Origin of the sequence: Siminovitchia sp. FSL H7-0308 (assembly GCF_037980985.1) — a bacterium.
Taxonomy (GTDB): Bacteria; Bacillota; Bacilli; order Bacillales; family Bacillaceae_C; genus Siminovitchia; species Siminovitchia thermophila.
Window position 1 is genome coordinate 4,383,032 of sequence record NZ_CP150282.1, and the last position, 115,343, is coordinate 4,498,374.

116 protein-coding genes, 1 pseudogene and 2 riboswitches (2 of these 119 running past the window's edge) are annotated in these 115,343 nt (G+C 41.8%); of the genes and pseudogenes, 63 read left to right on the forward strand and 54 right to left on the reverse strand.

Going from position 1 to position 115,343, the window contains the following annotated elements; genetic code table 11:
* Window positions 1–681 carry the 5' portion of a glycerophosphodiester phosphodiesterase family protein gene (locus MHB50_RS20530; protein ID WP_077112605.1) on the reverse strand. 171 nt of this gene lie to the left of the window's left edge, so only the first 681 of its 852 coding nucleotides appear in the window; its start codon is at window positions 679–681; its stop codon lies beyond the left edge, outside the window.
* A 257-nt stretch (window positions 682–938) separates the two neighbouring features.
* Between MHB50_RS20530 and MHB50_RS20535 the strand changes: the two genes are divergently transcribed.
* The 11 genes from MHB50_RS20535 (at window position 939) to MHB50_RS20585 (ending at window position 10,372) form a co-directional block, all read left to right on the forward strand.
* Complete coding sequence (locus MHB50_RS20535) at window positions 939–1,148, forward strand: spore germination protein (protein ID WP_077112703.1); 210 nt, start codon at window positions 939–941, stop codon at window positions 1,146–1,148.
* 69 nt (window positions 1,149–1,217) lie between these two features.
* A complete protein-coding gene (locus MHB50_RS20540) occupies window positions 1,218–1,460 on the forward strand; it encodes a spore germination protein (RefSeq protein WP_077112603.1) in 243 nt (80 codons plus the stop codon).
* A gap of 27 nt (window positions 1,461–1,487) precedes the next feature.
* Window positions 1,488–1,730 (forward strand): spore germination protein, encoded by a 243-nt coding sequence (locus MHB50_RS20545; protein ID WP_077112601.1) that lies wholly within the window; start codon window positions 1,488–1,490, stop codon window positions 1,728–1,730.
* Window positions 1,731–1,750: 20 nt separating this feature from the next.
* Window positions 1,751–2,218, forward strand: coding sequence for an Hsp20/alpha crystallin family protein (locus MHB50_RS20550; RefSeq protein ID WP_077112599.1), 468 nt, complete (start codon window positions 1,751–1,753; stop codon window positions 2,216–2,218).
* Window positions 2,219–2,266: 48 nt separating this feature from the next.
* On the forward strand, window positions 2,267–2,710 hold the full coding sequence (locus MHB50_RS20555; RefSeq protein WP_340084635.1) for an Hsp20/alpha crystallin family protein: 444 nt from the start codon (window positions 2,267–2,269) through the stop codon (window positions 2,708–2,710).
* A 41-nt stretch (window positions 2,711–2,751) separates the two neighbouring features.
* Window positions 2,752–3,399, forward strand: a complete 648-nt coding sequence (locus tag MHB50_RS20560) for a hypothetical protein (protein ID WP_077112595.1) — start codon at window positions 2,752–2,754, stop codon at window positions 3,397–3,399.
* 446 nt (window positions 3,400–3,845) lie between these two features.
* Window positions 3,846–3,998, forward strand: a complete 153-nt coding sequence (locus tag MHB50_RS20565) for an SRPBCC family protein (RefSeq protein WP_340084636.1) — start codon at window positions 3,846–3,848, stop codon at window positions 3,996–3,998.
* A gap of 196 nt (window positions 3,999–4,194) precedes the next feature.
* Window positions 4,195–5,370 carry a Glu/Leu/Phe/Val dehydrogenase dimerization domain-containing protein gene (locus MHB50_RS20570; protein ID WP_077112593.1) on the forward strand — a complete coding sequence of 392 codons (1,176 nt, stop codon included), beginning with the start codon at window positions 4,195–4,197 and terminating at the stop codon, window positions 5,368–5,370.
* A 153-nt stretch (window positions 5,371–5,523) separates the two neighbouring features.
* A complete protein-coding gene (locus MHB50_RS20575; RefSeq protein ID WP_339160741.1) occupies window positions 5,524–6,954 on the forward strand; it encodes an amino acid permease in 1,431 nt (476 codons plus the stop codon).
* Window positions 6,955–7,148: 194 nt separating this feature from the next.
* Window positions 7,149–8,822 carry a thiamine pyrophosphate-binding protein gene (locus MHB50_RS20580; RefSeq protein ID WP_339160743.1) on the forward strand — a complete coding sequence of 558 codons (1,674 nt, stop codon included), beginning with the start codon at window positions 7,149–7,151 and terminating at the stop codon, window positions 8,820–8,822.
* Window positions 8,823–8,899: 77 nt separating this feature from the next.
* Entirely contained in the window at window positions 8,900–10,372 is a 1,473-nt protein-coding gene (locus MHB50_RS20585; protein ID WP_339160745.1) for an aldehyde dehydrogenase family protein, read from the forward strand.
* A gap of 177 nt (window positions 10,373–10,549) precedes the next feature.
* On the opposite strand, the gene MHB50_RS20590 is transcribed toward MHB50_RS20585, so the two are convergent.
* The 3 genes from MHB50_RS20590 to MHB50_RS20600 all read right to left on the reverse strand — a co-directional run bounded on the left by MHB50_RS20590 (window position 10,550) and on the right by MHB50_RS20600 (window position 14,134).
* A complete protein-coding gene (locus tag MHB50_RS20590; protein ID WP_340084638.1) occupies window positions 10,550–12,175 on the reverse strand; it encodes an FMN-binding glutamate synthase family protein in 1,626 nt (541 codons plus the stop codon).
* A gap of 745 nt (window positions 12,176–12,920) precedes the next feature.
* Window positions 12,921–13,145 (reverse strand): hypothetical protein, encoded by a 225-nt coding sequence (locus MHB50_RS20595; RefSeq protein ID WP_339160749.1) that lies wholly within the window; start codon window positions 13,143–13,145, stop codon window positions 12,921–12,923.
* A gap of 710 nt (window positions 13,146–13,855) precedes the next feature.
* The gene (locus MHB50_RS20600; RefSeq protein ID WP_339160752.1) at window positions 13,856–14,134 is read right to left on the reverse strand and encodes a transposase; all 279 of its coding nucleotides are present in this window, start codon (window positions 14,132–14,134) and stop codon (window positions 13,856–13,858) included.
* A gap of 218 nt (window positions 14,135–14,352) precedes the next feature.
* Here MHB50_RS20600 and MHB50_RS20605 point away from each other — a divergent pair, with 218 nt between their 5' ends.
* From MHB50_RS20605 to MHB50_RS20615, 3 genes are all read left to right on the forward strand, one after another.
* Window positions 14,353–14,538 (forward strand): hypothetical protein, encoded by a 186-nt coding sequence (locus MHB50_RS20605; RefSeq protein WP_340084639.1) that lies wholly within the window; start codon window positions 14,353–14,355, stop codon window positions 14,536–14,538.
* Between the two features lie 754 nt (window positions 14,539–15,292).
* Entirely contained in the window at window positions 15,293–17,062 is a 1,770-nt protein-coding gene (locus MHB50_RS20610; RefSeq protein WP_077112575.1) for a DUF4153 domain-containing protein, read from the forward strand.
* A gap of 323 nt (window positions 17,063–17,385) precedes the next feature.
* Complete coding sequence (locus MHB50_RS20615; RefSeq protein WP_077112573.1) at window positions 17,386–17,727, forward strand: zinc ribbon domain-containing protein YjdM; 342 nt, start codon at window positions 17,386–17,388, stop codon at window positions 17,725–17,727.
* Window positions 17,728–17,959: 232 nt separating this feature from the next.
* On the opposite strand, the gene MHB50_RS20620 is transcribed toward MHB50_RS20615, so the two are convergent.
* Complete coding sequence (locus MHB50_RS20620) at window positions 17,960–18,190, reverse strand: hypothetical protein (protein WP_340084640.1); 231 nt, start codon at window positions 18,188–18,190, stop codon at window positions 17,960–17,962.
* Window positions 18,191–20,684: 2,494 nt separating this feature from the next.
* On the opposite strand from MHB50_RS20620, the gene MHB50_RS20625 reads away from it, so the two are divergent.
* The 3 genes from MHB50_RS20625 (at window position 20,685) to MHB50_RS20635 (ending at window position 22,691) form a co-directional block, all read left to right on the forward strand.
* Entirely contained in the window at window positions 20,685–20,960 is a 276-nt protein-coding gene (locus MHB50_RS20625; RefSeq protein ID WP_340084641.1) for a biotin/lipoyl-binding protein, read from the forward strand.
* Window positions 20,961–21,185: 225 nt separating this feature from the next.
* Window positions 21,186–22,406: an MFS transporter gene (locus MHB50_RS20630; RefSeq protein WP_340084642.1), complete on the forward strand. Its 1,221-nt coding sequence runs from the start codon at window positions 21,186–21,188 to the stop codon at window positions 22,404–22,406.
* A gap of 108 nt (window positions 22,407–22,514) precedes the next feature.
* The gene (locus MHB50_RS20635; RefSeq protein WP_340084643.1) at window positions 22,515–22,691 is read left to right on the forward strand and encodes a hypothetical protein; all 177 of its coding nucleotides are present in this window, start codon (window positions 22,515–22,517) and stop codon (window positions 22,689–22,691) included.
* 974 nt (window positions 22,692–23,665) lie between these two features.
* Here the strand turns inward: MHB50_RS20635 and MHB50_RS20640 are convergent.
* The gene (locus tag MHB50_RS20640) at window positions 23,666–25,069 is read right to left on the reverse strand and encodes a PLP-dependent aminotransferase family protein (protein WP_340084644.1); all 1,404 of its coding nucleotides are present in this window, start codon (window positions 25,067–25,069) and stop codon (window positions 23,666–23,668) included.
* Between the two features lie 121 nt (window positions 25,070–25,190).
* Between MHB50_RS20640 and pdxS the strand changes: the two genes are divergently transcribed.
* Entirely contained in the window at window positions 25,191–26,078 is an 888-nt protein-coding gene (gene pdxS / locus MHB50_RS20645) for a pyridoxal 5'-phosphate synthase lyase subunit PdxS (RefSeq protein WP_077112555.1), read from the forward strand.
* Between the two features lie 45 nt (window positions 26,079–26,123).
* A complete protein-coding gene (gene pdxT, locus MHB50_RS20650) occupies window positions 26,124–26,702 on the forward strand; it encodes a pyridoxal 5'-phosphate synthase glutaminase subunit PdxT (protein ID WP_340084645.1) in 579 nt (192 codons plus the stop codon).
* Between the two features lie 124 nt (window positions 26,703–26,826).
* Here the strand turns inward: pdxT and MHB50_RS20655 are convergent, their stop codons facing one another.
* The 5 genes from MHB50_RS20655 to MHB50_RS20675 form a co-directional block, all read right to left on the reverse strand.
* Window positions 26,827–27,453, reverse strand: a complete 627-nt coding sequence (locus MHB50_RS20655; protein WP_077112551.1) for a DUF1269 domain-containing protein — start codon at window positions 27,451–27,453, stop codon at window positions 26,827–26,829.
* A 524-nt stretch (window positions 27,454–27,977) separates the two neighbouring features.
* Window positions 27,978–28,988, reverse strand: coding sequence for an iron ABC transporter permease (locus MHB50_RS20660; RefSeq protein WP_340084646.1), 1,011 nt, complete (start codon window positions 28,986–28,988; stop codon window positions 27,978–27,980).
* Window positions 28,985–29,995: an iron ABC transporter permease gene (locus MHB50_RS20665; RefSeq protein ID WP_340084647.1), complete on the reverse strand. Its 1,011-nt coding sequence runs from the start codon at window positions 29,993–29,995 to the stop codon at window positions 28,985–28,987. Before MHB50_RS20665 ends, MHB50_RS20660 begins: the two co-directional genes overlap by 4 nt.
* Before the next feature lie 70 nt (window positions 29,996–30,065).
* The gene (locus tag MHB50_RS20670; protein ID WP_077112545.1) at window positions 30,066–30,977 is read right to left on the reverse strand and encodes an iron-hydroxamate ABC transporter substrate-binding protein; all 912 of its coding nucleotides are present in this window, start codon (window positions 30,975–30,977) and stop codon (window positions 30,066–30,068) included.
* Window positions 30,928–31,773: an ABC transporter ATP-binding protein gene (locus MHB50_RS20675; protein ID WP_077112543.1), complete on the reverse strand. Its 846-nt coding sequence runs from the start codon at window positions 31,771–31,773 to the stop codon at window positions 30,928–30,930. Before MHB50_RS20675 ends, MHB50_RS20670 begins: the two co-directional genes overlap by 50 nt.
* Window positions 31,774–31,921: 148 nt before the next feature.
* Here MHB50_RS20675 and MHB50_RS20680 point away from each other — a divergent pair, with 148 nt between their 5' ends.
* Entirely contained in the window at window positions 31,922–32,977 is a 1,056-nt protein-coding gene (locus MHB50_RS20680) for an NAD(P)/FAD-dependent oxidoreductase (RefSeq protein WP_340084648.1), read from the forward strand.
* Between the two features lie 198 nt (window positions 32,978–33,175).
* Here the strand turns inward: MHB50_RS20680 and MHB50_RS20685 are convergent, their stop codons facing one another.
* Both MHB50_RS20685 and MHB50_RS20690 read right to left on the reverse strand, forming a co-directional pair.
* Entirely contained in the window at window positions 33,176–33,466 is a 291-nt protein-coding gene (locus MHB50_RS20685) for a DUF2653 family protein (RefSeq protein WP_077112540.1), read from the reverse strand.
* Complete coding sequence (locus MHB50_RS20690) at window positions 33,454–33,888, reverse strand: hypothetical protein (protein WP_077112538.1); 435 nt, start codon at window positions 33,886–33,888, stop codon at window positions 33,454–33,456. Before MHB50_RS20690 ends, MHB50_RS20685 begins: the two co-directional genes overlap by 13 nt.
* 866 nt (window positions 33,889–34,754) lie before the next feature.
* Between MHB50_RS20690 and MHB50_RS20695 the strand changes: the two genes are divergently transcribed.
* Window positions 34,755–34,877, forward strand: a complete 123-nt coding sequence (locus MHB50_RS20695; RefSeq protein WP_268920957.1) for a hypothetical protein — start codon at window positions 34,755–34,757, stop codon at window positions 34,875–34,877.
* Window positions 34,878–35,137: 260 nt separating this feature from the next.
* Here MHB50_RS20695 and MHB50_RS20700 read toward each other — a convergent pair whose 3' ends face one another.
* From MHB50_RS20700 to MHB50_RS20735, 8 genes are all read right to left on the reverse strand, one after another.
* A complete protein-coding gene (locus tag MHB50_RS20700; RefSeq protein ID WP_205179007.1) occupies window positions 35,138–36,403 on the reverse strand; it encodes an aromatic acid/H+ symport family MFS transporter in 1,266 nt (421 codons plus the stop codon).
* 370 nt (window positions 36,404–36,773) lie between these two features.
* Entirely contained in the window at window positions 36,774–37,937 is a 1,164-nt protein-coding gene (locus MHB50_RS20705; RefSeq protein WP_205178980.1) for a homogentisate 1,2-dioxygenase, read from the reverse strand.
* Between the two features lie 19 nt (window positions 37,938–37,956).
* Entirely contained in the window at window positions 37,957–39,246 is a 1,290-nt protein-coding gene (gene fahA / locus MHB50_RS20710) for a fumarylacetoacetase (RefSeq protein WP_205178978.1), read from the reverse strand.
* Window positions 39,247–39,253: 7 nt separating this feature from the next.
* Window positions 39,254–40,240: a hypothetical protein gene (locus MHB50_RS20715; protein ID WP_205178976.1), complete on the reverse strand. Its 987-nt coding sequence runs from the start codon at window positions 40,238–40,240 to the stop codon at window positions 39,254–39,256.
* On the reverse strand, window positions 40,233–40,838 hold the full coding sequence (locus MHB50_RS20720; RefSeq protein ID WP_340084649.1) for an NADPH-dependent FMN reductase: 606 nt from the start codon (window positions 40,836–40,838) through the stop codon (window positions 40,233–40,235). Before MHB50_RS20720 ends, MHB50_RS20715 begins: the two co-directional genes overlap by 8 nt.
* Window positions 40,839–40,856: 18 nt before the next feature.
* Complete coding sequence (locus MHB50_RS20725; RefSeq protein WP_205178972.1) at window positions 40,857–41,870, reverse strand: LLM class flavin-dependent oxidoreductase; 1,014 nt, start codon at window positions 41,868–41,870, stop codon at window positions 40,857–40,859.
* Between the two features lie 243 nt (window positions 41,871–42,113).
* Window positions 42,114–42,440, reverse strand: coding sequence for a DUF3870 domain-containing protein (locus MHB50_RS20730; protein WP_205178970.1), 327 nt, complete (start codon window positions 42,438–42,440; stop codon window positions 42,114–42,116).
* Window positions 42,441–42,509: 69 nt separating this feature from the next.
* A complete protein-coding gene (locus MHB50_RS20735) occupies window positions 42,510–42,674 on the reverse strand; it encodes a hypothetical protein (protein ID WP_205178967.1) in 165 nt (54 codons plus the stop codon).
* A gap of 170 nt (window positions 42,675–42,844) precedes the next feature.
* Here MHB50_RS20735 and MHB50_RS20740 point away from each other — a divergent pair, with 170 nt between their 5' ends.
* The 6 genes from MHB50_RS20740 to MHB50_RS20765 all read left to right on the forward strand — a co-directional run bounded on the left by MHB50_RS20740 (window position 42,845) and on the right by MHB50_RS20765 (window position 48,184).
* Window positions 42,845–43,945, forward strand: a complete 1,101-nt coding sequence (locus MHB50_RS20740; protein WP_340084650.1) for a Rap family tetratricopeptide repeat protein — start codon at window positions 42,845–42,847, stop codon at window positions 43,943–43,945.
* Complete coding sequence (locus MHB50_RS20745; protein ID WP_171973938.1) at window positions 43,942–44,094, forward strand: hypothetical protein; 153 nt, start codon at window positions 43,942–43,944, stop codon at window positions 44,092–44,094. The genes MHB50_RS20740 and MHB50_RS20745 overlap by 4 nt, the downstream gene beginning before the upstream one ends.
* A gap of 341 nt (window positions 44,095–44,435) precedes the next feature.
* A complete protein-coding gene (locus MHB50_RS20750; protein ID WP_236017014.1) occupies window positions 44,436–45,140 on the forward strand; it encodes a hypothetical protein in 705 nt (234 codons plus the stop codon).
* Window positions 45,088–45,561, forward strand: coding sequence for a hypothetical protein (locus MHB50_RS20755; RefSeq protein WP_236017013.1), 474 nt, complete (start codon window positions 45,088–45,090; stop codon window positions 45,559–45,561). The genes MHB50_RS20750 and MHB50_RS20755 overlap by 53 nt, the downstream gene beginning before the upstream one ends.
* 421 nt (window positions 45,562–45,982) lie before the next feature.
* Window positions 45,983–47,152, forward strand: a complete 1,170-nt coding sequence (locus MHB50_RS20760; protein ID WP_077112693.1) for a TraB/GumN family protein — start codon at window positions 45,983–45,985, stop codon at window positions 47,150–47,152.
* A gap of 270 nt (window positions 47,153–47,422) precedes the next feature.
* Entirely contained in the window at window positions 47,423–48,184 is a 762-nt protein-coding gene (locus tag MHB50_RS20765; RefSeq protein ID WP_077112519.1) for an arginine deiminase family protein, read from the forward strand.
* 274 nt (window positions 48,185–48,458) lie between these two features.
* On the opposite strand, the gene MHB50_RS20770 is transcribed toward MHB50_RS20765, so the two are convergent.
* From MHB50_RS20770 to MHB50_RS20800, 7 genes are all read right to left on the reverse strand, one after another.
* On the reverse strand, window positions 48,459–50,402 hold the full coding sequence (locus MHB50_RS20770) for an ABC transporter permease (RefSeq protein ID WP_077112518.1): 1,944 nt from the start codon (window positions 50,400–50,402) through the stop codon (window positions 48,459–48,461).
* Window positions 50,392–51,153: an ABC transporter ATP-binding protein gene (locus tag MHB50_RS20775; protein ID WP_077112516.1), complete on the reverse strand. Its 762-nt coding sequence runs from the start codon at window positions 51,151–51,153 to the stop codon at window positions 50,392–50,394. The genes MHB50_RS20770 and MHB50_RS20775 overlap by 11 nt, the downstream gene beginning before the upstream one ends.
* 99 nt (window positions 51,154–51,252) lie before the next feature.
* Window positions 51,253–51,402 carry a hypothetical protein gene (locus tag MHB50_RS20780; RefSeq protein ID WP_171973937.1) on the reverse strand — a complete coding sequence of 50 codons (150 nt, stop codon included), beginning with the start codon at window positions 51,400–51,402 and terminating at the stop codon, window positions 51,253–51,255.
* Window positions 51,403–51,719: 317 nt separating this feature from the next.
* Complete coding sequence (locus MHB50_RS20785; protein WP_205178999.1) at window positions 51,720–53,645, reverse strand: ABC transporter permease; 1,926 nt, start codon at window positions 53,643–53,645, stop codon at window positions 51,720–51,722.
* Window positions 53,635–53,994: an ATP-binding cassette domain-containing protein gene (locus MHB50_RS20790; protein WP_077112512.1), complete on the reverse strand. Its 360-nt coding sequence runs from the start codon at window positions 53,992–53,994 to the stop codon at window positions 53,635–53,637. Before MHB50_RS20790 ends, MHB50_RS20785 begins: the two co-directional genes overlap by 11 nt.
* Window positions 53,995–54,094: 100 nt before the next feature.
* Window positions 54,095–55,096 carry a sensor histidine kinase gene (locus MHB50_RS20795; protein ID WP_340084651.1) on the reverse strand — a complete coding sequence of 334 codons (1,002 nt, stop codon included), beginning with the start codon at window positions 55,094–55,096 and terminating at the stop codon, window positions 54,095–54,097.
* Window position 55,097: 1 nt separating this feature from the next.
* Window positions 55,098–55,784, reverse strand: coding sequence for a response regulator transcription factor (locus MHB50_RS20800; RefSeq protein WP_077112508.1), 687 nt, complete (start codon window positions 55,782–55,784; stop codon window positions 55,098–55,100).
* An 83-nt stretch (window positions 55,785–55,867) separates the two neighbouring features.
* Between MHB50_RS20800 and MHB50_RS20805 the strand changes: the two genes are divergently transcribed.
* The 3 genes from MHB50_RS20805 (at window position 55,868) to MHB50_RS20815 (ending at window position 58,123) form a co-directional block, all read left to right on the forward strand.
* Window positions 55,868–56,155: a hypothetical protein gene (locus MHB50_RS20805; protein WP_077112506.1), complete on the forward strand. Its 288-nt coding sequence runs from the start codon at window positions 55,868–55,870 to the stop codon at window positions 56,153–56,155.
* 431 nt (window positions 56,156–56,586) lie between these two features.
* Window positions 56,587–57,207, forward strand: a complete 621-nt coding sequence (locus MHB50_RS20810) for a hypothetical protein (protein ID WP_083717607.1) — start codon at window positions 56,587–56,589, stop codon at window positions 57,205–57,207.
* A gap of 151 nt (window positions 57,208–57,358) precedes the next feature.
* Window positions 57,359–58,123, forward strand: coding sequence for an SDR family oxidoreductase (locus tag MHB50_RS20815; protein WP_077112502.1), 765 nt, complete (start codon window positions 57,359–57,361; stop codon window positions 58,121–58,123).
* A 350-nt stretch (window positions 58,124–58,473) separates the two neighbouring features.
* On the opposite strand, the gene MHB50_RS20820 is transcribed toward MHB50_RS20815, so the two are convergent.
* Complete coding sequence (locus MHB50_RS20820) at window positions 58,474–59,094, reverse strand: 3D domain-containing protein (RefSeq protein WP_077112689.1); 621 nt, start codon at window positions 59,092–59,094, stop codon at window positions 58,474–58,476.
* Between the two features lie 224 nt (window positions 59,095–59,318).
* On the opposite strand from MHB50_RS20820, the gene MHB50_RS20825 reads away from it, so the two are divergent.
* From MHB50_RS20825 to MHB50_RS20835, 3 genes are all read left to right on the forward strand, one after another.
* Window positions 59,319–59,933, forward strand: a complete 615-nt coding sequence (locus MHB50_RS20825) for a class I SAM-dependent methyltransferase (protein ID WP_213089000.1) — start codon at window positions 59,319–59,321, stop codon at window positions 59,931–59,933.
* Window positions 59,934–60,126: 193 nt separating this feature from the next.
* Window positions 60,127–60,205: riboswitch (glycine riboswitch) on the forward strand.
* Window positions 60,206–60,302: 97 nt separating this feature from the next.
* Window positions 60,303–60,578 carry an ACT domain-containing protein gene (locus MHB50_RS20830; protein WP_077112499.1) on the forward strand — a complete coding sequence of 92 codons (276 nt, stop codon included), beginning with the start codon at window positions 60,303–60,305 and terminating at the stop codon, window positions 60,576–60,578.
* A gap of 13 nt (window positions 60,579–60,591) precedes the next feature.
* Window positions 60,592–61,953, forward strand: a complete 1,362-nt coding sequence (locus tag MHB50_RS20835; protein WP_077112497.1) for a PFL family protein — start codon at window positions 60,592–60,594, stop codon at window positions 61,951–61,953.
* Window positions 61,954–62,016: 63 nt separating this feature from the next.
* Here the strand turns inward: MHB50_RS20835 and MHB50_RS20840 are convergent, their stop codons facing one another.
* Window positions 62,017–62,637, reverse strand: coding sequence for a superoxide dismutase (locus tag MHB50_RS20840; protein ID WP_077112495.1), 621 nt, complete (start codon window positions 62,635–62,637; stop codon window positions 62,017–62,019).
* A gap of 434 nt (window positions 62,638–63,071) precedes the next feature.
* Here MHB50_RS20840 and psiE point away from each other — a divergent pair, with 434 nt between their 5' ends.
* The 6 genes from psiE to MHB50_RS20870 all read left to right on the forward strand — a co-directional run bounded on the left by psiE (window position 63,072) and on the right by MHB50_RS20870 (window position 68,708).
* Window positions 63,072–63,512, forward strand: coding sequence for a phosphate-starvation-inducible protein PsiE (gene psiE, locus MHB50_RS20845; RefSeq protein WP_077112493.1), 441 nt, complete (start codon window positions 63,072–63,074; stop codon window positions 63,510–63,512).
* 79 nt (window positions 63,513–63,591) lie between these two features.
* On the forward strand, window positions 63,592–64,149 hold the full coding sequence (locus MHB50_RS20850) for an O-acetyl-ADP-ribose deacetylase (protein ID WP_077112491.1): 558 nt from the start codon (window positions 63,592–63,594) through the stop codon (window positions 64,147–64,149).
* A 48-nt stretch (window positions 64,150–64,197) separates the two neighbouring features.
* Window positions 64,198–64,803, forward strand: coding sequence for an SAM-dependent methyltransferase (locus tag MHB50_RS20855; RefSeq protein WP_077112489.1), 606 nt, complete (start codon window positions 64,198–64,200; stop codon window positions 64,801–64,803).
* A 13-nt stretch (window positions 64,804–64,816) separates the two neighbouring features.
* Window positions 64,817–65,431 carry a class I SAM-dependent methyltransferase gene (locus MHB50_RS20860; RefSeq protein ID WP_077112487.1) on the forward strand — a complete coding sequence of 205 codons (615 nt, stop codon included), beginning with the start codon at window positions 64,817–64,819 and terminating at the stop codon, window positions 65,429–65,431.
* 676 nt (window positions 65,432–66,107) lie between these two features.
* Window positions 66,108–66,815, forward strand: a complete 708-nt coding sequence (locus tag MHB50_RS20865) for an MOSC domain-containing protein (RefSeq protein ID WP_077112485.1) — start codon at window positions 66,108–66,110, stop codon at window positions 66,813–66,815.
* Between the two features lie 42 nt (window positions 66,816–66,857).
* Window positions 66,858–68,708 (forward strand): SLC13 family permease, encoded by a 1,851-nt coding sequence (locus MHB50_RS20870; protein ID WP_077112483.1) that lies wholly within the window; start codon window positions 66,858–66,860, stop codon window positions 68,706–68,708.
* A gap of 44 nt (window positions 68,709–68,752) precedes the next feature.
* Here the strand turns inward: MHB50_RS20870 and MHB50_RS20875 are convergent, their stop codons facing one another.
* On the reverse strand, window positions 68,753–69,619 hold the full coding sequence (locus tag MHB50_RS20875) for a fructosamine kinase family protein (RefSeq protein WP_077112481.1): 867 nt from the start codon (window positions 69,617–69,619) through the stop codon (window positions 68,753–68,755).
* Between the two features lie 128 nt (window positions 69,620–69,747).
* On the opposite strand from MHB50_RS20875, the gene MHB50_RS20880 reads away from it, so the two are divergent.
* Window positions 69,748–70,671: a hypothetical protein gene (locus tag MHB50_RS20880; protein ID WP_077112479.1), complete on the forward strand. Its 924-nt coding sequence runs from the start codon at window positions 69,748–69,750 to the stop codon at window positions 70,669–70,671.
* A gap of 80 nt (window positions 70,672–70,751) precedes the next feature.
* Here the strand turns inward: MHB50_RS20880 and MHB50_RS20885 are convergent, their stop codons facing one another.
* Both MHB50_RS20885 and MHB50_RS20890 read right to left on the reverse strand, forming a co-directional pair.
* A complete protein-coding gene (locus tag MHB50_RS20885; protein ID WP_077112477.1) occupies window positions 70,752–71,207 on the reverse strand; it encodes a DinB family protein in 456 nt (151 codons plus the stop codon).
* Window positions 71,208–71,537: 330 nt separating this feature from the next.
* Complete coding sequence (locus MHB50_RS20890) at window positions 71,538–72,182, reverse strand: alpha/beta hydrolase (RefSeq protein WP_077112475.1); 645 nt, start codon at window positions 72,180–72,182, stop codon at window positions 71,538–71,540.
* 452 nt (window positions 72,183–72,634) lie between these two features.
* Here MHB50_RS20890 and hprK point away from each other — a divergent pair, with 452 nt between their 5' ends.
* On the forward strand, window positions 72,635–73,549 hold the full coding sequence (hprK, locus tag MHB50_RS20895; RefSeq protein ID WP_077112473.1) for an HPr(Ser) kinase/phosphatase: 915 nt from the start codon (window positions 72,635–72,637) through the stop codon (window positions 73,547–73,549).
* 231 nt (window positions 73,550–73,780) lie between these two features.
* On the opposite strand, the gene MHB50_RS20900 is transcribed toward hprK, so the two are convergent.
* Genes MHB50_RS20900 through MHB50_RS20910 form a run of 3 tightly spaced genes read right to left on the reverse strand, consistent with a single transcriptional unit; the run spans window position 73,781 to window position 76,085 of the window.
* Complete coding sequence (locus MHB50_RS20900; RefSeq protein WP_205178962.1) at window positions 73,781–75,433, reverse strand: b(o/a)3-type cytochrome-c oxidase subunit 1; 1,653 nt, start codon at window positions 75,431–75,433, stop codon at window positions 73,781–73,783.
* On the reverse strand, window positions 75,430–75,903 hold the full coding sequence (locus MHB50_RS20905) for a cytochrome c oxidase subunit II (RefSeq protein ID WP_077112469.1): 474 nt from the start codon (window positions 75,901–75,903) through the stop codon (window positions 75,430–75,432). Before MHB50_RS20905 ends, MHB50_RS20900 begins: the two co-directional genes overlap by 4 nt.
* Before the next feature lie 23 nt (window positions 75,904–75,926).
* Window positions 75,927–76,085, reverse strand: coding sequence for a cytochrome C oxidase subunit II (locus tag MHB50_RS20910; protein ID WP_139345665.1), 159 nt, complete (start codon window positions 76,083–76,085; stop codon window positions 75,927–75,929).
* 312 nt (window positions 76,086–76,397) lie between these two features.
* On the opposite strand from MHB50_RS20910, the gene MHB50_RS20915 reads away from it, so the two are divergent.
* From MHB50_RS20915 to MHB50_RS20940, 6 genes are all read left to right on the forward strand, one after another.
* Window positions 76,398–76,715, forward strand: a complete 318-nt coding sequence (locus MHB50_RS20915; RefSeq protein ID WP_340084652.1) for a DUF3870 domain-containing protein — start codon at window positions 76,398–76,400, stop codon at window positions 76,713–76,715.
* Between the two features lie 324 nt (window positions 76,716–77,039).
* A complete protein-coding gene (locus tag MHB50_RS20920; protein ID WP_340084653.1) occupies window positions 77,040–77,204 on the forward strand; it encodes an LLM class flavin-dependent oxidoreductase in 165 nt (54 codons plus the stop codon).
* Window positions 77,205–77,298: 94 nt separating this feature from the next.
* Window positions 77,299–77,604, forward strand: coding sequence for an LLM class flavin-dependent oxidoreductase (locus tag MHB50_RS20925; RefSeq protein WP_340084654.1), 306 nt, complete (start codon window positions 77,299–77,301; stop codon window positions 77,602–77,604).
* Entirely contained in the window at window positions 77,522–77,803 is a 282-nt protein-coding gene (locus tag MHB50_RS20930) for an LLM class flavin-dependent oxidoreductase (protein WP_340084655.1), read from the forward strand. Before MHB50_RS20925 ends, MHB50_RS20930 begins: the two co-directional genes overlap by 83 nt.
* A gap of 29 nt (window positions 77,804–77,832) precedes the next feature.
* On the forward strand, window positions 77,833–77,985 hold the full coding sequence (locus tag MHB50_RS20935) for a hypothetical protein (protein WP_340084656.1): 153 nt from the start codon (window positions 77,833–77,835) through the stop codon (window positions 77,983–77,985).
* A gap of 105 nt (window positions 77,986–78,090) precedes the next feature.
* Complete coding sequence (locus tag MHB50_RS20940; protein WP_340084657.1) at window positions 78,091–78,897, forward strand: metal-dependent hydrolase; 807 nt, start codon at window positions 78,091–78,093, stop codon at window positions 78,895–78,897.
* Between the two features lie 647 nt (window positions 78,898–79,544).
* On the opposite strand, the gene MHB50_RS20945 is transcribed toward MHB50_RS20940, so the two are convergent.
* The 5 genes from MHB50_RS20945 to MHB50_RS20965 all read right to left on the reverse strand — a co-directional run bounded on the left by MHB50_RS20945 (window position 79,545) and on the right by MHB50_RS20965 (window position 84,194).
* Window positions 79,545–79,973, reverse strand: coding sequence for a hypothetical protein (locus tag MHB50_RS20945; RefSeq protein WP_340084658.1), 429 nt, complete (start codon window positions 79,971–79,973; stop codon window positions 79,545–79,547).
* 831 nt (window positions 79,974–80,804) lie between these two features.
* A complete protein-coding gene (locus MHB50_RS20950; protein ID WP_339160832.1) occupies window positions 80,805–81,497 on the reverse strand; it encodes a Crp/Fnr family transcriptional regulator in 693 nt (230 codons plus the stop codon).
* 194 nt (window positions 81,498–81,691) lie between these two features.
* On the reverse strand, window positions 81,692–82,261 hold the full coding sequence (locus MHB50_RS20955; protein ID WP_340084659.1) for a biotin transporter BioY: 570 nt from the start codon (window positions 82,259–82,261) through the stop codon (window positions 81,692–81,694).
* 495 nt (window positions 82,262–82,756) lie between these two features.
* A complete protein-coding gene (locus MHB50_RS20960; RefSeq protein WP_340084660.1) occupies window positions 82,757–83,686 on the reverse strand; it encodes an ABC transporter substrate-binding protein in 930 nt (309 codons plus the stop codon).
* A gap of 4 nt (window positions 83,687–83,690) precedes the next feature.
* Window positions 83,691–84,194, reverse strand: a complete 504-nt coding sequence (locus MHB50_RS20965) for a hypothetical protein (RefSeq protein ID WP_205179525.1) — start codon at window positions 84,192–84,194, stop codon at window positions 83,691–83,693.
* Between the two features lie 486 nt (window positions 84,195–84,680).
* Between MHB50_RS20965 and MHB50_RS20970 the strand changes: the two genes are divergently transcribed.
* Together MHB50_RS20970 and MHB50_RS20975 are read left to right on the forward strand one after the other, a co-directional pair.
* Window positions 84,681–84,851 carry a hypothetical protein gene (locus MHB50_RS20970; protein ID WP_205179465.1) on the forward strand — a complete coding sequence of 57 codons (171 nt, stop codon included), beginning with the start codon at window positions 84,681–84,683 and terminating at the stop codon, window positions 84,849–84,851.
* A 10-nt stretch (window positions 84,852–84,861) separates the two neighbouring features.
* Window positions 84,862–86,259 carry a VWA domain-containing protein gene (locus MHB50_RS20975; protein WP_205179466.1) on the forward strand — a complete coding sequence of 466 codons (1,398 nt, stop codon included), beginning with the start codon at window positions 84,862–84,864 and terminating at the stop codon, window positions 86,257–86,259.
* A 925-nt stretch (window positions 86,260–87,184) separates the two neighbouring features.
* Here the strand turns inward: MHB50_RS20975 and MHB50_RS20980 are convergent.
* The 5 genes from MHB50_RS20980 to MHB50_RS21000 form a co-directional block, all read right to left on the reverse strand.
* A complete protein-coding gene (locus MHB50_RS20980) occupies window positions 87,185–88,090 on the reverse strand; it encodes an acetamidase/formamidase family protein (RefSeq protein WP_205179467.1) in 906 nt (301 codons plus the stop codon).
* 172 nt (window positions 88,091–88,262) lie between these two features.
* Window positions 88,263–89,102 (reverse strand): MetQ/NlpA family ABC transporter substrate-binding protein, encoded by an 840-nt coding sequence (locus MHB50_RS20985; RefSeq protein WP_205179468.1) that lies wholly within the window; start codon window positions 89,100–89,102, stop codon window positions 88,263–88,265.
* 34 nt (window positions 89,103–89,136) lie between these two features.
* Window positions 89,137–89,799, reverse strand: coding sequence for a methionine ABC transporter permease (locus tag MHB50_RS20990; protein ID WP_205179527.1), 663 nt, complete (start codon window positions 89,797–89,799; stop codon window positions 89,137–89,139).
* The gene (locus MHB50_RS20995) at window positions 89,783–90,820 is read right to left on the reverse strand and encodes a methionine ABC transporter ATP-binding protein (protein WP_205179469.1); all 1,038 of its coding nucleotides are present in this window, start codon (window positions 90,818–90,820) and stop codon (window positions 89,783–89,785) included. Before MHB50_RS20995 ends, MHB50_RS20990 begins: the two co-directional genes overlap by 17 nt.
* A gap of 81 nt (window positions 90,821–90,901) precedes the next feature.
* A complete protein-coding gene (locus MHB50_RS21000) occupies window positions 90,902–91,747 on the reverse strand; it encodes a MetQ/NlpA family ABC transporter substrate-binding protein (protein WP_205179471.1) in 846 nt (281 codons plus the stop codon).
* Between the two features lie 144 nt (window positions 91,748–91,891).
* A riboswitch (SAM riboswitch) is annotated at window positions 91,892–92,009 on the reverse strand.
* A gap of 1,335 nt (window positions 92,010–93,344) precedes the next feature.
* Here MHB50_RS21000 and MHB50_RS21005 point away from each other — a divergent pair.
* The 4 genes from MHB50_RS21005 (at window position 93,345) to MHB50_RS21020 (ending at window position 97,750) form a co-directional block, all read left to right on the forward strand.
* Entirely contained in the window at window positions 93,345–94,307 is a 963-nt protein-coding gene (locus tag MHB50_RS21005; RefSeq protein ID WP_340084661.1) for a tripartite tricarboxylate transporter substrate binding protein, read from the forward strand.
* A gap of 143 nt (window positions 94,308–94,450) precedes the next feature.
* Window positions 94,451–95,953 (forward strand): tripartite tricarboxylate transporter permease, encoded by a 1,503-nt coding sequence (locus MHB50_RS21010; RefSeq protein WP_340084662.1) that lies wholly within the window; start codon window positions 94,451–94,453, stop codon window positions 95,951–95,953.
* 1 nt (window position 95,954) lies between these two features.
* A complete protein-coding gene (locus MHB50_RS21015) occupies window positions 95,955–96,413 on the forward strand; it encodes a tripartite tricarboxylate transporter TctB family protein (RefSeq protein WP_077109459.1) in 459 nt (152 codons plus the stop codon).
* 62 nt (window positions 96,414–96,475) lie between these two features.
* On the forward strand, window positions 96,476–97,750 hold the full coding sequence (locus tag MHB50_RS21020) for an ArgE/DapE family deacylase (protein WP_077109460.1): 1,275 nt from the start codon (window positions 96,476–96,478) through the stop codon (window positions 97,748–97,750).
* A 187-nt stretch (window positions 97,751–97,937) separates the two neighbouring features.
* Here the strand turns inward: MHB50_RS21020 and MHB50_RS21025 are convergent, their stop codons facing one another.
* From MHB50_RS21025 to ectA, 6 genes are all read right to left on the reverse strand, one after another.
* Window positions 97,938–98,645, reverse strand: coding sequence for an ABC transporter permease (locus tag MHB50_RS21025; protein WP_205179477.1), 708 nt, complete (start codon window positions 98,643–98,645; stop codon window positions 97,938–97,940).
* Window positions 98,642–99,490: an ABC transporter ATP-binding protein gene (locus tag MHB50_RS21030; protein WP_205179485.1), complete on the reverse strand. Its 849-nt coding sequence runs from the start codon at window positions 99,488–99,490 to the stop codon at window positions 98,642–98,644. Before MHB50_RS21030 ends, MHB50_RS21025 begins: the two co-directional genes overlap by 4 nt.
* Window positions 99,491–99,709: 219 nt before the next feature.
* Window positions 99,710–100,738 carry a LytTR family transcriptional regulator DNA-binding domain-containing protein gene (locus MHB50_RS21035; RefSeq protein ID WP_205179493.1) on the reverse strand — a complete coding sequence of 343 codons (1,029 nt, stop codon included), beginning with the start codon at window positions 100,736–100,738 and terminating at the stop codon, window positions 99,710–99,712.
* Between the two features lie 116 nt (window positions 100,739–100,854).
* The gene (locus tag MHB50_RS21040; RefSeq protein WP_077109464.1) at window positions 100,855–101,241 is read right to left on the reverse strand and encodes an ectoine synthase; all 387 of its coding nucleotides are present in this window, start codon (window positions 101,239–101,241) and stop codon (window positions 100,855–100,857) included.
* Window positions 101,242–101,254: 13 nt separating this feature from the next.
* On the reverse strand, window positions 101,255–102,535 hold the full coding sequence (ectB, locus tag MHB50_RS21045) for a diaminobutyrate--2-oxoglutarate transaminase (RefSeq protein ID WP_339160853.1): 1,281 nt from the start codon (window positions 102,533–102,535) through the stop codon (window positions 101,255–101,257).
* Window positions 102,536–102,558: 23 nt separating this feature from the next.
* The gene (ectA, locus tag MHB50_RS21050; protein WP_236017086.1) at window positions 102,559–103,125 is read right to left on the reverse strand and encodes a diaminobutyrate acetyltransferase; all 567 of its coding nucleotides are present in this window, start codon (window positions 103,123–103,125) and stop codon (window positions 102,559–102,561) included.
* Window positions 103,126–103,385: 260 nt separating this feature from the next.
* Between ectA and MHB50_RS21055 the strand changes: the two genes are divergently transcribed.
* A complete protein-coding gene (locus tag MHB50_RS21055; protein WP_205179494.1) occupies window positions 103,386–104,942 on the forward strand; it encodes a BCCT family transporter in 1,557 nt (518 codons plus the stop codon).
* Window positions 104,943–105,204: 262 nt separating this feature from the next.
* Here MHB50_RS21055 and MHB50_RS21060 read toward each other — a convergent pair whose 3' ends face one another.
* The gene (locus MHB50_RS21060; protein WP_205179495.1) at window positions 105,205–105,330 is read right to left on the reverse strand and encodes a small acid-soluble spore protein P; all 126 of its coding nucleotides are present in this window, start codon (window positions 105,328–105,330) and stop codon (window positions 105,205–105,207) included.
* Window positions 105,331–105,668: 338 nt separating this feature from the next.
* On the opposite strand from MHB50_RS21060, the gene ehuB reads away from it, so the two are divergent.
* The 8 genes and pseudogenes from ehuB (at window position 105,669) to hutH (ending at window position 113,768) form a co-directional block, all read left to right on the forward strand.
* Window positions 105,669–106,553 (forward strand): ectoine/hydroxyectoine ABC transporter substrate-binding protein EhuB, encoded by an 885-nt coding sequence (ehuB, locus tag MHB50_RS21065; RefSeq protein WP_077109467.1) that lies wholly within the window; start codon window positions 105,669–105,671, stop codon window positions 106,551–106,553.
* Between the two features lie 42 nt (window positions 106,554–106,595).
* The gene (gene ehuC / locus MHB50_RS21070) at window positions 106,596–107,261 is read left to right on the forward strand and encodes an ectoine/hydroxyectoine ABC transporter permease subunit EhuC (protein WP_205179496.1); all 666 of its coding nucleotides are present in this window, start codon (window positions 106,596–106,598) and stop codon (window positions 107,259–107,261) included.
* The gene (gene ehuD / locus MHB50_RS21075; RefSeq protein WP_077109469.1) at window positions 107,258–107,956 is read left to right on the forward strand and encodes an ectoine/hydroxyectoine ABC transporter permease subunit EhuD; all 699 of its coding nucleotides are present in this window, start codon (window positions 107,258–107,260) and stop codon (window positions 107,954–107,956) included. Before ehuC ends, ehuD begins: the two co-directional genes overlap by 4 nt.
* On the forward strand, window positions 107,957–108,799 hold the full coding sequence (gene ehuA / locus MHB50_RS21080) for an ectoine/hydroxyectoine ABC transporter ATP-binding protein EhuA (protein ID WP_077109470.1): 843 nt from the start codon (window positions 107,957–107,959) through the stop codon (window positions 108,797–108,799). It abuts the gene before it with no gap.
* Between the two features lie 242 nt (window positions 108,800–109,041).
* Window positions 109,042–109,686 (forward strand): LytTR family DNA-binding domain-containing protein, encoded by a 645-nt coding sequence (locus MHB50_RS21085; protein WP_205179497.1) that lies wholly within the window; start codon window positions 109,042–109,044, stop codon window positions 109,684–109,686.
* 144 nt (window positions 109,687–109,830) lie between these two features.
* A complete protein-coding gene (locus MHB50_RS21090) occupies window positions 109,831–111,342 on the forward strand; it encodes an acetyl-CoA hydrolase/transferase family protein (protein WP_205179530.1) in 1,512 nt (503 codons plus the stop codon).
* Window positions 111,343–111,488: 146 nt separating this feature from the next.
* Window positions 111,489–111,835 (forward strand): annotated as a pseudogene (locus MHB50_RS21095) (GyrI-like domain-containing protein).
* Window positions 111,836–112,223: 388 nt separating this feature from the next.
* Window positions 112,224–113,768 (forward strand): histidine ammonia-lyase, encoded by a 1,545-nt coding sequence (gene hutH / locus MHB50_RS21100; protein WP_205179498.1) that lies wholly within the window; start codon window positions 112,224–112,226, stop codon window positions 113,766–113,768.
* A 160-nt stretch (window positions 113,769–113,928) separates the two neighbouring features.
* Here hutH and MHB50_RS21105 read toward each other — a convergent pair whose 3' ends face one another.
* On the reverse strand, window positions 113,929–114,798 hold the full coding sequence (locus MHB50_RS21105) for a MurR/RpiR family transcriptional regulator (RefSeq protein WP_077109473.1): 870 nt from the start codon (window positions 114,796–114,798) through the stop codon (window positions 113,929–113,931).
* 203 nt (window positions 114,799–115,001) lie between these two features.
* On the opposite strand from MHB50_RS21105, the gene MHB50_RS21110 reads away from it, so the two are divergent.
* Window positions 115,002–115,343, forward strand: the 5' end (the start) of a protein-coding gene (locus tag MHB50_RS21110) for an aspartate aminotransferase family protein (protein ID WP_077109474.1). Its footprint extends 1,044 nt past the window's final position; the window shows 342 of its 1,386 coding nt (coding positions 1–342); its start codon is at window positions 115,002–115,004; its stop codon lies off the right edge, out of view.

A 115,343-nucleotide genomic window follows, 5' to 3' on the forward strand; every position in this document is an offset into this window, starting at 1 on the left:
GATCGTCGGGTTAAAATAATCGGCATATGCCGCAAAGTCCGCAAGCTGTTCATCTGTAACGCCTGCCCATCCGCCGCCTAATAACACACCATGGGGTAAAAGCGGCAGAAGCTCTTTGGAGGTTTCGATGGATTCATGATGAAAAGACTGAATGACCATCTTTTTATTGTTTGGCTTATGCATATTTCGTTCAATCAAAGCTTTCGCTACCTTCTCTTCGATCCCGGGATATCGTTCAGGTGATTTAAGCTCAATCAAAATGCCGGTTTTTCCACGGAACTCATCAAGTACTTCCTCAAAGGTCGGAATTTTTTCACCTGCAAATTTTTCACTGAACCAGCTTCCTGCATCTAATTGTTTCATTTCTTCCAATGTAAGATCTTTCACAGCACCCGTTCCATTCGTGGTCCGGTCTACCGTTGTATCATGCATAATGACTAGTTCGCCGTCCTTTGACATTTGGACGTCAATTTCTATGTAATCAGCCTTCATGTCTACACCTTTTTGAAACGCGGCCATCGTATTTTCCGGTGCATGGCCCGATGCCCCCCGATGCGCCACATTAATCATTTTAAGCTGCTGTTGTTTTGAAATAGGGCCCTCCTGTGCCGCAAGTGCTGGAGCTGTATACATTCCCATGGCGAGGCTTGACATTAAAACGATGGAAAAAAACTTCTTCAAATCACTCACTCCCTTCATTTTCAACTCTATTATAAGAAGTAATGATAAAGCCTTCATGAATAAATGATAAAAATACTGTAAGAATATTTGGTTAATTAGTCGCGTATCCAAAGTCTTGCTTTTTTTTTTTCAAAAGACTAGATGAGAACAGGCTTGCAAATAGGCGTATGCCATGGAGCAAGGCAAGCCCGCAACATATAATATGGGGAGGAAAGCTTCAGCGCCAATTCATTTGATGAGAGGTGACAGCTTTGAAAATGGTAAAAACGATTCATAACATGAAAACAAATATCATCGCCCAAAACGGAAACATTAATTTTGGAGCGACAGTTCAAAGCAGCCATACTGCAAATACCAAGATTGCCGGGGTTTGTTTTTCATTCGGCGATTGTTCTCATGTCATTGATCTGAATAAGCAAACGACGGCAATCGGCGTTAGCCGAGGGAAAAACGGCAAAGGGGAATAAGGAGCGAACTTTAACCAAACGTGGAAAATGGGCATATATATAAACAACGACGAGTTGGGAGGAGAGAGTATGCCCTCAAACATAAATATATACAGCATTAAAATTAACAATATTTCCAACAACGGTTCTCTAAACATTGGTGATGCTCTGCATAATTCACATTCAGCCAACACCAAATCGCAAGGGGTCAATTCCTCGTACGGGGATATTTCTCCGACAACTTCGGGCATGGAAAATGTGTTCATCGATCCTGATGGAAATGACCAGGGGGACATCGCAACTCCAGCCAATGTGAACGCTAATCAGCTTTAATGAACGCTTCTAAGAAAGGAGTAAAAAATGCCTTACTTTATAAATATTCTCACAATGAAAACCAATGGAATTACCAAAAACGGGAACTTGGATATTGGAGCAGTCATCCAAAACAGCCATACCGCCAATACAAAGTTTATAGGAGCCAACCTTTCTCTGGGTGATTTGTCTCCTTCCACTTCCTTAATGGGCAACGGCAGCATTGACACCGATATAAGCGACCAAGATCAAATAGCCACTCCATCGTTCCCGATCAGCAATCAATTTTAGACAATTAGGGGAGATTGACCATGCTTCCATTTCCGTTTCTATCTAAAGGTGGACTGCCAAAATGGCTGACACAATCATATTTAAACAATGACATTCAAAAGTTTGTTCAAGAAATGGTTGAGCAGTCCATCTCCTCATCTATCAAAAATGCAAAGATGATGGGAAGCGTGCACGAAGTTGAAGAAGAAAGACCGGAGCAAGCGAATGGGACACTCCAGGCATCCACTTTTGAAAGCAATGATCACGTTTACGTTCGAGTGTTTGTCAAGGATGAATCTGTACTTCCCAATGTGAAAATTTATCATAGTTCCAACGAGCTTGTCATTGAAGGGATGCCCTCTTCAGATGACCGGCATATCATTTCCCTGCCTTCTCCGGTGCGAATGAAGGAATCTGTTTCGGAATATCGTGACCATCATTTGCAAATCAAAATGAAAAAAAGAATCGATCCCCAATTTACAGAGGTAGCTGTCCCGACATTGGATTAGGAGCAGTTCTTTGTATTTTGTTTTGAGCAATAAAGGGGGGACAAACAAATGGACTTTGAAAAAATAAAACAATGGATGGAAATTACACAAAAATATCAAAATGGGAAGTTTTGGGAAACAATTTTCGATGGCAATTCCTTTGATGAAGATGAGGAGACGTCTGAAGTACATCCTTTACAATCAAAAAACAAATCTGATCCAAAAAAATACCCGAAAACGGATATTTATGTAACGGAAACGGATGTCGTTGTATTAATGGAGATTCCTGGTGCTTTAAAAGAGGATATTGCCCTGTCCGTTTCGGGCAGTAAGCTTTCTGTCAAAGGAGTATTGCAGCCACCCATGATCAATGGGGCTTCTGTCTTGAATGAACGAAAATATGGAGAATTTCAAAGAAATATTGATTTGCCGGAGCCTGTCGACAGTAAAGACATCTATGCCCGATTTAAAAATCCTACGCACGAAAATATACAAGGGAAGAGAACATCATGATTCGGTAAGTCAACATTTTATCGTAAGGTGTGATGCATGTTATGCCCTTTAGAAGAAAAGAACTTAAAAATCACTTCCCGGAGGACATTTTTCAAAAAATCAGAGCGCTCGAAAAACAAGTGAAGAAGTTGGAAGTGATCGAAGATCATGTGGAGGCTTTGCGGGCGGACAAAGGATCGGCTCCTTTGGCAAATCAAAAAATAGAGAAAGATTTGGAAAAAAAACTCTTATTGTTTATAGAGGAGGCCATCAAAGGAGAATTGAAACCGATACGGCATTCGTTGGAAGGATTGTCAAAAAGAATTTCCAAAATGGAGAAGCGTGTTTCTTTTTATGAAAAATGGTTAGGGGACTATTTGACAATGTACGATCAGTGGATGGAAGAAAACAAGATGAAGGGAAGGGACAAGAGAGAGCAGGAGACGCCGATTGTGTACCAAGAGATCAAGGTGGATAAATTGTTTGTTGATAAGTACGAACAGGTGAATAACTTGGGAAATCTTGGCATCAAAGATTTAAGTGGGCAACTAAATATCGGTGCCACTTTTGAAAACAGCTCGAATCCCAGTGAATATCTTGATAAATGGACAGAGAAAGCAGATAAGTTTCATCAAACGATGGAAAAGCTCAAAGGGCTAAACAGGCAAGACGCAGAAAAGCCTAGTGAAGGAGCAAAAAAATCGGAATAAGAGATTTCTAAGACACAACAGCAGTCCCGGCTTTTTTCTTTTTGAAGGGGGATGTCTTAATCAAACATTTGATTAAATGAAACAATAGACGAATAGGGGGTAAAACGGAAAAACCTTACATAAATGTAGGCTTTCCGTTTTTTTATTTTACCTATGATCCTGTAAGTCCTTACAATGTTCCCTCATTCATTTGGCGGTCAGCGTTTGGCCGATCAACAAGTCTTTTGTGACCCGGCGAGAGCTGCGATTGATTTTATAAGACTTGCGCACCATTTCTCATCGAAGAATGGTCGCATTTTTACTGGGTATGGCCCAACTGGAAGATCGGTATGTATCTAGGAGAAGATGGCAATATGACAACAAGCCACGGATAAGACCCTGGCCATTTACAGTTATATTTTAAGAATGCTCACATCACTGCGGAGCAAGAGGAACTGATCAGATTTGTGGACCAGGTAGGCAAAGAAGATTTTGAATTGGTGGAGTTTTTGCAACAATGGTTTGATACGAAAGGATTTGACTGCGGGGGCTATTCTCGGAATGAATACGCTATCAAGTTTTTCCACGAGCGTTATAGAGAGGAAATGGGTGAAATATAGAGGTTATGCCATATGGGAGCCCTATAATCAAGTTTATCAACTGTATAGGTATGATAATCAAGCGTTGAGTGCGGTAGCCTTCAATGACTAGAAGCGTTACACTTAATATAGGGACCCTTCTTGCTATATTTAAAAATGGCAAGTGGGTCATAAATGCATCTAGATGTTGCAGATTGTTTATAGGAGGGACACCCAGATGTTAAAACCATATTTAGTGGTAGAGTGGAACGATACAGAGACAGATGCGAAAGGCTGGCTAGTCGTCCATAACTTTGTGAAAGGCTACACAGGTGGCGGGACGAGAATGCACCCGTCTGTGACAAAAGAAGAAGTAGAAAGACTCGCTGAAGCAATGGCTTATAAATACGTAGCGAGCGAATCTAAAACGACCGGAGGTTGTAAAGCAGGTATTTCCTATGATTACAAAGCGCCGGACGCGTACGATGTGTTAAGAAGATTTTTGATTGCGATGATGCCTTATATAGATAACGGTGTATCTTTGGGAAGTGATTTAGGAACAAAATATGAAGATGTTTTGAATATCTTCCATGAATTCGGTATTGATATTCCTCTCACGCAGTCAATGAAGCAAGACCCGGCAGTATTACAAGGGATAAAAGATTATGATGACCTATTAACAAAAAAAGTGGACGGGCTGCTTGTAAATGATGTTGTGACTGGCTATGGTGTCGCATTTTCTGCGGATGAAGCCTGGAAATTTAAACATGGGAAAGACGGCGCGAGAGTGGTCATTCAAGGATTCGGCTGCGTAGGTGCAAGCTGTGCATTGAAAATGTCTCAAATGGGATATAAAGTCGTCGGTATTTCAGATGCCAATTTGCTTGTAACGTGTAAGGAAGGCTTGGATGTTCAAAAGCTGATCGACCATAAAAATGCTTACGGAGAAATGGATCGGGATTATTTTGAAGCAAATTATGAAGTAAGACCGAACACGGAATGGCTTGATGTCGACTGCGATATTTTAATTCCGTGTGCGCTGGAGGATGTCATCAATGCATCCAATGCTGAAAAAGTAAAAGCAAGCTTGATTGTGGAAGCAGCGAATATTCCGATTTCAGCTGAGGGAGACAAGATCATTAAAGAAAGAGGAATTGATATTGTCAATGACTTTGTCGCCAACCTGGGGGCAATCCGTTCCTATGACGCTGTTATTTTTGGTTTGGTAGAACCAAATCCGCAAGCGGTGATAGATGATATTGAGAGACTGTGCCGGAAAAATGTGTCCCGCTTGTTTACGGAAGCGAAAAAACAAAATCGTTATCAAAGAGACGTTGCTTTTGAGATTTTTAAACCGGAAAAGAGCGATTTAATAGAATATACGGCATCAAGTTCAGCAACAGCCGTTCAGTAAAAATGGATGGGGAGCGCAGTAAAGCGTCTCCCCCGAACTCGTGACTTTGATATGATAACGAGGTTTCGGATCTTCATATTCATTCACAAATAGGCAGTACCGAACAATCGTAAGGAAAAAAGCTAAGGTTTTTAACATATTGGGGGGAACTGAATGGAAGAAGAACTAGGGAGTCAACAGTCAAAAGGATTAAAAAGATCGATGAAAAGCAGACATTTGTTTATGATGTCTATAGGAGGAGTCATTGGAACAGGCCTTTTCCTTGGGTCTGGGTATGCAATTGGTGAAGCGGGACCTGCTGGAGCCATTACCGCATACTTGTTCGGTGGATTGGTGATGTACCTCGTGATGATCTGCCTTGGAGAGTTATCAGTGGTCATGCCGGTATCAGGTTCATTTCAGGCGCATGCAGAGCGATTTATCGGTCCCGCAACTGGATTTATGATCGGATGGACTTATTGGTTGAGCTGGGCCATTTATGTGGGTTTGGAGTTTATCGCCGCCGGATTGCTGATGGCCAGGTGGTTTCCGGATGTCCCGGTATGGGTTTGGTGTGCCATTTTTGCTTTACTCCTATTCGGCATTAATGCATTGACCACTAGAAGCTTTGCCGAAACGGAATATTGGTTCTCCGCCATTAAAGTACTTGCTGTACTCTTCTTTATTGTCGTTGGCGGTGCGGCGATTTTTGGACTCGTTCCGATAAAAGGCCAATCCGCGCCATTTCTTTCAAACTTTTTCAGTGATGGACTATTTCCAACGGGATTTATGGGTGTTTTTATATCGATGATGACAGTTGTCTACGCTTTTATGGGGTCGGAAATTATGGGGGTTGCCGCAGGTGAGACAGAAAACCCGGAAAAGAATATCCCGAAAGCCATTCGAAGCATTGTCATCCGGATTATGGTTTTCTATGTACTGGCAACCTTTATTTTATCGGCTATTGTTCCGTGGAAAAAAGCGGGTGTGCTGGAAAGTCCTTTTGTAACCGTATTTGATATGATTGGTATTCCATATGCCGCTGATATTATGAACTTCGTCATATTGACGGCCGTTCTTTCAGTGGGAAATACAGGTTTATTCGCTTGTACAAGAATCCTGTATTCGCTATCCCAAAGCGGACAGGCTCCCCGTTTATTTGGTAAATTGAACAAGCGCGGCATCCCGATGAACGCCCTTTTCGTTACATTGGTGTTCGCATTGCTCTCGTTGTTAACGAGTGTCATGGCGGAAGAAACATTGTTTGTCGTGTTGCTGGCCATTAGCGGTGTTGGGGGAGTAGTCACTTGGATGGCGATTGCATGGGCCCAGTATAGGTTTCGTAAGCAGTATATTGCTAAAGGCGGGAAAGTAGAAGATTTGACCTTCAAAGTTCCTTTTTACCCTCTTGTCCCCATCCTCTGTTTGCTCATGTGTGTAGGAATCGTTGTCTTCACTGCTTTTGATCCCACACAGCGCACGTCACTGTATATCGGATTCGGCTTTGTTGCCGCATGCTATATCTTTTACTATTTCAAGTTTGCGAGAAGTAAAGTGCATGCACCGGTCTTGAGAAATAAAGAACCTGATAAATTTGCGCAATAGAAATGGGACTGCACGAATTTTGCCCGCGTGAGCTTAAACAGCAGGTGAAGGCTGGGTGGATGATAGAGATTCGTATGAGGGCCAAAGTTACCCGGCTCCGTGGATGCAGTTATACAGTTTAGATCCATTTTGAAGTACAATGAAGTTTTTACGATAGAAAGAAATAAAGAATGAACATCTTGGGAGGGCTTATCATGAATAATCAAAAAGCATACACAGTTTCAGATGCCATTGTGGAAGAGTTGGTGAGAGCGGGAGTTGAGGTAGTTTACGGGATTGTCAGTATTCATAACATGCCGATCTATGATGCGATGCTCCGCAGCGGAAAAATCCGCATCGTCACTGCGCGCGGAGAAAGCGGGGCGGTCAATATGGCTGACGCCTATGCTCGTGCGACAGGGAAATTGGGAGTTGTGCTAACGAGCACGGGAGCCGGTGCGGGAAATGGCGCGGGTTCATTGACGGAATCATGGAACGCCGGTACTCCGCTTCTCCATATCACAGGGGAAGCAGATTCCCATTACATTGGAACAGATCAACGTTATATCCACGAATGTAAAGATCAATTGAAGATGATGGATGGGGCGAACAAAGCGGCGTATCTCTTGAAGAGACCGAAGCAGATCACGCCATTTATGCGTAAAGCGATCGAAGAGGCATTAACAGTTCCAACAGGGCCTGTTACTGTACAAATTCCAACAAATTTCCAGCCGCTGATCATTCCGCGCAATCTATTAATAGAAGTAGGAACTGTTCAAGATACGAAAGTGAAAATTAATCTGCCGGCCGAAGTAGTTGAAAAAATTGCAACAGCCAAAAGGCCGATTGTGTGGGCAGGCCATGGCGTCATCGCTTCAGGCGCATCGGAGGAACTTCTGGCATTGGTTGAAAAAATCCAGCCTGCTGTTGTGACAAGTGAGGCGGGAAAAGGCTCCATTCCCGAAAATCACCCGCTTTGTATCGGCAATTTTGCCTTTTTTACGCAATTCGAGGAGCTCTTGAAAAAGTCGGATTTGCTGATCAGCATAGGCGTCCGTTTCCGTGGTGGAGAGACAAATGGCTGGACATCTCCGTTACCTGAAAACCACATTAATATTGATGCGGATCCAAATGCGTTTAACCGTAACTTTGATACACTTTATGGATTGGTCGGTGACGCCAAGGCAGTTTTGCAAGAGATCAACAACGCGCTGGCCGAGAGGGAATTAACGCCGGATACCGCTTATGTGGATGAAGTCAAAGCTGTCCGTCAAGCAGTGCGTGACGATCTTTGCAGTTCCATTAAGCCTTATGGTGATATAGCTGCGATTATGCGTAAACAGCTTCCTGATCATACAGTCCTGATAACGGATGTGACGATCCCCGGCTATACTTGGGGGAATAAACTGGTTGACGTCCACGAGCCGAGAAATTACCTTTACATGGCAGGCGGAGGAATCGGACAGGGCTTGCCAATGGCAATCGGTGCCAAAATTGGCCAGCCGGATAAGCCGGTCGTACTCATCGCGGGAGATGGAGGCTTTATGTTGAATGCCGGTGAAATGATTACGGCGACCCAAGAAGATGCGCCCATTATTGTCCTGCTATTCGATGATGGCGGCTACGGTATTTTAAGGTACTACCAGGAAGCCGCTTACGGCAGACGCGCGGCTGTTGATTTGAAAAATCCCGATTTCGTCATGATGGCAAAATCAATGGGCTTTGAAGCAGAAAAAGCAAGTTCCGTTCAGGAGTTTGAAAAAGGATTGGCAAACGCGCTTGCCAGCCAAAAACCTTATATGGTTGTTATTGATGTGGAGGCAGTAGGTACGCTCCATTATAAAGACTCCGAGGAATATATCGCATCTTTCCGTCCGCACGGGGAATAAACAATCTGTCGTCATCCTCTTTGGAACATGAGAATGATCGTCTGCATGAAAAGCTGAAAACAGGAGGCATCATGGTTATGACACTAAACTTGAAACTATATATAAACGGAGAATGGATAGAGTCTAATAATCCGGACAAGCAGGATATCTTAAACCCTGCCAATCAGCAAATCATCGCCAAAGCACCGAAAGCGACGAAGGAAGAGACAGAAAAAGCGATTCATATGGCAAAAACAGCATTTGAAAGCGGCGTTTGGTCAGAAAGGACTCCCCAGGAAAGGGCGCAAACGTTGCTGGAGATCGCTGAAAAAATGGAAGAGAGTATGGACGAGCTTGCGGATTTGGAAATGCAAAACAATGGGAAAACAAGACGGGAAGCACAAGCGGATGCTGCTGAGGCAGCTAACACTTTCCGCTATTATGCGGGACTGCTCAATCAGCCGAATGGACAAATATATGAAGCGTCACAAGATATGCAAACGATGATCGTAAAAGAACCAATGGGGGTTGCGGGCTTAATTGTTCCCTGGAATTTCCCGCTATTGATGAGCGTCTGGAAAATGGCTCCCGCCTTAGCCGCGGGAAACTCCATTATTTTAAAGCCGGCTGAAATCACCCCGTTGACGGCTGTAAAAGTGTTTGAGCTGATGGATCAAACAAGTTTACCCAAGGGAGTGGCCCATTTAGTGATGGGTTCAGGAGCCATCGTTGGTCAAACGATTGCTGAAAGCGATCATGTGGACATTGTTTCCTTTACGGGAAGCACGGGCGTTGGACGCCAGATTATGAAGGCGGCAACAGGCAATCTGAAAAAAGTTTCCCTCGAACTGGGAGGGAAATCACCGAACATTATTTTTGATGATGCTGACCTTGAAACAGCGGTTGACTATGCGCTTTTCGGTATTTTTATGGGAGCTGGACAGGTCTGCTCGTCAGGGAGCCGCATTTTGGTGCAAGAAGGAATCTACGATAAGTTTGTTACAACATATGTGGCAAGAGCCAAAGCAATCAAAGTCGGGCCGGGAAATGAAGAAAGCTCGGAAGTGGGCGCGATCGTCAGTAAAAAGCATATGGAAAGCATTTTGGAATATATCCGGATTGGAAAAGAAGAAGGAGCCACACTTTTATGCGGAGGGAAGCGCATAGAGCGGGACGGGATGGAGAAAGGCTTTTTTATCGAGCCGACCGTTTTTACAGATGTAACCAGTGACATGCGGATCGTCCGGGAAGAAATCTTCGGTCCCGTAGTGGTCATCCAAAAGTTCAAAGACGAAGAAGAAGCAATCAAGCTGGCAAACGATACAGAATTCGGTCTTGCGGGCGCGGTATTTTCCAAAGACCAACATAAAGCCATGCGCGTCATTCAAAAAGTGCGTGCAGGAATTACGTGGGTGAATACCTACCATTTGACAAACGTCCAGGCTCCATGGGGAGGCTACAAACAGAGCGGTATCGGCAGAAGCCTTGGGACGTATGGGCTGGATGAATACCAGGAAACAAAGCAAATCAATATCAGCCTGAATCCTCAACCGATTCAATGGTTTGAATAAGAAAGGCAGGCTCAGCTTGTAGAGAAAATAGGTGTGTTTTTTCTCTACAAGCTTTTTTATTTTGTGTTTTTACAATATGTTCATCTGACGTCACCCTTTTTCTTAACATCGAGTCCATTTGTATTGTCTCTTTCGTATTCCGGTTTTTCACCAATCTCGGTCAGTCAAAGAAGCCATTCAAAACAAAGTAGAATGTTGTTCCTCCCGGTTTTCTATTTGTTGCTCAATTTCATTCATAATGTTTTCCAGTGAATGGACGACACCTTTATCGTCTTTAAACATGACGTGTTTGGGAGAAAAATGAACGGGAGAATCCAATCCGGCGGCTGCGGAAATCCGGAATAGCCCTTTTCGGAGTGTGATGAGATAATTGGCGGCCCGATGCTTCTTTTCGTTAATGACTAATGCCTTTTGCAGTAAAGGGTCGGTTGTGGCAACTCCAACGGGACAGATATTGGATTGGCATTTTAATGTTTGAATGCAACCGACAGATATCATGAAGCCTCTGGCAATTTGCACAAGATCGGCGCCCATGGCGAGCGCTATAGCCACCCGGTCCGGGGTAAAAAGCTTGCCGGACGCAATTATTTTGACGCGATCCCGGACACCGTATTTTTGAAGTGTCGATACGAGGATGGGAAGGCCCGACTTCACAGGCAAACCAACGCTGTCTGCCAGTTCTTGATAAGAGGCTCCCGTTCCGCCTTCCCCGCCGTCTATTGAAATAAAATCCGGTCCTTTTCCCATCTTTCGCATGTAACTGGCCAACTCTAAAACGCTGTCGTTTCCCCCAATGACTATTTTGATTCCGACAGGTTTTCCGGTCGTTTCTCTGATTTTCTCAATAAAGTCGCACATCGTTGGGACGTCGTGAAATTGACGGAAACGGTTTGGGCTGTCCAAAGATGTATATGGCTTTACTTTGCGAATGGCGGCTACCTCTGGATTTACTTTTTCCGCATCAATATGGCCGCCGCGGACTTTTGCGCCTTGCCCCAGTTTTATTTCAAAGGCCTTTACTTGCGGGATTTCGCTTTTTCTTTTTAACTCCTCCCAATCGACATCCCCGTCCGGGTTTCGAATACCAAATAAGCCGGGCCCGATTTGCACCATAAGATCAACGCCGCCTTCAAGGTGATAGGGGGATAATCCTCCCTCCCCGGTATTCATCCACGTTCCTTTTGCCATGGAGAGTCCTTTTGATAAAGCAGTAATGGCATGTTTTCCCAGTGCCCCGTAACTCATCGCCGACATGCCGATAAGCCCTTTCAGGATAAATGGATGCTTGAGCCCGGCTCCAATGACGACAGCATCATTATCGTGCAGTAGATACGCCGATGACTTATCCTCCTCCCATTTTTCAACCCTTTGTGTAAAAAGAGGGTCCTTAATAAGTAAATACTTTTGGGTCAATGCCAAGGTTTCAGTGTCTACTTTCAATTCTTCTGTCAGTTTTGGAAACAGATCATTTCGGACGTAATAGCCTTCTTCTTCAAAATCACGTTTAGAGCCAAACCCGATCGCATCCCGCTTGTATTTTGCGCTCCTCACAATATGTTCATAGTCGTCTCTTGAGTAAGGCCTTCCCTCTGTATCGCTATTAAACCAATATTGGCGCATTTCCGGCCCGATTTTTTCTAGAAAATACCGGACCCTGCCAAGCACCGGATAATTCCTTAAGATGGAATGCATCTTCTGATTTCTGTCAAATAGAAGCAAATATGCAAAAAGAAAGATGATTGTTCCAATGACAAAGATGCTAGTCATAAAGCCAATCACGATGAACATATGTGCAAGATCCATGTTGACCTCCAATTTAGTACAAGTTATAAAGCCAGATCGTCTGTAGAAAGTAGTATTTCCATTCTTGTTGTAATCATTTATTCGGGAGAGAAGTTTGAACGATGGAGCATCATCCATCGTCGGCACGCGAGAAACGGGCTTTGATGCTATTTGAGATACTGAATAACAAAATAACAAAAGTCATTCAGTATTATTTTTTGTTAATTATAAATACAAACGTAAGCTTCATGTTATGGGAGAGGTATTCAGGATACTAAAATAGTCAATACCATCATTTTGGACTGGTCCATCATCATCCCACAGTGGTGAGCATAGCAGGAGTTCCTACCGCCTGAAAAACCACCTTGTGAAAGAGAATAAAGAAAGTAATGGCCAGTAATGGTATGTTCATGGGTGACGAATGGTTTGATCTACGTGAAGGTAATCTGTATATAGTCAATTATTAGGGGGGGGCTGTAGCCATTGCCTCTTATCATAATTGTACATATCATAATTGTACATATCATTGTTGACTTTTATACATTGGATTCTATCTCCTTTATACTGACTTATCCTAGAAGAAATGAATTGAATAATTTACAGAGGGTAATGGTAGTATAAGGATAATGTATGATAGATTGTAAAGCGGGAATGAAGGAGGAAAGTCTGAAATACTCCCATAATTACTTCTAAAATTAAAGCCGCATGCCAAATAATCCATCCAAGATGACTTTTCAAAAAAATTATAAACCAATAGCGAATGTATCTAAGTTGCTTTAGTTTCTGGCATAGCAATGAGAAAACCTTGAGATATCACGAGTGCAATTGCTTGTTCGACCGTGATCTCACGGCTTACAGGGAGAGCATCTGATTTTTTGTATAACTCTGGATTATAAGGTTCTTTTTTCTTCAACATGTGATAAATTGCAGTTAACAACATTCGTGCAATGGCGATAATGGTACGTTTGTGACCGCGGCGTTTTTGATTCATGCGTAGCGATTCCTTATTTCCGGATGCTTTTCGCTTTTGACTACAGCGGCAGTACACTGTACCAAAAGGGGTTTGATATAGACCACCGCTCTGGAAACCCTTACTGACTTTTTTCTTGCCGGCACTTTCGTTATTTGTAGGTGTTAGCCCTGCTCAAGAATAGAGATGCTTAGCTGTCGGAAACACGTCCATACAAACACCTATCTCAGAAATCACGGCAATGGCAGAGAAGATGTTCTTAAAAGACGGAGCAGTTAAGATCAAGTTAATTTCATCCATGTAGGGCTCTGCAAGAGAAAATATCTGTTTTTCAAGGTCAGCTTTTCGTGCAGAAGGTTTTCTACATGCTGTTTAATAACCGTTAGTTTTCCAAATTGTTCGGGTGTTATAAGACCATTATTGGCAAGTTTTAGTTCTGGAATTTTATGATCCATGGAACCATGAATAAGTGATTTAATATCAAAATCGGGTGTCTGTCGGGTCTTCTAATAGTTTGTCAATGATATTTATGGAACTTTTTCCAAACGTATCAGAAACAACACTTCCAAGCTGAAGATTAGAAACCGTTAAGCTGTTTTGAAATCGGTTTTTTTCACTGGATGTAAAATGAATCAGTTAAAGCGATAGCCCATCAAATCACAAAGCTGTTGAATAGCTAGCGGAAGCATAAAGCTTTCAGCAACAAGATCATGTTTTAATAAATCCGCAATCTATTTATCATCTTTTTTGTCGGTCTTCTTGCCACGAATGGCTTTGACGTATTTTGGATGTGCCAGTGTGATGTTGCAGGAATCTTCTAGTATATTAAACACGGGAATCCAATATTTCCCGGTAGATTCCATACAAACATCTTTACAATTGTTCTTACAAAGCCACTGCGACAGCTCCACCAATCTTTTTGTAAAAGTTGAAAAGCGACGGTGTTTGTAAGTTGTGACATTTTTTATTAGTTGAAGCAATACAGGCAACAACAAAGGTTTTGTGGACATCAATTCCACTCATGTTATACAAAGAGAAGTCTACGTCCTCGAAGTCACACTTGTTTGTGCTTGAAAAGGCAATCTACACATATAAACATGCTTTTCCGCTATCGGAATGGCCCACTCCTGTGCATCCCTATACATCTACAATAATAAAAAAGTGCTCCGCACAACTATATTTCATGCAATTTTGTGCTTTGAGCGAGAGTGAAAGGATGGTTATAAAGATGTTTAAAAGAAAAAATTTAGAATGTGATAATTGTAAAAGAGAAATCCAACCAAACGAGGAATTAGTCGTTCATTTAACTCTCCCAGAGACTAAGAAGATGCCAGTAGGTGTCTTAGATAAGATTTTAAAAAAACATGCTAATGAAATTTATTGTAAGAGATGTTTTAAAATTATAAGTTCATAAAATAATAGTGTGGGAAGTGCATATTGAGCAGGATGATCCTCTTCGTTATCAAAAGCTTGAAAAATTTTATGTGAATCGAGTAGAGAGGGGCTGTCCAAAAAGCCCCTAAAATAAATCAGGCGGAGGAAAACGGCTTGTTTTCCTTCGCCTGATTTGTAAGCGTAAAATAAAACACACATAGGAATCAAAGGTCATCCATGGAATAATCTTCTTAGACATAACTCGGGAGGTTATGCAATGATTCCGAAAAATAAAATAATTGAATGGAAAGTGCGATATACGCTTGTTAAGGGTCCAAGGAATTATATAAATAACGCTTTGCTGTTGGAGAATGAACTTTGTGAACGGGTTTTAGCTTGTAGAGAAAGCAGATTCTCTCCAAGCTTTTTTATTTTGTTTTGTGCCTATAGAATCCGGGAAAACAGGTGACAGGTACTTTTTTTGTTTGCAGTGCTCCGCAAGCTTCTTCCTTGATCGGTAATGAGATCGAACCAGCAATGAATCAGGTGCCGATTATCTTGAATCGCTACCGTAAGGAGGCATTTGCTTGGGTATTAGTCATTTTTTGATGATCGAATTGAAAAAATCGCGTTGAAGCTGAAAGAGGTTGTCGAATGGTTTTTGACAGATGTTTTTTACCAATTTCATACTTTTAAAAAACTATTATACAATGGAGAGGGAGGCAATTGTTTTTAAAAAGGCAATCGGCAAGGTAATATCGCGTTTGGACAAACGAAGAAAGGTGATGTGATTCGTGATTGAACGCTTAAAAAATAAGTTGATTGGAGTCGTGAAGGCTGTTGACCGCTACCCGTTAACGATGCTTTTTCTTGTGGCTGTTGCAACAGTGAACGTGATTTCCATACAAAATGAAAAGGAAGATTTTTCAAAGTATCTTTTTACGTTTGTGGTCGGAGCCATGCTGAGTGTTGTTGGCCAGCACGTGTATGAGCGTTTTTGCACAAAGGCAAGTGAACGCTTTATGCTGATGGGCGGCGCGATCCTTTTAACTGCTGGTTATTACTTTATGATTCCATCGGCATCCGCATTTAATATCGAAATTAGCATAAAAACGGCTGTTGCCATGTTTGCACTGCTCATGGCTTTTATTTGGGTTCCCGCTATTAAAAGCAAGGTAACCTTTAATGAAAGCTTTATGTCCGCTTTTAAAGCATTTTTTATCACGGCGCTTTTTTCAGCCGTTCTCGCTGGAGGCGTCAGCACCATCATTTTTGCGATCGATCAGCTTCTTTTTTCCATACATTATAAAGTCTACTCTCACGCCTTAAACATCATTTTTTCTTTGTTTGCACCGATCTTCTTTTTGTCCTTTACGCCCCCTTATCCAGGGAAAAAGGATACGAATCTATCAACAGATCAACTTGAAAAAATGGAAAGGGCCATTTCGGTTCCAAAAACGCTGGGTATTTTGATTTCTTACGTCATTATTCCGCTGACTGCGGTGTACACCATTATTTTATTTGTTTATGTCCTTTTAAATATTCGCGGGGATTTTTGGACGAATAACCTGCTTGAACCGATGCTTGTTTCCTATACGATTACCGTTATTTTCGTGTGTATTCTGGCCAGCAGCCTGGACAATCAATCCGCAATGATATTCAGGAGAATTTTTCCGAAGGTACTCATTCCGATCGTACTGTTTCAAACGATTGCTTCGATCTTAAAAATATCGGAAGCAGGAGTGACTCATGGACGCTATTATGTCATTATGTTTGGGATTTTCGCATTCATTTCAGGCATTATATTCAGCTTTTTCCCTGTTCGAAAAAATGGCTGGATTGCGGCTGTTTTGATCGTTTTTTCCGCTATATCGATCATTCCTCCCATAGATGCGTTTACAGTCAGCCGAACCAACCAGATAAATGTCCTGAAAGATACTCTGACTGAGAACGGCATGTTGGAAGAGGGCAAAATTGTACCGAACTCATCCATATCCGAGAAAGATAAAAAAACGATTACGAGAACGGTCAGTTATTTGGACAGCATGGATTATCTGAAAAAAATTGATTGGCTGCCGGATAACATTCTTTACGATGATCACTTTCAGAAAACCTTCGGTTTTCAAGCAGTATACGATGGAATAGACGGGGGCGGTAAATCACAATATGCCGATCTGGACTGGCAGGAAAGCCCTGTCGTGAATATAGAACCTTACGATCGAATGGTTCAACTGACGGTTAATAGTAAAGAAGTACAGCAAGTTCCAGTTGAAATCAATAACGTACATTATATATTGAAGCAAGAATTGGAAAGCGATGATATCATCCTCCGTTTGGTCGATGAACAGAACGCCGAACTGATAAAGGTTCATACAAAAGAAGTGTTTGCTGAAATCCTTGAGGATGAAGAAAGTTACGGGGGAGGCACCAAAATGCTGTCTGTAAAGAAAGCAACTGTTACCCGTGAGAACGACAAAGTAAGAATGGATTTGCTCATTACTTCTGTGAGTCATTATGACAATCAGTTTTTTGCAGATATGTTTGTACTACTTAAGATCAAATAAGCACCTTTGTGAATGGCACCCTCCATCGTGAGAAACGATCAAACGATGGGAGGTGCTTTCTAATGCCTTTCATTACAGCTTTAGAGAAAAGCGAGATGGGGATTTACTGAATGATCTGACTGTTATGGCTGGATTGGCTTTTATACAGCCGAGTTCGCTCGCAAGTTTGGAAAAAAGGGCGTCACTTTTTATATTGCTCTCCAAACGGGTATTTCGTAAGGGGGAGCTTGTCATTACAGGAAGACTGTGACAGTATAGGCATATAGGAAACAATTAACTATATTTTTTTGAAAATGTTAAATAGCGAAATGAGGAATGAGAAGATGACCAATTTGCCCAATTGCCCAAATTGTAATTCTGAATACACGTATGAGGATAGAGGATTTCTTGTTTGCCCGGAATGTGCCCATGAATGGCATCCGGAAATGAAAGCAGACAATATGGAAGAAGAGCAAGTAGTCAAAGACGCCAACGGCAATGTATTACACAATGGTGATACCGTTACAGTCATTAAAGATTTAAAAATAAAAGGAAGTTCGTCAGTCGTAAAAATGGGGACAAAGGTAAAGAATATTCGCCTCGTTGAAGGGGATCATGATATAGACTGTAAAATTGACGGCATCGGCGCCATGAAACTAAAATCGGAGTTTGTCAAAAAGATTTAAAAGGCTTTTGTGAGAAATGAGACTCTTAAAGCATTTACGGGTGAGTGAAGCCAAAAACAAAGATGTTTTGGTAAAAGAAAGAGTAGGGCTGGGACATAAGTAAATACGAAATAGCAAGGGGCTTGGACAAAACTAGCCAGAAATAATTAAAGAAAAAAGAGTGGCATACACTACATGAGCTGATGTATGCCACTCTTTTTCTAGTTTTGCTGGGTTTTGTCACAGCACCATTTTATAAATAAATCGCACAAAGAGCCGCAAAAGCACCTATTAAGAAGTAATCGTCACTATCTAATTTCTTACCGTCTTTAACAAATATATTTAAAAGCCAATGCAATTTTGTACCATCAGTCGTTTTTGCAATCAATTTTTTGCTGATGTTGTAGTACATTACTTTGTAGAGGGAGAATGCAATTGTACAGAACAAATAGAACGAGATAAACTTACCAAAAAACAAAAGCATTGCTGGTCACTCCCTCTTTTGAAGTCTTCAACCAACAACTTAATTTTACCAAAAATGTTTATAAGAGAAAAGGAGACGTTCTTAATCCTTATTTTATGGAAATTTTTGGGATCACTTGGAGGCTTTTCTAGTGGATAAATTCGATGATGACCTCTTGGTGTCTGCTTGCGTCAACGGAGATGGGGCGAAATAGATCACTGCCTGGCGGGAATACTTCCCCCCCAACTCCTTTTTTACCATTGACCGCTCCATGTGTGCGATTATCCAGAGCATCTTTCAGGATCATCCCTGTTACAGAGCTATTAAGAAATCACTCGCTGCCAATGATAGGCAAAAGCTGTTCCTTGAATTAAACAGCACAGTGGGAACCTTAGAGAAGAAAAGGAAAGAAGAAAGGATGGATGAGCTGATCAAACACCTGCAACTACGAGGGTGTTTTCCCGCCGCATGAGAAATAGCCGGTGCTGTCACATGTAGAATCCATTCGAAGAAGAAGCGTTTGGTTCGTCCGACATTTTGTGAGCTCATGTCTTCTGGAGAGAATCAGGGATTTCCTTTATAATTAGGCTCTTTATGATTTGTATCATGTGTGTATGTTTCCAGTGTAGGAAAGTAAAGTTCACTTCACCGAAAAGGCTTTGGGTTATGTCCGCTTCAACTGGCATTTCATGCTGTGATCAATGTTATTTGAAGCTGCTTGTGTTAAATTAAATGGAAAAATAGTAACTATTAATGTCATTGATATTAAAGATAAAAAACACTTTTTAATCATCAGAAGCACCTCTTTTTGTAATTTAAAATAATTAATTACTTGAAGCTCATACACTTCTTAACAAATTCTAGTATTGAGTCTTTTATACGTAGTAAAGGCTTTCTTAAAATCTTTATGGCGCTAGGTGTAAATAACGTGCAAAATTCTCCTGCATATGCGAAAATAATGATTATTAAAAATCATTATATTTGAGAAAGGAATAAAAGATGGGCAAAGATAATATTTTTTTAATTTTCCATTTTTTATTTTTATTTTTCGTTGGAGCTATCATTAGTTATTATGGAATTTATGTCTCTAATGACGATTGGAGCTATTATATAGGCTCATTAGGTGGAGCGCTAATTGGTTATGCAATAACCTCAAGTATCAAATTACAATTCTATTTTCGTAAGAACGATCGATAAAAGAGACCATTCTTGCTTCCTTTTTTCTTAAATGGATTATCCAAATTGGAAGAGGGGCCCATAAGTCAATTTTTCAACTTTAGGACACCTCTCTTTGTAATATTGCCAGCAGCTGAAGCAGTTACAAGTATAAAGCGATTCAGATTTCCCCCCAAAGATATACAGGCATTTGTAAATGAGTTACAAAAAAACAACCCACGTATTCAACTTGATAACGAATGCAACTAAAAAGTGAAAAGCAAAAGATAATAGTTTAGAAAGCGATTTCCTAAATCATTTTGAATAGCCAATTTTGTTAGGCCATTCAAAGTTCATTTTCTAGTTCATGGTTAAGCAATGATCATCCATATTTAGGGGAGATGTTTCAGACGCCTAAATCAGATTGGAAGTCTCTACAAAAGCTTTGCCTCCTTGGTGGACGCCCGAAGTGGCCGGAGCAAGTTTTTTGCTTTGAAATCTATCTGCACGATGGGTTGAAAGTTATTACACATACACAATGCCATAATGAACATACAAAAGAGTATTGGCTAACCGAAAAGTCTATGAGTTCGCTAAAAGGAAGCATCCAGAACAATAGGTGACGACACAAGGGATTGGTAGCCTCATGAACAGTAGTATTGCTTCTAATGTGTAAAGAACTGGCAATCAGTTTCATTTCAGTGGATTGACAGGTTTTTTCAAAACAAGATGTTTTTGTACTTATAAGGTAATAAGCACCGTTGGAGGTAATTTATATGTTACTAATCATATTTATGATCCTACTATTAATTGTTTCGGTTTACTTAATTTTTGCATTTTGGAAAGAGAGTCGAAAAACTGGTTATGTCATGATAATAGCCGCGGTCTACATACTAATCTTAATTATAGTTGCTTTCTTTTTAGAGTTTAAATCTTAGTAGGATAGGGGCTTGCAAAAAAACGTCTTTAAACCATCCCTTAAATCATTAAAGCACCCAAAATAATGTGAGAATGTATAGTGCTATTTTTGAAACAATGACAAAATAGGTTCATTGTTGTTGGCCTGGTTAATCCGATTTTAATTAATGCTTATTATAAATGTGGGAAAAATTATCAAGTCTAATGCGGGACTCAAGAAATAATCTTCAATGAGTACGTTTGTTCATTATTGTTACAAGGTGTCGTAACAGAAATTTTTGTTGTTACAACTATTTTCAGCAACAGTAACGTTAGTATTGGGGGCATTTTAATTGACGGGTGTCATCATTTTTGTTGTTGGATTGATCGGTTTTAATATTTAGAAAAGCAGTGCTGCGACTGCAAAATTGAATGTGAAGACGACGAGATTAGCCAAAAAAACATGCAGAAAACTGTGGTGACCCCGGGGACGCTAAAACTGGAAAGTGAACAATATATTTATGATCAACCTGAAAAAGGTGAGGTCAAGGAAATATTCGTCAAACCAGGTGATAAATTAAAGAAGGGTGATAAGTTGCTTGAATACAATAACCAACAGGTCAAACTGGAAAAAAGGCAACATCAACTGCAAATTAATTCTATTTATCTAGAATTGGGCCAAATTAAAAAACAACATGAAATGATGCCATTCAGGAAGAACATGACCAAATACATCTAGTATGCAACACTAGTGACATTTAAGCAAATATCGGTTATAAATTGAGGGAACAACTTGTCAACTCTTTTTTTAAGGAATTCGGTGTGTAGGTAACCTCAATTATCCTTAAAAGTCGAGGAGGGGATGTAAAGTTTTTTGTATTTTAAAACTAGTTAGTAAATAAAAGTTTTTTCAAGTTTTTATTAAAAACTTTTGACAATACGGTAAACATCGTAGGGGGTATGTATGATAAGAAACATAAAAAATTGGAAAAACTCAATATTGTTATTGTCTTCTATTGGAATTTCAAGTATTGGTGATTTCATTTATTTAGTAGCAATTAATATTATTATATTTCAACTTACAGGTTCAGCAGCAGCTGTAGCTGGGCTTTGGATCATTGGACCATTAACAAATATTGTAACGAAATTCTGGACCGGTAGCTTTATTGATTATCGAAGTAAAAGAAAAGTAATGATAGTAACGTACATAATTAGAGCTATTTTCATATTCTTAATTCCATTTGCACCAAACATGGCAGTTATTTACGGAATATTGATCATCCTAAGTGTGGCAAAAGCATTTTTTAATCCATCATCAATGACGTATATTGCTATTCTTGTTCCAAAAGAAAAAAGAAAAAACTTTAATTCGATTCGTTCATTTATAAGTTCAGGAGCCTTTATAGTCGGCCCTGCAGTCGGTGGTTCATTAATATTATTAACATCTGTTGAAATAACATTATGGCTTAATGGTATATTTTTTTTAATTTCAGTAGTTTTATTGTTATTTCTTCCTGAAAAAGAAAACATTGATAAAGAAACAATTCCAACATTGACTATTGCACAAGTTGTTCGGGATTTTACGGTCGTTCAGAAATTCATGTTAAACAACAAATATGTAAATTTTGTGTATCTTGGTTTTATCATGATTATGATATTTTCTTTTGCCATGGATGCACAAGAGGTTGTTTTCACTCAACAGGTGATAGGTCTATCTGAATTTGAATATAGTTTATTAATTAGTATAACAGGAATTGGTTCTGTTGTAGGGGCTTTTTTATTATCCATTTTTTCAAATAGATTTTCACTTAGATATATGATTTCTATTGGGTTAATCATGACGACGATAGGCTATGTAATCTATGCATTTTCCTGGTCTTTTACTTCTATTGTTGTTGGTTTCGTCATCTTAGGGTTCTTTAATGTATTTTTAAATGCAGGAATCATGACCTTTTATCAAAACAATGTTCCTATTGATGTAATGGGTAGAGTTACAAGCATTTACCAGCTAATCCAAAGCGCTATTCAAGTAATATTTATTTTAGCAATTGGGGTTGTATCAGACATTTTTTCCTTGCGATTTACAATGGTCATTTTGGCACTAGTTATGTTGCTATCATCTATTTTGTTTGCAATTTCAGTTTTAAAGCCTAATAAAAAGAACTTTTATAGAGAAGATGTATAAAGGAGAATTAAATTTAGACATAAATCCGTAATTAAATTATAAACACCAAAAAGCTAGTAAAATTAACTATAATCTGTTCATGGCATTCTAAAAATGTTGGGAAAGCTTATGAAAAAAAGTGACTTTTCTCTGTTAAACGAAGCTACAGCCAATGGTTATCCAAGTGCCGAAGATATCCAGGACATTTTTCACTCTCTGATTCATCAGAAAGACCCGCATATTGCCATTACACCAAAATCGACCTTTCCTGTTATGCCTGACATCACAAGAGACTACCCCTTATGACACCTTCTTTCGGGAGAGAGGAAAATGACGTAAAGCACCGAGAGGAAAGAAAGGTCAACCTGTTGCCAAAAACAGGCGCAGCTGCCTAAAACAAGTACTGCTCCTTTCCAGTGGAACATATCCAAACTCCCCAGGGAATAGACCGAAAGACCATTCTAGATGGCGGCTTTATCAATGAGAAAGAAAACTTGATCTTATAAAGGAGTCGGCACATACCTGGCTACCTTAATTTGCCTAATTGCCATAAATAACTTTGGCAGCAGAGTCAGATTCTATACGGTAGCAGGCTTGATGAACCAATTATTCGAAGCAATATCAGCTACTTAACGCCACTACAATTAGAAGATTCCTGCCGTAAAGATGCAGCTTGATCAGAAGAAACCATTCAGCTTATTTATTCATCCTAAATCTACACATTTTTTAAACGACATCCATGTGTAGTATTTCCTGTATCCGGCGAAAGCTGTCAAGTGCGTTCTATCGCTTGACTGGTTTCGCCGGATGCAGGACACTCCATGAATGGATGCAGTCCTGAAACGGGCTTAACCTTTTTGTGTCCGGAATATTGCGTATATTCATATCTTCCGTTATAAGGACTCCTTATTGCATTCATAATACGGTTGGCAAGTGGTATACATTTTTAATTGCCATTTTCAAAGCTACAATACTTTGATTTGTTCATGGGGCAGTTTTTTTTATTCCTTGTTGATAGAGCAGTCTGGTGCAGAATGTCCCTCACTTGCTTCTTTTTCACGCGGTAATTAATCGGTAATAGTATATGAAACGAGAAATGTTCAATTTTTTTAATGCTAATTTTATGGCGTGTCTTTTTTGGAGCCATTTTTTAGCTGCTTCTTTTTTTAGCAAGTGAGGATTTACTTTTTACAATCCTCCGCAAAAATGGATCCTTTTCCCCTAATATTTTTTCATAAGTTGGTTGTTCACTTGACTTACATCCCCATTAAGTTCTACAGTTATGAAATTCCCCAGCTCTTTAATAACGATGTAATAGCTGCTTCTAATTCATCCTCTGGTATTCCGGCAAATCCAAGAATCATTTTTGGCGGATGTTCCACCTTTTTCTCCAGTGAATAAGAGGAGAGGGGGTGGATTTTCATCTTGGCATTCACGGCTTTTTGAACGAGGTCTTGTTCATTCATGCCATTTTTGACGACAAGGACAATGTGAAGGCCAGAGTGCTCGCCGATGACTTCGACTTTGTTCTGATAAGGCTTTAGGATGTCCAATGTTTTTTCTAATTTTTTGCGGTAAATTTTCCTCATTCTGTTCAGATGCCTTTCGAAATCTCCTTTTTTCATAAACTGGGCAAGGATGTGTTGGTCAATCCTAGAGACCGAACAGTGATAAAAGAAAATGTCCGCATCTTTATATCTTTGTAATAGTTCCTGGGGAAGAACCATGTAGCTGATCCGCAAAGAAGGGATAAGTGATTTGGAAAAGCTCCCCAGGTAAATGACTTTTTCACTATGGTCCATGCTTTGCAGGGAGGGGATCGATTTTCCGCTATAGCGGAACTCACTGTCATAGTCGTCCTCTATAATGTAGCGGTTTGCATGACCCGCCGCCCAATTTAACAGCTTGATCCGCCGGTTGACAGAAAGGACAGATCCATATGGGAAGTGATGGGAGGGCGTTACATAAACAACGTTAATCCCGGTTTGGTCAAGCGTATCCACTTTGACCCCTTCGTCATCGACCTCGAGAGGATACACTTCGTTTTGATGGCTTTTTAAAATATGAGAGATGACATGGTAGCCCGGGTCTTCCACTCCATACACCGTTTTTTTAGGAAACAATAAAATAAGTTGTTGTAAAAGAAAATCACTGCCGGCACCAACCACAATTTGTTCGGGAGAGCATTGCACTCCTCTCGCATGATATAAGTAATGGGCAATCTCCCGGCGAAGCTCAAATTCACCTTGCTTGTCGCCCAATAAAAGGAGTGCGTGGTGCTGTTCGTCAATTGTGTCTTTGGCGTATTTCCGCCATTTGGCAAACGGGAAGTGTTTCGTATCGATCCTGCTGGGAAGGAAATGATATTTCATGTTTTCTTTTTCGTCTGTCGGCACATATGAGGTGGCGGATGCTGTTTGTACATACTCCAAATCTTCATAGGCAAGCACAAAATACCCTTTTCGCGGAATTCCTTCGACATAGCCTTCTGCCATTAGTTGATCGTAGGCAGCTTCCACTGTATTTTGGCTGATTTTTAAAAAGTCCGCGAGCTTTCGCTTAGACGGCAATTTGGAGCCATACTCCAGGCGGCCTTCGGTAATTTCTTTTTTAATATATAAATAGAGTTGTTCGTATAAAGGTACGTCTATAGATCGGTTTAAATTGCAAGATAACATATCCATTTTTTTAACTCCTCCTTATCTGACCCTGTTATTTTTATGAAAACTGACACTTTTAACAGAGTCACTTACTTTCTATAATAATGGGAAATGAAACAAATCACAACTTTAAGGAGTGGGGAACATGGGAAAACAACTGGGAACTGAGACGGTTAAAAGAGGAATGGCGCAAATGCAAAAAGGCGGCGTCATTATGGACGTAGTCAATGCGGAGCAAGCGAAAGTCGCGGAGGCTTCCGGCGCAGTGGCCGTTATGGCGTTGGAAAGAGTGCCATCTGATATCCGCGCGGCAGGAGGCGTGGCCAGAATGGCTGACCCGAGAATCGTTGAAGAAGTGATGAACGCCGTATCCATTCCGGTTATGGCAAAATGCCGGATCGGCCACATTGTGGAAGCAAGAGTGTTAGAAGCGATGGGCGTAGATTATATTGACGAAAGTGAAGTACTGACACCTGCGGATGAAGAATTTCATCTTTTAAAAAGTGATTATACCGTACCATTCGTATGCGGATGCAGGGATTTGGGAGAAGCCGCCCGCCGGATCGGGGAAGGGGCCGCCATGCTGCGGACAAAAGGGGAGCCTGGAACGGGCAACATCGTGGAAGCTGTTCGCCATATACGCAAAGTCAATGCGCAAGTACGTAAAGTTGCCAGAATGAACGATGATGAGCTGATGACAGAAGCGAAAAATCTTGGAGCACCGTATGAAATCCTTAAGCAAATCAAAGAAGAGGGCAGGTTGCCGGTTGTTAATTTTGCGGCAGGCGGTGTTGCCACTCCCGCAGATGCGGCGCTGATGATGGAACTTGGCGCGGACGGTGTATTTGTCGGATCAGGCGTCTTTAAATCCGAAAACCCTGAAAAATTCGCAAGTGCCATTGTACAAGCAACGACATACTATACGGATTATGATCTAATCGGCAAGCTTTCCAAAGAATTGGGCGCGGCGATGAAAGGGATCGATATTAATAAGCTCAGTCTTGAAGAGAGAATGCAAGAGCGCGGCTGGTAGAAGTGCTGCCGCTTGACTATTTTTTACATGAAGGGAGGTCGAACGATGACAACAATTGGCGTGCTGGGATTGCAAGGTGCGGTAATAGAACATTTGAAACAAGTAAACGCTTTGGGATTAAACGGAATCATCGTGAAGAAACCGGAGCAGCTTCAGGAAATAGATGGGCTCATTTTGCCTGGCGGAGAAAGTACAACAATGAGAAGACTCATTGATCAATATGGTTTTCTTCAGCCACTTAAACATTTTTCCAAGCCGATTTTGGGCACTTGCGCCGGATTGGTGCTTGTTGCAAAAGAAATCGCCGATTCCGATAAAGCCCATCTTCCATTAATGGATATCAAAGTGAAACGGAACGCTTTCGGCCGCCAAGTAGAAAGCTTTGAAACGGAGCTTGATGTCAAAGGGCTGGGTAAACCTTTGACGGCTGTGTTTATTCGTGCCCCTTACATCGAAACGGCAGGTGAAGGGGTGGAAGTGCTTGCCACTTATGATGGATATCCGGTGGCCGCAAAGCAAGGAAGCATCCTTGTGAGTGCTTTTCATCCTGAGTTGACAGGGGACAGGCGTTTCCTTGCAATGTTTGTCCAGATGGTAAAAGAAATGAATCCGGCAGTTCCTTAAGGGATGTGCGGACTGCTATTTCCAATCAAATACTAGCCACAAAAATAGTGGTCCGCCATCTATTTATGTACGCCGGAAAGAGCCGCTGTCATCAGATTGTCAGCGGCGCTCTTTTTTTAGCTTATCAGACAGACTTGAATTTTCTTTTGAGATCCTCCACTTCTGCGCGAATGCGGTCTCTATATGACTTCACTTTTGCTTTGCGTTCCGCAGAGCGCTCTTCCCGTAATTTTTCCCGTGCTTGCTTTTGTAACTCCATTTCTATTTCGCGTGCGTGTTCAACCTCTTCTCTAATCATGCTAGCTTCATAGCGGCGGGTTTGAGAGGAAAATTTAGACATGATATCATCGTAGACGGCATCATATTCGTCAGACATCACCAAAACAATCGCAACATCATTGTCTTGCAGACGGGATGAAATGGCCGCAATTAAACTGGATTCTTCTTCAAGGTCATTTATATCTACTATCGCCCCGATGGCGGCCCCCGCACCAAAACCGAGCAGTACACCCAATGGTCCGCCTAAAACCCCCACAAGTGAACCGATCAAGCCGCCGATTAAGGTATCGTCTCTTGAGTGAACGCCTGTATCAAACCCATCTTTCAAGACGATTTGCTCGTTCTCCTTTTTTAAAATAACCACCTGTGATAATGCGAAGTCGTTACTTTGGTATTGCTTTTGCTTTAATTCTGCCAGCGCCTGAAATGCCTCGCTCTCCACGTCAAAAAAAGTGACAACCACATTTTCCATAAAACATACCCCTTCCTGAAATAATCGGTTACTATTGTTATTCTCTTTTTTTACAATAGAAAACATTTAATGTATGACAAAAAAAAGACATCGACTGTTGAAGAGGCTGATTGATGATAATTTGCCACTTTTATGTGACCTATTTCTTTTTATGAGAAGGTGGGACATATTGAGGAGACCCTGAAAAGGGCGAGGGTAAAATGTCATCGGACTGTATCAATATATTTCATATAGTTATGCGACTTCCATTCAAATGCGCTTCACCATTCTGGCTGTTATTTGGGGCGTTACTATCATGACATGAGCGGGGTCCACCCTCTTTCAAGAGCGTTGCAAATGTCGTTTTTTACACTATATGTGATAGAAAATAAAGGAACCATGCGAAGAAGCAAATGTGACCTTTATCTTCTTTCCTGAAGAATGAATCAATAATAAACATCGTTTCTCAAACGGTACCACTGAATAAGGAGCGGATACCGTTTGAGGTATAATATATAGATGTCTGGCACGAGCTTCCAGATCAATTAACTCTTCTTCATCAGTAAATAAACAAAATATGGCGCTCCGATTAAGGCGGCCATAATCCCTGCGGGTATGCCTTCGGCGTGTCCCAGATTACGTCCGATTGTATCTGCAAGCAATAATAGCCAGCCGCCCATCAGAGTGGCCACCGGGATACATAATTGGTTTCTTGGTCCGACTAATGCTTTTGCCATATGCGGTGACATGAGTCCGATAAATGCGATGCCGCCTGTTACCGAAACGGCAGATGCGGCCAGTGCAACAGCGGTGAGCAGGAGTACGATCCGTTCTTTTTCGATGGAAAGTCCAACCCCGATTGCAACAAGCTCGCTGAGTCCCAAAAGATTTAATCGATTTGCCTTATATAATGTAAAAGGAATCAGAATAGCTAACCATGGAAGGATCGCCCAAATGAACGGCCAGTCTGTACCCCAAATATTTCCTGCCAGCCATTTGGCAATAAAATCCACTTTTGTACGTTCAGCGGATGAGATCAGCACAATCATTGCTCCAGATAGGGCCATGGAAAATCCAATTCCGACGAGTACTAATCTTATAGGTTGAAGCCCCCGATTTCTTTTGTATGAAAAGAAGTAAATAAAACATGCTGTCATGAGAGCCCCGATGAAAGCGACAAATGGAAGCAGATAGACGAAAGAGCCCGCTTTTATGGGAAAAAACAGAAAGAAAACAGCAACAGCGACACCTGCTCCAGAGTTGATGCCGATGATACCCGGGTCAGCCAAGTCATTCCTTGTCATCGCTTGTAAGATAGCTCCCGACAATGCGAGTCCCATACCTGCCAATACGGTGACAATAATTCTTGGCAGGCGAATGGAAAATAAGACGAATTCCTCTTTAAAAGACCCTTGTCCAAGAAGGGTGGGAATGAGCCTGCCGTAAGACAGGGGAGAATCGCCCAGCCCCATGCTGATGATGATCGTGACCATGATCAGTATTGACAAGATAAGCAATATCAACTGCTGTCTTTTGATTAAGGCGGGGTGTATCATAAGAGTGCCTTGCCTCCTTTATGTACAATGAGCAGGAAAAAAGGCAATCCCAAGATCGCAATAATGGCTGCGACGGGTGTTTCGTAAGGCGCGTTCATTGTACGGCCAAGCGTATCGGCCAAAAGCATAAAAGCGGCCCCTCCGATCGCCGACATGGGGATGATCAAGCGATAATCAGTTCCCACCACGGCACGAACCAAATGGGGAACCATTAAACCAACAAATACCATATTGCCAACAAGAGCAACGGAAGCACCTGCCAGAAGGATGATCACAATAAAAAGGGCTATTTTGATTTGTGGCGTATTTTGTCCAAGTCCAACAGCAACTTCATCACTCAAGCTTAAAATAGTCAGTTGTCTTGAAAGGAATAGGGCAATCAGTATACCGATTAATATAAACGGGACGATGACTTGGAGCTGGCTCCATGAAAGGCCGGCTAATCCACCGGCGGTCCACATGGACACATCTTTTGAAACTTTGAAATAAATGCCGATCCCTTCTGCAATGGCATATAAGAAGGCAGATACAGCGGCTCCGGCCAATACGAGGCGAAACGGAGAAAATCCGCCTTTTTTCGCTGCCCCCAATCCAAAAACCATCATGGCCCCCACCGCTGCTCCCAACAAACAGCCGATCATCACGCCAACATAATTTGTGGATGGCATCCATACGATCGTAATGGCTAAAGCTGCATTGGCTCCGGCCGTTATCCCTAATAGACCCGGATCAGCAAGGGGATTTCGCGTCATTCCTTGCATGATTGCGCCGGAAACGGCCAAAGCCGCTCCAACAAAGGACGCACCGACTTCACGAGGAAGACGGATGTTAAGGATGACTGAAGTCTGCTCGCTTTTCTCATTAGACATTAGAGCGAGCCACACATCTTTTACTGTGATATCAGCTGCTCCCAGCACCATAGCGGCCATAAATACGCATATTAAAATAAGAATTCCGGCAAGCAGCTTATATGCAAATGGAATGAAAGGTTGTTTTTCTTTTATCATCAGTCACTCTTCTTTTCTTTTTCTTGTTGCGGATGAGGAATCTTTTTAAAGAAATCATGTCCATCTTGTTTTACTTGTCAAGAAAATGTTGCATAAAATAATCTAGTTGAAGTTCCAACGTAATGGGGTCGTTAAAGTAAAATTCCTTTGCATTCACCTCAAATACGCGGTTATTTTTAACAGCTGGAAGGTTTTGGTACGTTTCGGTTTCTTGGAATGAATGATCCGCATCGGTATTTTTGCTCACGATGAGATAGTCGCCGGCAAATTCCGGCAGGACCTCGGGTGACAAGGCATAGTAGCCATCTTTTAAAGCCATTTCTTTTACTTTTTCCGGCATGGGCAACTTCATTTCTTGATAAAGGATTTCCGTACCGCGTCCCCAATTGTCACCAAATACATAAAGCTGTTTGTCGAAGCTTTCAATAACAGAAACCGTTGCGTCTTCACCTATTTTTTCTTTGATCTTTTTTCCGGCTGATTGGGCGCGTTTTTTGAAGTCATCTACCCACTCCTTGGCTTCTTTTTCTTTATTGAGCAGTTTGCCAATTTCCAAGTGTTGTGTCAGATAATCTACTTTTCCATATGTATAGGTGACTGTAGGTGCAATTTCGTTTAATTTATCAATATTTTTTATATTAGAGAGTCCAATAATCAAATCCGGGTCCAACTCAATGATTTTCTCCAAGTTTTCATCGGATACTTCCTCAACATCTTGCAATTTTTCCTGAAAGCGGGGATTCATTTTAGACCATGAATCAACTCCAACCAGATTGACGTCCAAAGCCATGACATTGCCGGCAAAACTGGAGAGTACCACAACGCGCTGCGGATCGGCGGGAACTTTAACAGGCCCGTTTTCCGATTCGTACGTAATCGTTTCTGCCTTTTCTTCCTTGCTTTCCTTTTTAGTTGATTGATTGCCGCACCCGCTAATGAACAGCATGAACAACAGTACGGCTAGGATCCAGCGTTTCTTCATTTTTGTGTTCTCCTTTCAGTAAGTTATAAGTGATGCACATAGGTTTGTTCGTTCGCGGGTCACGACCGATTTCAGCATCGATCTGAAATACACTTTTGAGGACCCGATGAGTGATGACTTCCTCGCAATTACCGGCTTTCACGATGTTGCCCTCTTTTAAGGCGATCATATAATCTGCAAAACGGGCCGCTTGATTCAGGTCGTGAAGGACCATGATAATGGTGCGCTCCTGCTCTTGATTCAGTTTTTGTAAAAGCTCTAAAACTTCTAATTGGTGAGCCATATCCAAGTATGTTGTTGGTTCGTCCAGGAAAATCATCTCTGTTTCCTGCGCAAGCGCCATGGCGATCCAGACACGTTGGCGCTGGCCCCCCGATAGTTCATCGACAGGGCGGTATTTAAAATCGCTAATACCCGTTACTTCAAGGGCCCAGTCAATTACTTCGACATCCTTTTTCGTTAAGCGTCCAAACCCTTTTTGATAGGGGAAGCGTCCATAGGAAACGAGTTCGCCGACAGTTAGTCCACCTGCACTTTCCGGTGTTTGGGGAAGGATAGCCATTTTTTTTGCAAGCCATTTTGTATTTTCTTTTGAGATGTTTTTTCCATCTAGCACCACCGCTCCTGAATCATGTGAAATAATTCGGGTAATTGCTTTCAATAAGGTTGATTTTCCGCATCCATTCGGACCAATGATGGTTGTTATTTGTTTGTCGGGAATTTCTATACTGAGATTTTTCACAATTAAGTGTCCGTCATAGCCCACGTTAAGAGCATCTGTATATAAGCGGATCATTCTTTCACCTCCGATGTAAGAAATATATAGTTGAGAATGATTATCATTTTCGTTATAATCATAAATATAAAGGTGAGGGTATGAGTTGTCAACTAGCTGATTGAGAATATTTTTCAATTATGCATAACATACTGGGAGTGAAGGAAATATGGAGCAGGCGGACATATTCGATGTAACCGTGATCGGAGGAGGGCCAGCAGGGCTTTATTCGACCTTTTACAGCGGTTTGAGAGCAATGAAAACAAAATTGATAGAGTATCAGCCGTTTTTAGGCGGAAAATTACATGTATATCCGGAAAAAATGATTTGGGATGTTGGGGGTATAACCCCAATCCCGGGAGCTAAATTGATTGAACAGCTTGTGGAGCAAGGATTAACTTTTCATCCAAAAGTCGTTTTGAATGAAAAAGTAGAATCAATTTCACGAAATGATAAGGGAATGTTTATTTTACATACAGCTTCAGGGGGAAGGCACTTTTCAAAAACAGTGATTATTGCTGTCGGCAGCGGTATTTTAAAACCGCAAAAACTGGAGATAGAAGGGGCCGATAGATTTGAAATAGCGAATTTGCAATATACGGTTCGATCGCTGAAACGTTTTAAGGATAAAACCGTCATCATTTCCGGCGGGGGGAATTCGGCCATTGATTGGGCCAATGAATTGGAGCCGATCGCCAAAAATGTTTATTTAATTTATAGAAGAGACAAGTTAACCGGACATGAAGCGCAAGTGCACCAACTTATGAATAGCTCTGTTGTTTGTTTTTTTAATACGACGATAACAAAACTGCGGGCTTGTAAACATCATGACGTGATCGAGCGGGTGGAATTGACGAATGTAAAAACAGGTGAAGTGATGGAACTTCCTGTTGATGAAGTGGTTATTCACCATGGTTATGAACGTGATACGACACTGCTGGATGACAGCGAGTTAAAGATGGCAAGAGCAGAAAATGGTTATATATGCGGCAATGCGTCCAGCGAAACGTCGATTAAGGGCCTTTACGCAGCCGGAGACATATTAAAGCACGAGGGAAAACTGCATTTAATTGCGGGAGCCTTTCAAGATGCGGCAAATGCCGTGAATAAAGCGAAGCAATATATTGAGCCGGAGGCGGATGAAGTCGGTATGGTTTCTTCTCATAATGACGTATTTAAAGAGCGCAACAGGGAATTGGCCAAGCAAATGATACAATCGTTCTAGCATTGATATCCACCACCCCATAAACACCGGAGCTTGAGGCGATCGAATAAACATAAAATGGAGGCGGGACATAAGTTGAAAACTGATTCATATTCGTAAAAACGTGAGAATAAAACCGCGTGAAATCAAGGTTTTTAAACTTGATTCCATGCGGTTTGTTTCATTCTTACAGGGTTTTGTCCCGGTCCTATTCTTTATTTATGTGTTAATGACCGCTATAATCCCTTCCTCATCGTCCAAAACAAGCTCGATACCGGCAAAAGGGTCTTTATTTAACATTTCATCCAGCCATAGCCGAACGGCTTCGATGATGTGAATCGTCTCCAGAACCGACTTTTGCCCATGGATATAAGCCTCCGCGGAAAATCCGTCGTCATCGTCAAACATGAGTTCAACTTCTACTTCTTGGGGCTGTACGTTTTTCTTGCGGGATTGAGCGATACAAATGGCGTTGATGATATCTTGTTCGGAAATGATTATCTGCCCCACGGATTCATATCCTCTCTCTTTTTCTGTCTTTTAAGAGCTTCAAAGACTTTGCGGATAATTACGATCAAAAAGTAAATCGCTGCAAGGTTGATCATTAATCCCAAGATTGATCCCAATGCCCCCATGTTGGCGAACAGGCTGCCAAACAATAAACCGGCAAGACCTCCAACCATTAACCCTTTCATGAGACCTCCTGAAAAGAATCCGCCTTTCTGGTTTGTTTTCTGCATTTGCGATTTTGTTGTAGTGGAGTCCTTAGGTTTTTCTTGGATGTTTGAAGGGTTTTTTTGCGTATTAAACCCTTTCTTACCCGACTTGTATCTTTTGGCCTCAACAGTGGTAACGTCATCCTGGAAGAAAAGGCTACTAACAGGGGAAAAGAAAAGAGTGGCAGCCAACAAGGCTGTCATTAGTTTTTTCATGGTGTTCCTCCTCAGTAAAAATGTCTGTACTATTATTATATACGATTTATGGGCTAAACTTAACGAATATGATGAGGAAAGCGGATATTTCTAGGAAATTAGATCATATAGATGATGTCAGTGTTTACAGTAAAGGATTAATTCCAATTTTATAAACGGGAAAGTTTTTCTCGTATATTGGCCTAGATGACGATGATGATAGGAGTTTGGCAAAGACTTCTTAAGCAAAAGTCCCCATTGCACCATCTGCAATGGGGATGATCCATCGGGAGGGGTTTCCCCTAATATTTTGTTAGAAAGAAATAGGGAATCGGTCCATTAACATAAGAAGACTCCAACTGTGGAGCATGGAAGAGTTGTATTTAGAATTGAAAAAAACTAAAAATTTTAACTTTATTGCCGATAAGTTTAATAATTAGTACTCAACTTTCGCAGAGTGAAATCGGCAAATAAGCCTTGATATAACTAGGAAGGCCGGAGACCCACTGCTCAAGTTGACTATCTATTGTTTACGAGAATGGTTCTTTACAGGACATGAATTAAATGAGCGGGTTATTCATATCCACAAAATTACACCGTGAAAGGGTTGGGTCCCAAAAATGCGGATTTTCAACGATAAGCATTTTGATCCTTTTGATAAATCCTGATTTAGGGGTACTTTGAATATATCTCAATCGGTTCTAATCTATTGAAAGGCTACCTTATTTGCGAAGAGGTGGCCTTTTTATACTCTTTATCGTTTAAAAACAAGGGTTCTTTATATATATGTAGAATCTACCATATTATTTTTATTTTCTACCCTATCTATATCTAACTTAAAAGTACAGGCATAGTCGCTAAACCAAATTCCGACTGGGGGTCAGTCATTGTACTCTGCTATTGGAATGAATGAAAACGCTTTGAATGACGAACTTGATCAGCTAATTAATAAAGAAATTGATATGGTTAGTTTAGAAAATGATAAGCTTGAGCAAATGATGGAGTCCTGATGCAATAAAATAATATTTTTGTCGTAGCGGACCGAAGGGAGAATAAGGAACAAAAATATATTGACAACCTCACCAAGCCCGAACCTTCTTGGCATTGACAAAACTTAAAGTTATTTTGTTCCCACATCATCCGGATGCTACCCCATAAAGCACCTTCGTTCTTCGAACTTGTGCAAGCTGAAAGAAAAACAATCTTAAAGTCGTATAACAATTTGTACAAATATTGATACTTATTAAGAAGTGCTTCGATAACGCTTTTTTTAAACGATTTCGCCCTTCTTATTGGGTATTAAAGCAACCCCTATAGTGGCCACGATTCCCGCTATAACAAAGGTGTAGAAGCTCCATATCAAATCGAAGTTCATGCTTAATAAAAGTCCGATGATCACGGGACCGGAAATCGCTCCGATTCTTCCAATTCCAAGACCCCAGCCTATGGCTGTAGCCCGAGATTCTGCCGGGTAGTACTTTGTCACAAATGCATTCATAATTTGTGTACTGCCAACTGCTCCGAAACCAGCGAGCCCCACTAGTAAATAAACAGCGGCCATGGAAGGGACTCCTATCGTTAGTAAAAATGCGCTCAAGGCGGCTAAAGCATATGACACTCCAATGACTCGTTTCGATCCCCAGCGATCCGCAATAGCGCTCGCAAAAAGTGCTCCGATTCCGGCCGTTAAGTTCATGACGAGCAGAAATGATAAGCTGGAATGAAGTGAATAGCCTAATTCCCGCATAATCTGTGGCAGCCATGTGTTTAATCCATATACAAGGTAAAAACCCATAATATAGGTAAGAAAAATGGCTAAAGTTGCCCTGATATATTGCTTGGAAAAAAGGCCTTTGATCGACTTTTGCGACTTTCCTTTTTCATTTGCATGTATTTCTCTCAAATTTTCAAATTGAGAAATATCCATTTTATAACGTTTGCATATGGCTTCAGCTTCATTTACATTTCCTCGGGAGAGAAGAAAACTAACTGACTCAGGCAAGTATTTCATCATGATTGGAATTAGTAGTAAAGGAATGGCCCCAATCCAAAACATAAATCTCCAGCCAAGCGAGTCTAAAAGAAGTATTGCTAATATAGCGGCCAAAACAGTTCCAAACGAATAACCAGAAAACATAAGGGCATAGTTGAATGATCGTCGATGAGGTGGTGAATACTCTATCGCCAGGGCAGAGGCTGTTGGAATGACGCCCCCTAAACCAATCCCGCCAATAAAGCGAAATATGGCAAACATTGTTGGGGATGTTGCAATGGCACATAAAATCATCGTGACTGAAAATAGCGCTACACAAATAATCAACGTTTTCTTTCTGCCTATTAGATCGGTGACAGAGCCGACAAATATGGCGCCGAAAAGCATTCCGAATAACGCATAGCTCCCTATGGTTCCGGCATGTGCGGGAGACAATCCCCAAGGTTGATAGTCTAATAGGCTTGGCAATACAGCTCCATAAATTCCTAGATCGTATCCATCTGCCAATATACAAAAGAAACATATGCTTAGAATAAAATACATTAAAGAACGCGGAACCCCAGACTGTTGTGCATGTTTATGGCTATCTTCCAATTCAACGGTTACCCACTGAGCGCCTTGATTCATTACATGTTTCACCCCTCATCTGATATTGAAACAGTCGTTAATTGAGCAAGCTTTCTTTCCGTTAAAAAATGGGAACCGAGGCTCCCATTATGACGGAACGCCTGTCTCGCTGTTTTTTGGCCAAAACCCGCGGATCACCTATTTCTCGTATGAAATGTCAGCGCTTTTTTCGATGGACGCTTATGGACAAGGAGTCGTTCACTCAATCCAGGTTCCGCTCGCTTTCCTTGTCCATCAGCCAAATCATTCCTGCCCTCGCTCACAGCCCGGCATTTTACTGCGTTTCTCAGTCCTCAATCCAACTGCTCTCATAACGATCATCTTCTACATCTCTTGCTGTTTTCATCACTTGTAGCGGTCGAAAAGTGTCAATCATGACTGCAAGTTCCAGTGTCTCTTTCTTACCAATACTCGCTTCAATAGTACCTGGGTGCGGCCCATGCGGTATACCGGAAGGGTGCAGTGTAATAGAGCCTTCATTAATTCCTTTTCTGCTCATGAAATTTCCTTCTACATAGTAAAGCACTTCATCACTATCAACGTTACTATGATAGTAAGGAGCCGGGATCGCTTCAGGATGATAATCAAATAATCGTGGCACAAACGAGCAAATCACAAAGTTATGGCCTTCAAAATTCTGATGGACGGGAGGCGGTTGATGAATCCTTCCAGTAATCGGTTCAAAATCCCCAATGTTGAAGATATAAGGATATAGGTAACCATCCCATCCAACGACATCTAAAGGATGATGATGATATATGTGGGAATGAAGGGCTCCCCGTGCTTTTGTTCTTACTTCGTATTCTCCTTTTTCGGTAAAATAGACCAGTTCTTCGGGTCCGCGAATGTCTCTTTCACAAAAAGGGCTATGCTCAAGCAACTGTCCAAATTCGTTGCGGTATCTTCTGGGTGACGTAATCCAACTCGTTGTTTCAATGACCAAAAATTTAGTCTCTCCATCATCTGGAATCACTTTATAAATCGTGCCTACAGGAATGATAATATAGTCGCCTTTACCGTAGGTAAGGGTTCCGAACATCGTTTCTATTTTACCTGTCCCATAATGGACAAAAAGCACTTCATCACCGTCGGAGTTACGGTAGTAAAATTCCATGGGGTTGCTTGGGTAGACTACACCGATCACCAAATCGTCGTTGCCCAATAAGTACTCCCTTCCTGATAGAGCATCTTGGCCTTTTTTTACTTTATTTGTGTTGAAATGTCTCGGCCTTAGTGCGCTCTGTTCTTCATACTCAAAAAAATTCTCTTGCAACAGGGAGGAGGTAACAATTTCCGTTGGCGGATGATCATGATATAAGATGGATTGAATGCCGGAAAAACCTTTTGTGCCCATGACTTGTTCCCGATATAGAGTGCCATCTTCCTTTCTCATAACAATGTGCCTTTTACGGGGTATCTTGCCCATCTGCTTATAATATGTCACGGCCATACTCCTTTCTATATTCTTTTTATATGGTTGCTTTACTTCTCCGTTCAATAAGTTTAGCTGGTAAAATGGTTCCGGTTACTTCTCCAAATCCAATGCGATACCCAGCCCCTTGACACCAGCCTGTCAAAGTAAGTTCATCCCCATCCTCTAACCAGCTGCGCTCTTCACCGTTGCTTAACTTGATTGGTTCTGTTCCCCTCCATGCCAATTCCAGCAGACTTCCTCTTGATCTCTTTTCAGGTCCGCTAATGGTGCCAGTAGCAATCAGGTCTCCTGTATTCAGGTTACATCCAGTGATCGTATGGTGGGCAATTTGCTGTGCGGCGCTCCAGTATAAATACTTATAATTGCTCGCGGCTATGCAATCCGGCTTTTCCATGTTTGGAGTCTTTAAAAAGACTTCCAAATGAATATCAAATGAATCTGGTTTTGTATGTTTTAAATAAGGGAGTGGTTCAGGGTCCTGCTCCGGCCCTTTTACGCGAAATGGTTCTAATGCTTCCATCGGAACAACCCATGGTGATATGGAGGTTGCAAAGTTTTTCGCTAAGAAAGGACCTAATGGCTGATATTCCCATGCTTGAATATCCCGCGCACTCCAGTCATTCACAAGAACCATCCCAAAAATTTGCTCTTCCGCTTTTTCAACCGGGACCGGTTCGCCCATCTGATTGCCCATGCCAATGAAAAAGCCCATTTCCAATTCAAAGTCCAACTGCCTGCAAGATGTGAAAATGGGCTTGGTTGTGTCAGCGGGCTTTATCTGTCCGCAGGGTCTATTGAAATGAGTACCGCTCGTCACAACTGAGCTGGCTCGACCGTGATAACCTACCGGAAGATGGGTCCAGTTCGGCATAAGCGCATTTTCTTTTCCTCTGAACATGGTGCCTACATTTGCCGCATGTTCTTTAGAGGCGTAAAAGTCCGTATAATCCCCAATTTTTATGGGAAGTTCCATCTTTACATCTGCTTGCGGAATAAGCGCTCTTTCTCTAAGCTGTACGTTATCTCTCAACTTTGGTTCATTTTCACTTAATAGCATTTGCAGTCTTCTTCGAACGGATTGCCACACATCCGGCCCTTTGGCCATAAACGGATTTAAAAAAGGCGCGGCGAACACTTTTTCTTCTTGATCAATGATATCCTGAAAATAACCTTCTTCTTCCAATACTGATAGATCTAAGACATACTCTCCAATTGCAGTCCCCACACGCGGCTTGCCGCTGTTGTCTCTCAGTCTAAAGATGCCATATGGCAGATTTTGAATTGGAAAATGATTCGAAGGTTCCACCGGAATAAAAGAACGCATATCTTCACTAACCCCTCTCTATCATGTTCAGATCCTTAAATTCACTTCGAGGTGTCTCAAAGCTGCATGAGCCATAAGAATGTAAATATTCTTTTCGCAGTCTCATTATTTCTTTTGTGCTTATTTCTAAATGGCGCCATGTTATTTTCTCGTTCTGGAATGAAAAAAACTTGGCGTCTTTTTCTTGGAGAATTTCAGTGATAGATTCCTTATCTAAATGATGTTGATATGCCATCAGGCCGGCTACAAACACATTTACAAATCCGTGCATGTCCGCCTGGACTTCACTTCTATACAAACGTACCGGATGATGGAGCCCGGCGGTAAATTTGACAGGAACTTTGTGTTCCTTGCAATGATAGATAAAGCTGCCAACAATATTGCTATCTGGTATCAGGCTGGCCTTTATCCCGCCTGTTCTCAGTTTTCCGCCAATTGAATAAAATCGGCTTTGATTTTGCTGTGAGATCAATAGAGCCGTTTTGGCCAATTTTTGTTCCCAAAATCTATCATTCTTATGGATGGGAAACTCGCAATAGCAAGTGATATGATGGCGGCTGCTACGTTTTCCCACCTCGTTCATGAATTCCGCAGTAATGTTTAAAGAGGGCAGAGGCAACTCAAACTGATTGACTCTCACCTTCGTTCCATGTTTTAACTGAAAATGTTCAATGGAAGCTAAATCGTCTTTAAAAAGTTTGATCGTTTCTCTTTCATTTTCCGCTTTTCTCCCCAAGGCAGAAATCGCTAACGGCTTTTCCGATGAAAATAATTCCAGGTAAGGTTCCAATTTCTCCAATTGGGAAGCTGGGCAAACAAAGGGGCCGATCATCCAGGCCTCACAACTATGGATATAGGAGGCATAGTGATGTATGGCTTCTTCTAACGGTAATTGAGTTGGCGGAAACAGTCCGGCATAATCAATGAGCTTTTTAAAAAAAGCTTCGAAACTGTGGGGAGCGGTTGCTATGTCCTCTTTTGCTTTATTAACCAACTCTTGTTTTCATCCTTTCCGCATCAGTTGCTGAAAGTAAAGTGCCGGCTTCCTGTTCAGCATTTTTGAAAAGATTCCTTTGCATAAAGATCAATTCCTCGGCTAGATTGTTCATTCTAGTTTGTACATCAGCATCCATAATCTCATTTTTTTCATTAAAATGACTATTATGGGCATATACATAGCTTGGAGTCGTAAAAGCTCTTAAATAGCCGGCAATCGGTTTTAGTTGGTTTTCAATCATTAAATAATGTTGGAACGTTCCTCCGACTGCCACAAAGCCCATGATCTTATGGCGGAGTGCCGCCGGTGGAAGCAGATCAAAAAGATTTTTAAGCGGTGCGGGAATAGATCCATTAAAAACCGGAGTTCCAATTATATAAAAATCGGCGGCCATCACTTTTCTAATTATTTTTTGGGTATCTTCATTGTAATCATGAATGGGCCTGCCATCGGAAAATTCCATGTTATAATATTTAAGGTCCAACAACTCGGCATGAATGTCAGGGTCTTTTTTCTTTACTTTATTTAGTATTTCATTTACCAGAATGGCTGATTTGGCACCGACAATTGTTCCGAATATTCCAAGTAGTTTCAATATTCTCACCCCACTTCATCAAGATACGATGGCTTGTTTGTTTTTATGGAAGGCCGGCATTACTTCGTCAGCAACTAATGTAATTGACTTCATGACTTCTTTATGGGGCAGACCGCCAAAGTTCATAAGCATCATCATATGAGTACAGCCGGCTTCTTCATACTTTTTCATTCGCTGAATAACGTCTTCAGGTGTTCCAATCAGAAGCTGTTCTCTGGCTTCCAAGTCTTCAAACTTGGCGCTTCTGCCATATTGTCGGGTATCGAGATACAAGTTGACATGCTCTTTTGCAACCATTTCCGCTTCTTCCCTTGTCTTTGCCACAAATGTGTGGAGTGCGAGCGGTATGTTGACAGAACGAGTGCCATGGCCGGCTTCTTGGCGTGCCGCTTTATATCCGTCAATGATCTGTTTCAATTCTTCTATCGAACTGCTTGCCACATAGGGGACTCCCATGATGTTGTATCCCATTTTGCCGACATATTTGGAACCTCTGTCACTTAAAGCCCCAATCCAGAGGGGGACCTGTTTTTGCTTGGGCAATACTTCCAACTTCACATCTGAATATTGATAATAAGGACCTTCATGAGAAAACTTTTGTCCTGTCCATGCTTTTTCAATGACAGCCAAAGCATCGTTAAAGCGATGCGCTTTGTCTTTACCATCAATGCCAAAGCCTGAGAACTCGTGGGGTAGATACCCGCTCCCCATTCCCAGATTTACTCTTCCGTTGCTTAGCACATCTAATAGAGCATAATCTTCCGCAACCTGAATGGGATTTTTAAATGGAAGCGTCACAATGGAAACTCCCAATCGAATGTTTGTTGTTCTCTCGGCCGCTGTCGCCAACAATAACGGCGGGGTGGTTAATATCCCATACTCGCTAAAATGATGTTCCGCAAACCAAACGGAGTCATAACCCAACTCATCCGCAAGCACTGTTTGGTCCAATACCTGTTGTAAAAGATCTTCATGAGACCTCCCCAGCTTTTCCTTGTAGTTGTCAAATACCGTGAATAATCCAAATTCCATTCTTAATCCCTCCATACGTTAGTAAATTAAACACAAAAAAACCAACAGCATAGAAAGTCCTCACATAAGTGGTCCACACCTATATAAGCTACTTTCGATACTGCTGGTTGTTAATCTACTTCGAGGGTTCAGAACTTCATCTTTCACCCAATAGATTAGCCAGCGAATACGTAGGCTTTTCTGTATTTTCTGCCATTATAACGAATGTTTTAAGGGGATGCAAGCGCTTTCTGTTTTTGCAAATCATGATGCCTTCATTTCCAAATAGCGGTTTCGGGCTGAGATCACCGCTTGGATTACCGCTTTTTTGGGAGGTATGATTAATTTTTCCTCTATATTTTGGATGATTTCGTCCATATCATGTTTAATAGAGTATCCGATGATCAGTGAAGAAGAAAAGTGGTTCGTGAGATCTTGTATAAAAGTAAATGTGGCATCTTTAATGATATCAGTCTCACTATCTATTACAGCAATACAACCAATTACTTTTTGTGTTTCAAAAATAGGTGTCCCTTTAGGCAGTTGTGCAAATCCGGCTACTAAAATATCATTGTTTTTCTCGCGCTGCAAATAAACCCATCTCCTTTCAATTTTGCGGCTACAAACTATTGGCGAGAGAAGCAAATTGGCAAAAGGCGTTTAGGCCTTCAGCAACTCTTCTTTTGTTTTATTGCTCATTAGCCATCTCACTTTTATTCTTTTATGGTAAATGATTGTATCATTATTCCATAATGTAACGACAATTTCTACCCTTCCATCTATTTCTGCAGCCTTGACTATTCCGGTATCACGTCTTTTTCCCATTCCACTTGAACTACAAATGCCCCGCTCAAAAAGTTTATCATCCCCATCCATATCTATATAATCAATTTTTTCTAAAAATGCCTTTCAATTCTCGGGAGTCTGCTATAATCTTAAGTTAATTGTAAGTATTTTCAAACAAATCAAAAAGAAAGGAGTAGGTTGAAAATAGATTGAGCACGATAGCATTTGAAGAAGTCGGACAGGTCACAAACGACTGGTATAAAGTTATCAAACAACAGGATGTTTCCAAAGCCGCGATTATGCGGAAAGAGATGGAAAACATGTTGCCGAGCATGGAAAAGAATCAAAATGTGTTACTCTACTTCAACCTGATTGACTCACGCTATAAGCTCATGACAGAGGACTACAAAAAATCCGGAGAATTACTAGACAAGGTGCAAGCCAAAGCTTTAGAAGAAAGTACCGAAAACATAATTCAATACTATTTTCATCTTTTCTCTGGTATGTATAAATTTCATCAAAAACGTTATATTAACGCCATCATATACTATAAAATGGCTGAGGAACAGCTGAAAAAAATACCTGATGAAATTGAGAAAGCCGAATTCCACTATCAGCTCGCGATTGCATACTATCGAATCGATCAACATATCTTCTCAATAACGCACGCTAAAACGGCATACGACATATTCAAAGCGCATGACAGCTATAAAGAGAAAATGGTGAAATGTGAAATGATAATAGGGGCCAATAAACTCGACCTATTGCTTCATGAACAAACCAAAAAACATTATGAGAAGGCTCGTTCTATGGCGAAAGAAAACGGCTTTCGATACACCGAAAGTTTGGCGCTTTTTAATCTTGGCATCTGCTTTGAACGACAAAAAATGTTCAGAGAAGCTGCGAACTGCTTTAAACAAGCCTTAAGTATCCCGGAACATTTAGAGTCATTTGTCGCCGTCCGCTCCACTTACATGTTAAGCAAAGTTCTGTTTCAATTGGGAGATTATGATGGAGCCCGGTCATGGTACGAAAAAGCGCTCAAAAGAGCAACGGATGAAGGAGAACAAGAATATCTGGCGAAGTTAAAACTTGTATACGCTTTGTATGCCGAACAAAATGACCAAGAAGTGAGAAAAAATCTGCATATCCTCGATGATATGGAACTTTGGACAGAAACAGCCGATCTTTCACGCGAAATTGCTGAGTATTATAAAAATAAGGAAGATCTGGAAACAGCCGCGTATTATTTTGAACACGCTCATTTTGCCAAAGATAAAATCATCAAAATATCGGAGGGGTTTCTATGAAAAAAATCACTTTGTTCAGTTTGCTAACCATGTCGGTTTTATTGCTAGGTGCTCCTGCTTTTGAGAAGGATGCAACTTCTTCAAATAAACCCATTAAAACCGCTGAAAAAGCAGTATTAGGTGCTAAAAAAACAGTATTCATGATTTGACGCGCCTAAAAAATCATGCAAGCTGTCGAGAAACCCTCGACAGCTATTCTTAATCATTTGAATACTTTGGCTCCATGTTAATTGATTATAACTCAACTTTCATACCGAGAAAAAACACAATCAGTTTAGGTCTGTCAAGCACTAGTGGTCGTTGTAATATGTGCCTTGACCTGATGTTCAAATACAAATGCCCCGCTCAAAAAGTTTATCATCCCCATCCATATCTATATAATCAATTTTTTCTAAAAATTCCTTTCAATTCTCGGGAGTCTGCTATAATCTTAAGTTAATTGTAAGTATTTTCAATCAAATAAAAAAGAAAGGAGAAGATTGAAAATAGATTGAGCACGATAGCATTTGAAGAAGTCGGACAGGTCATAAACGACTGGTATAAAGTTATCAAACAACAGGATGTTTCCAAAGCCGCGATTATGCGGAAAGAGATGGAAAACATGTTGCCGAGCATGGAAAAGAATCAAAATGTGTTACTCTACTTCAACCTGATTGACTCACGCTATAAGCTCATGACAGAGGACTACAAAAAATCCGGAGAATTACTAGACAAGGTGCAAGCCAAAGCTTTAGAAGAAAGTACCGAAAACATAATTCAATACTATTTTCATCTTTTCTCTGGTATGTATAAATTTCATCAAAAACGTTATATTAACGCCATCATATACTATAAAATGGCTGAGGAACAGCTGAAAAAAATACCTGATGAAATTGAAAAAGCCGAATTCCACTATCAGCTCGCGATTGCATACTATCAAATCGAACAAAATATCTTCTCAATAACGCACGCTAAAACGGCATACGCCATATTCAAAGCGCACGACAGCTATAAAGAGAAAATGGTGAAATGTGAAATGATATTAGGGGCGAATAAACTCGACCTATTGCTTCATGAACAAACCAAAAAACATTATGAGAAGGCTCGTTCTATCGCCAAAGAAAACGGCTTCCGATACACTGAAAGTTTGGCGCTTTTTAATTTTGGCATCTGCTTTGAACGACAAAAATGTTCAGCGAGCTGCGAACTGTTTTAAACAAGCCTTAAGCATCCCGGAACATTTAGAGTCATTTGTCGCCGTCCGCTCCACTTACATGTTAAGCAAGGTTCTGTTTCAACTGGGAGCTTCCGACGCTGCCCGGTCATGGTACGAAAAAGCGCTCAAAAGAGCCACGGATGAAGGAGAACAAGAATATCTGGCGAAGTTAAAACTTGTATACGCTTTGTATGCCGAACAAAATGACCAAGAAGTGAGAAAAAGTCTGCATATCCTCGATGATATGGAACTTTGGACAGAAACAGCCGATCTTTCACGCGAAATTGCTGAGTATTATAAAAATAAGGAAGATCTGGAAACAGCAGCGTATTACTTTACGCACGGTGGTTTTGCCAAGTACAACGTTCTTAATTCCGCCCTGCCGCCCCTGCTTTCTTTCCTTTCCCTTAAACGCGCCTAAATAGGCGTGTTTTCTAAATCCAAGAAGATTTGAATTCAGAGAAGAATGCTTTCAAGTTCTTTGACATCAATCATGGCTTCAAATCATTCGATCTCCTCTCGAATCGCATTAATCGACATACATTAACTGCCGCTTTTGGGATCTGCCATCCACTTTCTCTACAAGCTGAGCATGGAGATGTGACCATGCTTTTTTCTTATCCCTTAACAAGACTTCACTGTATGGATGAATGAGAAGAAAGGATCTACTTTTCGATAGAAATATGGAAAGAGCGAGTAGCGGAAGTGACAAAAAGAACGGGATCGGATTTGCGGTATTCATCGGGCAAGATAAAAAAGACTTGCGGGTTTTTTCAAGCAATGGCACAGTAATATTGAGTGATCGTTTGAAAAATAACGTTACATTAGAGGAAGGTACATATATGGGCGAAGAAAACATTACAAGACTTGAATTAAATGATAAAGAAATTATTTTGATCGGGACAGCACATGTTTCCAAGCAAAGTGCGGAACAGGTCAAGAGCGTGATTGAAGCGGAAATGCCTGACTCGGTTTGTGTGGAGCTGGATGAGCAAAGGTATCAAGCTATCATCAACAAAGACCGCTGGAAGGACATGGATATCTTTAAGGTGATTAAAGAAAAAAAAGCAACGCTGTTGTTAATGAATCTGGCCATTTCTTCTTTCCAAAAACGGATGGCGAATCAATTCGGCATTCAGGCGGGGCAGGAAATGATTCAGGGGATTGAGTCGGCAAAAGAAACGGGAGCGCAACTTGTCCTCGCTGACCGCAACATCCAGATAACGTTTGCCCGCATTTGGAATAATGTAGGATTTTGGGGAAAGGCCCAGTTGTTGACACAAATTTTTTTCAGTATTTTCAGTGACGAAAAGATGACGGAAGAAGAACTGGAAAAGATGAAGAACGATGACACCATCAATGCCATTCTAAAGGAATTTACGGATAACTTTCCTAAATTGAAGGAGCCCTTAATTGATGAGCGTGATCAATATTTGTCGCAAAAGATTAAAGAAGCTCCCGGAAGAAAAGTTGTTGCCGTATTGGGCGCAGCACATGTGCCCGGCATCATCAATGAAATCAAGAATGATCATGATTTGAAACGATTAAATGAACTTCCGCCGAAATCCAAAGTTCCCAAAATTATTGGCTGGTCCATTCCCCTTGTCATTTTGGCGATCATTGCCTACACCTTTTTGGCAAATCCGTCCGCAGGGCTCCAGCAGACAATAAGCTGGGTGCTATGGAACGGTTCTCTATCCGCCATTGGAGCAGCGATTGCGCTGGGACATCCTCTCGCCATTTTAACGGCATTCATTGCAGCGCCCATTACTTCCTTGAATCCGCTCTTGGCGGCTGGCTGGTTTGCGGGGATTGTCCAGGCCATGGTCAATAAACCGCATGTAAGAGATTTTGAAAATCTTACGAAGGATGTTTTCAGCATAAAAGGCTTTTGGCAAAATAAAGTAACACGCATTTTGCTTGTTGTCGTGCTGGCCAATCTCGGAAGCTCCCTGGGAACATTTGTCGGCGGCGCAGACGTCATCCGTTTATTTTTGGAGAATCTCAAATAATTTTTTACAAGAGCAATTAACCAAATTTATAATGAAGCAGCTGTCCTTTCTTGACTCAGAAAGGGACAACACTCGTCTTCTTATGCTGCTTGATGCATTCTTGCATAGAGTACAAATTGTCATAAACATACTGATTCGCTTTTAAAAAAATTATGGGATATGGCTTATCTCCGAGGTTTAAGCTTAGGAAATTGAAAAGAATTAGCTATAAAGGTACGGGCGGCCCCACTTGTTTGACTTGCCCGGTTGTACGTATGGGAGGAATGGAAATTGTATAAAAATGTGATTGTCAAAACACCAGGAAAAAGCTATGTGAAGGGATTAACGACATCCAATCTTGGCATTCCCGATTATGAAAAAGTATTAAAGCAGCATGCTGCGTATGTCGAGGCTATGGAAAAATGCGGAGTTACTGTTACTCACTTACCGGCTAGCGAACAATTCCCCGATTCCACTTTTGTTGAAGATACCGCTGTTTTGACGCCTGAATTTGCAGTCATCACAAACCCGGGAGCCGCTTCCAGGAACGGAGAAATCCAAGAGATGGAAACAGTTCTTAAAAGGTTTTACGAAAAGTTTTATCACATCCAGTCACCGGGCACTTTGGATGGCGGTGATATTTTGCAAATCGAGGATCACTTTTATATTGGTATTTCGGATCGTACAAATGAAGCGGGAGCTCGCCAATTGAAGGCCATTTTGGAGTCGGAACATTATAAAGCCACAATCGTACCATTAAAGGAATTTTTTCATTTAAAGACAGGCATTACTTATCTGAGTGACAACCTGGTTGTGACGGCCGGAGAATTTATCAGCCACCCTGATTTTGCTACATATGAAAAAATCATTGTTCCTCCCGAAGAGGAATATGCGGCAAACTGCATTTTAGTCAATGATTATGTTTTAATCCCCAAAGGATTTGAAACGACCAAGCGGTACATCCAAGAGGCCGGTTACAAAACGATTGAACTGGAAATGTCAGAGTTTCAAAAACAGGATGGAGGCTTAAGCTGTTTGTCTTTAAGGTTTTAAATGATACATCAAGAATGTGCAGCCAAGCCATCAACTTAATTGAAGAACCTTTTATAAAATAAAACCAAAAATAAAGATCGCGGCGGGCGTCCATATATATTGATAAATGAAATTCATTTTTTCCCTCGTATTCTTTTGGGGGAAGGGTTATTTTTCAAAATCGGAATGTGGTTCAAATGTCGAAGACGAGAATATTGTATGGACGATATTGCTCTGTTTTTATCTGATATCCTAACCATCAAAAAAGCTTCGGGCTAAAAATGCCCGAAGCTTCTTACAACGCGTCTTGAATGACCTTTTTATAATAAAGGACGGAGAGCAGGCCGAAAATGGAGTACAGCACAGTATATAGCCCCATGACGATAAACATCGGTGTCCATAATTCGGTTCCGAAGAGGAACCAGCCGGACTGGACGGCGAAATAGCCGTGAAGCAATCCGATTCCAAGCGGAATGCCGAAGTTGAACAATTGTTTCGCCTGAATGCCCCGCAACAGGTCTCCTTGGGAAAACCCGAGTTTTCGCAGGATGGTGTAGTTTGGCTTTTCATCTTCACTTTCATCCATTTGCTTGAAGTAAAGGATACAGCCTGAAGTAATCAAAAAGGTAAGTCCTAAAAATCCGACGATAAACATCGTTAGACCAAATAATTGCTTTTGAGATTTGATCATGTCATTAAGCGAATAATAAGTTTCAGCTTTATGAAAACCGAGCTGATGAAAAATATCGTTCGCTTTTTCTATCTCTTTTTTGTCTTGAATGTCTATGCCGATATAAACCGATTCCTTTTGAATATCTGGATTCAGATTCTGCTTCATACGGTTAAATACGGAATCGTCCACAATGGCAGTCGGAAGCCCGCCGGCGGTAAAATTTAAGGAAAGAACGTATTCCTTTTCCAAGCCTTTAAAGGTTTGCGGAATCGTTTCGTTTTGCATGTTCCACTCGATTTCACCCGTATCTTTAAAAGACACAAACCTAGACATTATATCAGAGTAGCCGGTAAATACTGTTTCGTCAGAAGAAAGATCCACACCTTCAACATCCTTGTCACTGACAACAGACACTGTCATCACATTGGGGTCAAAATTCATTCCATCCATTGTGGTTTCCAGAATGTCTTTTACATTGGCTTCTGCTTGTAGAACGTTGATTTTTGTTTCACTGAAAGCAATTTGATTCCTTTTAAAAGTGTCTTTCAATTCATTTGCGTCATTGACATCCGTCAAGGTAAAATCGGCTGGTACATTGTCCTTCGCTGATTCTCCTGCGGAAAAGTAAGAAATGTAGCTGAGAGAAAGCAAGCCGATCGCCAGGGCTGAAACAGTTGTAATGACAGTCAAAAGCAGGGCATTTGACTTCATTCGGAACATGATGGAGGAAAGCGACAGTACCTCGTTTATATTCAGATACCCGTTCTTTTTTTTCCGAATGAGATGGAAGATGAAACTGACCGATCCTTTATAAAAAAGGTAAGTTCCGATAATGACGCTGCCCAGAATAAACAGCATGGCCAAAGACAGTTCTGTCATCGTTGTAAAGTCGCCGCCAAACAATTTTGATGAAACATAATAGCCGATGACAATCAATCCGATCCCAAACACGCCCATGACGGCTTCGAGTTTGGACAATTTTTTGACTCTTATTTCCGTTGAAGAAAGAACCCGGAATAACGACAGGATCGTTTGCCTTTTGATAAACAAGTAATTCATCAACAGGATGAAGAGATAAATGACAACAAAAACAATCACTGTCTGGATCAATGCTTTTGTCGAAAAATGTAAGGTGGCAATAGCATCGACACCGGTTAATTTAAATAAAACCATGATCATGAACTTGGAAGCGGAAAAGCCGATAAAGATGCCGATCGCCAAAGAACTGAAGTAAAGGATGGCATTTTCGGCGCTCAACAGCCGGAAAATCTTATTTTTTGTCATGCCAATGAGCTGAAACAATCCAATTTCTTTGCTTCTTCTTTTAATGAAGAGGTTATTGGCATATAAGAGAAAGACCGATACGATTGCCACGAGTAAGACAGATCCGGCCCGGATGCCGGCGGCGCCTTTGACAGTGCCTTCCACCACGTCCATCGAAGGGTCATATTGCAAGGTGACAAAAGCGAAATAAAGGGCGACACTGAAAATTAAAGCAAACACATAGAGGTAATAATTCTTTATATTCTTTTTCAAGTTGCGAAAAATGAGCTGATTAATGTTCATCATGGACACCGCCCAACACACCTTGGGTTTTCATGATATCTTTCAGGAACGCCTGCCTCGTTTCTTCACCTTTATTCAGTTGTGTATATATTTGTCCGTCTTTAATAAAGATGACCCTGCGCGAGAAGCTTGCCGCCACCGGATCGTGAGTAACCATGATAATGGTTGCGCCCAGCTTTTCATTGAGCCCGCTCAGTTTGTTTAAAAGGTCGGAGGCGGATTTGGAATCGAGCGCTCCTGTCGGCTCGTCGGCAAAAATGATGCTGGGCTCATGAATGAAAGCCCGGGCCGCGGATGTCCGCTGTTTCTGTCCCCCGGAAATTTCATTCGGATATTTATCTTTTAAGTCAACGATGCCTAGTTCGGATGCCAACTGGTGAAATCTTTGCTCGGCTTCTTTTCTCGGTGTTTTCGTAATGGACAAAGGCAACAAGATATTTTCTTTGACAGTTAACGTATCCAGTAAATTATATTCCTGGAAAATGAAGCCGAGGTGATGCTTGCGGAATTCGGCCAGTTGTTTTTCCTTCATGCCGACGATGTCTTTTCCATCAATTTTGATCGTCCCCTCGCTCACTTTGTCAATGGAAGAAAGGACGTTAAGCAATGTCGTTTTTCCCGAGCCTGACGCGCCCATGATACTGACAAAATCTCCTTTTTCCACTTGAATATCTATTCCTTTTAAGACTTCCTGCCTGTTAAATTTATTTCCGTAACTTTTGTAAATTTTTTGCGCTTCAAGAATACTCAATTTGGTTCACTCCTTTACTTGATATATTTATCATAAAAGGATTGGATATCTTTTTCCTTCGATTCGGCGAACAAATGATAAAAGCATGTGACAATCATGTCACATGCGAATGAGATTCTCAAATTCGTTAGAGGAATGTCGTTCCTGTTCCCGGCTATGATTGATGTTGCCATAGTGAGTGATCACGGGCAAAAGTTCGAACCCTGTCATTTCGGCAACCGCTGTTTTCCCCATAAAGTGAAACTTCATTCAGTAGGGCTCCTACTGAATGTTAGTTGAACGAATCGTGCATAGTAGGTGCCGTTTTCTCCCACTTAGACCTTTTGGATCAACTCCGGTCTTGAAGGGGTATATATGGCACCTTACATGCGGGATAAATCTTAATAAACCCAAAATGATTGGTAAATGAAATGTATTTTTTCACCACCGTATCCTGTTAGAGGACTAAGTCGGAATGTGATTCAAATGTCGAAGATGAGAATATTGTATTGATCGTATTGTTCTGTTTTTATCTGAATTTTATCCTAATCATAAAAAAACTCCGGGCTAAAAATGCCCGAAGCTTTTTACAACGCATCTTGAATGACCTTTTTATAATAAAGGACGGAGAGCAGGCCGAAAATGGAGTACAGCGCAGTATATAGCCCCATGACGATAAACATGGGTGTCCATAATTCGGTTCCGAAGTAGAACCAGCCGGACTTGACGGCGAAATAGCCGTGAAGCAATCCAATTCCAAGCGGAATGCCGAAGTTGAACAATTGTTTTGCCTGAATGCCCCGTAGCAAGTCTCTTTGTGAAAACCCGAGCTTTCTCAAGATGGTGTAGTTTGGCTTTTCATCTTCACTTTCATCCATTTGCTTGAAGTAAAGGATACAGCCTGAAGTAATCAAAAAGGTAAGTCCTAAAAACCCGACGATAAACATGAGCATCCCAAAATATTGTTTGGCAAATTTGTTTATTTCATAACGCGAGATAGCATCGGTTTTATGAAAGCCAAGTTGTTTAAAAATGTGGTTCGCTTTTTGTATCTCTTTTTGGTCTTGAATGTCTATTCCGATATAATACGGTTTTATTTGAATATCTGGATTTAGATGCTGCTTCATATGGTGAAATACGGTATCGTCTACAATGGCAGCCAGCTTAATATCATTTAAAGCGGTAAAGTCTATGGAAATAATGGACTCCTCCCGCAAGCCTTTTAACGTTTGGGAAATGGTTTTATTTTGCGTTTTCCACTTCATTTTCCCGCCTTCTTTCAAAGGTATGTCCACATCGTTTGATGGGCCGCTAAACACCGTCTCGTCAGAAGAAACATCCACACCCTTAACATCTTTGTCACTGACGACAGCCAATACCATTGTATCGGAATTCACGCCATCCTGGTTGTCCAGAATATCCTTTACATTGGCTTCTACTTGCAGAACGTTGATTTTTGTTTCGCTGAATGCGATCTGCTTCTTTTTAAATGCGGTTTTCAATTCATTTGCGTCCTTTACATTCTTAAAGGTAAAATCAGCCGGATAGTCTTGAACCGAATTATCCACCGAACAGTAAGAAATGTAAGAAAGAGAGAGAAAGCCGATCGCCAGTGCTGAAACAGTCGTAATGACAGTCAAAAGCAAGGCATTTGACTTCATTCGGAACATGATGGAGGAAAGCGACAGTACCTCGTTTATATTCAGATACCCGTTCTTTTTTTTCCGAATGAGATGGAAGATAAAACTGACCGATCCTTTATAAAAAAGGTAAGTTCCGATAATGACGCTGCCGAGAATAAACAACATGGTGGACGCTAATTCTTTAGCGAATTTACCACTAAACATTTCCGTTGAAACATAATAGCCAATGATAATCAACGCGATTCCGAGTACGCCGATGAAGGCATCGCGTTTGGATAATTTCTTTATTTTTACTTCCGTTGAAGAAAGAACCCGGAATAACGACAGGATCGTTTGCTTTTTGATAAACAAGTAGTTCATCAACATGATGAAAAGATAAATAACAACAAAAACAGGCACTGTCTGAAACAACGCTTTTGTTGAAAAATGCAAGGTGGCGATTGCATTGATATCGGTTATTTTAAATAAAATCATGATGATGAACTTGGAAGCGGAAAAGCCGATAAAGATGCCGATCGCCAAAGAACTGAAGTAAAGAATGGCGTTTTCGGCACTCAACAGCCGGAAAATTTTGCTCTTGGTCATGCCAATGAGCTGGAACAATCCAATTTCTTTGCTTCTTCTTTTAATGAACAGGATATTGGCATATAAGAGAAAGACTGCTACGATTGCCACGAGCAAGACAGATGCGGCCTTGAATCCGGCGACGCCTTTGGAAGAGGAAGCTGTCTCCTTGATTATTACTGGGTCATATTGCAAGGTGACAAAAGCGAAATAAAGGGTCACACTGAAAATTAAAGCAAACACATAGAGGTAATAATTCTTTATATTTTTTTTTAAGTTGCGAAAAATGAGCTGATTAATGTTCATCATGGACACCGCCCAACACACCTTGGGTTTTCATGATATCTTTCAGGAACATCTGCCTCGCTTCTTCGCCTTTCAGTTGCGTATGTATTTGTCCGTCTTTAATAAAGATGACCCTTTGTTTTTCCTTCCTGCCGACGATGTCTTTTCCATCAATTTTGATCGTATCCCGGCTCACTTTGTCAATGGAAGAAAGGACGTTAAGCAATGTCATTTTTCCCGAGCCTGACGCGCTCATGATACTGACAACATCTCCGTTTTCCACTTGAATATCTATTCCTTTTAAAACTTCCTGCTTGTTCAATTGATTTCTGTCACTTTTGTCCGATTTTTGCGCGTCTAGAATACTCAACCTTGTTCACTCCTTTACTTGATATGTTTTATCATAAAAGGATTGGCTGTCTTTTTCCTTCGACTCGCCGAACAAATCATAAAAGCATGTGACAATCATGTCACATGCTTGTGAGACTCACAAATTCGTTTTGTTTTGGAAAGATGAGGGTGAATGTCGTCCCTGCTCCCGGCTTTGATTTTACATCGATTTGAATCAATAACGATTTTGCCGCTTTTTTCACCAAATACAGCCCCATTCCTGTGGCGGCTTGGTCTGGATGAGTTGTTGAGGTAAAGCCTTTGTCAAAGATGCGGGGAAGGTCCTTCGGATCAATCCCTCGGCCGTAGTCCCGCACTTCAAGGACTGTTTGACCATTTTCCATCCTGCTGCGAATGATAATTTCGGAAGCTTCGCTGTATTTTACCGCGTTTGTTAACAGTTGTCTTATGATAAAAGCCATCCATTTATCGTCACTCAGGACTTCATCCACTTGCAGGTCCACTTCAAATCCGATTCCTTTTTGCATACACCATGACTGCAAATTTTTAATTTCTTTTACAATCAAAGGCTCCAAGGGAACTTTTCCAACATGAAGATCGTTTTCAATGAACGAAATCCGTTTTTGATGGAGTTGCTGATCAAGCAACAGATGGATTCTCAGCCATTCATACGCCAGCCGCGCTTTCGCTTCTTCATCATCCAACCGTTCAATCATTAAGTGCATGGTTGTCATGGGAGTCTTCACTTCATGAATCCAAGATAATAAATCATCTTTTTCCTGCTCGAGGGCCAGCCGATTTTTACTATATATTTTCATCTGTCTGGCTGTTTGATCCGCCAGGCTGTTTTTTACTATTTTTTCAAAAGGTGATCTCGCTTCCGCGATCCCCGCCAAATCAAGGCTGCCTTCCCAGTCTTTCAGGCTTTTGTAAAAAGGTGTTTCTATATTGTAGCGGACTGCCAGAAAGATGATGAAAATCAAGGCCGTTAAAAAAATAATATAGCCTACTGACGCGAGCGGGATGGCTGAATCAATATAAGCGATAAAAAGAAACAGGAGTTGGGTAAATAAAAATAACAAGATCCAACTACATCTTTCGATCAAAAATTTTTTTATCATGTTACTGCTCCTCTTCTTTCGCCATATAACCTTGTCCGACTTTTGTTTCGATAAATTTGCCAAGGCCTATCGTCTCGAGGCTTTTCCTTAAACGGTTTACATTGACGGTCAGTGTATTGTCGCTGACAAATCTTTCATCATCCCAAAGGCTTTTGATCAATTCCGACCGGCTGACGATGGTATTTTTCTTTTCAATGAGCACTTTCAAGATAAACATTTCATTTTTGGTCAATTCAATTGTCCCGTTTTCATTGGTAACCGTATTTTTCGCGTAGTCCACTGTGGCGCCGCACCAGCTTTTCATATCCAACGTGTCTGTATTATAGTTATAGACACGGCGGAGAATGGCCTGTATTTTTGCAATCAGCACATCAAAGTGGAAAGGTTTCTGGATAAAATCATCCGCACCTAGTTGCATGGACATGACCATGTCCGTAGGGTGGTCTCTTGATGACAAAAAGATGATTGGCACATTGGAATGAGAGCGAATCAACCGACACCAATGAAAGCCGTCAAACTTCGGCAATTGGATATCAATAATGACCAAATCAGGTTTAATCGCAGTAAATTCCTGAAGCACCCGGCCAAAATCTTCTACGCCGTACACATCGTAAGACCATTGTGTCAAACGGTCTTTGACCTCATTGAATAAGGATGCATCGTCTTCTATGAGAAAAATCTTGAACATGGTATCACCATCTTTGCTTTTCTAAATATTATTGTATATGAAAATGCATGTATAATGATAGTGGACATAAAAGGAGGGAGTCGATGGATTTGCTTGCGATCCAACCTTATATTAAAGTTACCAGGGTCGTGGATCTTGAACAAAAAAATATTGTTCAACACCGGCAAATATACTTATATCGAAACCGTATTGTTACCCGCTACCGAAGGTTCCCTATAGAGGATGTCCTTGATATATCTTTTCGGAAAGTTGGCGGTGAAGGGGGCCTGCTCTTTTTACACACTGTTCAGGGGATATTCTCTTATGTTGTTGAAACTTCACCGGAATTATTTATTCAGGCGTTCAAGGTTTATATAAAAGACTTGCGGTGATATGCAAGTAAAAAAATAAATTCAAGATACAATTTAAAGGATGTAACCGGAAAGTTGGTATGTGGCCTGGAAAGGTCGGCAAACAACCGGACAGTCTCAATGGGTGAGAAAAGCATTGTCCCACATGAGTTTAAGACCATTTTCCAGGAGTATCTCAGAATTGCCCAGAATTTGACATATCCATCAGGTAATCAATCGAATAGGGGACTCCAGGCGTTACGAGCCTCGCGAGGTACGCAATGGCAAGTGAAGAAGCTCAAGCAGACTTGCGAAAAAGCATGGCTTGTAGTGTAAAACGACAGTGTATAAATTTTTCGCAAAAAGCAAATTCAAAACAAAACGCCTAGCTTAATACCCCTAATACACGAGAAGATCAAATTTGATATAATGTAAAAATATCACTTTTTATTTAACTTTTAGGAGGAATTTTTTTGAAAAAATTAGTGTCAGTACTATTTCTTGTGTTTGTCATGGTGATCGTTTCAGCTTGCGGAAAGGAAGAAGCGGATAAAAAGAAGGCGGAGCCGGCAAAATCCGAGCAAGAGGAGAAAGGTGTGGAAGTGGAGAAAGGATTACGAAATGTGGAAGTCACACTTCCCGCATCTTTAATTGGAGAGAAAGATACAGACGAACTCATAAAGGAAGCAAAGGCAAAAGGCGTAAAAGAAGTGACAAAGAATGATGATGGATCAATCACTTACAAAATGTCCAAGCAAGAACATGAAAAAATGATGCAGGAAATGGAAAAAAGTGTTCAGGAATATATCGAAGAAACGAAGAATGATGAAAATGTTTCATCCATAAAAGACATTACCCACAATAAGTCGTTTACTGAGTTCACTCTTAGTGTGGATCAGGAGAAATACGAAAAGAGCTTTGACCGTGTTGCGGCTTTGGGACTCGGCATGTCCGGATTGTACTACCAAGTATTTTCTGGAGAGTCTGCGGAGGAGGCCAAAGTAACCATCTCGTTGAAAAACGCGGATACGGGGGAAGTATTCGATACAATTGTTTATCCTGATGATTTACCAGCCGAAGAGGGGAAAAACTAGTTCATCCTTGGTGTAAGAACACCGCCTCTTGTTCCGGGCGGAACTTGCATTTATAGACATTTGCTCTTTTAAAACATGGTTCCCTAGTTATTTTTGTATATAATAAAAAGAGAAGGATAAAAATGGATAAAGGCTTATAGAGGTGAACATGATGAGGCATGCTGTAATCACTGCGGGTTCAAAGGGACTGGGAAGGCAAGTCACAGAAAGGTTTCTTCGGGATGGCCGCTCCGTCACAGTCAGTTATCGAAGTGATGTGGCGAGAGTGGAGGAATTAAAGAAGGATTGGGAGCCTTTTTCCGAGCAACTGCAATTTGTCCAAGGGGATGTCACGAAAAGAGAAGATATAGCACGAATTGTGAAGAAGGCACTGGAACGCTTTGGCCGAATCGATTATTTAATCAATAATGCCGGTCCTTACATATTTGAACGGAAAAAGCTCGTTGATTATAAAGATGACGAGTGGGACGAAATGATTCATGGCAACTTGAGTGCCGCCTTTCATTTTCTCAAGTTAACGGTTCCTGTTATGCGCAAGCAGCGATTCGGCAGAATCGTTACATATGGATTTCAAGATGCTGAACAATCTCCGGGATGGAAGTACCGCTCCGCATTCAGTGCCGCAAAAGTGGGACTCGTATCTTTAACAAAGACGATTGCGTTGGAAGAAGCCGAGTTTGGCATCACTGCCAATATGGTTTGCCCTGGAGATATTGTCGGCGATATGAAAGAAGCAGACATCGAAACGGCAAGAAAAGTGAGGGATACGCACACCCCGATAGGGCGTTCCGGTACAGGGGAAGATATTGCCCGCATTGTTGCCTTTTTGTGTGAAGATGATTCCGATTTGATAACAGGAAGTGTGATTTCGGCGTCCGGCGGGCTGCGCGTTGTTCATCGTTATGATAAAAGTTAAGATCACCCAAATGTAATGGCTATGTCTTGTCCCCCTCATGCATTTACTGATATGGCTTTATAAAACAGGGTGCTTACAAGAAAATGGGGAATTTGATCCTTGATATTTGCGGGAATCTGTCATGAGCTGTGGAAATACTTGTGGTATATGTTGTAAAAACAATGGAATGGAAATTATGGAATGATTTCAATCGGAGACCGTCTAGGGCTCCGATTTTTTTGATAAAGGCTCTATATAAATGTTGGGGTTTTAAACATATGTCAAAATGCAAAATCAGTCGCAGAAATACGAAGCGTTTTTCTGCGACTGATTTACTTTAGAAGCTTTTTAGACAGCCCCTAATTCTTTGTTTACTCGTAAACTGTTACTTTAACTGTTCTGACTCCCCAGTTTAATGCTTCCTGATTAGTAGGCACGTGCAAGTCAATTTTATTTCCTTTTATCGCGCCGCCAGTATCTCCCGCAACGGCAGTTCCGTATCCTTCTACATGAACTTTGGACCCAAGAGGTATGACATTCGGATCAACGGAGATGACTTTGGCGTTAGGGTTTTTTATTAAATCAATGCCGGTAGCGGTAATGCCGCTACATCCTTTGCAACTGGCCGTGTAGGCTGTCGCTGTAACTGTGATTGTTTTATTGGCAGTTTCATTTGTCGTATCATTCGTAGTTTCATTCGCGGTTGCTTCGGGACTGGCAGTCTGAACAGGTGCTTGTGGCTTTTCTGTTGTATTGACTGGCGCCGCCGTGTTTGAATTCGTAATCGTTAATACTTGATTCGGGATGATAAGGTCACTTGTTAGTCCGTTCAAACTTTTTAATTGGCTGACGGAAACCTTATGCTGTAATCCGATACCCCAAAGTGTATCTCCCTTTTTAACTGTATATGTGTCCGTTGCCGCTGAAGCTGCTCCAGAAAAACCTACTACTAGAATAGATGCTGTAACCATAGATATGACTATTTTTCTCAACATGCAAAACTCCTTTATTTTAAATCGTAGGTCTTAGTATAACAGGGGAATATGACAGCCGTATTTCATCTGTATATACTTTCGGTTACAAAATATTTCCAAAAAACATGAACATGTCTTGGTAACCAAGCCAGGGAATCGCTATTTTCAAGGTTCTAAACAAAAAAGACACTATATTACAGAACCGTGTTATATTTTAATAAAGCCGGGAGCGAGGAGGAAGAATGGTGAAAAAAGAGAAGCTGGTTCGATTGTTTGACAGGCAAGCGAAAAGATATGCCAAGGGAAAGGATTCTGCTTCGTTAAAAAGGTGGCGCCAAGAGTTGATTCGTCAAGCCGAAGGAGAAGTTCTTGAACTGGCGGTTGGGGCGGGAGCCAATTTTCCTTACTATCCTTCAGGGGTCAAGGTGACGGCGACGGATTTTAGTGAAGAGATGCTTCGCAAAGCCAGGGTGGCGGCCGCCGCTCATCACATGGATGCTGTCTTTATTTGTGGCGACATCGAGAAAATGAGCTTTGATGAGGAATCGTTCGACACCATTGTTTCGACGCTTTCATTTTGTTGTTACGAAAATCCTCTCGGCATGTTTCAAAAAATCCAGCGTTGGTGTAAGCCTGACGGGAACATTTTATTATTGGAGCATGGCATTAGCTCTCATGTCGCGATTTCGACATTCCAAAGGACTTTCAATCCACTTTTTTGCCGTGTGGTCGGATGTCATCATAATCGTGACATGCTGGAGCTTGTAAAAGCTTCGGGAATCGAGATTGACAAGGTGGAAAGCCACTGGTTTAACATGGTGCATCTTATTTGGGCCAAGCCGGGAACCCGGGTCTAGTGCGTTATCATCCGAGTCGGAAGGGTATGGCAAAGGCGAATGAGAAGAAATGTCCTTTGCGCTATTATTTCACGATTATCAGACGGGAGTGCTAAGTTTCTAAAAACTGCTATTGACTCAATACGAGCCGGATTGTTAAAATAACTTATCGACAAAAATATGAGCAATGAGGGTTATGGATCAAACTATAACCGGAGCAGCTTCTGGAGAGACCGTGATTTACGCGGCGCCGAAGGATTCACAATCTCAGGCAAAAGGACAGAAGAGTAACATACGAACTTTTATGTACGTTATTCTACTGACTTTCGGAGATTGGAGAGATCCAATCTTTTTTTATGTTTACAATTTCAAGAAGGGGGCTATTACAACATGGAGAAAAGACGCGCAGTTGTCAGCGTGGTTGGGAAAGATCAAGTAGGGATTATTGCAAGTGTAACGAAAGTGTTGTCGGATCACCACATTAACGTTTTGGATATCCGGCAAACCATTTTGCAAGATTTTTTTACAATGATGATGGTTGTTGATGTAACGGGCATTGAAAATTTGGAAGGCTTGCAAAAACAGTTTGATGAACTTGGCGTGAAAATTGGACAGCAAATTAATATTCAACGGGAAGAGATTTTCCAGTCGATGCACCGTATATAGAAGGAGAATGTATATGAATATAGCGCTGAACGAAATGATGGAAACGATTCGGATGGTCCAAATGGAAAACTTGGACATTCGCACCGTCACCATGGGAATCAGCCTGTCGGATTGTGCTGATTCTGATTTTGAAAAAATGAACAAACGGGTTTATGAGAAAATCATACAATACGCCGGGAATTTAAAAAGCACGGCGGAGGCGGCAGAAAAAGAATTCGGTATTCCAATCGTCAATAAGAGAATATCCGTCACGCCAATTGCCGAGTTGCTGGGCAATGCGACGAAGGAGCAGGCGGTGGAGTTGGCCAAAACATTGGACAAAGCGGCCGCCACAATTGGCGTCGATTTTATCGGAGGTTATTCTGCTCTCGTTCATAAAGGCATTGCCAAAGGAGATCAAACACTGCTTGACGCTCTCCCGGAGGCATTAAGCGTAACGGAGCGGGTTTGTTCTTCCATTTCTGTTGCCACAACAAGAACGGGCATTAATATGGATGCTGTTCGCGAGATGGGTTTGATTATAAAAGAAGCGGCGGAAAGGACGAAGGATCGAAACGGGATTGCCTGTGCCAAGCTTGTCGTTTTTTGTAATCCTGTTGAGGATAATCCGTTTATGGCGGGTGCTTTTCACGGTGCGGGCGAAGGAGAAGTTGTGCTGAATGTGGGAGTCAGCGGCCCGGGCGTCGTGTTAAATGCTTTAAGGCGCCATCCGGAGGCTGATCTTGGAGAAGTGGCAGATATTATTAAGAAAACGGTTTTTAAAATCACGCGAGCCGGCGAACTGCTTGGCAGGGTTGTTGCAGAACGTCTCCAAGTTCCGTTCGGAATCATGGATTTGTCACTTGCTCCCACGAACGCCATGAATGACAGTGTTGCCGATATTTTGGAAGAAATCGGCCTTGAGCGGGTCGGAACACATGGGACAATTGCGGCTCTCGCTTTAATGAATGACGCAGTAAAAAAAGGAGGGGCCATGGCGAGTTCTTATGTCGGCGGTTTGAGCGGCGCTTTTATCCCGGTGAGTGAGGATGAGGGAATGATCCGGGGCATCGAAGACCAGGCGCTCACTTTATCCAAACTGGAAGCCATGACATGTGTTTGCTCGGTTGGACTCGATATGATTGCCTTATCCGGCGATGCTTCACCTGCCACGCTGGCTGCGATCATTGCGGACGAAGCCGCGATCGGTATGATTAATAAGAAAACGACAGCCGTTCGCGTCATTCCAGTCCCGGGAAAGCGGGAAGGAGATATCGTGGAATTTGGCGGACTGCTTGGGCGGGCGCCAGTACTGGGTGTCAACCAATACAGCTCAGAGAAGCTTATCCGCCGGGGCGGGCGTATTCCTGCACCGCTGCAATCATTAATTAATTAAGTAACATAAAAAAAGCTCCCGGGTCACCAGTCCGGGAGCTAATGGCATATTTCTTTGCCTCAATTACCTTTTATTCAACGCTTCCAAATACAATTCATTCACTTGATCCCAATTCACAGTGTTCCACCAACTAGAGACGAATTCCGGTCGTCTGTTTTGATACTTCAAATAATAAGCATGTTCCCAAACATCTATGACAAGCAGCGGTGTTTTCCCGGTCATTAACGGCGTGTCCTGATTAGCAGTACTCATGATGGATAACTCCTCACCATCAAGTACAAGCCAGCCGTACCCACTGCCAAACCGGGAAATGGCTGCTTGGGAAAGCTTATCTTTGAAGTTATCAAAGGTTTTAAAGTAATGTTCGATGGCTTTAGCAATATCCCCTGTTGGTTCATCACCTCCTTTTGGGCACATGATTTCCCAAAAAAGGCTGTGGCAGTAATGCCCGCCGCCGTTATTTCTGACACCTGTCCGTATTTCCTCGGGCAGGGAATCCAAGTTGCTGAGGATATCCTCAATCGGTTTATTTTGCAGATGTTCATGGCCTGCCAACAATGTATTTAAGTTATTGACGTATGTAGCGTGATGTTTACTGTGATGGATTTCTAATGTTCGGGCGTCAATAAATGGTTCGAGTTCATCATAATCATAGTTCAATTCCGGTAAAGCGAATGATGACACTTCTATTTCCCCTTTCCTATTAATTATTGCACATACACAAAAAAGTTTCCCTAATGCAAAATTAATATAAAGAGGTGTCTTTGTCAACTCTTTCGTACAAAATAGGACTTTATTACTACGAGAGGTTTTTTGAAGTTCTCTAAAAAAGGTTTTTATGATTCATTTGAAAAGTGGTGTAGGGAAAATCAGGATTTGGTTTTCTGTCATACAGGTTGCTATTTCCAAAAAATGTTTGATTTTCAATTGAAACATGCGGAGTACTATCGCTAAAATAAAAGTTGTAAAGGAGGATGGGCGACCGTGAATTGTAGAGCAACATAATCCTTAGTCGGTCGTTGGAGTGTTCATGATCTGAAAGAAAATATATACACTCCAGGCGGGTACCCTAGGATTTTTCATAAAAAATAATGTCACTTTATTGAAGGAGGAAGCGCATGTTCAAAATCAAAAAGAATATTTCTTTTGTGCAATTGATCCCGAAAGTACTGCAAATTATTTTAAATATTTCACTCGTCTTCCTCGCCATCATTTTATCCGTTTTACTTATACAGGAGTTAATCATTTTCGGCCAAATTCTTATTCGAAAAGAAAGCAATGATTATAAACTTTTTCTGGCCAATATCCTTCTCTTCTTCTTATATTTTGAGTTTATTACGATGATCGTAAAGTATTTTAAGGAAGAATATCATTTTCCCCTCCGCTACTTTCTTTATATAGGAATCACGGCCATGATCCGCTTGATCATTGTTGATCATGATCACCCATTAAATACGTTGTTTTATTCCATTGTGATTTTAATTCTGATCATCGCGTATTTCATTTTGAATATTACGCCAAGAGAACGTCCAGACAGCAAATGGTTTTTCAAAAAGTAACAGGAAAGTAGTCTATAATCTTTGCTTTATAGGCAATTCTCGCTATGATGAAAGTATGAAGTGAAGGGGTGATGTGCGAATGGAAGTGGAAATCAATAGAAGCACGCTTACGTTAATGAGAGGCGATATTACTAAACAGAAGAGGGATGCGATCGTCAATGCGGCAAATGGCACTCTTTTGGGCGGAGGCGGGGTGGATGGAGCCATTCATCGAGCGGCTGGACCCGAGTTGCTGGAAGAGTGTAAACGGCTTCGGAAAGAAGTTTTGAAGGGAGAGATGTTGCCAACGGGTGATGCGGTCATCACCAAAGGGTACCTCCTGCCGGCGCAATATGTCATCCATACGGTGGGTCCTGTTTGGCAGGGAGGAGATCAGAAGGAAAAAGAGCTGCTCGCCAATTGTTATAAAAACGCACTAGGCCTGGCGAGTGAAAAAGGACTGCAAAGCATTTCTTTTCCATCCATTTCAACGGGAGTGTACCGTTTTCCCATTGAACTCGCCTCAAAAACCGCTTTAAGCACGATTATCGGCTTTTTAAAAAAACATCCATTCGGAAAAGTAGTCATGACGTTATTTTCGGAAGAGGACTATCACACATATCAATCATCTCTGGAAGAACTGATAAAAGAAATATAAGAGCTGTCCGAAATAGAGCATAACATTGAATGAACGGGGAGCTTAATGATGATTGATTACAAATATGATAAGTTGTTATCTATAAAAACCACCGGAGATTGTGAAGGCCCCTCTGCCCATGTTCATTATCACCGTTATGAGCCGACACCCTATGCGGCGTTGGAACAGCTTTTTTCCCGCTATAGGCTGTCCAAAAGTGACTGTTTCGTTGATATGGGATGCGGCAAGGGGCGGGTTGCTTTTTTCGCCCACCATCTTTTTCAAGTCTCGGCAACAGGTGTGGAAATGAACCCTTCATTGTATGAATCTGCGCTCAAAAATCAAGCAAATTATATTAAAAACGGGAAGCTAAAAGCAGGTATCGTTAATTTTCGGCGTCTATTGGCGCAAGAATATGACATACATCCAAGTGATAATGTTTTTTTCTTTTTCAATCCCTTTTCTGTGCAGATTTTCATGAATGTCATTCATCATATTGGCTTGTCGGTGGCACAAACTCCGCGGAAAGTTGATCTTATTTTGTACTATCCTTCCATTGAATACGTGCATTATGTGATCAATTACACGCCATTTCAGCTTATAGACGAGGTTCGGGTCGACTTTTTATATGAAAAAAATGATCATGAACGGTTTTTAATTTTCAGGTGGTGTTAGAGGAGGGACAACGATGGGAAATATGTGGAATAAGCGGTTTGCTACAGAGGAATATGTATACGGAGAAGAACCCAATGCATTTATTCGGGAACATGTCGGCCAATTGAGGGCTTGCGGGCCGGTCGTCTGTTTTGCGGAAGGTGAAGGGCGCAACGCGGTTTTTTTGGCAAGGGAAGGCCATGATGTGACAGCTTGGGATTATGCGGAAAGTGGTCTGCGAAAAACGAAAAGTCTGGCGGCAAAACACGGTGTCGTTGTAAAGACTAAAACAGTCGACTTGCTCGAGTATGAAGTTGAAGCAGGCCAGTTTGATGCGGCAATCATGGTGTTTGGCCACTTTCAGAGTCGCGATCAAAAAGAAGTTTTTAAGAAAATGCTCAAGGTCGTCAAACCGGGCGGTGTGGTGATGCTGGAAGTGTACTCGAAAGAGCAAATCAGGTATGGGACGGGCGGTCCACGGGAAATCGACATGTTGTACGACCCCAAGGACGTGCTGGATTGGATCGGAGGCCATCATGTAGTTCACTTTTTCTGGGGCGAACAGGATCGAAAAGAGGGCACTCTTCATAAAGGATTGGCCCATGTGATTCAATTGGTTTTGAAAAAGAAAAGATCAGATGATGAATAAAAAGCAATCCTGCATTTTAGTCTGTCATTCCGATAAGTTCATATTGGTAACCAAAAAATAAATCAAAGTCTGATATGGAATCTAACCGTTAACGAAACTGCAATATAACCTAAAAAATTGCAGCGTGTGGCTGATTTAGCAAAGGGGTTATACCGTACGGTGGGTTGAAAGGAATACTCAATGAATATCATCTTGATGATGTTGAAGAGGTGTTCTGATTCATGCAAATGATGGAGAGGAAAGCGAGTAATTACCTGGAATCGGCGAGAAAATGGATAAAGCGGACAGTATTTTTCAAAAGCCGTGAGTAAATCGGAAAATTGGATAATATTTTTCAAAAGCCATGAGTAAATAAGAAAATTGGATAGAATTTTTCAAAAGCCGTGAGTAAATGGAAAATTGGATAGAATTTTTCAAAAGCCGCGAGTAAATGGAAAATTGGATAGTAAACCCCAAAAAGACAAGTCAATCCCAAAGGGGGGATGGATTTGCCGTGACTAAGCTTTCGAAGATTTGTTGACAGCCTGAGCAGTTATTTACTGCTCTTTTTTATTTGAACTAATGAAAGTTATCTACCTTATTTAAGGAATTCCCTTTCCTGCTTTTCTATGTTTGGCATCTTGATCAAAGAGAGATAAAATAATATTATCTCAATGGATAAGGTGGAAGTTGCAAAGTGGATGCATTTCTGAAAACTGTTTTTATTGGCCAACCTAAAACAATCGGCGAGAAACATGCTGAAAACCCGATGGATCGGGAGTGGCGGAGCGGTATCTTTAAAGAACCTGTTCAACGCTCTGTTTGGCTTGGAAAAACAAATTTACAAGGGGATGGCCAGGCGGATTTGAAGCATCATGGAGGTCCGGAAAAAGCGGTGTTCGCCTATCCGCTGGAACACTACGGCTATTGGAACAATGAATTTCCTGATGCGGGGTTGCTTCCTGGAGGGATGGGGGAAAACTTTTCGATCAGGCATCAAACAGAAGAAGATGTGGCGATTGGCGACATTTATGAAATTGGTGATGCCGTGATACAAGTATCCCAACCAAGACAGCCTTGCTGGAAGCCGGCCCGGCGATTTAAAATCAAAAACTTGGCTTTGCTGTTGCAGAACACAGGCCGTACTGGCTGGTATTACCGTGTATTAAAGGAAGGATACGTTGAAGCGGGTCAATCCTTTACGTTAATGGAGCGCCCGTATCCATATTGGACAATCGAAAAATGCAATACAATTATCCACAAGGATAAAGAAAATATGGAAGAAGCAATGGAGCTTTCTCGCTGTGAAGCTCTTTCTGCCAATTGGCAAGTAACATTAAGCAAACGGGTCCTGAAAAAGGATATGCCGGATATCCGGAAAAGAGTATACGGACCAAATGAATAAGCGGGTACTGTATGTAGTAAAACATGTTTAGAAAGGATTCAGATGAATTTGGACCTTATATTGACATTTGTAATTTTAGGCATCACGATTATTTTATTTATGTCCAACCTGATTCGGGCCGATCTCGTGGCGGTTATGGGTTTGCTGGCGTTTGTATTGGCGGGAATATTGAGCCCCGCAGAAGCGCTTGTCGGCTTTTCCAATTCCGTTGTGATCATGGTCGCGGGTTTATTTATTGTCGGGGCGGGTATTTTGCATACCGGACTCGCGCAGATGGCAAGCAAATTCGTTCTCCGTTCGGCGGGGAAAAGTGAAAATAAGCTGTTTGTGATTCTGCTTGTTATCGTTGCGCTCATTGGTACATTTATGAGCAACACTGGAACAGTGGCGATCATGCTGCCGATCGTTGTCAGCATTGCCATTAGCATTCACAGCAGTCCTTCCAAGTTTTTAATTCCACTTTCATATGTGGCCAGTTTTTCCGGCTTGCTGACATTGATCGCTTCCCCGGCAAACTTGATTGTCAGTGAAACACTTGTCGAAAATGGATATAAAAAGCTTGGTTTTTTTGATATTACACCTGTAGGGCTTGTCGGCGTCGTTATTGGTATTTTGTATTTATACTTTGTACGCAATAAACTGCTTCCGAAAGGGAAGAAGCGGGGTGGTTCCGAAGATGAACACCAGCTTTCGCCCAAACAGCTCTCTGTTGATTATCAGCTGGGGGGCCGCTTGTATAAAGTGCAAGTGCCTGAAGAATCAGTGATGATTGGCAAACGTCTGTCTCAATTAAAAATACCGGCAACGTATCAGCTATACATTTTAAAAATTGTCCGAAAATCCCAAGAAGGATTGAATCTTCTGCCAATCAGATACCAAGAGATGGCTGGGCCGACGAGTGTCATTCAACCAAAAGATGTGTTATATGTTCAAGGCTCACTTGAAAACATTGAAAAAATGGTCAAAGATTTCGGATTGACAATCGATGAAGAACAATCTGAAGCAGATGAGCTTGTATCCAAACAATTAGGCATTGCAGAAGTCCTTTTGACCCCGCACTCCAAATTCATTAACCAAACGATTAGGGGAATTGGCTTTAGAGAAAAATACAATTTAAATATTTTGGGCATCAATCGTCAAGGGCAATTTGTTTTGAAAGAGCCATCCAAGCAGCGTCTTCGCTTTGGGGATGCTCTTTTAGTCCAAGGTTCTTGGGACTCCATTGAGTTGTTGGCGCAGGAAACGAATGACGTTGTCGTTGTCGGGCAGCCGCAAGTACATGCCAGAAAGGCGGCGGCAAGCGGTAAGGCTCCTGTCGCTGCCGGTATTATTTTACTGATGGTTTTTCTTATGGTATTTGAAGTGTTTCCAACTGTTATTTCGGTATTAATTGGCTCCGTATTAATGATTTTGACAGGGTGCCTGCGCAATATGGATGACGCCTATAGCCAAGTCAATTGGGAGACCATTGTTCTTGTCGCCGCCATGTTGCCAATAGCGACTGCTTTGGAAAAAACCGGCGGAATGCTGATCCTTTCGGAAATCATCATTAAAACGATGGGCGGATTCGGATCGCTCGGTGTATTTGCAGGCATATATTTGCTGTCGATGATTTTTGGCCAATTTATTAGCAATACGGCGACCGCTATTTTATTTGCGCCTATTGCAATGAATGCGGCGTTGTCGATTGATGCCAACCCATATACATTTTTAATTGCTGTCGCAGTGGCATCCAATATGGCTTTTGCCACACCGGTTGCTTCTCCGACAAATGCGATGGTCATGACGGCGGGAGGCTATAAAGTGTTCGATTTTGTAAAAGTCGGCATCCCTTTAATGGCCGTCGTGTTTGTTGTCATGATGTTTGCCATCCCGTTCTTTTTTCCATTATAAGGATGCAAAAAGGTACTTTCATTTGGTGAGAGTGCCTTTTTGAATTATCCAACATAACGTGTTAACACCCTATCCACCTGTGTTCCATACACTTCACCAAACAGGTTGAGATGGACAAGCAAATAGTATAACTGATACAGTGGCTTTCTTTCATGATAATGCGGATCTAATGGATAGCGGTCGCTATAGGCACGATAAAATTCTTGTGAAAAGCCCCCAAACAGTTCCGTAAAGGCGATTTCAAAATGTCTGTCGCCAAAAAGAAAGGAAGGATCAATAAGGTATGGGCGGCCGCCGGGTCCGGCCATCCAATTGCCGTTCCATAAATCTCCGTGCAAATAAGACGGCTTAATATCTTCTGGAATCCAGTTTCCCAGACCCTTCAACAGCTCGTCCATTTTTTCTCGCCTCTTCCCCGTAATGACGTTATTTTTCATTCCCAGCTCTAATTGGGCGCGCAGCCTCCGATCTCGATAATACTTGAGCCAATTGTCGTAAAGTCCGTTTGGCTGAGGCAGTATACCAATATAAGTATCTTGAGAAAAGCCATGTTTTTCCCCGGCATGTTCATGCATGGCGGCCAATTGACAGCCGAGCAGGGTCTGAGTATTTACAGTTTCCTGTCCTTCAATCCATTCCAAAACGAGAAACGCCGCCTCCTTTTCATCAGAATAGGCCAAAACATCGGGTACGGAAATGGTTCCTGTATCCTTTATGTACTGTAAGCCCTTGGCCTCCATTGAGAAAAAATGCTTTGGGGAATTTGGGTGACACTTGATAAAATACTTGTTCTTGTTGGTTTCTACGAAAAAGCTTTCATTAATCGACCCGCCATGCGCCCGCTTTATCTCCCGGATATTCGTATGATCGCCCGCGGCCGCCAAAGCCTTTACCAAGGTTACTTTCACCATGAACGCCTCCTTATCATTATCTTCAAAAAATATGAAATTCCAATTTTGTTATCGACATTATCAAAAAACCATTTACAATAAGACTAGCGGTTTTATCCGTGAAAAGACAGAGGGAGTTTAAAGTAGTAATGAAGACAATACTCACGGTATCGATGATCAGCTTTATGATGTTGTTTATCTTCGGCTGTACAAAGAGTCATAAAATATATGATGAAATGATGGAGCAAGGGCATGAGCAAATAAAACAAGAAAACTATGAGATTGCAACTGACTTTTTTAAGAATGCTTTAAATGAAAAGAAAAATGATGAAAAAGCTGCCATCCTGTTTCAACAGACCCAAAAAATGACAGAAGCCAAAAGGTTTTTCGATGAAGGCAAATTGGACGCCGCTAATAAATCAGTTGAGCAAGTGGTTAACATGAAAGATGGTTCGGACAGTCTTGTAAAAAATGCCAAACAGCTGCGAAAACAAATAGCTGATATGGAAGCGGTAAAAAAGAAATATGCCGAGAGTTACGAAGAGGCCAAGAAAACATTCCAAAAAGAACGATATGACGAATCCATTTCTATACTCGAATCTATTTTACAACAAGACTTGAGCCATCCGTTTTTTTCAGATATAAAGCATGATGCAGAAACAAGCTTGTCGGAAATGAGGGCAGTAAAAGCGACAGCAGTAAAGGAAGCGGAAGAACTAGCGAGAGCCAGGGCAGAAGCTGACAGAGCGGAGAAAAAGCAGTTCGTACTAAAGGCAAAAACGGTTGGAGCAGCAGAAGGGTATTGGCTCACCGCCGACAAGGCGGCCGCATGCCACCTTACAAATGATTATCTTGCCTGTGCGGTGAAAGAGTCGGACGACTTGTTTAAGGACCAGATCGTAGAAGTAAATTGGTTAAATGAAGTTGAATTAGAATTGACGTTTGCAGACGGCTATAAAACAAAGCTCGCTTTGGTGGAAAAGAATGTGTTGCATACGGAGGGCGAAAGAATGTACAGGGTCTCAAAAGAGGAAGCGAACAGCATTTATGAGGGCCATTATAAGCTCCCATAAAAAAACAAAGGGTTTTCAGCCCTTTGTTTGCGATTAGAAGTGCGACTGGGCTACCGTCTGCTGCGCTAGCCCCGTTTTCTTTAAAATAGTTTTTGCATGGATATGATGATTCCCAGATGAATCCCTTCGTGCCAAGTCACGAATTGGAGCGCGGCGTCTACCGTATCCAATTTGAGATATCGAATATTTACAGTCTCATCGGCAGTGTTTTGCAATTTACTATTAAAATAACTCAGTATCCGCTCGCCCTGTTCTTCAATGGCTGTTAAAAGATCTTCCACGGAGGGGATCTCACTGCCCCAGTCGGCAGGGCTGGATCCGTCGATAAAAAGATCGTACCATTCCGGGTGTACAATCTCATAATCGTGATCGGCCTTGCTTAAATAATCTTCAGCCGTTATGTAAACGTGACCCGCGTTCCAGCGTATCGTATTTGAAAACATCGGCGGCTGCTCGTCCCATTTGTCATCAGGCGTATTTCTCAATGCGATCAGGAAAGCGGCACGAGAATATTGAAACATGTTTAATGATTCCATTCGATACACCCTTTTTCACTTATTTTACATCATTATATTCCAGGCATATGTCCAACTCCAATAATCTGTTTGACAATGCAAAAAAGACTTGTCATGGCCGTGCCATATCTTGGAACGGGGTTCTGGTAAGGTGCAATTTCCAAGCGGCGGTGCAAGAGAGAGCCAGGAAAAAGAGAAGCCCTTAAAGGAATACAGGAGCTGTCTATTGTTTAGTACAAATCTCATTGATGTTTCGTTGTTCATGTAGTAGCCCTTCGGAAAATGAAAGACGCACAAATCCTTTTTCGAAGTTTTTTTAACTCCTATAACAAAATTACCTTTGTATACGGGTTATAACCGTATAAAATCATCTACGCTTTTCATTACCTGATCTAAGGCCGAGATTGACATTGCGGTATGAAAGGGTTCCATCTCTAGAGAGTGATTGGCATTGGGGATTATTTTTATTTCCATATTTGTTTGATGTTGAATGCTTTCGATTTTACTTGGAATATAATGGTCATCTTTTTCCCCTATCACAATAAGCGTCGAATGTTTGCACATCAATAGTGTTTCAAAAATGGAGTCAAACCGCAGTAATGGGGTTAATAGAACCATTTTAGAATGTACATACCTATTGTTTTTCATCAGGTCGTTAATAAGGGGAATTGTGCCAAGAGATTTCCCTAAAAACATAGTTTCTTGATATTGATTACTTTTAAGCACATCGTCAATGATGGGTTTTACATCATGACTGATCATGTTTGTTATTTCTGCCAATGGAAGTTTGAATATATCCTGTCCGTAAGAATAGTGGACATGGACAACATCGTACTCATTTTGTAGCATCGTCATTGTCGAATAATAAAATAATGGCTGATCATACGTGTAACTTAATCCGGAAAACATAAAACAAACAATCTCATTTCCATTTTCAATATGAGTGTATGGAATTTCTTTTTTGTTCGCTATTAGCGTTTTTTGCTGAACTTTCATGTCGTTTCACCATCTTATCTTATTTTATCCCGCATGCAAGGTGCCATTATACATCACTTGAAGACCTGAGTTGATTCAAAAGGCCTAAGTGGGAGAAAACGGCACCTACATGCCAAATTCGTTCAACTAACATTCAGTAGGAGATGGAAGAAAACGCCCACTGAATGAAGTTTCACTTTATTCTAAAGGCTCATGTAAGGAGACTTTCCATTCAACTATATAACAGAAACGCCAAAGAGAGACGCTTTGGAATTTCTTTTTGACAAGGTCATTTAGTTTCTCGATTTGTGAGCCGAGAACGATTCTATGTGTAAAAATCGACATTTTTAAGTTTTAGGAATGTAAGCGCTTAAAAATGGGCATTGTGATGGATGACGTTTCCTCTTTTTTCAAGTATAATCCAAAACATAAGGATTTCCTTTGTTGATTAAGTACAAATGGAGAGTGTCATCGTGAAATCAATTACAGTAAAAGAATTAATGAACAAGTTTTCATTAGAGGTATTGGCTGGGGAAGACCAGCTTGATCGCAAGATTACAAAATCAAAAGCGCATCGTCCGGGATTGGAGTTTGTCGGTTTCTTTGAATTTTTTCCGATGGAGCTTGTTCAGGTGTTGGGGAGAAAAGAGTTAAACTTTTTACATACACTGACAAATGAGGAGCAGAAGTTGCGTATTGGAAATATCGTTCATTATCATCCGCCTTGTTTTATTATTACGGCAAGCCAGGACAGCATACATCATCTGACCCAGTGCTGCATTCAAGAAGGAATTCCTCTGCTTCGGACGCATGAGGATCCGACATCGGAATTTGTTTCCAAGTTGGATGCTTATATGCTGAAAGCATTGGCTCCCGAAATGGCCATACATGGCGTTTGTGTGAATGTCTCGGGAATTGGGGTTTTACTCAGGGGAAAATCCGGTATTGGAAAGAGTGAAACGGCTCATACTTTGATTCGCCGTGGACACCGCTTGGTGGCCGACGATGTTGTGACATTAAAAAAGCTGGGGCCGCAAACGTTGTTGGGAACCCATGATCAAAAGACGAAGGAACTGCTTGCATTGCGCAGCATTGGCCTTGTGAATGTCGTTCGTCTATACGGAAGAGAGGCGTTCCAGGATCAAACCCGAATTGTGTTGGATATTGAACTGACGAAATGGGAAGAAAACTCGTTATACAATGATCTGGAGTTGGAACCGAAATTTTCGGATTATATGGGTGTTCGAATTCCATACATTGAAATCCAGCTTCAACCGGGCCGTGATGTGGCAGGACTTATTGAAGCAGCCGCCAACAACTGGTATTTGCAGCGGGAAGGTTACAGCGCTATGGAGGAATTTTCCAAGCGGCTGGAAACGGAAAAATAAAAATAGACGGGGATGCATGAAGAGATCCTCGTCTATTTTTTGTTCTATTTGAGATGAATCAGGTAATCTCCCTAATAAAGGAAGTTTACTAATTTCGCGTGAATCATGTTACACATTCATCGGCCTCCATTTGCTGTTTCAAGCATCTTCTTTGAGTTCGACAGAAATAATCATGATCGTAGTGGCAACGATCAACATGGAAAATACAGCTAGAAACATATGGATCAACTCCTACCAAGTAATAAACCCTCTTGAACCTACAGGTGCGTGCTGGATCATGTCGTTAAGCGGAACGGCATACGCCAAGACGATGAGCGCCAAAGCGACTCCGACCCAGATTCCCCAGTTTTCCAAATACTTTGCGGTATGCGATGTGTCGCTGTTTGCAATTGGAAACTCGACAAACTCGCTTTCTTTTTTTGCTTTTGGCGCCGCAAATAACAAATTGGCAACGATATACACCATCAAAATGGCTGACAAGAATAAAATCGTTCCTCCAATAGCCATGGTAACGTGGTTGGAGAGCAAGCCCTGAAACCAGTCAAGAGCAGATTCGTGTCCATTGTAACCGGAATAAGCTGTTCTTCGCGGTGCTCCAAGAAGCCCCAACAAGTGTTGTGCTGTAGACATAAGTGTCATACCAATCGCCCAAGAAAACACTTGGATAAAGGCCAGCTTTTGCATATGCTTGGGAAATTGTCTGCCCGTCAAATACGGGATGAGCCAAAAGGTAACGCCCATAAACGTCATGGCGACAGGTGTCCCAACTGTAATGTGGAAATGGCCTACGACCCAAAGCGTATTGTGCACAAGCTCATTTAACTGAAAGCTTGCGTTTATGATTCCCGTAGCTCCTCCAGGGATGAAAAACAGCATGGCGATAAAAATGGATGTAAATCGAACATCTTTCCATGGAAGCTTTCTAAACCAGCCAAACAATCCGGTTCCGCCTTTTTTTCTTCCGGATATTTCAAACGTGGCGAACATGGAGAAGGCGGTCATCAAGGTTGGAATGACAACCATGAACGTCAAGATGACTTGTAAAAACTTCCAAAAACTTTCAATTCCGGGTTCGGTCAATTGGTGGTGAAATCCGACCGGGAATGAAAAGAGAATAAATAAGATAAACGAGAAACGTGCGAGTGAATCGCTAAATACATCTGTCCCGACAATTTTTGGCAAAACTGTATACCAGGCAATGTAAGCAGGCAAGAGCCAAAAGTAAACGAGCGGGTGGCCGAAATACCAGAACAGGGAACGGCTCAATTCAACGTTGATCGTTTCTACCCAACCAAACGACCATGGGATGTACTGAAACACAACTGTCGTTACGACACCCAAGCAGGCGATGATCCATAAGAGCAAAGTGGCCATGGTCATAAAAGCGAATAAGGGGCTGAATTGTCCTTTGTTTTTTCTTTTCCATACGACATAATGTCCAATTAATGCAAAGCTTGTGAGCCATGTTCCGATGATAAACAGTGCAAGCCCGACATAAAACCAGCCGCTCGCTTTTAAAGGAGCGTAAAAGGTATATAACACGGACGCTTTTCCGGAAATGATCATCACTGTTGCCATAACCGTTCCAACTGTCATCACAATTAGCCCCAGCCAGGCTGAGCGGCTTACTTTCGGACCAAAGCTTCCTAATGTTTTGCTCATCCCGGCAATCAAAAAGGCGAAAATGAAAAAGGTGGTAAAAATAAGTGCCAGCAATACGCCATGAGCAGTTAGCACTTGATAGTAATCAAGCCATTTGGGAAGCTCCAGGGAGTCGTTGCGGACAAACACTTGAAGCAAACCGCAAAGCGTTCCGATAATAAATGCGATATAAGCGATTTTGATGTTCCATAATGCCAATTTTCTGTCTGCTAAAGCGATCATGGTTCATACACCTCGATTTCGGTTGACATCATGTGATGGCCGGCTCCGCAATATTCGTTGCAAAGAACCAAATATGTTCCGGGTTTTTCAAACGTATAGCTTTTGTGGGTAATTCTTCCCGGAACAGCCATCATGTTTACTTTTGTATTATCAATGGTAAAGCTGTGGACAACATCTGTACTTGTTAATGTAAATATAATTTCTTTTCCTGCCGGAACTTTGATCTTTCCAGGAAGATAGCCAAAAGCTTGGCTGATAATCACTGCTTCATAAGTGTCATCATCAAGTTGTCTTACACCCGGCTTATCAAAGGGCGGTGTCTCGGCCACCTTCTCCGGATCGATCGTATCCATCCCGCCAGCGGGCGTATGCCCATGGGCAAAGGCGGTTACGCCAACAATCGTTAAGAATGCGGCAAGTGATAATGTTCCGAAAATCAACCAGATCTTTTCAAATTTATGAAAATGCATGTCTTTTCACCTACTTTTCTTTTTTATCTGCCCGCATATAGAAAATACGTAGCGCCCCACATAATAATAATGATGATTCCAACGCCTAACACACTGATAAGTGTTCCTTTTAAATTAGGTTCCGAATGATGGTGTTCCTTAGTAATGTTGACACTTTCCGGTGTTCTTTTTTCTAGTTCCATCGTACTCACCCTCCCGCGTTGATTTCTAATTCCATCATACTTCCGTCAGATTTCCCCTCTCTGTGACAAAAGTCACACTTCACACCGATTTCACATGAACTTCATAATCCATTCAAATTTTTGACAAAAAAGATTCGCGTTGGTGGCAAATATCGGAAAATCTGGCCCCAAATTGAAGTTTTTAAAGCAAGTGTGACAATGAAAAGTACGTATGCAACGTTCCTTGACGAATAATTCTTCGATTATATAAGATAAGTGTGATAAATAGTTTGAAAATTTACTATATAAAGACGGTTGAAAGGGGGATTGACAGTGGTTACGAAAAAGAATCATGTTCTGACTGCCGGTTTTGCGCAGTTCCCGAAAGGTACTCCGATTTATGAAACACAGAAGGTGATCGGGGCCATCCTGATTATTGATAAGTCAACGGATATAATTGTGGATGCTTCTTTTACTTTCATCTTAAAGATGACAAATGAATTTATTTCGTCTTTGGTCCGTGGAAAGTGTATTAAAAATGGCGTTGAAGAGATTATTCAAGAGGTGGAAACAAAGCTGCTCATTCCGGGACAGCGCGCTGTGATTCAATCCATTATTACTGCTTATGAACGTTATCACGATATGAAGTAATGCGGAATATTAGCCAAGCTTTGAGTTTACTTAATTGTGTAATATGTAGAAAAATGGCTTGAATGTCAAAAAGATATAGAGTATACTTGCTAATGAAAGCGCTTCATTTATTGCGTGAGACTGGATTATCTACGTGGAAGGGATACTCATCTTTTCCAGGTAAGTGGATGACAAGCCAGTAGTTTAAGAAACACGATGCAAGGCGGATAGCCGTAACATCTGTTCTTTTACTGCCGGCTTTTTTTGTTGCCAAAAAGATTTTCTAGGAGGAGGTTCAGTATGGAATTTGCTTTATTTACTGTATTTGATCAATAAAAAGAAAAAATGAGTCGGACGCATGAGCAATTGCTTTATGAAGTATTAGAGCAAACGGAGAGGGCAGATCAGCTTGGCTATCATTCTGTCTGGTTCGCGGAACATCATTTTAGCGAGTATGGCATTTTAACAACCCCGCAAATGCTGTTATCGGTGGCGGCAGAGAGGACCTAAAATATTCGTTTAGGAGTATCGATTGTTACGTTGCCATTTAAAAAAACTGAAGATTATGCAATATTGGATGTTTTAAGCAATGGACGCTTAAATCTTGGATTGGGAAGCGGGTATTTACCCCGGGTTTCATATTGACGAACAGGATAAAGCCTTTCGAGTTAACGACGCGCTGGCGGTACTCGAAAAGGCGTGGACTGGAGAAACATTTTCTCATAAAGGGGAATACTTTCAATTTTTTGATGTGAAATTGGAGATGTTACCGAAGCAAAAAGAAGTTCCTACTTGGATAGGCACATTAAGTCCAAGGGGAGCGGAATTTGTCGCGAAGGTGGGATATAGCATTTATGGGCGTTCCTTATGTGGCGAGCAAGTCTATTTCAGAGTTGAAAGAAATAATTGATCGCTACAAGAACGTGTACCGTGAATCTGGCCATGATGAAAAGAAAATAAACATTCCGCTCGCTGTCCATACATTTGTCGCTGAATCACGGGAGGAAGCGACAGAAATCGCAAAGAAACATGTAAATCTTTATTTGGATACACGTCAATACGGAGGAATGCGCAATTTGAAGACCTTGAAGAGCGGGAACAATTGCTGATTGGCTCTCCGTAAGATGTGATTAACCGCTTGAAGAAGTATGAGGATGCTGGCTGTGACCATATTATGATGCTGATGAATTTTGGTGGCTTACCACATGAGCAAGTACTTCGTTCCATGGAATTAGTTGCTAAAAAGGTCATGCCCGCTTTTAAAGTAAAAAAAGAAACAGTTTCCTTGTAAGATTTTTTGAAATGCTGTTCGGTGTTCTTCGGCCAGATGACTGTTTGGCGCTCTCACCCATTAGCCGGTAATACTTATTTGAAAATAAATGAAGGAGGAGTTATCATGAAGGTTTTAAGAATGGGACATGCATGTTATTTGTTGACGAGCAAGGAGGGGAAACGCTATTTAATTGATCCTTTTTTGAGTTTAAACCCGGGATGTCCTGAAGAGTACACAAAGCCGGAATTTTTACGTACGATTGATGCGGTGTTTATTACTCATGGCCACTTTGATCATACCCAGGGCTTAGAAGAGGTGGAAAACGCCAATCCTGATGTTCTAATAGTGGCACAGTACGATTTTGGAATGATCTTGCTGCAAAAGGGCTATTCTAATGTTCATTTATTAAACTATGGAGGTTCTATTTACCTTGATGATGTGAAGGTCACAATGGTACAAGCGATGCATACTTCATCTTATGGTGAAACGGTAGGAACGCCGATATATGGGGGCCAGCCTGCCGGGTATATATTCAATTTTCATGGCGACAGGACGCTCTATCATTCAGGAGATACTACAATGATGGCCGATATGAAGATTATTCAAGACTTTTACAAACCGAGCGTGGCCATCCTTTCAGCCTCGGGGCAGTTTGTAATGGGACCTGAAGAGGCGGCATATGTTGTGAAACATCTGCTTGATGTTGAATACGTGATCCCGAACCATCAATTTCCGAACAGCAACACCACACCCAGGCCCGAAGTTTTGGAAGGCATGGTTCAACAATTTCCGGTAATAGAAACGATGATGAATAAAGATGAAAAGCTGCTACATCTGTTGGAGGATGATGATAAAACAGAGGTCATCATCCTTAACTACGGAGAAGAAAAAGAGTTTCCTATTTTGCAGGAGGCCTCAGTATATAAGTAATATTGGCATGATAATGAATTTCAGTTACACGAGGATTGCGGCGAGGTGAGAAACGAGTAACGTATCATGGTCCGTGCCACCGGAACCGGAGAAAACCACAGAAAAATTCAGTCAACTATTCTTTTTAAGGAGTCACTCTCTGGTTGATCTTGCAGGTTGGGGTGGCGACTTACTTACAGTTACCGGTCAAGCAGCCAATTCTTCGAAACACTCAACAACTTATGATGCAGCAATGGATTTGATTGGCCATAAAGACGAAGTGAAGCATGTTTAGCTCTGATGATTTACTAGCTGATATTGATGCTGTTAATATAGGAAAGATTTTGCTTAGTAGTAATAGACGACTACATGAAGTTGTCAAAGAGTATTATTCTTTTTTGTATCTAACTAGATACTCGTCCTTCTTGACCAATAGATTTTTTGGAGATCTTAAGCTGGTAAAATCTCAAAGTGAATATTTGTTGAATTTTTCGAGCCAGGAATTCTTGAGTTGAGGTGGAAATTTACGGGTGCATTTGACGTTCCTCCCTATTCACTTAGTGACGGAGAACAAGTAGCTTCAGCATTCAGAGACACCATAAGCAAGAAAATGAACAAACAGTAGGATTTAAAACACCGAGCCTGTTCCATAGTGGCGAAAGGCTCGGTTACTTCTCTTTTTTATATTCAATAAGAACATCTATATATTCTTCTGAAGTGCATCTATTCAAGTAAGATACTTTCAAGGTGTTTGGATCAATCCATTCTAATTTATAACTACCCCTATGAAACGGTTGAAATCCACGATAGCCTCTTATGGTCGATAAATGCTCTATGAGAAAGGGATTTTTAGTTATTTGATATAATTCACTGACATATGATTCAATGACAAGAAATTCTTCTTTACCGTCGGGTGAAGTAAAATGAGTGTATTCTAAACGGTCATACGTCATCCAGTGTGAAAATATTTTCATGAATATAATCACAACGCCTATGGTTATAAAAAGTCTTTTAATAACGATATCTTTGATGCTTTGTGATAATACAACCAATCCAGAAATAATTACTAAGATTGTTAGGAATAGGCTTATTTCCATGTGGTTAAATCCGTTTGGTTGAATTCCTAACTGTAAATAAAGGCCCTTGCTTTTAAGAATAATGAGACTAATAGATAGTAGAACACTGCCAATTAAAACAGCTAGTGATAATCTTTTACGAGCTTCGATAAATTTCGCCTCCGATCAAATGATAGAAAGAATGATCAAAATATAAAAGTTGTGTTTAATTTTAGAATAATATATTTTTCAGTAAATGACATAAAAAAACTAACCCGGGTTTCTGCAAAAATGCTTAGAAATCCCGCCACAAAAGTATTACATAGCATAAGCGACCTTTGCTTTCCGAGGAAGCTGAAGAGACTTGCGGAAAGCGAAGTATTTTGACGTAGCGATGATAGGGGTTTTTTTAGCACAAATAAACCGAACAATTATAAATGAATTGTTCGGTTTTTGCTATTTCGTATTTGCTTCATAAAGGCTTTTTCCCATGTCCCTCAATGACTGTAGAAGAAATCTTGGAGAAGTGAAAAACGATATCGATTCTGTTGGCGGAACAAATTGCGAAAACCGCCATCGCCATGCAGGGGGCTGATTGGATTGGCGCCCGTATGGGAATGAAAAAAACCAAAAATCGCGAAACGCCTTAGGAACTTAGCTTTTTCTTGTTTTAAGCAAATGTAATCCTAATCCGAATAGGGCAATACCTATAAATGATCCGATGGTAAAAGACAATGAAAAGTATCCGGATATCAGATATATGGTCAACATACTCACTACATAGCCTGCCGCAAAACTATAAAAAAATTTGGGGTGCATTGGGTTGATCCTCACAATCATAGATTACAAGATTATTGTTTACAGAGTACACTCTTAATCTATTCTGCAAATGTCGACAGGGCAGTTTTCGCAATGGATTTCATCTTTTAAGAATTGGAGGTCGTGGATGATGATGTTTCCATCAGCGATAGAAATGACTCCGTCTTTTTTTAAAGCTCCAAGAAGACGGTTGACGACCTCGCGGCTCATGCCGCAAAAGTTGGCAAGCTCTTGGTTTGTCAAAGATAAGTCAATGATTATCCCTTTGTCTGTTTTTATGCCATAGCTGTTTGTCATACGAATGAGTGTTGAATAGAGAGCGCCCTTTTTTCCATGCAATATAAGGTCGCGGAATTTAGAATGGGTTTTTTGATGGTGAATGCCCATCATTTTCATGAATTCGGCGGAAAGTCCGGGATTGATTAACAAATTCTCTTCCAGATCATCTTTATGGATGATGGCGCATTCACAGTCTTCGATTGCTTTGGCATGAACGGTGTATGTTGAAAGTGTGCAAAACAGCCGCACTTCACTAATAAAGTCTTCCGCATTTACAATTCTGAAGGTAATTTCCCGGCCGTCAGGCGTTATTTTTCCGATTCGTACTTTGCCGGACTTAATATAATAAATTTCGTTTGCTTTGTCACCTTCCTGAAAAAGATACGCCCCTTTTTTCCATGCTTTTTCTTTGTGCCGGATTAATAGCAGATCGTGTAAATTAACGGGCTCCCGTTCTGTCAAATTCATGGGTATCCCCACCTGACATGTTATTTTTTCAAGACGTATTCGTCTTTACTCTATAGTATACCACGGCGCAAAGCGGAGTTTCACTTTGATTATGACTTTATTTTATTTTTAGAAAATAGCCGTTGTACTTCAGGAACTTGTTCGCGGTAGCGCCCAAATAAGGAAGAATTGTGTAAAGCGGCTGGCTTCCTCATTTAAGCGGATTTTTCTTTTGGCGCGAACAATATGTTGGCAATTGTTAGTCTTTTACGTACAATAACCCCGATCCAGGAAGCGAGTGCCGCTTTCAAAAGGCCGACCATAATAAACGGTGCAAAAGCACTGGCGAATGCCGCTGGCCAGCTCAAGTTGGCAGCTATTTTGAGCCAAGCAGTTCCAAATAACAGTGTAATAAACATCCCGATTGTATTGGCAATCATTGCTTGGGTAAATTTGAAGGCTGTTTTTTCCAGGTACCAGCCTATGAAAAAGGCTGTCGGAATAAACCCGACGATAAAGCCGCCTGTTGGCCCGACCAGTACGGAAAAGCCGCCCGAAAACTGGCTAAACACAGGGATTCCGACAGCTCCCATTAAAATATAGAGCAAAACTGATAATGTACCATATCTTGCACCAAGAATGGTGGCGGCAAGTCCGATGGCAAGCGTTTGCCCTGTAATAGGCACTAACGGAAGCGGTATGGTAATTTGTGCAAAGATGCCGATTATGGCCGCAAACAGTGACGCAATCATCATTCCTCTTAGCTTTTGCCGTTCCGGTGTCATCCTTTTCCCTCCAATTGTTAACCAGATATAAAAATAAGGTTTCATTTAATTTAATGGTTGGAGAGGGTTTTGTCAATCATTTGTTGAAATAAGCACTGTAACGAAAAACACTCATATCCGATGCCTGAAAACGAGATCAAGAAAGGCCGATGATAAAGGGAAACTTCATTCAGTAGGCGTTTTCTTCCATCTCCTCTGACTAAATGTTAGTTGAACGAACCGGACATTTAGGTGCCGTTTTCTTCCACTTAGACCTTTTGTATCAACTCAGGTCTTGGTCTTACGGCACCTTCACCTTATATGCGGGATACAGTGAAACTTCATTCAGTAGGGCACCTACTGAATGTTAGTTGAACCGATCGGGCATTTAGGTGCCGTTTTCTCACACCTGGACCTTATGTATTCACTCAAGGTCTTGAAGTGGGAGTTTTACGGCACCTTACATGCGGGATAAAAAGTCGCGACACACTGACATTTTACACCAGCTGTTATACATTATTGAAAAAGCTCGGGATAAGCGGTTTTTGCAACCAACTCAACAGCTTCACCGATTCTTGGTCCTGAACTGCCCATTAGGTCATTATCCACTAGATATACTTCGTCGTTTTGAATGGCGTTGATGTTTTCCCAACCTTTGCGCTCTTGGATTTCTGTGACCGGATTTTCATGCAGCCCCGTTGTCACGATTATTTCCGGGTTTTGCTTGGCCACTTCTTCAGCCGTCACATTTATTAAGCCTACTTGGTCGCCAAATGTATTTTTCACACCTGCTTTTTGTAAAATCATATCCTGAAGTGTATTTTTTCCAACTGTATACATTTCGGGAGCGGGAATCATTTCTACATAGACTGTTTTCTGATTTTCAATTGTTTTGACTTTCTTTTCTACCTCCGCTATTTGGGATTGTATATCTTTGATCAATGTTTCTCCTTTTTCTTTCACATTCATTACTTCGGAAATTTGTTCTATATCACCAAATACATCTTCAAAAGAAGAGGCCGATTGGATTACAAAAACGGGAATTTCTGCATCTTCCAGCGTCTTTAACGCACCTTCGTCAGCTGTTGTAGAGGCAAATACAACACCCGGATCTAAGTCAATTATTTTTTCCGTGTTTATATGGACAGAGTCTGAAACACGTTCAATTTCTTTTGCTTCCTCCGGATATTGGTCAAGATCAGTCGCGCCGATGACTTTATCTCCGGAATCGAGCGCGAATAAGATCTCGGTGTTGCTTGGTTCTAAAGAAACAACTGTTTTCGGAGCTTTTTCAAACGTCACTTCTTTTCCTGTATCATCTGTCACGGTGTAGGGTTGGTCGGCTTCCGCTGATTTATTTCCTTTGTTATCGGCATTCTGGCATGCACTCAGAAAAAAAGCGAGAATAATAGCAGATAGCCAGCCAAGTAATTTTGCCTGTTTCATCACATTATTCCTCCGATTTCTTCATCCGTTTTACAGGGTAAGATTTGCTTATAAAAGGAATCTCTTCAACGCCATTTATTTTATTCACATAAACTGCCATTACAAATAAGACATTGGCCAAAAGATGAGTGTAGTCAAAGAGCCGTTTTGGCACTTCTTTTTCCAAACTGACTTTATGTAGGGCACGGACAGATTTCTTCGCTTCACTGCGGCAAACATGAAGCACACAAGCCGCTGTTGTGCCTTGTGGAAGGACAAAACGGTCAATTCGATCTTTTACTTCTGCCACATAAAAGTCGTACATCTTGCTTAGACGGTTTACATCCTCTTCGGTAATGGCCATTTTTCCACGGACAGAACCATTTAAATGGTAAACCATCGGAAGCAAATACATTAAATCTTCGTGAACAACCGGTATCTCTTTTGTAAGCGAAGCCGCTTGTCCAATCCGTGTTGTCAATGAATCTGTTCTGATTTCGAAATCCACGGTGGAAGCAGATTCACGCATATAAGGATAACAAAGATATCGCAAGTCTTTCTTTTCTTTCAAGTTCTTTCCCTCCTTTGTTTCTTTTTCAGTGGAAGTGGCCGCCTTCTGACGTCCGGATGGCGGACCAAAAAAAGACGGCCGGGGAAAAGCGGGCAACGCTCAAGGTTCATCAATTACCCCTGTATTCAGAAGAGCAAATAGTATGGGTCAACCGAACAGTAAGGCATCATCGGCACTACCAGTTCCAACTGGCCAGATTTCCTATCAAGCTTAAAATAAGTGGCTACACTTCTGCAAGAATTTGACTTATTTAGCCAGTATATCACGTTTCGTATGATAGTTTGACAGGTTTCCGGGTAGAGACAGATTCAATATCATTTTTTGAGCGACTGCTTAAGGATAATGGCCTGGACTGCGTCAAGGACAAAAACACTTAAGTTTCGCATAACATAGATTATGCGCCAATGACGGGCAAACAAACTTGACGAATAGGTGAGGGAGGTCATGTTGTTTTTAGAAAACGCCATTCTTTTTCTGCCAACACCCGCCCAAATAAAGCTATTTGTGAAAGAATTTAACCTGGCTTCTAATAGTATTTTAGTGTTAGGCAAAAAGGACGTTTTTAATTTTTTCAAAAAAAACTATACTAAACTTATAGCATTAATATCAAATTAGGAAGTGAAAAATGTTGAAGAAGCCTTGGCTGATTTTGCTACTTGTCTGCGTGGCCTTGCTTGGCTGTCAGCAGGACGAAACAAAAAGTGGCCAACCTAAAGAAAATACTGGTACATCAAAAACACAAAAGACTACAGAAGAAAAAGAAACGTACAGCCTGATTGGAGAAGAAATCGAGAAAGAACCGGCTGGACACTTGTTCGAAAAATATATCGGAAAAAAAGAGTTTGCTGATCAAGAAGAGTATGAAAAAGCAGAAGAAGAAGCTGTAGCTGAATACCTGGAAGAAATAAAAAACAAAGATACGAAGGATTGGGATGCCAAGCAGTGGGCAACATCAATTATTACAAGTCTCCGTACGGATGTCGGAAATGTCATTCAGCCAGTGAGAGATATGGAAGTAAAGTATCACGAACTAAAACTACCCGACGGAAGACTCGTTCAGGATGTCAGTGAAGAAGAATTAAACGAACAGCCGGATGAAGTGAATATAGCTGTTTTGATAGATGCCAGTGGAAGCATGAAGGCGGAAGTTCCAGGTGGTATAAAAATGGCATTGGCAAAGTCAAGCATCGAACAATTTTCAGAAAGCTTGCCGGAGAATGTGAACATCTCCTTATCTGTCTTCGGTCATAAAGGGACAGGGTCCGATCAGGACAAAAAGCTGTCATGTGAAAGCATCGAAACCGTGTATCCTTTGAAAGCATACGATCAAAAAGCATTCTCCGCTGCGTTAGATCAATTTGATGCGAGTGGTTGGACGCCGCTTGCGTCAGCCATACAGAAAGCGGAAAAGGAGCTAAAAGAAACGAGCAGTGAGGAGGCAAAAACATTTATTTATGTTGTTAGTGATGGTATTGAAACATGTGATGGGGATCCTGTTCAAGCAGCAAAGGCTGCCAAGCATTCACTAACAGACCTGCAAATGAATATTATCGGATTTGATGTGGACGACGAAGCTGATCGCCAGTTGAAAGAGGTGGCCAATGCCGGAGGCGGAAAGTATACATCGGTTAATAACAAACAGGAATTGGATGAAGAGGTTACGAAAAGCTGGAAGGAAAGCATGGGAAAAACAGGGTGGCGATACTGGTTTAGCCAAAATTCCCATAGTACTAACGTTTCGTCTGTCAGAATGGCTAGTGAGCTCAGGGGATTACAGGGAGATTACCTCACTTCACTGAACAGGGAGCATGATCGAATGAAAACAGCTTTAAACGAACTATCGGATGAAGACATAATGGATCTGGATACCAAACTAGCTATTTCAGATGCAATAGATGAACGGACGAAAACCGTTAAGGAATATGCAGACTCCGTCAGACAAGAAAAGCATCGTGAAATTTTTGATACCGCGGACAGCATAAAAGAGAAAATGGATCATGTAACAAAGGACCTTGATCTATAGAAAAAAGTTGAACAGCCTCCAGCTCTCGTTTGGACATCATGAATCGGGGAGAAATAGAAAAAAAGAGGTTTCCCACTGTAGGGTTTTCAACTTTTTCATAATGTCGCATCGTCCAACTTACATGCAAGGAAGTGGATCATGTTTTCGCCATGGCCACTTCCTGTTTGGAAAGAAGTGGTTTGAAAGTGTCTGCCGTGCATTCACTGGGGAAAAAATCCGTTTCTGACTAAATACCCGAACGGCAAGGTCGCCATATGATCATTACAAGCTTTCGGACAGATGTCGGAAATATCATTCAACCAGTGGAAGATGTTGAAGGAAAGTACAACGGGAGACTCGTTCAGATGTACAGGAGTTATAGGAATTCCCATTATTTTCCAATATATTTTCTGAACTCCTCATTGCAAATTCATATTTATGGTTTGTAAACTCGATATTTAACTTTGCTAAATATCAACCACCTTCAAAAAAACCAATTATGGCACGTTCTTTTATTTATCGTTACAGCTATCACATTTGGTTATGCTTTTTTCATCAATGATCCATTCAGCACCAATACTCGCATTCCTTTTTTTGCTTTTCAATTTGCTATTAACAAATTAACCAAAAAACTATGAGGCCTCATCTTTTTCTATACGCTTAACGACGTCCGGATAAAGTCCGGTTAAAACCTTTAACTCTGCCAAAAAAAACAAAACAGGTTACCGATTTTAGCAAAATGTAATGATGAACATCTACTTTGCTTCAGGAACAATCAGTGTCTCGTCTAATTTCTTGGTATGCTGCCACACACATGTCCAATCGCCACTGTTTAAAAAGGATACAGGCGAGGTCCTTCACAACGTTTTTAAATAAAAAAAGAAGCGCCCAATGGCCGAAAAAATCGACTTAATGGACAACTCCTTTGTTTTTCTATACGGGATTTTTAACCAAATATCTTTATGTTATACGTATCTAAAAACCATTGGGGTACAAAGAACCTAGCCGTTAACAAAGGGTCAACAATCTGCGAGATTTGAGTATGTCCAATCGCGCTTAATAGCATCGTCATTTCGCTCAGTTCAAGGTCTGTATGGGGAAGGAGCAGATCGACCATTTCTTCCACGGCCGTTTTGGCGGCTTCGTCCAATGTCTTGGCTGATACTAATTGACTCAGACCATCTGAATTTTTAACCACGGGGTGCTTCAAGCTTTTTCCTTTGAATACTTGTAAGGTTATATCCGCTTTTCCCGGAACTTCGATACCGGATACACCAATTTCTCCGTCTCCCATTGCTGCATGCATATCTCCCAGGCCAAACAAAGCCCCTTCGTGAAAAATAGGGAAATAGATGGTCGCTCCCTCTGCAATGAGAAGTGTATCCAGGTTTCCGCCATGGCTTCCCGGTGTGCCGCAAGGCACGGCATCGTCCTCAGGAGCAACACCTATCACACCAATCATTTTATTAAGCGGGATTTTCACTTTTTCATTAAAAATGGCATAGTTGTCTTCGATTGGAGTGATTTTCACGGTAAATTCATCGATTCGATGGCCCATGACACCCAAATTTGGTCCAGTAGCAAGCACGCCACTTTCCCCAATTTCAATACTGTGAATCGTTACAGCCAATACATCTCCCGGCTTGGCCGATTCTACGTAAATGGGGCCAGTTGCGGGATTAATTCGGTTCCAATCAATACTGTTCATCGTTGTATGATCGGACTGGATTTGATTTTCAAAGCAGTCGTAAGCTTCAACTACCAACCTGGTTCCCGAGTCCACCTTTATAACGGGTTCGTGTTCTTTGCTAAATGAATAAATAGGCTTTCCCGTTGGTACTATTTGCGGCATTCTCTTCCCACCCTTTTATAAAAAGTACATATTAAGCCTATCGTAACATAGAAGTTAGGTAAGTCAATTTTCGTCGTATTTGGTGATCTATTCTCTATCAACATGGCAAAAAGGCGGGGGCAGCCCTATTTGTGCTACATCCGCCTTTCCGGTTAGTTCGGTACCTTCCCAATTACCATCCGGGAATAACGGCACCCTTATATGTTTCATCAATAAATTGTTTGACTTCTTCTGACTGGTATACTTCCAAAAATTGCTTAATCGCAGGGTCATCTTTACTTTCCGCTCTGGCGGCAACAATATTCACCCACGGGGAATCTTTTTCTTCCATAAAGATGGCGTCTTCTGTTGGAACGAGTCCACTTTCAATCGCGTAGTTGGAATTGATGGCCGCCGCATCCAAATCATCCAATTGGTGTGGAATTTGCGCGGCTTCCAATTCTACAAATTCATAATCCTTTTTGTTTTCTTCAATGTCCTTGACGGATGGTGTATCGCCAGCGCCTTTCTTCAGTTTGATCAGTCCGGCTTTTTCAAATAATAGGAGGGAGCGGCCGCCATTGGTCGGGTCGCTGGGCAATCCCAGCTTTGCGCCTTTTTTCAGTTCGCCGAGATCTTTCACTTTATTGGAATATACACCCATCGGGGTCGTAATCGTATTTCCGACGTTGACGATATCGTAGTTGCGATCTTCTTTTTGTTTGTTCATATAAGGTTCATGTTGGAATACGTTCAGATCAAGATCTCCTTGTGCCAGTGCTTCGTTCACAATGAGATAGTCGGAAAAAGTTTTTATATCAATTTCCAGGTCTTTATCTGCGGCCAGTTCTTTTACTTTTTCCATGATTTCCTCATGTTCACCTGCGGTGACACCTACAGTCAGCTTTCCGTCACTGAGCAGGTCTTTCGCTTTTTCGTCTTTATCTCCCGCGTTTTCTTTGTCGCCGCCTCCGCAAGCTGTAAGGGCGGCGATCAGTATGAGGAGTAAACTGGATAAGAGCCACTTTTTCATATTGCCATTCCTCTTTTCTTTTTTTGATGGTTGATTAGTCTTTTTTCAATTTGGCTGCCAAGCGGTTGCCAAGCGACTGTAGCCCTTGCACAAGGATGATGAGCAAGATGACTGTTACATACATCACATCGACTTCGTAACGGAGGTGTCCGTAGCGGTAAGCAAGGTCGCCAAGACCGCCGCCGCCGACAAGTCCCGCCATGGCCGTTGCTCCGATTAAGGAGATGGTGGCAATGGTTAAACCAAGAATGATGGATGAGCGGGACTCCCTTACAAGCACGTGCCATACGATATGCCTTGTTTTCATCCCCATCGCTTCGTATGCTTCAATCACTCCGCGGTCCACCTCTAAGAGGGCGGTTTCCATTAAGCGGGCGATATAGGGCGCTGTATAAATAACGAGCGGCACGATCACCCCTTTTACACCAATCGTTACTCCGACAATGAATTTTGTAAAAGGCAAAATAAAGAACAACAAAATAATAAATGGAACTGAACGGATAATATTAATCAATACGTTTAAAACACCAAAAACAAATTTATTGCCGAGAGCTTTTCCCGGACGGGTCAAAACAAGCATGATTCCCAAAGGCAAGCCAATTAAAATGGATATTCCTAAAGAGATTCCGACCATTTGGAAGGTTTGGATGATGGCTTCCCAAATATCAGCGCCCCAGTTGTCAAGAAACTCGTTTATTTTCGTCACTAATCTTCACACCTTCCACATGAACCTGATCTTGTTCCAAATACCGAATGGCTTTATGAATTTCGGCCGGATCACCTTTCATATGAACGACAAGCTGGCCAAAGGTATCTTCTTTTAAATGTGTAATGCTGCCTGATAGAATGTTTGGATATATATCAAACTTCTTTGTAACAGTGGCCAACGCTGGTTCGCCGCTTGATTCCCCGAAGAAAGAGAGAGTAACGACTTGGCCGCTTTCATTTAATTTTTCCAGCATGTCGTTTGGTATTTTATGTGTAAACAGATTGCTGACAAACCGCTTCGTCGTCGGATGTTGCGGTGAAGTAAAGAGGTCTTTCGTTTTTCCTTCCTCGATTACTTCCCCTTTTTCCATGACGGCCACACGGTCGCAAATTCGTTGGATGACGTTCATTTCATGCGTAATCAACAAAATCGTGATGCCGAGCTCTTTATTGATTTTTAACAGCAATTCCAGAATGGCCTCCGTTGTATCAGGGTCCAATGCGCTTGTCGCTTCGTCACTTAAAAGGACTTCGGGCTCGAAAGCCAACGCACGGGCAATGGCTACCCGTTGTTTTTGCCCGCCGGACAGTTCGGCCGGGTAGGCATGATGCTTTTCGTCGAGTCCAACGATTTTTATATATTTCTTGACCCGCTCTTCCACTTCCTTTTTGCTGAATCCGGCAAGTTTCAGCGGCAGGGCGATATTTTCATAAACAGTAGCCGTCTTTAACAAATTAAAGCCTTGAAAAATCATTCCGATGTTACTGCGGGCTTCGCGAAGTTTTTTGGTAGACAGCTTTGTTAAATCGATCCCTTTTACTTTTACAGAACCCGTATCCGGTTTTTCCAATAAATTGACGCAACGGATGAGCGTGCTTTTTCCTGCGCCGCTGTATCCAATGACACCGTATATTTCACCCTTTTTCACTGAAAGTGACACATTCTTTAATGCGTGAATAGAGCCTTGCTTGCCTTTAAATGTCTTTGAAATTCCCGCCAATTCGATCATGTGTATTTGCTCCTTCATGCTTTATTTTCAAACCCGTAATGGCTGGAAGAATATTCGGGGACGGGTGGCCCCCTTCATTCCTTACCAGGAAGGAATGACAGATCCTTCAAATGTTTCATCAATAAATTGTTTTGTTTCATCAGAGCGGTACACATCCAAAAACTTTTGAATCGCTTCGTCGTCTTTGGACTCGGCTCTTGCCGTAACAATATTTACCCATGGAGAATCTTTCGATTCGATAAAGATAGCATCTTTTCCAGGTTTGAATCCATGTTCGATCGCATAATTGGTATTAATCGCCGCCGCATCCAGTTCTTCCAACTGACGGGGAATTTGGGATGCTTCCAATTCCACAAATTCAAAGTTGTTTTTGTTTTCTTCGATATCTTTGACAGTTGGCGTGTTTCCCGAGCCTTCTTTTAGTGTAATCAATTCGGCTTTTTCGAATAAAACGAGAGCGCGGCCGCCGTTTGTAGGATCGTTAGGCAAACCGAGCTTTGCCCCTTTTTGCAGTTTTTGCACATCTTTTACTTTGGAAGAATAAATACCCATCGGGAACGTTACTGTTTCGCCCACATTTACAAGATCCAGGTTTCTGTCCTTTTTAAATTGATCTAAATAAGGTATCGTCTGAAATACGTTGAGATCAAGCTCTTTTTCGTCCAAAGCGATATTCGGCATGACATAGTCGGTGAAAACTTTTACTTCTATTTCCAAATCTTCTTTTGCTGCAAGCTCTTTTACTTTTTCCACAATTTGCTCGTGCGGTCCGGCCGTTACGCCGACTGTCAATTTGCCGTCGCTGAGAAGACCTTCAGATGTTGATTCTTTATTTACAGTTTCTTTTTCACTGCTTTTTCCTCCACCGCATGCGGCAAGGGTAAGTGCTAGCAACACAACGAAACTAGTTAATAACCATTTGTGCATGTCATTTCCTCTTTTCTTTATATATTTAGTCTGCATTTAAGGCGTATGTTGAAAATCACATACGGGGAGGTTTTTTCTTCAAAATGAAAAATGCCTCCCAAAATGAGAGGCATGGATATACATTGTAAGTAAATCGGTTTACCTCTCTTATCTTTCAAAATACAACAGTATTTTGCAGGATTTAGCACCTGTTCTTGTTTCGTCAAACAAGAATGGTTGCCGGGCTTCACAGGGCCAGTCCCTCCGCCGCTCTTTATAAGAGAATTTCAAATTCAATTGTTACATAGATATTATCCTTAGTTAGAAAAAATGTCAACAAATTTTTCATGGAAACTGAAAATCAAAAAGTAAAACCGAAGCTTTAAAATCACATTCTTGGGTTTTTAATTATTGGACTCTTTAGTTTTTAAGGAGAAGTTTTTGGAACGCAATGAAAGAGCAAATTTTATAAAATTAATTTGTTTGACGATTTTTATTTATCTTTGTCAAAAATTTATATACTCCAATTATTAAGAAATAGATAATAAACACATTTAATAAAAATGCAGAGGGGATAAATTCAGTAGTTGATAAATTCTTAGGAGAAAAAAGGAGAAATGTAGTAGTTAATTTATTAGGTCCATGATGTATTACCCAGTTAAAAGGAAGTCCATACGATTTTCCTTGAGAAGGAGAGATTAAGACTATGCTTATAGAAACGATAAAGCTGAGATATAAAAAACGTCTGTACTTTATCATTATGATCATCTCCTTTTAATAAGATTATACATAATTTTAAACAAAAAACATTTACGGAAATATTTTTAGCTTTTTTAAATATGGACTAGTATCACCGAGCTTTGCATCAGGTGTAAAACCTAACGACATTTTTCAAGAGGTTGTTTTTTTTTGAACGTAAAGGACGAGATGTCTAACGGCTGGGACATAAGCAAATACGAAATAGCAAAAACCGAACAATTATAAATGAATTGTTCGGTTTATTTGTGTTAAAAAAATCCCTATCATCGCTACGTCAACATATTTCGCTTTCCGCGGGCAGCTTCAGCTTCCTCGGAAAGCAAAGATCGCTTTCCTGCGGGATCTTCAGCTCGAGCTATTCCCGCAGGAGTCTACCTATTTTGACTACGCTAAAAGCTTGCGTATTATGCACTGGGATAATTTATCCCGCATGTAAGGTGCCGAAAGACTCCCACTTCAAAATCTCGAGTGAATACAAAAGGTGGAGTGGGAGAAAACGGCACCTAAATGCCCGATTGGTTCAACTAACATTCAGTAGGAGCCCTACTGAATGAAGTTTCACTGTATTGTTCGTTTTTTCATCAGCTGATTGAGTTGTGTCTCAGACCCTTTGTTTATGGTAATCCAGGGGAATCTATAGAATAAGAAGTTAAGATAACAACATTAAAACAATAACCTTTTTTGGGGTTAAACCGAAAAAACCTTATGGGGTTGTGGATTGGAAGATAATGGATTGTTCCCGAGGAGCTCATGTATGGCGCTTTGATCTTTTTCATCTCCATAAAGTTCGAATCATCTTCCGTCAATCTGAATATAATCATTAAGAATTTGCCGTATCCGAGCAAGGGAGGTTTACCCCATGAAGAAAAAGTGGATAACTGCTGTTTCATTTATTTGCGCCGCTTTGTTATTAATGTCTTGTTCTGCAAGTGGCGGAAATGGAAAAGGGCAGTTTCCTGAAAAATCCATTACGTACAGCATCCCGTTTGAACCAGGCGGACAGTCTGATATCGAGGCCCGGCGGCAGCAGTCATTTCTGGAGAAATATTTAAAGCAAAAAATTGTTATTCAATATAAACCTGGCGGTGGTGGTTCTGTAGGCTGGAGTGAGTTGGTGAATCAAAAGCCGGATGGATATTTTCTCGCAGGCATCAACATCCCGCATATCATCCTGCAGCCGCTTGCCAATGAAGATACAGGGTATCAAACAGAGGATATTGTGCCTATAGCCATTTTCCAGACAACGCCAATCGCGTTGGCTATCGGTAAAGACAGCGGGATTGACTCGTTGGATGACTTTATTCAAAAAGCAAAGGAAAATCCGGGGTCGATCACGGTCGCGGGATCAGGCAACTATTCCGGCCATCATATCGCCTTTTTACAGCTTCAAGATGTGGCAGGGATTGAGTTGCAATATGTGCCGTTTGACGGGGCGGGCCCATCTATGCAAGCTTTTCTGGGAGGCAATACGGACGCTGTATTGGCGAATTCCAGCGATTTATTAAAATATACCGAAGATATGAAAATTCTTGCCATCGGGTCTGAAGAAACATTCGAACCGATGCCGGAAGTTCCTACATTTATCGAAGAGGGTTACGATATTACCGCCTCGATTGATCGCGGGGTAGGAGTGCCGCCGGATACCGATCTAAAGATCATTCACATATTGGAAAAGGCTTTCCTGAACATATTGGAGGAGCCGGGGGTGAAAGATCAGATGTATGAGGAAGGCTTTGAGCCAAAAGCAATGGGCCATGAAGAATCAGTCCAATATATTGAACAGAAAACGAAGGAGTTTGCGGATATTTTGGAAAAACAGTAGGGTTACATGCTGCCAATTATTGAAAATGAGGCAATGCGGAACTTTCTATACAGGAATGGAATAATCATATAGGCAAAGGTTGAGTGACCACCGCCCAATTGGTCCTGGAATAAGCCCTGAGATACAGAACGGGAGGCGCAAAGATGATTGATTCGATTCCATCTGTGATGAGCTCATTAACGGACCCTTTCAATATCCTGCTCTTATGCACCGGGGTATTAGTGGGCATGATTGTGGGGGCATTACCCGGGTTAACCGCCACGATGGCTTTGGCACTTCTGTTGCCTTTTACCTTTACGATGCAGCCGGAGATGTCACTGATGACGATGGGCGGCTTATATGTGGGCGGAATTTATGGCGGCTGTATCTCAGCCATATTGATCAATACCCCAGGCACACCGTCCGCAATCGCCACCACTTTTGACGGATTTCCATTGGCGAAAAAAGGGAAAGCGGCCCATGCTCTTATCGCCGCGGCCATGAGTTCGGGAATAGGCGGGATTACCGGTGGTATGGCTCTTTTGTTTTTAACGCCCATATTAGCAAAGTGGGCGCTCAGCTTTGGCCCTTCGGAATATTTTTGGGTGGCGGTATTAGGCTTAACGATGATTGCCACCCTTTCCTCGGGATCTTTGCTAAAGGGATTGATCGGGGGTTGTATCGGCTTGTTGTTGGGAACGGTCGGCATCTCTCCAGTCGGTGGGGAATCCAGATACACGTTCGGCTTTTCCGGCCTGCAATCGGGGTTGGATATGGTCGTCATTTTAATCGCGTTCTTTTGTGTTCCGGAAGTAATTTCAATGATTGAAAATAAAATTAAGCCGCAAAAGGCGCTAAAAAAAGAAAAGGGCATTTCTAAGAAAATCTTTTTCTATATCATCAAAAAACCGGTTTTTTTCATTCGTTCGTCGCTTATCGGCATTATTACCGGCATTATTCCCGGAGCCGGCGGCAATGTGGCAGCACTGCTCTCTTATGATGCTGCCATTCGGTTTTCCAAAGACAAAAAATCATTTGGCAAGGGAAATATGGACGGAGTAATGGCGGCTGAAACTTCCAATAACGCAGAGGTCGGAGGATCACTGGTTCCGCTTTTGTCACTCGGCATTCCGGGAGCGCCACCGGCCGCTATCATGCTTGGAGCGCTTATGATGCAAGGAATTACCCCCGGACCAAACCTTATGAACGACCATCCGGGGCTCGTTTATACGTTTTTAATCGCGTTTATTTTGGCAAACGTGATCATGTTGTTCTTTGGTCTAATCGGTTCACAAACGATTGGAAATGTGCTTACGCTGCCTATCTGGTATCTTGCTCCCTCCATTGTCTTTTTGACGGTTGTGGGAACTTATACGATCAGAAACAGTTTGTTGGATGTTGCCATGCTCGTTGGGTTTGGCTTAATAGCTTATGTCTTGAAAAATGCCGGTTTTCATCCAGCCCCGATTGTGCTTGGCCTCATACTGGGGCCGATTGCCGAAAGAGGGTTGATCCAATCGATTTTGCTTGGAAAAGCGTCTGGAAACATCTGGACACTGTTTTTTTCCAGGCCTGTTACGGTTGTTTTAATCATTTTATGTATCATTTCTATAGCAGGTCCAATCGTGTCAAGTATTCTGAAATCAAAAGCGAGAGAAGGTGTTTGAAGTGATCAGGCGAAACATGTCGTATGATCTTGTGTTCTCTCTGGTCCTGGTGTTTTTATCGTTGGCCGCCATATGGAAAACAAAGGGACTAAATGAAATGAGCTACCTTTTTCCGCGCACAGTAAGTATCATTTTGCTGTTTCTTAGTGTGATGTATTTGGCAGTCGTTTTAGTAAGAAAAGAACGCCCAAAGCTGTTCGAACATATTCATAAACGTCAACTGTTTATTATTGGTTTGGGCATGGTCGCATATGTCGTACTCATAGGTTTACTAGGCTTTTTATTGGCCAGCATCATTTATCTTTCGGTATTTACATGGTATTTAATGATGGGAGAGGATAAGCCCGGTAATAGGAGGGTGTTTCATTCAGCTTGGAGCGCAATGGCGGTCAGTGTGTTTTTCTTCGTTTTATTCCGCTATATATTCAATGTTCCTTTGCCTGCCGGTATTTTTGGCTGAAATGAGGACTGGATTTGTTCTATAATAGAATTGGACATTCATAGAAAGAGAGGTAACAGCTGTTGCGAGACACCAAAAAGCAGGTATTGGACTATATAGAAAAACATAAGCAGGACTTAATCGGAGCAATTGTGAAAGCGGTACAAATTCCAAGCGTGATTGGCAATGAGCAGGCCATGCAGGAATATATGAAGAAAAGATATGAGGAAATTGGATTACGAGTGGAAGAGATACAGCCGCGATATGAAAAAATTCGGAATCATCCTGCATTCAGCAGTTCAGGGCTTTCATTTGAAGGACGGAAAAATATCATTGGCGTTTGGAAAGGGACGACAAAAAATACGCCTTCTTTAGCATTAAACGGCCATGTCGATGTTGTTTCCCCTGAACCTGTGGAGAAATGGACAAAGGACCCATGGGGCGGTGAAATCGAAGGAAATAAATTGTACGGCAGGGGTTCTGGAGATATGAAAGCGGGACTGCTGGCCAATTGGTTTGCTTTAAAGGCTTTATTGGATCTTGGTCTCAAGCCAAAAGGGGAAGTTCAGCTTCAAAGCGTCATCGAAGAAGAAGCGGGAGGAGCCGGCGGCACCCTTTCATTATTGGAAGCAGGGTATGTAACAGATGGCTTTATTGCAACGGAACCCCACGCTTTAAGGCTGACTGTGGCACATGCCGGTGTCATGTATTTTCGGGTAAGAGTGCTCGGAAAAACGGCGCATGCCGGGATGGCGCATTTAGGTGTGAATGCCATTAGCAAAATGTATAAAGTATACAGCGCCTTGGAAACATTGGCGGAAAAAAGAGCAAAGGAAGTCTATTTTGAACTGTTTCATAAAGGTTCCGGCCAATCTGTTCATTTGAACTTGGGCACTTTACAGGGAGGCGACTGGGCTTCCAATGTGCCGGGTGAAGCAGTCCTTGAATGCAGAATCGGGTTTATTCCATCAGAAACGCGAGCGGAGATCAAACAACTTGTTGAAAAAACAATTCAACAGGCTGCTGAAGAAGACGAGTGGCTTCAGCAAAACCCTCCCCAATTAGAATGGTACGGATGGACAACAGAAGCATGGAACCAAAATCCCGAACATCCTTATATCCAGTCATTTAAACAGACGGCTGAAAGCATATTGGGGCGTGAAGTGGAAGTCGCCGGACGGGCAGCCGGAAATGACGCGAGATTTACCCAGTATTACGATAAGCCGGGTCTCGTATTTGGGCCAAAATGTGCCAATATGCACGGGCCAGACGAATATGTCGAAATTGACAGTGTCATCGACACGGCAAAAGTGTTAGCCGCTCACATCATTGATTGGTGCGGTGTCGAAGAGGCATGATTCGCACTTTCTGGCTGTAACAGAGATGTTGCGTTGAAGGGATCGGCATGGTTGTTTAGAGAATGGCTCCCACTAGGCTGGGCATTTTGCAAATCTAAAATCAGGCGAAGGAACCTCGTTGGTTTGCTTCGCCTGATTCAGGTTATAGGCTAAAACGTCCGGCCGCAACGGCATAGTGCTCGGCTCGTTAATCGACCATTCGTTTACGAAAGATGATCACTGTTAATAGAGAAATGATAATGACCCAAGCAGCGATAATCGCAAAATGCGAAAGTACATCTGCGCCGCCCGCGTTTGCTTCCACTTTTGTCGCAATATCAAGCAACTGTACGTTCGGCAAATAATTGGCCGCTTTCAACACGGGATACTGTTCAGCCAGTGACTTGGAAAATGTTCCAGCGGAAAAAACGATAATAACAGGCAGGACAAGTGCGGAGGCCTCCATAATAGACTTCGCATAAAGGCCCAATAATGTCCCTAAACCGATATAAAAAAACGATGAAAGGATGATAGCCAGAGCAATGATTCCAATGTTCTTGGGAAGATATTCAAAAAAGATCGCACTTAGAACAATGGAGAAAAGCGTCAACAGGAACGACAGTAAACTTTTCCCGCTGAGAATTTCGGCTGTGGTGGCGGGAGACAGCATCAGTCCCCTTAAAGTGTTTTTCTCTTTTTCTTCCGCAATGAGACAGCTTTGAACAAAGGCTGCGACCATGGCAAATCCCATGTTGAAAATCATATAAATGGATTCAATCGAACTGGTGCCCATGCGACTATACAGGGCAGCGAGGACAGGCGGAAAGAAAATGATAATTGAAACCGCCATATTCCGTGAAAAATCCTTATAATCCTTGACAAAAATGGCGTTTACGCGTTTCCATGAAAATGTCATGCCAGCTTCCTCCCTGTTACTTGAATGAAAATTTCGCCTAAAGTCGATTCGTTTGAATGGATTCTCATTATTTGATCTGTTTTCATCAGACTATATAATTTATCTGCACCTTCTGAACCTGTCGGAACAACGACTTTTTGTCCGTTTGTCATTTCCACAGTGACAGTGGCTTCGGAATATTTTCTTTTGAGGTTATCGGGTGTATCTAATAACTGAATTTTCCCTTTATTTAAAAATGCAATGCGATTACAGAGAGTATCTGCTTCATGCATGTCATGTGTCGTTAAAAAGATGGTCGTTCCTTTTGCGTTTAATGCTCGCAGGCCTTCATATATATGGAGGGTGTTTGTCGGATCAAGAGCTGATGTCGGCTCATCCAAAAACAAAAGCTCTGGTTCGTGCAACAATGCGCGTGCCAATGCGACCCGCTGTGTCATCCCTTTTGATAATGTAGAAACTCTTCTGTTTTTATCCTCTTCCAAATTTACAATTGTAAGAGCTTCTTCTATTCTTGTGTGCGGAACATCATATAAATGACAATACAGCTTCAAATTATCTAAAACAGATAGCCTTCCATATAAACCGCTGTTATCAGTTAGAACACCAAACCGTTTCCGATAGTCCGGATTTTTCAACTTGGAAACAGGTTCTCCAAAAACGGTAGCTGTACCGGTTGTCGGGTTCAGTTGACCTGTTAAAATCTTAATGGTTGTGGTTTTGCCTGATCCGCTCGGACCCAAGAACCCGAAGATCTCTCCTTTCTTTACTTGGAAATCGACGCCTTCCAGAGCAGGACGATTGGCAAAAGTTTTCACCAAATCTTTGACCTCAATAATATGTTCCATGTTTTCCTTCACCTCATCCGTTTGTGTATCTACAGGTTACAAGATCATGAATCATCAAGCATTAAAAAGTCGATGAAAGGAGTTGATAATGAGGTGAATGGAGTATAAGGGAAGTTGATAAACCAATCATCGGGTATTCAAGCAACTTGATGATTTTCAATGAGGTACATTGATGATTAACGGCAGTTTTATATCGACATATTTCCCGAGAAATAATCATTATTTCAGCCCAAGCATCTCCTTCAATACAGCCATTTTTGATTTGGACAAAGGAATTGTCGATTTGTTGCTGTCATCCAAAACAAGGCTGTAGCTATTCCTTGTCCAAGTAATCACTTCGCGCACTTTTTGCAAATTGACAATATAGGAACGGTGACAACGGAAAAATCCGAAAGGCAATAACCGATTTTCCAATTCCTGCAATGTAAAGTCGCTTGAAAATGATTCGCCTTTTATATGCAAGAATGATTGCCCATCACTGCTTTCAATATAATCAATTTCCGGTGGGTTAAAGAGGACAATTTTATCCTTTATTTTGGTCGGGATCTTTTTGAATTGAACGGGTTGCATCATTTCGCTTCCTTGTTCCTTTTGTATGGGGTCAGCGGCTTTTTCCGAATGGTCGCTTTCAATTTGAATGGATGTTAATCCGCTGTTGTCTAACTTATACACCTTATCACCAGCCGTAATGGCACTTTCCATATTTCCCGTCAGGATCAAAATACTTTTATCTGATTCACGAAGCTGATGCAGAAGGGACAAAAATATTCGTTTAGATTCCAAATCCAAGTTTTGATCGGGTTCTTCGAAAATATAAATCGCAGGATTTTGCAGGAGCAGGCAGCCAAGCTGCACCCGCTTCGTTTCCGAATAGGTTAGTTGATGAATTTTTGTGTTCCGTTTTTTTTCAAGGTGAACCGTTTTGATGATTGTTTCAATGTCTTGATTGGAACTATAGATATTTTTTATAAAACGAAGCATTTCTTCTATCGAAAGCCGTTCGTATAAACTCGGCTTCAAGAAAAAAAAGCCCATATTTTTGGACGGGTGCTTTAACGGGCTGCCATTCATCTGAATTTCTCCCCGTGAAAGAAACGTTTTACCGAGGAGTAAATGCAACACTTGCTCCTGGATATTTACACTTGAATATACAGCGACCACTTGCCCGGGATGGACTGACAGGTTAAATGAAGGGAAGATGAGCGTATCGTGTACCCTTTTTTCCGCATTTGCAAATTTCAATTCCATGACTGTTCCCCATTTCTCCAAATCTACTTACAATCTGCATTATAACAGTTAATCAAAAGGATCGTGTAAATGAAAAAGCCCAAGCCGATCCCGGCTTGGGTTTGTAGGGGAGAACATTAATCTTCTACTAAAGGGTAGACACCATCTTTGTCATGTGTCTCTCTTCCGGTAAGTGGCGGATTGAAAACACAGATCATTCTCATATCTTTTGTCGCTCGTAAGTAGTGTTCATCATTTTGATCAAGCGCGTACATTGTCCCGTCTTTCAGAGGATAGACTTTGCCGTCGGAAACGGTTTCGATTTCCCCTTCTCCGCCAACGCAATATACGGCTTCCAGGTGGTTTTTATACCAAATATGAGTTTCAGTTCCTGCATAAATAATCGTATCATGGAATGAAAAGCCCATGTTATCCGATTTTAATAAAAGGCGGCGGCTTGCCCAAGTGTCCGCTTTTACTTCGTTTTCTGTCCCAATAATTTCATCCAATGTTCTAACGATCATTTTTCCATCTCCTTCATTGTTTTAAAGCGGCTTGAATGCTTTCATCTATTATATTAAGACCTTTTGTCATTCCTTCTTCATCAATCGTTAAAGGCGGCAGGAACTTGAATACTTCTCCTTTTGGACCGGAAGTTTCCATCAAAAGTCCTCGTTTAAAAGCTTCTCCACAGATTTTTTCGGAAATTTCGTCTTTGGCACATGCCACTCCCTGCATCAATCCCCGGCCTCTTTTTTCCGCTTTCAACTCCGGGTATTCCTCAATGATCTTCTGAATAAAGTGAGTCATCTCAGCGGCTTTTGTTTGAATGCCTTTGGAAAAATCATCTGTTTTCCAATAATCCAAGGCCTCTGAAGCCGCAACAAATGCCAGGTTGTTTCCGCGGAACGTTCCATTATGTTCACCCGGCTCCCAAATATCGTACTCGGGTTTTATTAATGTAAGAGCCATCGGCAAGCCATATCCGCCAATCGATTTGGATAGACAAATGATATCTGGTTTAATGCGTGCGGGTTCAAAGCTGAAAAATGTCCCCGTTCTTCCGCATCCCGCCTGTACATCGTCAACGATCAACAGTATACCGAATATTCTGCAAATAGAAGCGATATTTTGCAGCCATTGATCACTTGCTGCATTGATGCCCCCTTCTCCTTGGACTGTTTCAAGGATCATGGCCGCTGGCAAATCAAGACCGCTGCTGCGGTTTTCTAGAAAATGTTCAATCATTTTGATGGAAGAAACGTTTTCGACTGCGTTTTCATAAGGCATAAAAACGGTGTTGGAAAGAGGAATGCCAGCCCCGCTTCTTTTTGCTTCGTTCCCAGTTACTGAGAGAGAGCCTATCGTCATTCCGTGAAACGCATTTGTAAAGCTGATTACGGTATTGCGACCGGTTACTTTTCTGGCGATCTTTAAGGCGCTTTCCACAGTATTGGTGCCAGTGGGACCGGGGAACATCACTTTATATTCGAGTTGACGCGGTTTCAATATGATGTCATGAAACCTCCGCAAAAAGGTGCCTCTTGCAACAGTGGCCATATCAAGACTGTGTGTAATTTCGTCCTGTTCCAAGTATTTGATGAGGGATTGCTTCAATTTTTCGTTGTTATGACCGTAATTTAAAGCTCCGGCCCCGGCAAAAAAGTCGATATACTCTTTATCATTGACGTCCCACAACTTGTATCCTTTTGCTTTTTTAAAAACAGCGGGAAAACTTCTGCTGTAGCTCCTTACGTTTGACTCAAGCGTGTTAAAAATGTCCATGTCCATTTCCGGTTGGCTCGTTACAGTTGACATGAAGTGCATATACCTCCAATTTTTTATTTAAGTGGTCCAATCCGATAAGCAATCTCGGCTTCATGTGAAGGATCGGGAAATTGGTCTTCCCCAAAACATTCAAATGTTTTATAGTCGGTTCCCAGTTTTTTCGCCAATCCTTTGAATAAACGGTTAGAAGCGATATTTGTCGGGGTTACCGTTGCTTCGATGAAGCGGACATTTTGTCCTTCAAGTCTGTTAAGGAGCTTCATGATCAACGCAGTGGCTAACCCTTTGCCTCTTTGAGTCTGATCGACGGCGACTTGCCAAATAAAAAGTGTGTCAGGGGATTCGGGTTGGAGAAATGCGGAAATGAATCCAACGATCCGGCCATCTGTTTCTGCAATGATAGATGTTTTATGAAAGTACTTTCCCCACATGAGGTAGCTGTAAGATGAATTGACATCAAGGACTTTTGATTTTACGACAAGATCAAACATATGGCTTCCGTCATCTGCGGTTGGTTCCCGAAAATATATTGTTTCGGTGATCCTTCCCTTTGCTATTGGCTTTTCTTTTACCTTGCCGATTGTTTGGTCACCCCCTTTGATAAAGTTGTATACCATCATATCGAGAGTCATCATGAAAATCAAAACGGCTCAGCCGTGATGAGAACGATTTATTCAGTATGAGCATGAAACTGCTATACATTTTAGTATGTTTTCTTTAAATCCCTCCCGAATGGTCCTATTGAGAGCTTGACTGAAGAAGATGAATTGTCTGTTTCATGTTTACAAAAAAATAATTAGGTAAATAAAAGTGATAGATATGATATGGGGCCGTTTTTAAAAAGAATGTAACAGCACTATAAGTAGACCAGGAGGATCTGATGGATAGAAAAGCTTGGAAGAATCCAGTATTTACGGTGTCAGCTTTTATAGTATCCATACTCGTATTATTGGGAGCGCTGATGCCAAAGCAATTTGGAATTGTATCGGGTAAGTTGTTTAACTTTACATCAAAGAATTTTGGATGGTTTTATTTATTAGCCGTTTTTTTAGTCATTGTTTTTTTGATTGGGTTGGCTATCAGTAAATATGGATTGATTCGGCTGGGAGGAGAAGATGAAAGGCCGGAATTTCCCTTTTTCACATGGATCGGCATGCTTTTTTCTGCCGGTTTTGGGGTAGGGCTTGTGTTTTGGGGGATTGCTGAACCAATGAGCCATTTTTTTTCACCGCCTTTTGGCGGATTGGAGCCGGAATCGGATAATGCTGCTAGAGTCGCAATGGGTTACTCGTTTTTCCATTGGGGAATCAGCCAATGGGCGGTCTTTGCCATTGTCGGTCTCGTGATCGGTTTTCTTCAGTTCCGCAAGAAAAGGGATGGACTTGTCTCTACTGCGCTTGAACCGGTAACGGGCGGTAAACCCGTTGTAAAAGGAACGATTGATGCTTTGGCGGTTATTTCAACCGTAATGGGAATCGCTACTTCTGTCGGACTCGGCGTCCTTCAAATGAATGGCGGATTGAATGCTTTGTTTGGAGCGGGGCATTCGGTCGGCGTGCAGTTGGGAATAATTGTGATGGTTTTTATTTTTTATATGATTTCCTCCACAACGGGTTTGGAAAAAGGAATCCGTTTTTTGGGCAATGTCAACTTGGGTATGGCGCTTGGCATATTGGTTTTTGTATTTATCGCGGGCCCTTCCGTTTTTATTTTGGAAACATTTACGCTTGCAATCGGTGATTATATTACAAACTTCATTCAATATAGTTTAAGGTTGCAACCTTATGTCGGAGGGAATTGGGTGCGGGATTGGACTATTTTTTACTGGGCTTGGGCAATAGCTTGGTCGCCTTTCGTGGGGGCGTTCGTAGCACGGGTATCGAGAGGGAGAACCATCCGCGAATTTATTTTTGGGGTAATGGTCATTCCGCCGGCAATCGCCTGTTTATGGATCGCGGCTTTTGGAGGGACCGCCTTATGGCTGGATTTAAAAAAGGGGACAGGCATAGCCCGTGCTGTTGATTTAGATCTCACGACCGCTCTTTTTGCCACGTTTGAACACCTTCCGTTTACCGGATTGATTTCATTCGCATCTATTCTGTTAATTCTTACTTTTCTCGTGACATCTGCCGATTCGGCAACTTATATTTTGGCGAGCATGACGACCTATGGGAGCTTGCATCCCCCGCTGTTGGCAAAAGTTGTGTGGGGCGTACTCGTTTCCGCCATAGCGGCTGTTCTTTTATATGCAGGCGGACTGGAGGCATTGCAAACAGCTTCGCTCATATCGGCGTTGCCTTTTACGGCCATATTGCTTTTGTTGATGGTGTCCACTGTTAAACTGGTTCGAAAAGAACCGCTTCCGGTGCGGAAAGAAGATTTAAGACGCTTCAGGCGTTTGGAAAAGGCCGCCGCAAACAAAAAGACAAAAAAGTAAGGGCCTGATAGAATGATGACCGGATCGGGAAGAAAGATGAAAGGGAGGCGCTTTCTTCGGGTATGACGTCATACTTGCTTGACAAGACTTTTTTAGCTGGCAATATAGAATGGAAAAGGGAGGAGCATCATAAAAAAAGAACAGCCACGTTCTTTGGAGAGGTGGCTGTGCCAGTCCGATGATTGTCTATTTGACACTGTATTGTGATGGGCATTCAATCTTCCGGTACCATTCTAAAGTGATGAACAAAGCACGGGTTTTTTTACATCCCGTGTCCCGGGTTTTTATTTTGTCTTGAATGGTTCTGGTTTTTGACTTTATGCGAGCCACTTTGCGGTTCTGGCTCGTTTGATTTTCTCTTCTGCTTTTTTTCCATGTTTTTACTCATGTCCTTGCACCTCCCATTTTGGTATCCTTTCCAAACTTCTTATTTATATGAGCCTCTATGTGGCAGGAAAGAGGAGGATATGCCAATAATGCTGAGTATCCTTCCACTCTTGTTATCTTAATGTAGCGAGAGAGCATTTAATGGGGTATTAACATGGAAAATGAAGTTTGAACCGTATTCTGGGTTCACGTAGACTATATTACATAGAGTTTTCCATCGGTTTTCTCCGGTTTGTGTGAGTTTCATATGACTAAACCAAGTAATTTGATCGATACAGGCGGATTACATTTTCTTATTTTGGAAAATTCGAAATAAAAAAACAGGGGGATATCACTATTATGAGAAAGTATGCTCTTCTGTTGGCTGTATGCCTTCTCGTTTTTCTCAGTGCATGCGGTTCCAACAGTTCGTCTAAAAGCGGAGGGAAAGGAAAAGACGGACAAAACACTCTTGAACAAATCAAGAAAGAAGGAAAGGTCAAACTTGGCGTAGCCAATGAAAAGCCGTACGGCTATATGGACGGGGACAAAGTCACAGGTGTCGCGCCTGAAATAACAAAAGCCGTTTTTAAAGAGATGGGTGTAGAAGTAGTGGAAGGAGAGGTAACGGAGTTCGGTTCCTTGATTCCGGCTTTGAAGGCGGGCCGATTTGATGTCGTTACCGCCGGAATGGATATCCGTCCGGAACGTTGCTCGGAAGCGGCGTTTGGTGATGTTGAAATCCGATACGGGGAAGGGATGGCTGTTCAAAAAGGCAATCCGAAAAATTTGCACAGCTATGAAGATATTGCCGCGAATCCGGATGTGAAAGTGTCCATTATGGCGGGAGCAAATCAGTTTAATTTCCTGAAATCGCTTGGTGTGGATGAAAGCCAAATTGAAACGGCCGACAGCATTTCGTCGAATATTGCCGCTGTTTCATCCGGACGTGTCGATGCGACAGTCATGACGGAGGCGACGTTGCGTGAAGCGGTCGCTTCAGCTGATGAATCCAAAATCGAAGAAGCCAAGCCTTTCACGCAGCCGGTCATTGACGGAGAGAGCGTCATGAGCTACGGCGCGGCTGTTTTCCGCAAGGAAGACAAGGAACTGAGGGAGGCATACAACGCCGAATTAAAGAAGTTATTCGATTCAGGAAAGATTTTGGAGATTTATCAAGAGTTTGGTTTTGGCGAAGATAATTTGCCGGACGAGGTCACAACCGCAGACCGGTGTGCTAAATAATATCCCGCAACAAATGAAGGCGCACCTAAGAATGAAAAGGGGATGTCTATCATAGATAATGTTACAATGTTTCTTCCAGAATTGTTGCAGGGAGCGAAAGTCACCATTCAGGTGCTGTTTTTATCGGCCGTGTTAGCTTTTTTCCTTGCCTTTCTTTTCGGTTTGGGCAGGGTGTCGCGCTTTTGGATCGTCCGGTTTTTGACGGGAGTGATGGTCGAGCTGTTTCGCGGCACTTCCCTGCTTGTGCAAATGTTCTTTTTCTTCTTCGCCCTCCCGGCCTTTGGAGTGGAACTGTCTCCGTTTACAGCAGGGGTGATCGCCCTTAGCCTAAACTATGGGGCTTATGCATCGGAGATTGTCCGGGGAGCGATTTTGGCCATACCCGGCGGACAGACGGAAGCCGGTATTGCTCTGAATATGACTCGTTGGCAGCGAATGCGGCTCGTCATTTTGCCGCAGGCGTTTAAAATCATGCTGCCGGGGTTTGGAAATATTTCGATTGAACTCCTGAAAGGAACGTCACTTGTCTCGCTTGTGACTCTGGCCGACCTGACGTTCCAAGGCAGGATGCTGAAAGATAATTATACGGGGGATCAGGTGGAAATCTTTACGCTTCTTCTCCTGCTCTATTTTGTCATCGCCCTGCCGCTTATATTTGGCGCGCGTTGGCTTGAAAAACGCGCGGCGAAGGGAGTGGTGGCCGGATGACATGGGATTGGGGTTTTGCGATTGATATTTTTCCGAGAATCCTCAAGGCGATGTGGATTACGCTTGGCGCGACAGTTGTCGCTTATCTCATTGCGCTTGTGCTCGGGCTTGTTCTGACGCTGCTTCGCCGGACGAAGATCAAGCCGGTGAAGTGGCTGGCGGTCGGATTTATCGAGTTTGTCCGCAGTACGCCGCCACTCGTCCAACTGTTTTTCCTCTTTTATGCCTTGCCGGAAATTCCGTACATCGGTTTTGCCATGAGCCCGTTTCTCACGGGTGCCTTGGGACTTGGCATCCATTACAGCACGTATATATCGGAAATTTACCGCTCCGGGATAGAGGCGGTGCCCAAAAGCCAGTGGGAAGCAAGCACGGCACTGAACTTTTCCCGGACTCAGACATGGGTGAAAGTGATTTTGCCGCAAGCGATTCCGCCCGTTATCCCGATGCTTGGGAATTATCTCATCGTGTTGTTTAAAGAGACGCCGCTACTATCCGCCATTTTGGTGGTGGAGATGTTGCAGACGGCCAAAATCATCGGGTCTGAAACATGGCGTTACTTGGAACCGATCACGATTGTGGGACTGTTGTTCCTGCTCTTGAGTTACCCGTCGTCCCTGCTCGTGCAGCATGTGGAGAAAAAGCTGAAAAGGGCAGGCGGCAAACACCATGCCACGAAAGGAGTGAGCCTGTAAATGACCGTATTGAAAAAAGCCGTTGGGGATGATCCGGCCCCGGGAGCCATCCAAGATCATCCGCCACAACGTCCGATGGTTTCTTATCAGGATATCCGCAAATCGTTCGGGGAAACGGAAGTGTTAAAAGGAATTGACCTTGATATCAAGCCGGGGGAAAAGATCACGATTATCGGTCCGAGCGGCTCGGGTAAAACGACGATTATCCGAATGCTCATGACATTGGAGGAACCGACATCCGGAGTGATTGAAGTGGACGGAGAGCCGCTTTGGCACAAGGAAGTCAAAGGAAGATTAGTACCCGCGGATGAGAAACATTTGCGGAAAGTGCGCGGGAAAATCGGAATGGTCTTTCAACAGTACAACCTCTTCCCGCATATGACGATATTAAGGAACGTTATCGAGGCGCCGATCCATGTGCTTGGCGTGCCGAAGCAGGAAGCGGTGGAGCGGGCGCTTGAGATGCTGGAGAAAGTCGGATTGAAAGACCATGTCGATAAATATCCGGCGCAGTTATCGGGAGGCCAGCAACAGCGTGTGGCCATTGCCCGGGCACTCGTCATGGAGCCAAAGGTAATGCTCTTTGATGAAGTGACCTCTGCTCTGGACCCGGAACTGGTCGGAGAAGTGTTAAAGACGATCAAAGACATTGCGAAAACGAGCAATATGACGATGATTCTCGTTACACACGAAATGGATTTTGCCCGTGAAATATCCGATCGCGTCGTGTTTATCGACCAGGGGAACATTGTTGAGCAAGGGCCGCCGGAAGAAGTGCTGGAAAATCCGGAGACGGAACGGCTGCAAACATTTTTACAACATTTTCGAAATGGTTACGAATAAATAAAAATGATCCTTCTGCTTAAATTGTGGAAGGATCATTTTTCTTCTGAAAATCACCGGTCTCTTTTTCCTGGGCAATCCTGTCCAACTGGTGAAATATCTTGTAAAATGACGTCTATATTTTTCACTTACTCTAGGACATCTATCTGATTGGCACTTTGGTTCAAACCTCCATTTTTCCTTCAAAGGGAAAAACTTGCTATGATATTGTAAGAAGTGAACGAGCTAAAAAGGGTGGTTTAATGGAAAAGCTTTCGGTTGTCTCATTGCTCAATGTGATTGGTGAGTTATTTTCGGATGAAATTTCAATTGCTGTATCGAATACAAAAGAATACATATATTATCGTCCGAGCAAGCGGGTTGATTTAAAAATCAAGCCGGGGGACCCTGTGAAGGAAGGAACAATCGCGTATAAAGCGCTGACTACGAATCAAAAAGTGTCAGAGTTTATTCACCGTGAAGTGTACGGAGTGCCCTATCACGGCATGGCTGTGCCGTTCGAATATGGGGGGAAGCTGGAAGGTTGCGTGACGGCCATTTACCCTGCTTATACAGAAGGTAAATCGGTTGTAACGATTAAATCAAATGATGGCTGGATTCCCGTCCCCTTTGAAAACGTAAAGTATCTGGAAGTAAAAGATCGAAAGACACATGTTTTCGCAGATGGCTTTTCGGGAACCCATAAGGATCCGCTGCAAGAGTTTGAGTATTTATTGCCAAGAGACATGTTTATTCGCTGCCACCGATCATTTATCGTGAATGTTCGCTATATACAGGAAATATATCCAGACACCCACTCAACATTTATTTTGGAAATGGACAATCAAACAAGAATTCCTGTCAGCCAATCGTATGCCAGTTATTTCCGGAAGATGCTCGGCTTTTGAAAAAAATTCTTCTGCCTCAGCCATTATATTTTGTCGCTTAATCGGTGTTTTTCTTGTTATAGGCCTGATTTCTCCAAAAGCTTCATGCATAGGATAAAATAATTTTTAACTATATGCAGAGAAAGAGGGATATCATTGGGTAAAATGAAGGATCGCATCAGAGATTCACGCTTATGGGACCGTATTTGTTCGGCTGAAGAAGCGGCTTCCTGGATCAAGGATGGGATGACATTGGGATTAAGCGGTTTTACTCGAGCAGGTGATGTGAAAGCGGTTCCTTTTGCGTTGGTGGAGCGGGCTAAAAAAGAACCGTTGAAGGTAAACGTGTTCACTGGAGCCTCTCTCGGGTCTGATGTTGATAAAATGTTTGCCGAAGCTGGTATCATACGTAAACGTTTGCCTTTTCAAGCAGATGCAGTGATGCGGAAAAAGATCAATGCAGGAGAGCTGTTATTTGTTGATCACCATCTTTCTCATACGGCTGAATATGTCAGGGCAAATACGATAGAACCCATTGACGTGGCTATATTGGAAGCGATTTCGATTACAGAAGACGGAATGGTGATCCCCTCGACATCCGTAGGGAATTCCTTGTCTTTTGCGAAGCAGGCCAAATCGATCATCATTGAAATCAACATGGCGCAGCCGTCACTATTGGAAGGGTTGCATGACTTATATGATCCCGAAAAGCAAGGTGAGCGTTCACCGATCCCATTGAAAAAGGTGGAGGATCGGATCGGGACAACCGGGATTCCGGTTGATGTTGAAAAAATAAAAGGAATCGTATTTACAGAGCAATTGGATTCTCCATCCACGATCGTGGACCCGGATGATGAAACGCAAATGATGGCAAAACACTTGATTGGTTTTTTACGGAAGGAAGTAAAAGCAGGCAGGTTGGCCGAACACCTTGCCCCATTACAATCGGGCATCGGGTCGGTAGCCAACGCGGTACTTCACGGGATGCTTGATTCTGAATTTAAAGACTTGGAAATATACTCTGAAGTTCTTCAAGATGCTGTATTTGATTTAATTGACGCGGGTAAAGTGCGATTTGCTTCTTGTTGTTCCATAACATTATCGGAAAAGAAAATGAACCACGTTTTTGGCCAGTTTGAAAAATATCGGGATAAGCTGATTATGCGTCCTCAAGAGTTGTCAAATCATCCGGAAATCATCCGCAGGCTTGGCTTGATTTCTATTAATGCGGCTTTGGAGTTTGATATATACGGCAATGTGAACTCGACACATGTTTCCGGTACAAATATGATGAATGGAATTGGCGGCTCCGGCGATTTTGCCCGCAATGCCCGGCTGGCTATTTTCGTAACGAAATCATTAGCCAAAGGCGGCGATATTTCCAGTATTGTCCCATTTGTTTCTCATGTGGACCATACGGAACATGATGTGGACGTTGTGGTGACCGAACAAGGATATGCGGATTTAAGAGGGTTGGCACCAAGAGAAAGAGCACCCTTAATCATTGAAAATTGTGCCCACCCCCTATACCGTGATCAGTTATGGACGTATTATAGCGAAGCGTTGGAGCGGGGAGGCCAAACACCGCATGTTCTTGAAAAAGCCTTTTCTTGGCATATCCAATATAAAAATCAAGGAACAATGCTTCAACAAATAAAGGAAAAAGAAATGGCATAAGCCTTGGCTGCTATGCCATTTTTTTTGTTTTCTATTATAAATCGGATTATTTATTGGAATAGTAGATGACTGAAACCGTCTGATCATCAATTTTTTTAAAAAAACTTGAAAGACATTTTAAATCGAATTACCTTATCTAAGAAAGACTGAAAATAACGATTGAAGAATTACCTGAATCAAGGATTGCTTATTTCCGAAATGTTGGGAAGTATGGTGAAAAGCAAAATAAAAAAAGTGGGAAAATCATTCCACAATTTCAGGCAGACCGCAAGATACTCAAAGAGATGATTCGTCCTAAAGAGGAATGTCGTTACGATGTTTGCGTAGTAATACATAAAGATTTTAATGTGACAAAACCAGCCCATGTTGGTAAATTATCCGGCGGGAAATACGCTGTTTTCTTGGCAGTCAGTGAATTTTGGGGAAATATTTTTTAGAGATAGAAAGAAATGATCTATCGATAAGAGAACAACTAATTATAGAAAGAATGTGACATATTAGTTCCTACGAAGCAGGGACATTCAGAATTCGCAGTAGGGTGATTGTAAAATCGGAATACCTTTTTTCAATATGTAATTGCGAGCCGGCAGCATTTAAAAGCAATCGTTTTGCTTTTGCGCAATTCTTTGTACCTGTATTTTCGAATAAGAAAGACCATTGATCATGATGGACTCTTCCAATAAAAAATCGTTATGTTTGATGCTCATTTTTTACATGAATGGGTTTGCCTTGATGCTCGCTTTCTGGCTTCCTTTATTCTTTTGCATTTTTTCACAGTGCTGGAGAAATGTATGGACGAAATCATCTTCCATGTTAAAATGAGATGTAACACATTGTTGAAAGCGATTACAGTAATTTATGGACAGAAATGAGGTGGTCGCGTGGCTAAAAACAATCAAATCGTATTAGGCGGCTCGCTATTAACACTCAAGGAAGTGGTTCAGATTGCGCGTTGCCATTACCAAGTGGGGATAAACCGCGACTCCAGAGAAAAAATTCATCACAGCCGACGATATGTTGAAAGTCTTTTGGAGGAAAAAAGGGTAGTATACGGGCTTACAACCGGTTTTGGAAAATTCAGTGACACTTACATCCCAAGCGAGATGGGAAAAGAATTGCAATTAAACCTGATTCGCAGTCATGCATGCGGTCTCGGTGAACCGCTTCCTGACGATGTCGTCAGGGCCGTTATTTTACTGAGAGTCAACGCCCTTTTACATGGACATTCCGGTATTCGCCTGGCGGTCTTGGAAACAATGGTTGAAATGCTTAATAAAGGGGTGACACCTGTCATACCAGAACAGGGTTCGCTCGGAGCAAGCGGGGATCTTGCACCACTGGCGCATTTGGCTTTAGTGTTAATGGGAGAAGGTGAAGCCAAGTATCGGGGTGAACAATTGAGTGGATTGGAAGCGCTTGCCAGAGCGGGAATATCTCCAGTCTCACTTGAAGCAAAAGAAGGATTGGCGTTAATTAATGGAACACAAGTCATGACGGCGATTGCGGCGCTTGCTTGTTGGGATGCGATCCAGCTTGCCAATTGGGCGGATTGTACTGCCGCTTTGACGGCTGATGTTCTTCGCGGAGTCAAGCAAGCATTTGAACCGGAAACTCATGAAATTCGCCCTCATTTAGGGCAACAGGAAGTGGCCAGGAACATGTTAAGATTGACGGCGGGAAGCCAGTTGATCACAAACCAGGGGGAGTTGAGGGTACAGGATGCTTATTCGATTCGGTGCGTTCCTCAAGTCCACGGTGCGTCAAGGGACGCTTTGCAGCATATACATGAAAAACTATTAATTGAAATGAATTCAGTTACAGATAATCCGCTTATTTTCGCGGATAAAGATAAAGTCATATCGGGCGGGAATTTTCATGGGCAGCCGATGGCCCTCATTATGGACTATCTGGCGATCGCGGTGGCGGAATTGGCCAATATCTCCGAGCGCAGAGTGGAAAGGCTTGTGAACCCCCAATTAAATGGAGATTTGCCCGGCTTTTTAACAAAGCGGGGCGGTATGAATTCAGGATTGATGATTGTTCAATATACTGCCGCGTCGATCGTATCAGAAAATAAGTCACTTGCCCATCCGGCAAGTGTCGACTCCATACCGAGTTCGGCCAATCAGGAGGATCATGTCAGTATGGGGACGATTGCCGCAAGAAAAGCGGCAAGCATCGTGAACAACAGCTATCGGGTCATCGCCATTGAACTGTTTTGTGGTGCGCGTGCCGCCGATTATCGAGGTTCTGAAAAACTGGGCAAAGGAACAAATCGGCTATATACGATTTGCCGGAGACATGTTCCTTTTATTGAGGACGATCATGTGATGTATCCTTATTTAAACAAAATAGTAGAACTTATGAAAGAAATGGAAATCACAGAGGAAATCGAACAATTGCTTCAAAAGGACTTGGGCGCTTAAGCGCACGAGCAAGTGATATAAGAAGAATATTCCAAGTTTAATTCAAACCCACGATGCTTTTTCTCGATAAAAGTTTTATGACTTTTTATTTGGTGAAATACGGAAAATACTTGAAATTAAAAAAATGAACTGCCTCCACTGTCAATGGGGGCAGTTCATTTTACGATTGATCTCCTCTTAGGTAAAAGACATTAAAGCGATCCCATGTAGCCTCCATTTGATCAAGACGGGATCTGGCTTCATCCATTCGTTCTTTTCCAACGCTAATAATGAGGGCGTTTATCAAGCTAAGCGGCGCCGTAAAGGAGTCGATGAAGGACGGCATTTGACTTGACGCAGTTAAGGGGATGTCCGCGTGTTGGATGAGCGGGGAGAGCAGGCTGTCCGTAATACAAATCGTTTTTGATCCTTTTTCCCTGGCAAAAGCGAGTGTTTGGATGGTGCTGTTCGTATAGCGCGGAAAGCTGATCCCGATAACGACGTCTTTTTCCCCCAAGTTGTACAATTGTTCCGAAAGGTTTTCTACAGACCTAACGATTTCGGACTTACCCAAAATAATATGCAAATAATATTGAAGAAATATCCCCAGGGCCGCAGCACTTCGATTGGCGGCAATATAAATGTTTTGCGCTTCTTCAAGTATATGAACCGCCTGATGAAATTTTCCAATATCTACTTGTTCAATGGTTGATTTAATATTTTCGATATCGTCGCGAAAAATATTATAAAACCATTGCTCTTGATCATTGTAAACATCTGCTGTCATTTTCAGTCTTTCAGTTGTCGTAAGCTGCTTTTGAATGGAATTTTGCATATGAGTTTGCATCTCCGAATAACCGGAATAACCCAAGAATGAGGCGAATCGAACAACCGTTGCTTCGCTGACATCTGCTTTTTTGGCAAGTGCCGCGACATTCAAAAATGGAACTACTGTCGTGTTCTCCAAAATATAATGGGCAATTTTTTTAAACGCTTTGCTCATTTCCGGCAGCTTGTTTGCCATATGACGGTAAATGTTTTGTGTTTTCATTTGTATCGTTCCCTTCTAAAGTGAAAGGGCAGTGTGGCTTACAGTATACATTAATGGAATACGGGCATTTTTGCAATAAATATTTTATTTTGTTTACATTTTGAAATAAATGATTCCAAATAGGCTTTTTAAGTGTATAATGAAATATATATTTCATAACATATAAAAAGTGAAAAAATAATTTCTTTGATGAGGTGCTATGAATGGCAATCAGTGAAAGAAAAAGTATAGGGTTAAGGCGGTTCATGGAAAAAACCCCCCGGTCCTTGGAGCTTTACAAAAAGACGCTGGATGTGATGCCAGGCGGGGCGACGGCTAATATTAAATTCTTTTCACCGTATCCGATCGCAATGGAAAAAGGCCGGGGCAGTTACTTGTATGATATTGATGGGAACGAATATATTGACTATTTGTTGTCTTACGGGGCGTTGATTTTAGGGCATGGCCATCCGGACATTATCGAAGCTGTGCATGTACAATTGGAAGAATCGGGTACTTATCTGTTTGGAGCACCCCACCGGCTTGAAATGGAAATGGGAGAAAAA

Coding starts and splice junctions, on each gene's coding strand:
- MHB50_RS20535 (WP_077112703.1), top strand. CDS start 939: ATGGTAAAAACGATTCATAACATGAAAACAAATATCATCGCCCAAAAC.
- MHB50_RS20540 (WP_077112603.1), top strand. CDS start 1,218: ATGCCCTCAAACATAAATATATACAGCATTAAAATTAACAATATTTCC.
- MHB50_RS20545 (WP_077112601.1), top strand. CDS start 1,488: ATGCCTTACTTTATAAATATTCTCACAATGAAAACCAATGGAATTACC.
- MHB50_RS20550 (WP_077112599.1), top strand. CDS start 1,751: ATGCTTCCATTTCCGTTTCTATCTAAAGGTGGACTGCCAAAATGGCTG.
- MHB50_RS20555 (WP_340084635.1), top strand. CDS start 2,267: ATGGACTTTGAAAAAATAAAACAATGGATGGAAATTACACAAAAATAT.
- MHB50_RS20560 (WP_077112595.1), top strand. CDS start 2,752: ATGCCCTTTAGAAGAAAAGAACTTAAAAATCACTTCCCGGAGGACATT.
- MHB50_RS20570 (WP_077112593.1), top strand. CDS start 4,195: ATGTTAAAACCATATTTAGTGGTAGAGTGGAACGATACAGAGACAGAT.
- MHB50_RS20575 (WP_339160741.1), top strand. CDS start 5,524: ATGGAAGAAGAACTAGGGAGTCAACAGTCAAAAGGATTAAAAAGATCG.
- MHB50_RS20580 (WP_339160743.1), top strand. CDS start 7,149: ATGAATAATCAAAAAGCATACACAGTTTCAGATGCCATTGTGGAAGAG.
- MHB50_RS20585 (WP_339160745.1), top strand. CDS start 8,900: ATGACACTAAACTTGAAACTATATATAAACGGAGAATGGATAGAGTCT.
- MHB50_RS20590 (WP_340084638.1), bottom strand. CDS start 12,175: ATGGATCTTGCACATATGTTCATCGTGATTGGCTTTATGACTAGCATC.
- MHB50_RS20595 (WP_339160749.1), bottom strand. CDS start 13,145: ATGAATCAAAAACGCCGCGGTCACAAACGTACCATTATCGCCATTGCA.
- MHB50_RS20600 (WP_339160752.1), bottom strand. CDS start 14,134: ATGTCCACAAAACCTTTGTTGTTGCCTGTATTGCTTCAACTAATAAAA.
- MHB50_RS20605 (WP_340084639.1), top strand. CDS start 14,353: ATGTTTAAAAGAAAAAATTTAGAATGTGATAATTGTAAAAGAGAAATC.
- MHB50_RS20615 (WP_077112573.1), top strand. CDS start 17,386: ATGACCAATTTGCCCAATTGCCCAAATTGTAATTCTGAATACACGTAT.
- MHB50_RS20620 (WP_340084640.1), bottom strand. CDS start 18,190: ATGCTTTTGTTTTTTGGTAAGTTTATCTCGTTCTATTTGTTCTGTACA.
- MHB50_RS20625 (WP_340084641.1), top strand. CDS start 20,685: ATGCAGAAAACTGTGGTGACCCCGGGGACGCTAAAACTGGAAAGTGAA.
- MHB50_RS20630 (WP_340084642.1), top strand. CDS start 21,186: ATGATAAGAAACATAAAAAATTGGAAAAACTCAATATTGTTATTGTCT.
- MHB50_RS20635 (WP_340084643.1), top strand. CDS start 22,515: ATGAAAAAAAGTGACTTTTCTCTGTTAAACGAAGCTACAGCCAATGGT.
- MHB50_RS20640 (WP_340084644.1), bottom strand. CDS start 25,069: ATGGATATGTTATCTTGCAATTTAAACCGATCTATAGACGTACCTTTA.
- pdxS (WP_077112555.1), top strand. CDS start 25,191: ATGGGAAAACAACTGGGAACTGAGACGGTTAAAAGAGGAATGGCGCAA.
- pdxT (WP_340084645.1), top strand. CDS start 26,124: ATGACAACAATTGGCGTGCTGGGATTGCAAGGTGCGGTAATAGAACAT.
- MHB50_RS20655 (WP_077112551.1), bottom strand. CDS start 27,453: ATGGAAAATGTGGTTGTCACTTTTTTTGACGTGGAGAGCGAGGCATTT.
- MHB50_RS20660 (WP_340084646.1), bottom strand. CDS start 28,988: ATGATACACCCCGCCTTAATCAAAAGACAGCAGTTGATATTGCTTATC.
- MHB50_RS20665 (WP_340084647.1), bottom strand. CDS start 29,995: ATGATAAAAGAAAAACAACCTTTCATTCCATTTGCATATAAGCTGCTT.
- MHB50_RS20670 (WP_077112545.1), bottom strand. CDS start 30,977: ATGAAGAAACGCTGGATCCTAGCCGTACTGTTGTTCATGCTGTTCATT.
- MHB50_RS20675 (WP_077112543.1), bottom strand. CDS start 31,773: ATGATCCGCTTATATACAGATGCTCTTAACGTGGGCTATGACGGACAC.
- MHB50_RS20680 (WP_340084648.1), top strand. CDS start 31,922: ATGGAGCAGGCGGACATATTCGATGTAACCGTGATCGGAGGAGGGCCA.
- MHB50_RS20690 (WP_077112538.1), bottom strand. CDS start 33,888: ATGAAAAAACTAATGACAGCCTTGTTGGCTGCCACTCTTTTCTTTTCC.
- MHB50_RS20700 (WP_205179007.1), bottom strand. CDS start 36,403: ATGTATTTTATTCTAAGCATATGTTTCTTTTGTATATTGGCAGATGGA.
- MHB50_RS20705 (WP_205178980.1), bottom strand. CDS start 37,937: ATGGCCGTGACATATTATAAGCAGATGGGCAAGATACCCCGTAAAAGG.
- fahA (WP_205178978.1), bottom strand. CDS start 39,246: ATGCGTTCTTTTATTCCGGTGGAACCTTCGAATCATTTTCCAATTCAA.
- MHB50_RS20725 (WP_205178972.1), bottom strand. CDS start 41,870: ATGGAATTTGGATTATTCACGGTATTTGACAACTACAAGGAAAAGCTG.
- MHB50_RS20735 (WP_205178967.1), bottom strand. CDS start 42,674: ATGGGAAAAAGACGTGATACCGGAATAGTCAAGGCTGCAGAAATAGAT.
- MHB50_RS20745 (WP_171973938.1), top strand. CDS start 43,942: ATGAAAAAAATCACTTTGTTCAGTTTGCTAACCATGTCGGTTTTATTG.
- MHB50_RS20760 (WP_077112693.1), top strand. CDS start 45,983: ATGGGCGAAGAAAACATTACAAGACTTGAATTAAATGATAAAGAAATT.
- MHB50_RS20770 (WP_077112518.1), bottom strand. CDS start 50,402: ATGAACATTAATCAGCTCATTTTTCGCAACTTGAAAAAGAATATAAAG.
- MHB50_RS20780 (WP_171973937.1), bottom strand. CDS start 51,402: ATGAAGTTTCACTTTATGGGGAAAACAGCGGTTGCCGAAATGACAGGG.
- MHB50_RS20785 (WP_205178999.1), bottom strand. CDS start 53,645: ATGAACATTAATCAGCTCATTTTTCGCAACTTAAAAAAAAATATAAAG.
- MHB50_RS20795 (WP_340084651.1), bottom strand. CDS start 55,096: ATGATAAAAAAATTTTTGATCGAAAGATGTAGTTGGATCTTGTTATTT.
- MHB50_RS20800 (WP_077112508.1), bottom strand. CDS start 55,784: ATGTTCAAGATTTTTCTCATAGAAGACGATGCATCCTTATTCAATGAG.
- MHB50_RS20805 (WP_077112506.1), top strand. CDS start 55,868: ATGGATTTGCTTGCGATCCAACCTTATATTAAAGTTACCAGGGTCGTG.
- MHB50_RS20815 (WP_077112502.1), top strand. CDS start 57,359: ATGAGGCATGCTGTAATCACTGCGGGTTCAAAGGGACTGGGAAGGCAA.
- MHB50_RS20825 (WP_213089000.1), top strand. CDS start 59,319: ATGGTGAAAAAAGAGAAGCTGGTTCGATTGTTTGACAGGCAAGCGAAA.
- MHB50_RS20830 (WP_077112499.1), top strand. CDS start 60,303: ATGGAGAAAAGACGCGCAGTTGTCAGCGTGGTTGGGAAAGATCAAGTA.
- MHB50_RS20835 (WP_077112497.1), top strand. CDS start 60,592: ATGAATATAGCGCTGAACGAAATGATGGAAACGATTCGGATGGTCCAA.
- psiE (WP_077112493.1), top strand. CDS start 63,072: ATGTTCAAAATCAAAAAGAATATTTCTTTTGTGCAATTGATCCCGAAA.
- MHB50_RS20850 (WP_077112491.1), top strand. CDS start 63,592: ATGGAAGTGGAAATCAATAGAAGCACGCTTACGTTAATGAGAGGCGAT.
- MHB50_RS20855 (WP_077112489.1), top strand. CDS start 64,198: ATGATTGATTACAAATATGATAAGTTGTTATCTATAAAAACCACCGGA.
- MHB50_RS20860 (WP_077112487.1), top strand. CDS start 64,817: ATGGGAAATATGTGGAATAAGCGGTTTGCTACAGAGGAATATGTATAC.
- MHB50_RS20870 (WP_077112483.1), top strand. CDS start 66,858: ATGAATTTGGACCTTATATTGACATTTGTAATTTTAGGCATCACGATT.
- MHB50_RS20875 (WP_077112481.1), bottom strand. CDS start 69,619: ATGGTGAAAGTAACCTTGGTAAAGGCTTTGGCGGCCGCGGGCGATCAT.
- MHB50_RS20880 (WP_077112479.1), top strand. CDS start 69,748: ATGAAGACAATACTCACGGTATCGATGATCAGCTTTATGATGTTGTTT.
- MHB50_RS20885 (WP_077112477.1), bottom strand. CDS start 71,207: ATGGAATCATTAAACATGTTTCAATATTCTCGTGCCGCTTTCCTGATC.
- MHB50_RS20890 (WP_077112475.1), bottom strand. CDS start 72,182: ATGAAAGTTCAGCAAAAAACGCTAATAGCGAACAAAAAAGAAATTCCA.
- MHB50_RS20900 (WP_205178962.1), bottom strand. CDS start 75,433: ATGATCGCTTTAGCAGACAGAAAATTGGCATTATGGAACATCAAAATC.
- MHB50_RS20905 (WP_077112469.1), bottom strand. CDS start 75,903: ATGCATTTTCATAAATTTGAAAAGATCTGGTTGATTTTCGGAACATTA.
- MHB50_RS20910 (WP_139345665.1), bottom strand. CDS start 76,085: ATGGAACTAGAAAAAAGAACACCGGAAAGTGTCAACATTACTAAGGAA.
- MHB50_RS20920 (WP_340084653.1), top strand. CDS start 77,040: ATGAGTCGGACGCATGAGCAATTGCTTTATGAAGTATTAGAGCAAACG.
- MHB50_RS20940 (WP_340084657.1), top strand. CDS start 78,091: ATGAAGGTTTTAAGAATGGGACATGCATGTTATTTGTTGACGAGCAAG.
- MHB50_RS20945 (WP_340084658.1), bottom strand. CDS start 79,973: ATGGAAATAAGCCTATTCCTAACAATCTTAGTAATTATTTCTGGATTG.
- MHB50_RS20950 (WP_339160832.1), bottom strand. CDS start 81,497: ATGAATTTGACAGAACGGGAGCCCGTTAATTTACACGATCTGCTATTA.
- MHB50_RS20955 (WP_340084659.1), bottom strand. CDS start 82,261: ATGACACCGGAACGGCAAAAGCTAAGAGGAATGATGATTGCGTCACTG.
- MHB50_RS20960 (WP_340084660.1), bottom strand. CDS start 83,686: ATGAAACAGGCAAAATTACTTGGCTGGCTATCTGCTATTATTCTCGCT.
- MHB50_RS20965 (WP_205179525.1), bottom strand. CDS start 84,194: ATGCGTGAATCTGCTTCCACCGTGGATTTCGAAATCAGAACAGATTCA.
- MHB50_RS20970 (WP_205179465.1), top strand. CDS start 84,681: ATGTTGTTTTTAGAAAACGCCATTCTTTTTCTGCCAACACCCGCCCAA.
- MHB50_RS20975 (WP_205179466.1), top strand. CDS start 84,862: ATGTTGAAGAAGCCTTGGCTGATTTTGCTACTTGTCTGCGTGGCCTTG.
- MHB50_RS20980 (WP_205179467.1), bottom strand. CDS start 88,090: ATGCCGCAAATAGTACCAACGGGAAAGCCTATTTATTCATTTAGCAAA.
- MHB50_RS20985 (WP_205179468.1), bottom strand. CDS start 89,102: ATGAAAAAGTGGCTCTTATCCAGTTTACTCCTCATACTGATCGCCGCC.
- MHB50_RS20995 (WP_205179469.1), bottom strand. CDS start 90,820: ATGATCGAATTGGCGGGAATTTCAAAGACATTTAAAGGCAAGCAAGGC.
- MHB50_RS21000 (WP_205179471.1), bottom strand. CDS start 91,747: ATGCACAAATGGTTATTAACTAGTTTCGTTGTGTTGCTAGCACTTACC.
- MHB50_RS21005 (WP_340084661.1), top strand. CDS start 93,345: ATGAAGAAAAAGTGGATAACTGCTGTTTCATTTATTTGCGCCGCTTTG.
- MHB50_RS21010 (WP_340084662.1), top strand. CDS start 94,451: ATGATTGATTCGATTCCATCTGTGATGAGCTCATTAACGGACCCTTTC.
- MHB50_RS21025 (WP_205179477.1), bottom strand. CDS start 98,645: ATGACATTTTCATGGAAACGCGTAAACGCCATTTTTGTCAAGGATTAT.
- MHB50_RS21030 (WP_205179485.1), bottom strand. CDS start 99,490: ATGGAACATATTATTGAGGTCAAAGATTTGGTGAAAACTTTTGCCAAT.
- MHB50_RS21035 (WP_205179493.1), bottom strand. CDS start 100,738: ATGGAATTGAAATTTGCAAATGCGGAAAAAAGGGTACACGATACGCTC.
- MHB50_RS21040 (WP_077109464.1), bottom strand. CDS start 101,241: ATGATCGTTAGAACATTGGATGAAATTATTGGGACAGAAAACGAAGTA.
- ectB (WP_339160853.1), bottom strand. CDS start 102,535: ATGTCAACTGTAACGAGCCAACCGGAAATGGACATGGACATTTTTAAC.
- ectA (WP_236017086.1), bottom strand. CDS start 103,125: ATGATGGTATACAACTTTATCAAAGGGGGTGACCAAACAATCGGCAAG.
- MHB50_RS21055 (WP_205179494.1), top strand. CDS start 103,386: ATGGATAGAAAAGCTTGGAAGAATCCAGTATTTACGGTGTCAGCTTTT.
- MHB50_RS21060 (WP_205179495.1), bottom strand. CDS start 105,330: ATGAGTAAAAACATGGAAAAAAAGCAGAAGAGAAAATCAAACGAGCCA.
- ehuB (WP_077109467.1), top strand. CDS start 105,669: ATGAGAAAGTATGCTCTTCTGTTGGCTGTATGCCTTCTCGTTTTTCTC.
- ehuC (WP_205179496.1), top strand. CDS start 106,596: ATGTCTATCATAGATAATGTTACAATGTTTCTTCCAGAATTGTTGCAG.
- ehuD (WP_077109469.1), top strand. CDS start 107,258: ATGACATGGGATTGGGGTTTTGCGATTGATATTTTTCCGAGAATCCTC.
- ehuA (WP_077109470.1), top strand. CDS start 107,957: ATGACCGTATTGAAAAAAGCCGTTGGGGATGATCCGGCCCCGGGAGCC.
- MHB50_RS21085 (WP_205179497.1), top strand. CDS start 109,042: ATGGAAAAGCTTTCGGTTGTCTCATTGCTCAATGTGATTGGTGAGTTA.
- MHB50_RS21090 (WP_205179530.1), top strand. CDS start 109,831: ATGAAGGATCGCATCAGAGATTCACGCTTATGGGACCGTATTTGTTCG.
- MHB50_RS21105 (WP_077109473.1), bottom strand. CDS start 114,798: ATGAAAACACAAAACATTTACCGTCATATGGCAAACAAGCTGCCGGAA.